General features: G+C 51.8%; 118 protein-coding genes and 1 other RNA gene (2 of these 119 cut by a window edge). 74 read left to right on the top strand and 45 right to left on the bottom strand.

The window, feature by feature from the left end:
- The 17 genes in view from ETV65_RS11240 to ETV65_RS11160 are tightly spaced (at most 35 nt apart) and all read left to right on the top strand, a layout consistent with a single transcriptional unit that may run on beyond the window.
- Positions 1-786, top strand: partial view of a DUF2586 domain-containing protein gene (locus ETV65_RS11240; protein WP_129952935.1) — the 3' portion only. It extends 342 nt beyond the left edge of the window; the window shows 786 of its 1,128 coding nt (coding positions 343-1,128); its start codon lies beyond the left edge, outside the window; it ends in the stop codon at positions 784-786.
- Between the two features lie 2 nt (positions 787-788).
- Entirely contained in the window at positions 789-1,241 is a 453-nt protein-coding gene (locus tag ETV65_RS11235) for a phage protein (RefSeq protein WP_129952934.1), read from the top strand.
- A 13-nt stretch (positions 1,242-1,254) separates the two neighbouring features.
- Positions 1,255-1,551: a phage holin family protein gene (locus tag ETV65_RS11230; RefSeq protein WP_129952933.1), complete on the top strand. Its 297-nt coding sequence runs from the start codon at positions 1,255-1,257 to the stop codon at positions 1,549-1,551.
- Positions 1,548-1,889 carry a M15 family metallopeptidase gene (locus ETV65_RS11225; protein WP_129952932.1) on the top strand — a complete coding sequence of 114 codons (342 nt, stop codon included), beginning with the start codon at positions 1,548-1,550 and terminating at the stop codon, positions 1,887-1,889. Before ETV65_RS11230 ends, ETV65_RS11225 begins: the two co-directional genes overlap by 4 nt.
- A complete protein-coding gene (locus ETV65_RS11220) occupies positions 1,886-2,260 on the top strand; it encodes a hypothetical protein (protein WP_129952931.1) in 375 nt (124 codons plus the stop codon). The genes ETV65_RS11225 and ETV65_RS11220 overlap by 4 nt, the downstream gene beginning before the upstream one ends.
- Positions 2,205-2,384 carry a hypothetical protein gene (locus ETV65_RS25150; RefSeq protein WP_129952930.1) on the top strand — a complete coding sequence of 60 codons (180 nt, stop codon included), beginning with the start codon at positions 2,205-2,207 and terminating at the stop codon, positions 2,382-2,384. The genes ETV65_RS11220 and ETV65_RS25150 overlap by 56 nt, the downstream gene beginning before the upstream one ends.
- Positions 2,381-2,638 (top strand): putative phage tail assembly chaperone, encoded by a 258-nt coding sequence (locus ETV65_RS11210; protein WP_129952929.1) that lies wholly within the window; start codon positions 2,381-2,383, stop codon positions 2,636-2,638. The genes ETV65_RS25150 and ETV65_RS11210 overlap by 4 nt, the downstream gene beginning before the upstream one ends.
- 8 nt (positions 2,639-2,646) lie before the next feature.
- Entirely contained in the window at positions 2,647-2,826 is a 180-nt protein-coding gene (locus ETV65_RS11205) for a hypothetical protein (RefSeq protein WP_129952928.1), read from the top strand.
- Complete coding sequence (locus tag ETV65_RS11200; RefSeq protein WP_129952927.1) at positions 2,826-4,793, top strand: phage tail tape measure protein; 1,968 nt, start codon at positions 2,826-2,828, stop codon at positions 4,791-4,793. Before ETV65_RS11205 ends, ETV65_RS11200 begins: the two co-directional genes overlap by 1 nt.
- The gene (locus ETV65_RS11195; protein WP_129952926.1) at positions 4,793-5,125 is read left to right on the top strand and encodes a DUF2590 family protein; all 333 of its coding nucleotides are present in this window, start codon (positions 4,793-4,795) and stop codon (positions 5,123-5,125) included. Before ETV65_RS11200 ends, ETV65_RS11195 begins: the two co-directional genes overlap by 1 nt.
- Positions 5,118-6,302, top strand: a complete 1,185-nt coding sequence (locus ETV65_RS11190; protein ID WP_129952925.1) for a baseplate J/gp47 family protein — start codon at positions 5,118-5,120, stop codon at positions 6,300-6,302. Before ETV65_RS11195 ends, ETV65_RS11190 begins: the two co-directional genes overlap by 8 nt.
- On the top strand, positions 6,295-6,882 hold the full coding sequence (locus tag ETV65_RS11185; protein WP_129952924.1) for a hypothetical protein: 588 nt from the start codon (positions 6,295-6,297) through the stop codon (positions 6,880-6,882). The genes ETV65_RS11190 and ETV65_RS11185 overlap by 8 nt, the downstream gene beginning before the upstream one ends.
- 9 nt (positions 6,883-6,891) lie before the next feature.
- Entirely contained in the window at positions 6,892-8,394 is a 1,503-nt protein-coding gene (locus tag ETV65_RS11180) for a phage tail protein (protein ID WP_129952923.1), read from the top strand.
- Between the two features lie 13 nt (positions 8,395-8,407).
- A complete protein-coding gene (locus ETV65_RS11175; protein ID WP_240782823.1) occupies positions 8,408-8,971 on the top strand; it encodes a tail fiber assembly protein in 564 nt (187 codons plus the stop codon).
- Between the two features lie 35 nt (positions 8,972-9,006).
- Positions 9,007-9,693 (top strand): hypothetical protein, encoded by a 687-nt coding sequence (locus ETV65_RS11170; protein ID WP_240782822.1) that lies wholly within the window; start codon positions 9,007-9,009, stop codon positions 9,691-9,693.
- Positions 9,668-10,207: a hypothetical protein gene (locus tag ETV65_RS11165; protein ID WP_129952920.1), complete on the top strand. Its 540-nt coding sequence runs from the start codon at positions 9,668-9,670 to the stop codon at positions 10,205-10,207. Before ETV65_RS11170 ends, ETV65_RS11165 begins: the two co-directional genes overlap by 26 nt.
- Positions 10,208-10,210: 3 nt before the next feature.
- Complete coding sequence (locus ETV65_RS11160; protein ID WP_129952919.1) at positions 10,211-11,866, top strand: hypothetical protein; 1,656 nt, start codon at positions 10,211-10,213, stop codon at positions 11,864-11,866.
- Positions 11,867-12,083: 217 nt separating this feature from the next.
- On the opposite strand, the gene ETV65_RS24920 is transcribed toward ETV65_RS11160, so the two are convergent.
- Entirely contained in the window at positions 12,084-12,224 is a 141-nt protein-coding gene (locus ETV65_RS24920) for a hypothetical protein (RefSeq protein ID WP_165383727.1), read from the bottom strand.
- A 504-nt stretch (positions 12,225-12,728) separates the two neighbouring features.
- On the opposite strand from ETV65_RS24920, the gene ETV65_RS11150 reads away from it, so the two are divergent.
- On the top strand, positions 12,729-12,968 hold the full coding sequence (locus ETV65_RS11150) for a hypothetical protein (RefSeq protein WP_129952918.1): 240 nt from the start codon (positions 12,729-12,731) through the stop codon (positions 12,966-12,968).
- A 437-nt stretch (positions 12,969-13,405) separates the two neighbouring features.
- A complete protein-coding gene (locus ETV65_RS11145; RefSeq protein ID WP_129952917.1) occupies positions 13,406-13,966 on the top strand; it encodes a DUF4760 domain-containing protein in 561 nt (186 codons plus the stop codon).
- Positions 13,967-14,017: 51 nt separating this feature from the next.
- Here ETV65_RS11145 and ETV65_RS11140 read toward each other — a convergent pair whose 3' ends face one another.
- The 3 genes from ETV65_RS11140 to smpB all read right to left on the bottom strand — a co-directional run bounded on the left by ETV65_RS11140 (position 14,018) and on the right by smpB (position 15,367).
- The gene (locus ETV65_RS11140) at positions 14,018-14,266 is read right to left on the bottom strand and encodes a hypothetical protein (RefSeq protein WP_129952916.1); all 249 of its coding nucleotides are present in this window, start codon (positions 14,264-14,266) and stop codon (positions 14,018-14,020) included.
- 205 nt (positions 14,267-14,471) lie between these two features.
- Positions 14,472-14,835, bottom strand: a transfer-messenger RNA (tmRNA) gene (ssrA, locus tag ETV65_RS11135).
- Between the two features lie 49 nt (positions 14,836-14,884).
- A complete protein-coding gene (smpB, locus tag ETV65_RS11130) occupies positions 14,885-15,367 on the bottom strand; it encodes an SsrA-binding protein SmpB (RefSeq protein WP_129952915.1) in 483 nt (160 codons plus the stop codon).
- Between the two features lie 156 nt (positions 15,368-15,523).
- On the opposite strand from smpB, the gene ETV65_RS11125 reads away from it, so the two are divergent.
- Entirely contained in the window at positions 15,524-15,958 is a 435-nt protein-coding gene (locus ETV65_RS11125; protein WP_120506496.1) for a type II toxin-antitoxin system RatA family toxin, read from the top strand.
- Positions 15,951-16,235 (top strand): RnfH family protein, encoded by a 285-nt coding sequence (locus ETV65_RS11120; protein ID WP_129952914.1) that lies wholly within the window; start codon positions 15,951-15,953, stop codon positions 16,233-16,235. Before ETV65_RS11125 ends, ETV65_RS11120 begins: the two co-directional genes overlap by 8 nt.
- Before the next feature lie 77 nt (positions 16,236-16,312).
- On the opposite strand, the gene bamE is transcribed toward ETV65_RS11120, so the two are convergent.
- From bamE to nadK, 3 genes are all read right to left on the bottom strand, one after another.
- Positions 16,313-16,657, bottom strand: a complete 345-nt coding sequence (gene bamE / locus ETV65_RS11115) for an outer membrane protein assembly factor BamE (RefSeq protein WP_037040188.1) — start codon at positions 16,655-16,657, stop codon at positions 16,313-16,315.
- Between the two features lie 112 nt (positions 16,658-16,769).
- Positions 16,770-18,431: a DNA repair protein RecN gene (gene recN / locus ETV65_RS11110; protein WP_165383726.1), complete on the bottom strand. Its 1,662-nt coding sequence runs from the start codon at positions 18,429-18,431 to the stop codon at positions 16,770-16,772.
- Between the two features lie 96 nt (positions 18,432-18,527).
- Entirely contained in the window at positions 18,528-19,406 is an 879-nt protein-coding gene (nadK, locus tag ETV65_RS11105; RefSeq protein ID WP_129952912.1) for an NAD(+) kinase, read from the bottom strand.
- Positions 19,407-19,543: 137 nt separating this feature from the next.
- Between nadK and grpE the strand changes: the two genes are divergently transcribed.
- Positions 19,544-20,131 (top strand): nucleotide exchange factor GrpE, encoded by a 588-nt coding sequence (grpE, locus tag ETV65_RS11100; protein ID WP_129952911.1) that lies wholly within the window; start codon positions 19,544-19,546, stop codon positions 20,129-20,131.
- Between the two features lie 56 nt (positions 20,132-20,187).
- Here grpE and ung read toward each other — a convergent pair whose 3' ends face one another.
- Positions 20,188-20,868 (bottom strand): uracil-DNA glycosylase, encoded by a 681-nt coding sequence (gene ung / locus ETV65_RS11095; RefSeq protein WP_129952910.1) that lies wholly within the window; start codon positions 20,866-20,868, stop codon positions 20,188-20,190.
- Here ung and ETV65_RS11090 point away from each other — a divergent pair.
- On the top strand, positions 20,861-21,088 hold the full coding sequence (locus ETV65_RS11090) for a hypothetical protein (protein WP_129952909.1): 228 nt from the start codon (positions 20,861-20,863) through the stop codon (positions 21,086-21,088). The two genes, ung and ETV65_RS11090, sit on opposite strands and share 8 nt — an antisense overlap.
- 118 nt (positions 21,089-21,206) lie before the next feature.
- Positions 21,207-21,590 (top strand): autonomous glycyl radical cofactor GrcA, encoded by a 384-nt coding sequence (gene grcA / locus ETV65_RS11085; protein ID WP_129952908.1) that lies wholly within the window; start codon positions 21,207-21,209, stop codon positions 21,588-21,590.
- Positions 21,591-21,678: 88 nt separating this feature from the next.
- Here grcA and srmB read toward each other — a convergent pair whose 3' ends face one another.
- Complete coding sequence (gene srmB, locus ETV65_RS11080) at positions 21,679-23,007, bottom strand: ATP-dependent RNA helicase SrmB (RefSeq protein WP_129952907.1); 1,329 nt, start codon at positions 23,005-23,007, stop codon at positions 21,679-21,681.
- Positions 23,008-23,250: 243 nt separating this feature from the next.
- Here srmB and ETV65_RS11075 point away from each other — a divergent pair, with 243 nt between their 5' ends.
- A complete protein-coding gene (locus tag ETV65_RS11075) occupies positions 23,251-23,910 on the top strand; it encodes a methyltransferase (RefSeq protein WP_205952705.1) in 660 nt (219 codons plus the stop codon).
- A 62-nt stretch (positions 23,911-23,972) separates the two neighbouring features.
- Here ETV65_RS11075 and nadB read toward each other — a convergent pair whose 3' ends face one another.
- A complete protein-coding gene (nadB, locus tag ETV65_RS11070; RefSeq protein WP_205951583.1) occupies positions 23,973-25,574 on the bottom strand; it encodes an L-aspartate oxidase in 1,602 nt (533 codons plus the stop codon).
- Positions 25,575-25,788: 214 nt separating this feature from the next.
- On the opposite strand from nadB, the gene rpoE reads away from it, so the two are divergent.
- From rpoE to rseC, 4 genes are read left to right on the top strand one after another with little or no spacing between them, the layout of a single operon-like run.
- Entirely contained in the window at positions 25,789-26,364 is a 576-nt protein-coding gene (gene rpoE / locus ETV65_RS11065) for an RNA polymerase sigma factor RpoE (RefSeq protein ID WP_129953316.1), read from the top strand.
- A gap of 30 nt (positions 26,365-26,394) precedes the next feature.
- The gene (gene rseA, locus ETV65_RS11060; protein ID WP_129952904.1) at positions 26,395-27,042 is read left to right on the top strand and encodes an anti-sigma-E factor RseA; all 648 of its coding nucleotides are present in this window, start codon (positions 26,395-26,397) and stop codon (positions 27,040-27,042) included.
- Positions 27,042-27,992 carry a sigma-E factor regulatory protein RseB gene (gene rseB, locus ETV65_RS11055; RefSeq protein WP_129952903.1) on the top strand — a complete coding sequence of 317 codons (951 nt, stop codon included), beginning with the start codon at positions 27,042-27,044 and terminating at the stop codon, positions 27,990-27,992. The genes rseA and rseB overlap by 1 nt, the downstream gene beginning before the upstream one ends.
- 48 nt (positions 27,993-28,040) lie before the next feature.
- On the top strand, positions 28,041-28,505 hold the full coding sequence (rseC, locus tag ETV65_RS11050) for a SoxR-reducing system protein RseC (RefSeq protein ID WP_129952902.1): 465 nt from the start codon (positions 28,041-28,043) through the stop codon (positions 28,503-28,505).
- A 68-nt stretch (positions 28,506-28,573) separates the two neighbouring features.
- On the opposite strand, the gene ETV65_RS11045 is transcribed toward rseC, so the two are convergent.
- Complete coding sequence (locus tag ETV65_RS11045) at positions 28,574-29,392, bottom strand: DUF6585 family protein (protein ID WP_129952901.1); 819 nt, start codon at positions 29,390-29,392, stop codon at positions 28,574-28,576.
- A gap of 423 nt (positions 29,393-29,815) precedes the next feature.
- Between ETV65_RS11045 and lepA the strand changes: the two genes are divergently transcribed.
- The 7 genes from lepA (at position 29,816) to acpS (ending at position 36,379) form a co-directional block, all read left to right on the top strand.
- Positions 29,816-31,615 (top strand): translation elongation factor 4, encoded by a 1,800-nt coding sequence (lepA, locus tag ETV65_RS11040; protein ID WP_129952900.1) that lies wholly within the window; start codon positions 29,816-29,818, stop codon positions 31,613-31,615.
- Positions 31,616-31,643: 28 nt separating this feature from the next.
- A complete protein-coding gene (lepB, locus tag ETV65_RS11035) occupies positions 31,644-32,621 on the top strand; it encodes a signal peptidase I (RefSeq protein WP_129952899.1) in 978 nt (325 codons plus the stop codon).
- A gap of 211 nt (positions 32,622-32,832) precedes the next feature.
- Complete coding sequence (gene rnc / locus ETV65_RS11030) at positions 32,833-33,513, top strand: ribonuclease III (RefSeq protein WP_015698392.1); 681 nt, start codon at positions 32,833-32,835, stop codon at positions 33,511-33,513.
- Positions 33,510-34,415, top strand: coding sequence for a GTPase Era (gene era, locus ETV65_RS11025; protein WP_129952898.1), 906 nt, complete (start codon positions 33,510-33,512; stop codon positions 34,413-34,415). Before rnc ends, era begins: the two co-directional genes overlap by 4 nt.
- An 11-nt stretch (positions 34,416-34,426) precedes the next feature.
- Positions 34,427-35,164 (top strand): DNA repair protein RecO, encoded by a 738-nt coding sequence (gene recO, locus ETV65_RS11020; protein WP_129952897.1) that lies wholly within the window; start codon positions 34,427-34,429, stop codon positions 35,162-35,164.
- Positions 35,165-35,267: 103 nt separating this feature from the next.
- Positions 35,268-35,999, top strand: coding sequence for a pyridoxine 5'-phosphate synthase (pdxJ, locus tag ETV65_RS11015; protein WP_015698389.1), 732 nt, complete (start codon positions 35,268-35,270; stop codon positions 35,997-35,999).
- Positions 35,999-36,379, top strand: a complete 381-nt coding sequence (acpS, locus tag ETV65_RS11010; RefSeq protein ID WP_129952896.1) for a holo-ACP synthase — start codon at positions 35,999-36,001, stop codon at positions 36,377-36,379. Before pdxJ ends, acpS begins: the two co-directional genes overlap by 1 nt.
- Positions 36,380-36,527: 148 nt before the next feature.
- Here the strand turns inward: acpS and ETV65_RS11005 are convergent, their stop codons facing one another.
- Positions 36,528-36,782, bottom strand: a complete 255-nt coding sequence (locus ETV65_RS11005) for a YfhL family 4Fe-4S dicluster ferredoxin (protein ID WP_129952895.1) — start codon at positions 36,780-36,782, stop codon at positions 36,528-36,530.
- Between the two features lie 113 nt (positions 36,783-36,895).
- Positions 36,896-37,744 carry a MurR/RpiR family transcriptional regulator gene (locus ETV65_RS11000; protein ID WP_129952894.1) on the bottom strand — a complete coding sequence of 283 codons (849 nt, stop codon included), beginning with the start codon at positions 37,742-37,744 and terminating at the stop codon, positions 36,896-36,898.
- Positions 37,745-37,886: 142 nt separating this feature from the next.
- Here ETV65_RS11000 and murQ point away from each other — a divergent pair, with 142 nt between their 5' ends.
- The 4 genes from murQ (at position 37,887) to tadA (ending at position 41,433) form a co-directional block, all read left to right on the top strand.
- Positions 37,887-38,792: an N-acetylmuramic acid 6-phosphate etherase gene (gene murQ / locus ETV65_RS10995; protein ID WP_129952893.1), complete on the top strand. Its 906-nt coding sequence runs from the start codon at positions 37,887-37,889 to the stop codon at positions 38,790-38,792.
- Between the two features lie 28 nt (positions 38,793-38,820).
- Positions 38,821-40,191, top strand: a complete 1,371-nt coding sequence (locus tag ETV65_RS10990) for a PTS transporter subunit EIIC (protein ID WP_129953315.1) — start codon at positions 38,821-38,823, stop codon at positions 40,189-40,191.
- Positions 40,192-40,195: 4 nt separating this feature from the next.
- Positions 40,196-40,834, top strand: coding sequence for a phosphatidylglycerophosphatase C (gene yfhb, locus ETV65_RS10985; protein WP_129952892.1), 639 nt, complete (start codon positions 40,196-40,198; stop codon positions 40,832-40,834).
- Between the two features lie 71 nt (positions 40,835-40,905).
- Positions 40,906-41,433, top strand: coding sequence for a tRNA adenosine(34) deaminase TadA (gene tadA / locus ETV65_RS10980; protein ID WP_274387381.1), 528 nt, complete (start codon positions 40,906-40,908; stop codon positions 41,431-41,433).
- An 18-nt stretch (positions 41,434-41,451) separates the two neighbouring features.
- On the opposite strand, the gene mltF is transcribed toward tadA, so the two are convergent.
- Positions 41,452-42,912 carry a membrane-bound lytic murein transglycosylase MltF gene (gene mltF, locus ETV65_RS10975; RefSeq protein ID WP_129952890.1) on the bottom strand — a complete coding sequence of 487 codons (1,461 nt, stop codon included), beginning with the start codon at positions 42,910-42,912 and terminating at the stop codon, positions 41,452-41,454.
- 278 nt (positions 42,913-43,190) lie between these two features.
- Between mltF and purL the strand changes: the two genes are divergently transcribed.
- From purL to ETV65_RS10950, 5 genes are all read left to right on the top strand, one after another.
- The gene (gene purL / locus ETV65_RS10970) at positions 43,191-47,081 is read left to right on the top strand and encodes a phosphoribosylformylglycinamidine synthase (protein ID WP_129952889.1); all 3,891 of its coding nucleotides are present in this window, start codon (positions 43,191-43,193) and stop codon (positions 47,079-47,081) included.
- Positions 47,082-47,335: 254 nt separating this feature from the next.
- Positions 47,336-47,947 (top strand): lipid IV(A) palmitoyltransferase PagP, encoded by a 612-nt coding sequence (gene pagP / locus ETV65_RS10965; RefSeq protein WP_129952888.1) that lies wholly within the window; start codon positions 47,336-47,338, stop codon positions 47,945-47,947.
- Between the two features lie 172 nt (positions 47,948-48,119).
- Positions 48,120-49,421 carry a bifunctional glucose-1-phosphatase/inositol phosphatase gene (gene agp / locus ETV65_RS10960; protein ID WP_129952887.1) on the top strand — a complete coding sequence of 434 codons (1,302 nt, stop codon included), beginning with the start codon at positions 48,120-48,122 and terminating at the stop codon, positions 49,419-49,421.
- A gap of 100 nt (positions 49,422-49,521) precedes the next feature.
- The gene (locus ETV65_RS10955) at positions 49,522-50,529 is read left to right on the top strand and encodes a fatty acid desaturase (protein WP_129952886.1); all 1,008 of its coding nucleotides are present in this window, start codon (positions 49,522-49,524) and stop codon (positions 50,527-50,529) included.
- 12 nt (positions 50,530-50,541) lie between these two features.
- Positions 50,542-51,348, top strand: a complete 807-nt coding sequence (locus tag ETV65_RS10950) for a PhnD/SsuA/transferrin family substrate-binding protein (protein ID WP_129952885.1) — start codon at positions 50,542-50,544, stop codon at positions 51,346-51,348.
- Between the two features lie 46 nt (positions 51,349-51,394).
- Here the strand turns inward: ETV65_RS10950 and sseA are convergent, their stop codons facing one another.
- The 3 genes from sseA to ETV65_RS10935 all read right to left on the bottom strand — a co-directional run bounded on the left by sseA (position 51,395) and on the right by ETV65_RS10935 (position 53,751).
- A complete protein-coding gene (gene sseA, locus ETV65_RS10945; RefSeq protein WP_129952884.1) occupies positions 51,395-52,240 on the bottom strand; it encodes a 3-mercaptopyruvate sulfurtransferase in 846 nt (281 codons plus the stop codon).
- Between the two features lie 33 nt (positions 52,241-52,273).
- The gene (locus ETV65_RS10940) at positions 52,274-52,822 is read right to left on the bottom strand and encodes a GNAT family N-acetyltransferase (protein ID WP_129952883.1); all 549 of its coding nucleotides are present in this window, start codon (positions 52,820-52,822) and stop codon (positions 52,274-52,276) included.
- A 137-nt stretch (positions 52,823-52,959) separates the two neighbouring features.
- Complete coding sequence (locus ETV65_RS10935) at positions 52,960-53,751, bottom strand: helix-turn-helix transcriptional regulator (protein ID WP_129952882.1); 792 nt, start codon at positions 53,749-53,751, stop codon at positions 52,960-52,962.
- Between the two features lie 137 nt (positions 53,752-53,888).
- Between ETV65_RS10935 and ETV65_RS10930 the strand changes: the two genes are divergently transcribed.
- The gene (locus ETV65_RS10930; RefSeq protein ID WP_129953314.1) at positions 53,889-54,659 is read left to right on the top strand and encodes a class I SAM-dependent methyltransferase; all 771 of its coding nucleotides are present in this window, start codon (positions 53,889-53,891) and stop codon (positions 54,657-54,659) included.
- A 55-nt stretch (positions 54,660-54,714) separates the two neighbouring features.
- On the opposite strand, the gene ETV65_RS10925 is transcribed toward ETV65_RS10930, so the two are convergent.
- Positions 54,715-55,635: a DUF808 domain-containing protein gene (locus tag ETV65_RS10925; RefSeq protein WP_129952881.1), complete on the bottom strand. Its 921-nt coding sequence runs from the start codon at positions 55,633-55,635 to the stop codon at positions 54,715-54,717.
- 389 nt (positions 55,636-56,024) lie between these two features.
- On the opposite strand from ETV65_RS10925, the gene ETV65_RS10920 reads away from it, so the two are divergent.
- The 8 genes from ETV65_RS10920 (at position 56,025) to ppnP (ending at position 63,128) form a co-directional block, all read left to right on the top strand.
- Complete coding sequence (locus ETV65_RS10920) at positions 56,025-56,300, top strand: DUF1471 domain-containing protein (RefSeq protein ID WP_129952880.1); 276 nt, start codon at positions 56,025-56,027, stop codon at positions 56,298-56,300.
- Between the two features lie 263 nt (positions 56,301-56,563).
- On the top strand, positions 56,564-57,142 hold the full coding sequence (locus tag ETV65_RS10915; protein ID WP_129952879.1) for a methyltransferase: 579 nt from the start codon (positions 56,564-56,566) through the stop codon (positions 57,140-57,142).
- Positions 57,143-57,414: 272 nt separating this feature from the next.
- Complete coding sequence (gene aroL / locus ETV65_RS10910; protein WP_129952878.1) at positions 57,415-57,939, top strand: shikimate kinase AroL; 525 nt, start codon at positions 57,415-57,417, stop codon at positions 57,937-57,939.
- A gap of 538 nt (positions 57,940-58,477) precedes the next feature.
- Complete coding sequence (locus tag ETV65_RS10905; RefSeq protein WP_129952877.1) at positions 58,478-59,272, top strand: IclR family transcriptional regulator; 795 nt, start codon at positions 58,478-58,480, stop codon at positions 59,270-59,272.
- A 61-nt stretch (positions 59,273-59,333) separates the two neighbouring features.
- On the top strand, positions 59,334-60,911 hold the full coding sequence (locus ETV65_RS10900; RefSeq protein WP_129952876.1) for an OPT/YSL family transporter: 1,578 nt from the start codon (positions 59,334-59,336) through the stop codon (positions 60,909-60,911).
- Positions 60,912-61,045: 134 nt separating this feature from the next.
- Entirely contained in the window at positions 61,046-61,975 is a 930-nt protein-coding gene (locus tag ETV65_RS10895) for a DUF1177 domain-containing protein (protein ID WP_129952875.1), read from the top strand.
- A gap of 4 nt (positions 61,976-61,979) precedes the next feature.
- Positions 61,980-62,657, top strand: a complete 678-nt coding sequence (locus ETV65_RS10890) for an AroM family protein (RefSeq protein WP_129952874.1) — start codon at positions 61,980-61,982, stop codon at positions 62,655-62,657.
- Between the two features lie 180 nt (positions 62,658-62,837).
- Positions 62,838-63,128 carry a pyrimidine/purine nucleoside phosphorylase gene (gene ppnP, locus ETV65_RS10885; protein ID WP_013576688.1) on the top strand — a complete coding sequence of 97 codons (291 nt, stop codon included), beginning with the start codon at positions 62,838-62,840 and terminating at the stop codon, positions 63,126-63,128.
- Positions 63,129-63,212: 84 nt separating this feature from the next.
- On the opposite strand, the gene rdgC is transcribed toward ppnP, so the two are convergent.
- Positions 63,213-64,127 carry a recombination-associated protein RdgC gene (rdgC, locus tag ETV65_RS10880; RefSeq protein ID WP_129952873.1) on the bottom strand — a complete coding sequence of 305 codons (915 nt, stop codon included), beginning with the start codon at positions 64,125-64,127 and terminating at the stop codon, positions 63,213-63,215.
- A 210-nt stretch (positions 64,128-64,337) separates the two neighbouring features.
- Between rdgC and mak the strand changes: the two genes are divergently transcribed.
- Complete coding sequence (gene mak, locus ETV65_RS10875) at positions 64,338-65,258, top strand: fructokinase (RefSeq protein ID WP_129952872.1); 921 nt, start codon at positions 64,338-64,340, stop codon at positions 65,256-65,258.
- A 70-nt stretch (positions 65,259-65,328) separates the two neighbouring features.
- Here mak and ETV65_RS10870 read toward each other — a convergent pair whose 3' ends face one another.
- The 5 genes from ETV65_RS10870 to sbcD form a co-directional block, all read right to left on the bottom strand.
- A complete protein-coding gene (locus ETV65_RS10870; protein WP_235173229.1) occupies positions 65,329-66,150 on the bottom strand; it encodes an ABC transporter ATP-binding protein in 822 nt (273 codons plus the stop codon).
- Positions 66,147-66,911, bottom strand: coding sequence for an ABC transporter permease (locus ETV65_RS10865; protein ID WP_129952871.1), 765 nt, complete (start codon positions 66,909-66,911; stop codon positions 66,147-66,149). Before ETV65_RS10865 ends, ETV65_RS10870 begins: the two co-directional genes overlap by 4 nt.
- A gap of 11 nt (positions 66,912-66,922) precedes the next feature.
- Positions 66,923-67,945: an ABC transporter substrate-binding protein gene (locus tag ETV65_RS10860; RefSeq protein WP_129952870.1), complete on the bottom strand. Its 1,023-nt coding sequence runs from the start codon at positions 67,943-67,945 to the stop codon at positions 66,923-66,925.
- A 238-nt stretch (positions 67,946-68,183) separates the two neighbouring features.
- Positions 68,184-71,432 (bottom strand): exonuclease subunit SbcC, encoded by a 3,249-nt coding sequence (sbcC, locus tag ETV65_RS10855; protein WP_129952869.1) that lies wholly within the window; start codon positions 71,430-71,432, stop codon positions 68,184-68,186.
- Positions 71,429-72,667 carry an exonuclease subunit SbcD gene (sbcD, locus tag ETV65_RS10850; RefSeq protein ID WP_129952868.1) on the bottom strand — a complete coding sequence of 413 codons (1,239 nt, stop codon included), beginning with the start codon at positions 72,665-72,667 and terminating at the stop codon, positions 71,429-71,431. Before sbcD ends, sbcC begins: the two co-directional genes overlap by 4 nt.
- 227 nt (positions 72,668-72,894) lie before the next feature.
- Here sbcD and phoB point away from each other — a divergent pair, with 227 nt between their 5' ends.
- Both phoB and phoR read left to right on the top strand, forming a co-directional pair.
- Entirely contained in the window at positions 72,895-73,584 is a 690-nt protein-coding gene (gene phoB / locus ETV65_RS10845) for a phosphate response regulator transcription factor PhoB (protein ID WP_013576682.1), read from the top strand.
- Positions 73,585-73,606: 22 nt separating this feature from the next.
- Complete coding sequence (gene phoR, locus ETV65_RS10840) at positions 73,607-74,926, top strand: phosphate regulon sensor histidine kinase PhoR (protein ID WP_129952867.1); 1,320 nt, start codon at positions 73,607-73,609, stop codon at positions 74,924-74,926.
- Positions 74,927-74,959: 33 nt separating this feature from the next.
- On the opposite strand, the gene ETV65_RS10835 is transcribed toward phoR, so the two are convergent.
- Positions 74,960-75,292, bottom strand: a complete 333-nt coding sequence (locus ETV65_RS10835; protein ID WP_129952866.1) for a helix-turn-helix domain-containing protein — start codon at positions 75,290-75,292, stop codon at positions 74,960-74,962.
- Positions 75,285-75,566 (bottom strand): type II toxin-antitoxin system RelE/ParE family toxin, encoded by a 282-nt coding sequence (locus ETV65_RS10830; RefSeq protein ID WP_129952865.1) that lies wholly within the window; start codon positions 75,564-75,566, stop codon positions 75,285-75,287. The genes ETV65_RS10835 and ETV65_RS10830 overlap by 8 nt, the downstream gene beginning before the upstream one ends.
- A 273-nt stretch (positions 75,567-75,839) precedes the next feature.
- On the opposite strand from ETV65_RS10830, the gene ETV65_RS10825 reads away from it, so the two are divergent.
- From ETV65_RS10825 to proY, 3 genes are all read left to right on the top strand, one after another.
- Positions 75,840-76,943 (top strand): cobalamin-independent methionine synthase II family protein, encoded by a 1,104-nt coding sequence (locus ETV65_RS10825; protein WP_129952864.1) that lies wholly within the window; start codon positions 75,840-75,842, stop codon positions 76,941-76,943.
- Between the two features lie 442 nt (positions 76,944-77,385).
- A complete protein-coding gene (gene brnQ, locus ETV65_RS10820; protein WP_129952863.1) occupies positions 77,386-78,705 on the top strand; it encodes a branched-chain amino acid transport system II carrier protein in 1,320 nt (439 codons plus the stop codon).
- Between the two features lie 157 nt (positions 78,706-78,862).
- Positions 78,863-80,293 carry a proline-specific permease ProY gene (gene proY, locus ETV65_RS10815; protein ID WP_129952862.1) on the top strand — a complete coding sequence of 477 codons (1,431 nt, stop codon included), beginning with the start codon at positions 78,863-78,865 and terminating at the stop codon, positions 80,291-80,293.
- A gap of 143 nt (positions 80,294-80,436) precedes the next feature.
- On the opposite strand, the gene ggt is transcribed toward proY, so the two are convergent.
- The 3 genes from ggt to ETV65_RS10800 form a co-directional block, all read right to left on the bottom strand.
- Positions 80,437-82,188: a gamma-glutamyltransferase gene (gene ggt, locus ETV65_RS10810; protein WP_129952861.1), complete on the bottom strand. Its 1,752-nt coding sequence runs from the start codon at positions 82,186-82,188 to the stop codon at positions 80,437-80,439.
- A gap of 256 nt (positions 82,189-82,444) precedes the next feature.
- A complete protein-coding gene (locus ETV65_RS10805) occupies positions 82,445-83,047 on the bottom strand; it encodes a peroxiredoxin C (protein WP_013576674.1) in 603 nt (200 codons plus the stop codon).
- A 224-nt stretch (positions 83,048-83,271) separates the two neighbouring features.
- Complete coding sequence (locus ETV65_RS10800; protein WP_129952860.1) at positions 83,272-83,853, bottom strand: ACP phosphodiesterase; 582 nt, start codon at positions 83,851-83,853, stop codon at positions 83,272-83,274.
- Between the two features lie 133 nt (positions 83,854-83,986).
- Here ETV65_RS10800 and queA point away from each other — a divergent pair, with 133 nt between their 5' ends.
- The 5 genes from queA to secF all read left to right on the top strand — a co-directional run bounded on the left by queA (position 83,987) and on the right by secF (position 89,638).
- Positions 83,987-85,060, top strand: a complete 1,074-nt coding sequence (gene queA, locus ETV65_RS10795; RefSeq protein ID WP_129952859.1) for a tRNA preQ1(34) S-adenosylmethionine ribosyltransferase-isomerase QueA — start codon at positions 83,987-83,989, stop codon at positions 85,058-85,060.
- A gap of 98 nt (positions 85,061-85,158) precedes the next feature.
- A complete protein-coding gene (gene tgt / locus ETV65_RS10790) occupies positions 85,159-86,283 on the top strand; it encodes a tRNA guanosine(34) transglycosylase Tgt (protein WP_129952858.1) in 1,125 nt (374 codons plus the stop codon).
- 162 nt (positions 86,284-86,445) lie between these two features.
- The gene (gene yajC, locus ETV65_RS10785; RefSeq protein ID WP_013576670.1) at positions 86,446-86,778 is read left to right on the top strand and encodes a preprotein translocase subunit YajC; all 333 of its coding nucleotides are present in this window, start codon (positions 86,446-86,448) and stop codon (positions 86,776-86,778) included.
- 27 nt (positions 86,779-86,805) lie between these two features.
- A complete protein-coding gene (secD, locus tag ETV65_RS10780) occupies positions 86,806-88,653 on the top strand; it encodes a protein translocase subunit SecD (RefSeq protein ID WP_129952857.1) in 1,848 nt (615 codons plus the stop codon).
- Between the two features lie 73 nt (positions 88,654-88,726).
- Complete coding sequence (secF, locus tag ETV65_RS10775; RefSeq protein WP_217139566.1) at positions 88,727-89,638, top strand: protein translocase subunit SecF; 912 nt, start codon at positions 88,727-88,729, stop codon at positions 89,636-89,638.
- Positions 89,639-89,717: 79 nt separating this feature from the next.
- Here the strand turns inward: secF and ETV65_RS10770 are convergent, their stop codons facing one another.
- The gene (locus ETV65_RS10770) at positions 89,718-90,281 is read right to left on the bottom strand and encodes a DUF3251 domain-containing protein (RefSeq protein WP_129952855.1); all 564 of its coding nucleotides are present in this window, start codon (positions 90,279-90,281) and stop codon (positions 89,718-89,720) included.
- Between the two features lie 160 nt (positions 90,282-90,441).
- Here ETV65_RS10770 and nrdR point away from each other — a divergent pair, with 160 nt between their 5' ends.
- From nrdR to pgpA, 6 genes are all read left to right on the top strand, one after another.
- The gene (gene nrdR, locus ETV65_RS10765) at positions 90,442-90,891 is read left to right on the top strand and encodes a transcriptional regulator NrdR (protein ID WP_015698341.1); all 450 of its coding nucleotides are present in this window, start codon (positions 90,442-90,444) and stop codon (positions 90,889-90,891) included.
- A gap of 9 nt (positions 90,892-90,900) precedes the next feature.
- Positions 90,901-92,049 carry a bifunctional diaminohydroxyphosphoribosylaminopyrimidine deaminase/5-amino-6-(5-phosphoribosylamino)uracil reductase RibD gene (ribD, locus tag ETV65_RS10760; protein WP_129952854.1) on the top strand — a complete coding sequence of 383 codons (1,149 nt, stop codon included), beginning with the start codon at positions 90,901-90,903 and terminating at the stop codon, positions 92,047-92,049.
- Positions 92,050-92,172: 123 nt separating this feature from the next.
- Positions 92,173-92,643 (top strand): 6,7-dimethyl-8-ribityllumazine synthase, encoded by a 471-nt coding sequence (ribE, locus tag ETV65_RS10755; protein WP_013576664.1) that lies wholly within the window; start codon positions 92,173-92,175, stop codon positions 92,641-92,643.
- A 20-nt stretch (positions 92,644-92,663) separates the two neighbouring features.
- Positions 92,664-93,077, top strand: coding sequence for a transcription antitermination factor NusB (gene nusB, locus ETV65_RS10750; protein WP_013576663.1), 414 nt, complete (start codon positions 92,664-92,666; stop codon positions 93,075-93,077).
- 166 nt (positions 93,078-93,243) lie between these two features.
- Positions 93,244-94,230, top strand: a complete 987-nt coding sequence (gene thiL, locus ETV65_RS10745) for a thiamine-phosphate kinase (protein WP_129952853.1) — start codon at positions 93,244-93,246, stop codon at positions 94,228-94,230.
- Positions 94,231-94,292: 62 nt separating this feature from the next.
- Positions 94,293-94,787 (top strand): phosphatidylglycerophosphatase A, encoded by a 495-nt coding sequence (gene pgpA, locus ETV65_RS10740; RefSeq protein WP_129953312.1) that lies wholly within the window; start codon positions 94,293-94,295, stop codon positions 94,785-94,787.
- 68 nt (positions 94,788-94,855) lie between these two features.
- Here the strand turns inward: pgpA and ETV65_RS10735 are convergent, their stop codons facing one another.
- The 4 genes from ETV65_RS10735 to xseB form a co-directional block, all read right to left on the bottom strand.
- Positions 94,856-95,830: an aldo/keto reductase gene (locus ETV65_RS10735; protein WP_129952852.1), complete on the bottom strand. Its 975-nt coding sequence runs from the start codon at positions 95,828-95,830 to the stop codon at positions 94,856-94,858.
- Positions 95,831-95,979: 149 nt separating this feature from the next.
- Positions 95,980-97,842 (bottom strand): 1-deoxy-D-xylulose-5-phosphate synthase, encoded by a 1,863-nt coding sequence (dxs, locus tag ETV65_RS10730; protein ID WP_129952851.1) that lies wholly within the window; start codon positions 97,840-97,842, stop codon positions 95,980-95,982.
- Between the two features lie 18 nt (positions 97,843-97,860).
- Positions 97,861-98,790, bottom strand: a complete 930-nt coding sequence (gene ispA / locus ETV65_RS10725; RefSeq protein WP_129952850.1) for a (2E,6E)-farnesyl diphosphate synthase — start codon at positions 98,788-98,790, stop codon at positions 97,861-97,863.
- 6 nt (positions 98,791-98,796) lie between these two features.
- Complete coding sequence (xseB, locus tag ETV65_RS10720; RefSeq protein WP_129952849.1) at positions 98,797-99,039, bottom strand: exodeoxyribonuclease VII small subunit; 243 nt, start codon at positions 99,037-99,039, stop codon at positions 98,797-98,799.
- Between the two features lie 276 nt (positions 99,040-99,315).
- Here xseB and thiI point away from each other — a divergent pair, with 276 nt between their 5' ends.
- The gene (thiI, locus tag ETV65_RS10715) at positions 99,316-100,764 is read left to right on the top strand and encodes a tRNA uracil 4-sulfurtransferase ThiI (RefSeq protein WP_129952848.1); all 1,449 of its coding nucleotides are present in this window, start codon (positions 99,316-99,318) and stop codon (positions 100,762-100,764) included.
- Positions 100,765-100,876: 112 nt separating this feature from the next.
- Here the strand turns inward: thiI and yajL are convergent, their stop codons facing one another.
- Positions 100,877-101,485, bottom strand: coding sequence for a protein deglycase YajL (yajL, locus tag ETV65_RS10710; RefSeq protein WP_129952847.1), 609 nt, complete (start codon positions 101,483-101,485; stop codon positions 100,877-100,879).
- The gene (gene panE, locus ETV65_RS10705) at positions 101,448-102,359 is read right to left on the bottom strand and encodes a 2-dehydropantoate 2-reductase (RefSeq protein WP_129952846.1); all 912 of its coding nucleotides are present in this window, start codon (positions 102,357-102,359) and stop codon (positions 101,448-101,450) included. Before panE ends, yajL begins: the two co-directional genes overlap by 38 nt.
- A 238-nt stretch (positions 102,360-102,597) precedes the next feature.
- Between panE and ETV65_RS10700 the strand changes: the two genes are divergently transcribed.
- The gene (locus ETV65_RS10700; protein WP_129952845.1) at positions 102,598-103,089 is read left to right on the top strand and encodes a YajQ family cyclic di-GMP-binding protein; all 492 of its coding nucleotides are present in this window, start codon (positions 102,598-102,600) and stop codon (positions 103,087-103,089) included.
- Positions 103,090-103,254: 165 nt separating this feature from the next.
- On the opposite strand, the gene ETV65_RS10695 is transcribed toward ETV65_RS10700, so the two are convergent.
- The 9 genes from ETV65_RS10695 to ETV65_RS10655 form a co-directional block, all read right to left on the bottom strand.
- Positions 103,255-104,553, bottom strand: coding sequence for a Gfo/Idh/MocA family oxidoreductase (locus ETV65_RS10695; protein ID WP_129952844.1), 1,299 nt, complete (start codon positions 104,551-104,553; stop codon positions 103,255-103,257).
- Between the two features lie 169 nt (positions 104,554-104,722).
- Complete coding sequence (locus ETV65_RS10690; protein WP_129952843.1) at positions 104,723-106,087, bottom strand: MFS transporter; 1,365 nt, start codon at positions 106,085-106,087, stop codon at positions 104,723-104,725.
- A gap of 172 nt (positions 106,088-106,259) precedes the next feature.
- Positions 106,260-107,144 (bottom strand): heme o synthase, encoded by an 885-nt coding sequence (cyoE, locus tag ETV65_RS10685; protein ID WP_129952842.1) that lies wholly within the window; start codon positions 107,142-107,144, stop codon positions 106,260-106,262.
- Positions 107,145-107,162: 18 nt separating this feature from the next.
- Complete coding sequence (locus ETV65_RS10680; protein WP_013576648.1) at positions 107,163-107,495, bottom strand: cytochrome o ubiquinol oxidase subunit IV; 333 nt, start codon at positions 107,493-107,495, stop codon at positions 107,163-107,165.
- Positions 107,495-108,109 (bottom strand): cytochrome o ubiquinol oxidase subunit III, encoded by a 615-nt coding sequence (locus ETV65_RS10675; protein WP_013576647.1) that lies wholly within the window; start codon positions 108,107-108,109, stop codon positions 107,495-107,497. The genes ETV65_RS10680 and ETV65_RS10675 overlap by 1 nt, the downstream gene beginning before the upstream one ends.
- Positions 108,099-110,090 (bottom strand): cytochrome o ubiquinol oxidase subunit I, encoded by a 1,992-nt coding sequence (gene cyoB, locus ETV65_RS10670; protein ID WP_013576646.1) that lies wholly within the window; start codon positions 110,088-110,090, stop codon positions 108,099-108,101. The genes ETV65_RS10675 and cyoB overlap by 11 nt, the downstream gene beginning before the upstream one ends.
- 3 nt (positions 110,091-110,093) lie before the next feature.
- Positions 110,094-111,053, bottom strand: a complete 960-nt coding sequence (cyoA, locus tag ETV65_RS10665; RefSeq protein WP_129952841.1) for a cytochrome o ubiquinol oxidase subunit II — start codon at positions 111,051-111,053, stop codon at positions 110,094-110,096.
- A gap of 431 nt (positions 111,054-111,484) precedes the next feature.
- Positions 111,485-112,963 (bottom strand): muropeptide MFS transporter AmpG, encoded by a 1,479-nt coding sequence (gene ampG, locus ETV65_RS10660; protein ID WP_129952840.1) that lies wholly within the window; start codon positions 112,961-112,963, stop codon positions 111,485-111,487.
- Positions 112,964-113,111: 148 nt separating this feature from the next.
- On the bottom strand, positions 113,112-113,690 hold the full coding sequence (locus ETV65_RS10655) for a lipoprotein (RefSeq protein ID WP_129952839.1): 579 nt from the start codon (positions 113,688-113,690) through the stop codon (positions 113,112-113,114).
- Between the two features lie 328 nt (positions 113,691-114,018).
- Between ETV65_RS10655 and bolA the strand changes: the two genes are divergently transcribed.
- Positions 114,019-114,146, top strand: the 5' portion of a protein-coding gene (gene bolA / locus ETV65_RS10650; protein WP_112151718.1) for a transcriptional regulator BolA. Its footprint extends 187 nt past the window's final position; the window shows 128 of its 315 coding nt (coding positions 1-128); the start codon lies at positions 114,019-114,021; its stop codon lies off the right edge, out of view.

Raw genomic sequence — 114,146 nt, 5'->3', positions numbered from 1 at the left:
ACCCCCATTAACAAAGCGGCGGAACTGCGTGCCACTTTGCTGGCTAAATTTTCACGCTGGCAGTGGTTCATCTTGTCAGTACAACCGCCGCAGGACGATGAAGCCTGGCCGGACTATCTGACTCGTGTCAGCGCATTGCAGGCACAGATTGCAGCACCGTCTGTGCAACTGGTGCCGCGCCTGTTCGGGCATGAGCCTGGCGTGTTGGCCGGTCGGTTGTGCAGCCGTGCGGTGACCATTGCTGACAGTCCGGCGCGGGTGCAAACCGGTGCGCTGGTGTCCCTGGGCAGTGATGAATTGCCGGTTGATGGGAAAGGCGCGGCATTAGAGCTGGCCATCCTGCAAGCCTTGCAGGCACAGCGTTTCAGCGTGCCGATGTGGTATTCCGACTATGACGGGTATTACTGGGCAGATGGGTTAACGCTCGATGCCGAAGGGGGCGATTACCAGGTGATTGAATCTCTGCGTATTGCCGACAAAGCCGCCCGGCGTGTGCGTTTACAGGCGATTGCGAAAATTGCGGATCGCTCACTGAACAGCACGCCGTCCAGCATTGCCGCGCACCAGGCGTATTTCGCCAAGGTGCTGCGCACCATGTCGGTGGCCAGTCAGATTAACGGCATTACCTTCCCAGGCGAAGTGAAGCCGCCGCAGGATGGGGACGTGACGATCACCTGGCTGTCAGCCACCAAAGTGGCGGTGTATATCGTGATCCGTCCGTATGAATGCCCGAAAGGCATCACGGTGAGTTTGATGCTGGACACCAGTCTTTCAGGGAGTGATTAACGATGAAACGTATTTCAGGCCAGTCCACGGATGTGCGCATTGACGGTGACCTGGTTCACATTGAAAAGGTCAGTTTAGATATCACTGACAACACGGCAGCGGCACAAACCCAGGGCATTCCTGATGGTCATGTGTCCGGGGATGTAGCGGCCGAGGGGGAAATTGAAGTCTCCACCAAAGTGCTGACGCAGCTTACCGCGATTGCACGCCGTGCCGGTTCGTGGCGCGGCATCGAACCGGTGGATCTCATGTTCTACGCCAAGGCCGGTAATGAAGAGCTGAAAATTGAAGCCTTTGGCTGCAAGTTAGTGTTAAGCAACCTGCTGGATAACGATCCGAAGGGCGGCAGCACGCTGAGCCACAAAATTAAATACTTTGTCACCAGCCCGCAATTTGTGTCGATTAACGGCGTGCCGTATCTGGAAGATGAAGACACGCGCAACTTGATTGGATAAGGACAACGCAGGGATGCAAGAGCACGAAAAAAGTTTGTTGAGTCTGATCCTGCTGGGCGCACTCATTGCCCTGGGACAGATGTTAGTGAGCAGTGAACCCATGACCGGAAAGCTGTTTTTTGGCCGCATTATCTTGGGTTCGGCCACCTCAATGGTGGCGGCGGCCGCGCTGATTTGGATCCCCGATATTTCCCCGCTGGCCATTGCCGGGTTGGGGGCGGCGCTGGGGATTGCTGGCCACCAGGCGGTTGAGATCTGGCTACGCAAAAAAGGAAGTCGTTATTTACCAGGGAAAGGAAAGCTGAAATGACATTGAGTGAAAAACAGCAATTGTTTGTGCAACTGATTGGCCAGCTGATCGAATGGGCTGGAACCCATGGTTACCGCCTGACCTTTGGCGAAGCCTACCGCACGCCGGAACAGGCCAAGCTGAATGCCAAAAGCGGCGCGGGAATCGCCAATTCGTTGCACACGCAGCGCCTGGCGGTGGATTTTAACCTGTTCATCAACGGCCAATACCAGACCAGTACCGAGGCATATACGCCAATGGGGGAATATTGGGAATCCCTGGGCGGAGCCTGGGGCGGGCGATTCAAAAGCCGCCCGGACGGCAACCATTTCAGCCTGGAACACAACGGGGTGAAATGATGGGCAAGCAACTGGCGATTGCCACCCTGGCGTTATTGGCTGCGTTCGCAGCGGGCTGGCAGGTAAATACCTGGTACAGCGATAGCCTGGAACTGGCTATCAGTAATGCCGCACACGCGGCGGGGGAAGCCTCCCGCGTGGCCGGTGAGCAGATGGCCAGTGAATCCGGCCGCAAGCTGGAAGATAAATTGGAGGCGTTGCGACATGCGCAGCCTGTGGAAATCCGCACGGAAGTGGTTAAACCGGTGTTTACCAATGTTTGCGTGTCCGCTGATTTTGTCAGCCTGTACAACGCCGCTGCCGACAAAGCCGAACGTGCCTTATCAGGAAAATCTGTTAACCAAATGCCCGGAAACACTGCCGCGCATTAACGGGGTAACAGGGAAAGATATTGCTGAACCCTTATTACTCTTAACGCCGCAATATGCAGACTGCGCGGCACGTCATAATCAATTAGTCGATGAAATAAATCAACGGAAGGAAATAAGACAATGAGCAAAATTACATTAACGGTTAATGGCACCGAATTGACGTTTGAACCGAATACCGTCGCCTATAACAAATTCATTAATGAAATGGCGATGGATAACAAAATGGCACCGGCAAATAATTATCTGCGCCGCATTGTTTCCGCTGACTGCAAAGAAGCGCTGGACACTATTCTGGATATCCCCGGTTCTGCGCTGCAAATCGTCAGTTTCGTGAATGACCAGTTCGCACCGAAATTGGATATCGAACTAAAAAACTAACGGCGCGGGTGCGCGCCATTGAAAGTAATGGGTTGGAACAATACCTGATATTACGCCGCCATTATTTACCGCATGAAAATGACGAACCCGAAAATTTAGCCCGCGCCGTGTGGCTGGATAACCGGCATTGGGAATATCACCGCATTGCTGTAGCAAATGGCATTGCCCTGGCGTTTAAAGGCGACTAATGGCTGATTTAGATTTCACCCTCAGTTTAATTGACAACATCACCCGCCCTATTCGCCAGGTGCAATCCTCTGTGACCGGGTTCGCCCAGCAAAGCCAGGCCGCTTTTGGCAAAGTGGCCATCGGGGTGGGGGCATTGTGGGGCGTGGGTGCCTCAATTAAAGGCGCACTGGATCCTGCCATTCAGATGTTTGACGCGATGCAGGAAGCCAGTGCACGCGGTATCAATGACGATGTGCTGGCCAAGGTGACGGACGACGCGCTGAAATTCAGTACCCGTTACGGGGAATCGGCGGTGGAGTTCGTTAAATCCACCGCGGATATCAACGCCGCCGTTTCCGGGCTGACCAGCGCCGAATTACCCCGCGTAACGATGATTGCCAACACCGCCGCCAAAGCCCTGAAAAGCACGGCCGGGGAAGCGTCTGAGTTTATGGGGCAGATGTTTACCCAGTTCAGCGGCTACGCGGCCGAGGTGGGCAAAGTGCAGTTTGCGGAAGAACTGGCGGGCAAAATGGCCTACATGAAAAACCAGTTCGGTACGGATATGGCCACCATTAAAGACCTGATGGAAGGGGCGAGGGGTGTTGGTTCCAACTATGGCGTGGGAATGGACGAACAGCTGGCCGTGTTGGGTGAGTTGCAACGTTCGTTAGGCACGGAAGCCAGCGGCTCTTATGAAGGGTTCCTAAGCGGTGCCGCAGCCGGTGCGCAAAAATTGGGGCTGAGTTTCCAGGATGCGCAGGGGAAAATGCTGTCCATGCCCGCCATGCTGGAAAAACTCCAGGGCAAGTACGGCAAAAGCATTGAGGGTAATCTCAAGGCGCAGGGGGAATTAGATGCCGCCTTTGGTGACAGCGCCGCCGTCATTAAACAGCTGTACGGCAACGTGGATTTGCTGAAACGCAACATTACCGAGCTGGGCAGCAATGACGGCATGAAACGTGCCACGGAAATGGCCGAAAAAATGACACGCCCCTGGGACAGGCTGACCGCGATCTGGTTTGCCATGCGTGCCGCCATCGGTTCCACACTGTTGCCGGTGTTGTATCCGCTGGTCAATAAAATTGCGGACGGGGGCGAACAGCTGACGCGCTGGATGCGGTTGTTCCCGAACATTGCCCGCGTGATTGGTTATGCCACCTTAGCGTTGCTGAGCTTTGCCGCCTTTGGGGCAATGGCCAATATCGTGGTGGGCGTGGGGCGTTTTGTTCTGATGGGCTGGCAGGCGGTCATGGTGAGTTTTACCGCCATCACAAAATTGGGCGCGGCGGCCATTTGGATTTACAACACGGCGATCCGTGCCTGGTCTGTCGGTATGGCGGCGCTGCGCGGCGTCCTGCTGGCGGTACGCATAGCGGCGGTGCTGTCGGGCGTGGCATTCAACTTTATGAGTTTGCCGGTGCTGCTGGTGGTGGGGGCGGTGGCATTACTGGCGGCCGGGTTCTATCTGCTGATCCGCCATTGGGATGAGCTGAAAGCGGCCATCATGCAAACCGAGGCGTTCAAAGCGCTGGCGGCTTACGTTGAATGGTTGACCGGTATTTACAGTAAAGCCTGGGAAGCGATTGTAAGCGGCTGGCATTGGCTGGTGGACAGCATCAGCAACTTTTCCTTGTTTGATGGCCTGGCCGGAATGGCGGAAAGCATCGGCAACGTCTTTGGCGGGCTGTGGGACTGGTTAAAAAAATCCTTCTCCGGGACGTACAACTGGATTGTTGAAAAACTCAATATGATCCCCGGTATTGATATTGAGGCCAAGGCGGTGGCAGAGCCGCAGAACGTGAATTATAGCAACGGACTTTCAACCGGGGGCGCGTTAAATATAGGGCGCGGTGGGTTAAGCAAGGAAATGAATTCCAACAGCAAAACCACTGTGGATAACAGCAAAACAATCGGCACGGTAAATATTCATCCACCGAAAGGCATGACACCGGCCGAGCTAATGGAATGGCAGGAACTTAATTAATGACGGATGCGCTCTATATTGATTTGTTAATTACTGACAGAGACTTCACCTTAAATGCCGGGAACGAACCGGGCTTATGTAATAACCGCATCAGCATTGGCCAGGATATTGTCCATGCCATTATTGAAAGTGGTTTAACCACCTTATTGGTAGCCGAACGCAGCCCGACATTACGCGCTGACGTGCTCACGCAATTAGTTCTGTTGATTGAAAGTGACGAGCGCATTATTCCCGGCACGGTGAATATCACGGAGGAATCCACGAAACGACTTTGGGCGACGGCGGAAACCTATGACTTTGGCCAGGTATCAGCGGGTATGACCTATGAGTGAAAAGCCGACAATTGATTTTGAGGCCGTACTCAGTGAAAGCGGAATGCCTGTTACTGAGGACGAAATCAACCAACAGTTTACCGAAATCGTGAAAGCGGAAGGGATGGTGACAAACACCTCCCGCATGTCTCCGTTCTGGCGATTAATCACGGTGATAGTGACCACGCCGGTACTGTGGATTAAAGACATTCTGGTTAACACGGTGTTGGCCAATATGTATCTGGCCACGGCCAGCGGCGCGATGCTGCGAATGCTGGCCTGGGGGGTTAACCTCACGGCGAAACCGGCCAGTGCAGCAAAGGGAGTCATTCGTTTTTACAAAGACGATGTTCGCCAGGCGGTCACCGTCGCAGCGGGGACAGTTATACAGACCGAGCGTATCAACGGTGTGACTTACGCGGTCACGGTGGATGCAGACACCACGCTTGCAGCGGGGCTGGCCAGTATGCTGATACCGGTGACGGCGACGGCGGCCGGTAACGCCTATAACCTGGCTCCGGGGTATTACCGCATTTTGCCGGTGGCTGTGGCAGGCATTACCAAAGCCGTTAACGAGGATGATTGGTTGTTATCTCCCGGTGCGGATGAAGAATCGGACGACGATTTACGCGATCGCTGCCGTAATCAGTACAACCTGGTCGGTAACTATCACACTGATGCGGTGTATCGCAGCATGATTGCGGGCGTGGTGGGATTAAGCGTTGACCGCATTTTCTTTGAGCATGATGCGCCTCGCGGTGCCGGTACGGCCAATGCGTTTTTGTTGCTCGATAGCGGGGAGATTTCCCAGCCCTTTATTGATGCGGTGAATGACTACATCAATACCCAGGGACACCACGGACACGGTGACGATTTGCAGTGCATGGCCATGCCGGAAACGCAGCACGATTTATCGGTCACGCTGTACGTGGCCAACCCGGACAATCTCACCCCGGAAGAACACGCCGCGCTGGTGTCAGGGGTAACAGACCTTATCCGCAGCGCTTTCCGGCAAAACGCGGATTATGACGTGAAGCGCACCTGGCCCTATTCCCGCTTTTCGTTTTCGAATCTGGCCAGAGAGCTGCATAAGCAATTTGAGGTTATCGAATCCCTGGAATTCTCCCTGGGCGATATCGTCAGCGAACTGAGCGTACCGCGCCTGGCGTCCTTATCCGTGGAGGTGAAAGGTGTCTGATTTCGCCACTAAGCTGAAAAGCCTGCTTTTACCGTCCTGGATGAATAAGGGCGAACCGGCCAAATTGCTGAAAGCCTGCGGAACGTTCTGGACGATGATTGCGGGCTGGGTGACCTGGCCGTTGCAGCAATTCGATCCGCTGACCTGTGCCGAACCGTTGTTAAACCTGTTGGCCTATGACCGGGATATTGCACGGTTTAACGGTGAGCCGCTGGCGTTATTTCGCAAGCGCGTGGCGTATGCCTTTATCAATGCCCAGGGCGCGGGAGAGATTGCGGGATTTATTGCCATCTTTGATCGGCTGGGAATTGGCTATGTCGAGTTACTGGAACGCCAGGCAGGCATTGATTGGGACGTGATTATTGTCCGGGTGACGGACAGCCAGATTGCGAATAATGCCGATCTTCTGTTGCAGATTATCCGCCAGTACGGCCGCACCTGCCGCCGCTATCAGTTTGAAGTGATCACGACAACCGGATTGCATATCCGCGCCGGATGGAACCAGGGCGAATATGTTTGTTATCCGGCCAGTTTAGGCGTCAGTGAAACAGAGCACGCCACGTTTGGTGCCAAGTTATAAGGAAATAACATGTCAGCAGCAGTCATTACAGAAGCCTTTGAACAATGGAAAACCCAGCAGGCCGTCAACGGCCAGGCTGTTGTCCTGGATGAGTTTGTTTTTGCCAACGTCCCAGATCTGGACGTTAGCGCCCCGATTGACCGTGCGACGGGATTACCCGATGCGGCGCACATTGTTTACCGCCAGGCGGTAGGAAAAACAGGATTGGTGAACGAAAACGCCGTCGTGTATTCGGTAACGCTGGGCGCGGATGTGGGCGACTTCTCGTTTAACTGGATTGGCCTGGTCAGCAAGGCAGCGGGAACGCTGGCAATGGTAGTTCATGCGCCGGTGCAAAATAAGGTTAAAAACGCCAACGGCCAACAGGGTAACGTATTAACCCGTTCATTTTTGATGGAGTACAACGGTGCAGAAACGCAGACGTTGATCAATACCCCTGCCGACACCTGGCAGATTGATTTTACGGCACGCCTGGCGGGAATGGATGAGGTTGACCGTCTGGCCAGCCAGGATATTTACGGCGCTGCGGCGTTCTTCGATACAGGATTTCTGGTGGCTAAAACCGGCAATCAGCATTTTGTGACGGCGGGTGTGGGTTACATCGGTGGCCTGCGTGCCGCGTTGGCGGCCAATGTCAATATCACCGTGGCCGCCAAGCCCACCAAAGTGTGGGTAGATGTTTGCTTTCACGGCACGCTGACCAGCGCTTACAAGACCGAAATTAAATTTACGCTGGCCGCTGACCTGGCCAATTACACTCAAAACGGCATTGCGCATTATGTGTTTGCGCTGGCAAGCATTGATGAGGCGGGGCTAATTACAGACCTGCGTCCAAAAGGCTCTTTGGCTGACCAATCTTCAGAGGATAGCTATCCGCTGGGTGCTCCCATTCCGTGGCCGTCCGATGTTCTGCCCGAAGGGGGAAAGCATGCCTTTATGGCCGGTCAGCAATTTGACACCACGAAGTACTGGAAGCTGGCGAAAGTCTATCCGTCCGGCGTATTACCCGATATGCGCGGCCAGACGATTAAGGGCAAACCAGTCAGCGGGCGCGATGTGCTCACATTCGAATCCGATAACATTAAATCTCACAGCCATATTGCTACCGCGACAAATACCGATTTAGGGACAAAGACAACCAGCACATTTGATTACGGCACCAAAGGAACGTCAGGCGTGGGTGACCATGGCCATAGTGCCTGGACTGATTCCCAGGGGGCGCACGCGCACCGCACCAGTCTTCGTGTTAACAACTTTGCAAACACTTCCGGTGGCAATGACGTTTTAAAGACGGGGGGTGGGGTGGATTTTTACACCAGTACCGATGGTGCTCATTCCCACAATGTGGGCATTGGTGGTGGGGGCGCGCACAGCCATTCCGTGGGTATCGGCGCACATAATCATACCCTCACCCTGGGTGCGCATACGCATAGCATCACCGTTAATCCAACGGGTGCTTTAGAAAATACGGTAAAGAATATCGCAATGAATTACATCGTGAGGCTTGGATAGCATGGCATTTAAAATGAGCAGTATGGAAACGATTGTTAAAGTGTTTCATTTCAGTCATGACACGGCTGAATATCTGGGTTCGGGTGACATACTTATTCCCGCATTTACGGGCTTACCGGCCTATTGCACCGATATTACACCGCCTGAAAATAAGGCGGGGAGGGTCTGTATTTTTTATGCAGAAAAGAATGCGTGGGAATATGTTGAAGATTTTCGCGGCAATAATTATTACGACAAAGAAACCGGCTTTCCGGTGATTGTCACATCACTCGGCCCCCTACCTAAAAATCTGACCAAGCAAGCGCCGGAAGGTGAGTTTGTGAAATGGGATGGTGATCAATGGGTCAACGATGAGGTTGCAGAAAAGCAATACAAAGAAAGTCAGGCGAACCAGCTTAAAGCGCGGCTTTTGGCGCAGGCAAACGAAAAGATTTCTGTTTATAGCGATGCGGTGGACATGGGGCTGAGTACGGATGATGAGCGTGCTTTGTTGGATGTTTGGAAAGAATACCGCGTGACATTGAACCGGGTGGATACCGCCAGCACGGGCATTACCTGGCCAAAGGTGCCGGAGTAATGTGGCGTAAAGTATCGTTAAGTATCCCGGATAATATGGCTCCACTGACGTGCTCAGTGCTGCCGGTTCATCCGTGGGTTTATGGCGTTGGACAGGCGGCCGGTGATAGCAGTTATTTAAGCCCGGTGAATGCCACGGAATACCTGGCTAAAAAGCTGGAAAGCGTCAGTGATGAAACCAGCATTGTAGTGCATATGCTCAATGCCCCGACGCACGCGGAGTTTATGGGGTTACTGTCTGATTATTCCAGCGTGCTGCCGCTGCCGGTGATTGCTCAGGTGAAGCGCCGGGCAGAGGAGACGGCCGCGCTGGCCATCACTAAAATGCAAATCCCTGCCAAGTTATCTGGCGGTTTGCCTGCGCCGTTGCCGCTTTCGACGGCCACCCATCGCCTGGCGGTGAATGCCCAGCGGATTGCGGCCGCTAAGGTAGAGGCGGCGGCCGGTGCCAGCGTTGCCGGATTGTTGGCTGAGCTTAAAGGCTTTACCGCTGCGCGGGGATCTGCCCTTGCAGCGGCGGCCGATGCGTTATCCGCGCTGAAAGGCAAAACGTCCCCCGCGTGGGTATTTACGGCCAAAGGGAACGGTGCGTACCTCGCCGGTGAGCTGCGCAAAAACATCCCGGATCAGGATTCGGTGTATACGCTGGCGACGTTATTTAGCGGCGCTGATTTATCTACGTTGGAGGCGATGATCCATGACGATAACCACACTGGCACTTAATGGTGAAGCCATCCCGCTGATGAATCTGAAAGTCACGCCAACGATGCAGTTTGCGGAAAAAGACCAGTCCGGGCAGTCATCAAGCACGGCCAATGCCGAGCAGGGTATTAAAGCCAAGGAGCTGCGCATTTCCGGCATGGTGCCTTTTCGCAACGTGGCGGTTTTCAAGCGGCTGTTTGAGCTGGCGGAAGCTAAAGACGCCAGCGGGGCATTGCAGACTTACCGGGTGGCCAATCTTACTGCCCAGGCGATCAATTTCCGTGAAGCGACCTTTACCGGGGCGATTGATGCCCCGGCGCAGGATGGAAAAATGGCCTGGTTGATTACCTTCACCCTGCGCGAAAAAGTCAGCGTAGCAGAGAAAAAAGAAGCCCGCGCAGGCAGTAAAACGGCGGCAACAAAACAGGGGGCGGGCGGTGCCAATGGAAGTGGCAACGCGGCGGCCGAGAGTGACGAAAAACTGACGTGGTTTGAGCGCAAAGTGCTGAAACCGGTCAATGATGCATTGGGGTAAGGGATGAAACCCATTAAGCGGTTGTATTTGTCGAACGCGGCCACGCACCTGGTGGACGCAAATCTGGCGTTAGAGTTGAGCGCCTGCGGTCGGGGATTTATCACCGCGCAGACGGATGAAGATTACACCGGCAAACTGGTGCGCCTGGACGTGGGTTATCACGATCTGGTGTTGCGCTGGTTTACCGGTTTTGTTGAACGTTCGCAGCCTGCGGAAAATGGCTATCAGCGGCTTTTTGTGCGTGAGCTTGTTGGCATTTTTGAACGCCTGTGGCCTTGCTCTTTTCAGCATCCCACGCTGCGACAAATCACCGGCTGGCTGACTGAGGAAAGCGGATTGACGTTTTCCCTGGCTGAAAGTGCCGCGTATAATGACACGCCGATCCCCCATTTCACCCATTCCGGCACCGGCTATCAGCTGTTAGCCAACCTGGGGAAAGCGTTCAGCATTACCGATTACGTGTGGTATCAGCTGCCCGACGGTGGCGTTTTTGTCGGGGCGGCCGCTGATGCGCTATTTGCCGGTAAGCCGGTAGACATCCCCGCCGAATTTAACCAAAGCGTTGCCGGTGGCAATGCCATGACCGTGCCGCTGATCCAGTCTTTGCGCCCCGGTGTAGAGGTGAACGGTCAGCGTTTGACTAAGGTCAGATTGCATAATGATGATATGGAAATCACCTGGACGCCGCGCAACAAAGCCACCGGCCAGGCATTGCAGAAAACGCCGTTTCAACGTCAGGTTGAAAGCAATTATCCAGAGCTGGCCAGCGGCTTGCACCTGCCGCAATTCGCCAGGGTGGAAGCGCCCAGCGAAGACGTCAGCAACGGCAACATTGCCGATCCCTTCAGGCCGCGTTATGCCGTGGACTTGCAGCTGTTAGACGCAGACGGCAATCCGGCAAAAGATACACCGCTTTATCCGGCCGTGCCGCTGCCATTGCCGATGGCGGGCGGTGAGTCCGGGATGTTTCAGTTTCCCCCACCTGGCACGCTGGTAGAAGTCGGGTTTAATGGTGGTCGCGCCGATAAGCCGTTTGTGCGTCAAACGCTTGCCCAGGGCAACAGCCTGCCCGCCGTGAAGTATGGCGAACAGCTGCAACAGCAGCGTGATGGTGTATCGCAGCGGGTGACGGTGGCGGGCGATTGGGAACGGCAAACCGATCAGGTGATCCGTGAAACGTCCATGAGCCGGGTTGTCACAGCCGATGATGAAACGCGCAAACTGGTGGCCAGGGAAACCACCGTGCAAGCCACGGACAAAACCACGGTGTTGGGCAAAGCTACCCTGATGGCTGGGGCAATTGTGCAGATTGCTCAGGGAGATTACAGCCTGGCCACCCAGGCCAATTATGTGACCAGTATCCAGGGCAACGCGGAAACCAACGTGATTGGCCAACTGATTGAAAAGGTCGGTAAGCTGCGCAGTAGTGTAGCGGGCACCCGTCAGGAAGTGATTGCACCGGTGGTGTGGATAGGCAGCCAGTCAATCAACGTTTGCCAATTAATGCTTGATACCCTGGACGTGGTAAAGCAGCTGGCACAGCTGACAGCCGCACATTCTCATAACAATACTGGCACGCCGTTAAATGCATTGGCCATCACAGACACAGGCATCAAAGCGACTACACTCAAGGAGAAATATGATCCGGTTATCGGTTAGCAAGGGACAACTATCTAATTAGTCACTTAATTATTTGGAGAATTACATGGCCTTTCAGCAACAGGTTGGAACTGAATCACGAGTAGAAATCTATCAGTTCTGTATGTATGACATTACATCTGATGAGTTGATAACATCTAAACGGTGGGCGACTCTTGGAACCATCGAATATATTAAAGCTAGCGCAATCAGGAAAACCGCTACGTTGGTAAATAAGTCAGACATTGATGCTGATGGTTTTACGGTAATTGGTTACACCCCACAATAAAAAATCCTTAATGAAGCCCGCCGCGTGCGGGCTTTTTATTGCCTGCAAATAACCCGCTTCAACCGCACGCAGCGCCGTGCAGCTTTCCATTTAACACCTTGAACCCTCTCAAAACGATCAAGCCGCCTGTGTAAGCCAGTGCGGCCACGCGGACACGAAACAAAGCAAGACCAGACGGAAATTGCACTACACCGCACCCGCCTGCGCTTTTTGCGTTGGTAATTTTTTTCAGTTTTAAAATTCTACAAACCAGCCCGCCAGGACGCGCCGTGCCTGGGCTTTTCCCGTCATTCCCAAACTGAAAAGATTGAAAAGAATTTCAGTAAATTTCAGTTTTCTGGATCTGTGGAGGATCGAGGGAAAATATCAAACAATTGAAATTTAATGAGATTGTTTAGTTTTTGTCTATCTGACGGATCGTTAGGAAGATCAAACCAGTTTGCCCGAAAATACTATTTGGTCAGGCGTGGCGCGGTCTGCGGGTGGGAGGCGGGTATTTTGTAAAACTGAAATTTGTGTAATTGCTATACTGTAATTATATACAGTAAAATTAATTCAGCGACGGCAGAGCAAAAGCGGCAAAAGGTGGATTTTATGCGTTCGTTGAAAATTTGCAGTGCGGTGATTTATTTCATGGCGAAGGGAGAGAAGTTAACCAGGAGACAGGTTTTCGGGAATCAAGGCAACCCGGTGTATGCAATCTGGCCGGTGGGCAGGCAATGGGATGTTTCTTACCACGATGGCAAAAGGTGGGTGTCTCTATCGTTCCTTCCGCAAAATTCTGAACATGCTGCGTATGACTGCGCCATTGGCCATTACTTCAAAACATTTTGAACATGTTATGACTTTGCTTACAACAAACTAGTTATGTTTAAAATCCTTGCTCATTGAGTATGTGCTATACTTAAGTCATTGATTAAAGGTATTTGAATGTAAAGAACATCAAAAGGTGTGAGGGTGTGGCTTGAATTTGCTATCCTTGATAACAACATAAGGGGTGAGGCTAAGCTGGGTGTCATGCTAGGTATGCAACTAACCTTGAACTGAAATCTTTTTGGGCTGGACTTGTTGTTCCCATCTACCCAGTGTATAAAGGTCGTCCAAGAGATTTTAAGTATAAAAAAACAACTAACCGGAGTCGAAAATATGAAAAGCATATATCGCGAAGAGGATTGGGGTCTGTCCTAATTGTTAGTAATCATATGATTTTATGAGAGGTGGGGTTTTTACCCCACCTTTTTTGTATTCTTAATTCAGCAAAACTATTGAAAATGAAAGCGTTCATTGTGGATCTTTGGGCTTCAAGTCCGACATTTTTTAGTAATGTAGTTGCTGCACTAATCGCGCTTATAGTTGCCATTGTAACTATTCGAAAGAACCGTCAGACCTCGCGAGAAAAGAACTCACTTGATTTTGAGTCGTCGTATAAGAGAAGCGATAAAGTAGATGCTGCATGGCAAATTTTGCTGTCTTTATTGAAAAAAGATGCCAAAAAAACAATGCAGCACTGGGGCTATAATTCTGTTCGGCAAACAAAAGAAGCTCGCGCCTTGATGACTGTTTTTAACGAATGGGAGCGTTGCGGCAACGCGATCCGCCATGGATTATTTGATGAACGTTTCCTATACAAAGTTTATGGATCGACAGTTATAAACTTGTACGTAGGGTGCAGGCCGTACATAAAAGAAAGACAGAAAGTTAACCCCAAAATATATGCAAATTTTTGTTGGCTGGCTAACAGATGGATAGAACGGAGGCGTTACGAATGCCTCAAAGGTGAATGGCGTTTACCTATGGGGTTGCCTTATCCTAAGGAAAAAGGTAGGCATTAGCAGCAAAAGTAAGAAATAGCGTGCCGCATGCAAGAGCAGGCGGCACTAATGTCAAAACTCTTCGATACTTGATTTCTTCCCTGCTGCTCTTGGATCATCACCTGCAATTTGAAGCACAAGCTCAAAAAGTTTATCTTCAGCCCCCTCCTTCTCTGCAATAGCTCCTTCTTTCACACTGAGATTCTTCTGGTGCATCCTAAGAATGGCGTTGTCTCGTATTGTATGAAGATCCAAATTAAGATGTTTTAGTTCTAACAAGACTGCTTTCAACGCTAACTCAATCTGATATTTCGTGGCCATATTGCCTCGCAATTTAGGTTTGAATGTTATGAATCTCAGGTAAGGATTATGCGTAAGTTCTATTTAGCTAACATTTAGTTTCCCGCTCACGGTTAGAACCAGAAACCTATGGATTTTAGGTGATGGGATGTTAGATATCTGTCGCCACTTTGTCGCCATTGAAATGAAAAAGGGGTCACGCTTCCGCGTAACCCCTTGTTTTAATTGGTGGAGCTGGGGGGATTTGAACCCCCGTCCGAAATTACTACACCGTCGGCACTACATGCTTAGTCCAATCTTTACATTCGCCGGTTAGCTGCGGATGGACACGCCACTAACAAACTATCCTGATTGGGTTTAACGCTTTCACCCCAGGCAAGGTGTCCACGCGATCTCTTTTAGGTTTGACCTCTCTTGATCCCCGTCCTAAGAGCGGAGGCTAGGGAGAGAGGGCTCTGAGCAGGGTATTAAGCTGCTAGGGCGTAGTTTTCGTCGTTTGCGACTATTTTTTTGCGGCTTTTTACGAGGCCAACCGCCCCTCGGCATGCTCCTTGGGCTTCGCAAATCCCGTCGAATCCAGAATCAGCCCCAAGTACTGTTGTGCAGTATATCAGAAAAACACCATGCGAAGCCAGAGGCTTAGCGGTTTGCATTCTTCATGATACGTGCTTTGTCTACTTTCCATTCACGATCTTTGATGTCATCGCGCTTGTCGTGCTCTTTCTTACCTTTCGCCAGGCCAATTTTTACTTTGGACCAGGCGTTTTTCCAGTACATAGAAAGCGCGACGACGGTGTAACCATCGCGGCTGACCTTGCCGAACAACGTTTCCAGCTCACGTTTTTTCAGCAACAGTTTTCTTGTGCGTGTCGGGTCACAGACGATATGACTCGACGCCACATTGAGAGGTTGAATGGTTGCGCCAAAAAGAAAGGCTTCACCGTCGCGGAATGTGACATAGCTGTCAGTGATGTTTGCTTTACCAGCACGCATCGATTTGACTTCCCATCCCTGCAAAGCAAGCCCCGCCTCGATTTCATCTTCAATGAAATATTCATGGCGAGCGCGTTTGTTCATCGCGATAGTCGCGGAACCGGGTTTATGTGCTTTTTTCTTTGTCATAGTGACACTTATTATACTGTAAGCGATGCCGATTGAAATCCCCACGCAGTCAGAGTCGGATGTTTTTCCTGTTTGTGGCGCCCTGTGCTTCGTAGTTTTTATTACCGCGTGGATAAATGGTATTATCTGTACGTTTTATGACACCTGGGAAATGATATGCCACAGATAAGTCGTTCTGCGCTTGTGCCGTTCAGCGTGGAACAGATGTACACCTTAGTAAATGATGTCGATGCTTACCCGCAATTTCTGCCCGGTTGTACCGGCAGCCGCATTCTGGAAAACAGCGATTCGTCGATGACCGCAGCGGTTGATGTTTCCAAAGCAGGCATCAGTAAAACTTTTACTACCAAAAATACGTTAATCAGCAATAAACGTATTGATATGCAACTGGTGGATGGCCCGTTCCGTAAACTGACCGGCGGATGGGATTTCATCGAACTTAGCCCGGACGCCTGCAAAGTTCAGCTCAGCCTTGATTTTGAATTTACAAATAAATTGATTGAGTTAGCCTTCGGTAAAATCTTCAAAGAACTGGCTGGCAGCATGGTTCAGGCCTTCACGTTGCGCGCGAAAGAGGTCTACAGTGTCTGAGATCAGCGTTGAAGTGGTCTACGCTTTACCGGAACGCCAGTATCTGCGAACGGTAAAACTGGCAGAGGGGAGCAGCGTCGAGCAGGCTGTGAAGGCTTCCGGTTTACTTGAACTGCGCCAGGATATCGATCTAAAACAGAACAAGCTAGGTATCTACAGCCGGCCGGTGAAGCTTGCGGATACAGTCAATGATGGTGATCGCGTTGAAATTTATCGGCCTCTGATTGCCGATCCGAAAGAGTTAAGGCGTATACGCGCCGAACGTTCTAAAAAATAAGGCGCCTCAGGCGCCTTATTTTTTTACCCTGAAAGATGATTTTTGGTGATAACCAGAGACCATCACACCGGGGCGATTTATTTTTGATCGCTCAACTTCGGTTTGTTGTCGATGTTGGTCAGCGTATCAGACTCGTTGAAGGTCAGCGTTAATGTCTGCTGAGTGACACCTTCATGGCCTGGTTCCTGACGGAACACGTAATACCAAACATTACTGCCAAACGGGTCATGCAACATCGGCGTGCCGAGAACATAAGCAACTTGTTGTTTAGTCATACCGGTATGAATTTTTTGAACATCAGCAGGAGAGAGGTAGTTCCCCTGATTGATGTCAGGCCGATAAACCACCTTTTCCAGAGTGGAACAGCCCGCAGTAAGCATTACAAGAGCTACAGCGGCGGCAGTTAGCGTTTTACAGCGCATAGTCATTACATTCCTTTAGGGCATAAGATGCCGATGATAATAGACCTTTCATCAGTTTGAAACCTTTGCGGAGCACCTGTATGACCGCTGAACTGTAAAAAAGTTGAGATTTTTACGCTGCGAGTAACTCTTTTGCGTTGGCCAGCGTGTTTCGGGTTACTTCACTTCCGCCCAGCAGACGTGCCAGTTCCTGCAAACGCGCCTTCTTATCAAGGCGATTCATTTGGGTTTCAGTCACTTCACCGTCTGTTTCTTTGCTGACAAAATAATGCTGATGACCACAACCTGCAACCTGCGGTAAGTGAGTGACGCACATCACTTGCGTTGATTCGCCTAACTGACGCAACAGACGACCGACGATCGCAGCCGTCGGGCCGCTGATACCGACATCTACTTCATCAAAGATCAGCGCCGGCGTTTCCATTTTCTGCGCCGTGATCACCTGAATAGCCAGCGCAATACGCGACAATTCGCCACCGGAGGCTACTTTTGCGAGAGCCTGAAGCGGCTGCCCCGGGTTGGTGGTGACCTGGAACTCGAGGCGATCTGCCCCTTCCATATTTAAATGTTCGGGTTCGAACTGAACCTGAATCTTAAATTTACCGTGTGGCATGGAGAGCGCCTGCATACTTTGCGTAATCAGATGCGTGAGCTCATCGGCAAAATACTGCCGTTTTTCATGCAGCTGCTCAGCAATAGCCACGGCTTGTTGATAATGGTGCTGTACGGCTTCACTCAGTTCAGCCTGATTGGTTTCCTGATCATCAAGCGCCTGCTGCTCCTCGAGCAACTGACGATGTAGTTCAGGGAGTTCTTCAGCACTGACATGGTGTTTACGGGCCAGATTCATCTGGCGGGACAGGCGCTGCTCCAGCTCGAATAAACGGTTTGGATCCATATCCAGACGTTCGCTGTAATGACGTAATTCATCGCTGGCCTCACTGACCTGAATAGACGCGTCGTCAAGCATGATGATCAGCTCATTCATTTTGCTGTCGAGCTCAGCCAGTTCAGCCAACTGATGACGGGCGCTGTAGAGCAGACTGACAATATTCTGTTCTTCACCGTCTGCCAGCAAATAAAGCGCATTTTGGCTCAGGGAAAGCAGTTGTCCGCTGTTAGCCAGGCGTTTGTATTCTTCATCAATTTGCTCATATTCCCCTGCCTGGGGAGCAAATTCATTCAGCTCTTTCAACTGGTATTGCAACAACTGACGGCGCGATTCTCGCTCAGTCATCTGTTGCTGATATTGTGCCAGCTGACGGCAGCTCTGATGCCAGTTTTGGTAAGCCTTGCGCATTTCTGATAGCAATAAGGGCTGATCGGAATAAGCGTCGAGTAAATCTTTCTGATGCTCAGGTTTGAGCAGAAGCTGATGAGCGTGTTGTCCGTGAATTTGGATCAAATGCTGACCCAGTTCACGTAGCTGTGACAGGGGGACGGGCGTGCCATTGATAAAGCCGCGCGAACGGCCATCGCTGCTGATAGTCCGGCGTAAGAGACAATCCAGCCCTTCATCAAGCTGATTTTCAGTCAGCCAGTATTTCGCCGAAGGAGTATCCGCTAAGGTGAATCGCGCACAGATATCCGCACGGCTGGCACCGAGGCGTACCATACTGCCATCCGCACGATTGCCCAGACACAGCCCGAGCGCGTCGATAGCGATGGACTTACCGGCACCCGTTTCACCGGTGATTGCTGTCATACCAGCATGAAAATCGATTTCTAATTCGCGGACAATGGCAAAGTTACTGATAGTTAATTGCGCCAGCATGATCACCTTCCTGTACATAACAACAGACCTGTAATTACATACAGTATAAACTGGTTTTATATACAGTAAAGAGGCTGGCGAATTATTTTTATCCGATCAGAAAAGTTTTTTCGACCACCCAAGTTTTGTACTTAATGTATTGAAATAACTGTAGTCTTTAGGATGGATCAGATTCAGGTGAAACTCGCTGCGGCGGATAATCACTTCTTCACCCGGCTGTATCGGCAGGGCGATCTGGCTGTCACAGCTGATTTCAAGGTCATTGCTCATGTGCGAAAACCGCAGGCAAATGGTGCTGCTGCTGTTGATGACCAGCGGGCGCGCCGAGAGCGTATGCGGGAACATCGGCACCAGCGCGATCGCTTCCAAAGTGGGTGTCAGGATCGGACCGCCCCCTGAGAGCGAATAAGCGGTAGAACCGGTTGGTGTGGAAATGATCAGGCCATCAGAGCGCTGGGAAAAAGCGAATTTGTCGTCAATATAAACTTCAAATTCAATCATATGCGCCACTTTCCCCGGATGGAGGACCACTTCATTGATGGCGGTGCTTACGCGACATTGCTGATCTTTGCAGCGCACCATCGCTTCCAGCAGAAAGCGTTGCTCGCTGATGTATTCGCCCTGCAGCACGTCATCGAGTTGTTGCAAAGCGTTATCCGGATCCAGATCGGTCAGAAAACCGAGATTTCCCCGGTTAATGCCAATGACTTTTATGTCATAGCGGGCCAGCACGCGAGCCGCACCCAGCATATTACCGTCACCGCCGACGACCACGGCTAAATCTGCCAGTTTGCCGATCTCAGCCAGGCTCCCCGTCTGTGCGCCTTCCAGGGCTAAATCTTGCGCCACCTGACGTTCGACGATCACCTGATAACCTTTTGAGATTAACCAGTGGTAAAGCATTTCATGGGTGGCAAGTGCGGAAGGATGGCGGGGGTGTCCGACAATCCCAATGCACTCAAATTTTTTATTCATCGCTGTGGTTATCCTCAGCAGGGTGTGATGACTCCTGCATTATGACCGGTTTCATTAAAAACCAAACCTTGAAACCCCGGTTTTGATCCCCATAATAAGCCAACTAGCAAGATTAATGCTAAAACGCGGAGAGATTCATGAGTAGTAAAGAACATAAGACACCTGACGAGCAAGTCTCTGAAGAACTGAAGCAGGAACAAGAGCTGCATACGGAAGCGGAAACTCAGGCGGCAGATGTCGTTGACCCCCGCGATGAACGTATTGCTGAATTGGAAGCGCAGCTGAAAGAACTTCAGCAGCGTGAGCGTGACAGCCTGCTGCGGGCGAAAGCGGAGGTGGAAAATATCCGCCGTCGTACCGAGATGGATATTGAGAAAGCGCATAAGTTCGCGCTGGAGAAATTCTCCGGTGAACTGTTACCGGTAATTGATAATCTGGAACGTGCGCTGGATCTGGCTGATAAATCGAATGCAGAACTGGCGGGTCTGATTGAAGGCGTCGAGCTGACCCTGAAATCCCTGCTGGATGCTGTCCGCAAGTTCGGTATGGAAGTGGTGGCAGATATCCATGTGCCATTCAATCCTGAACTGCACCAGGCGATGACCATGATGGAATCCGAAGAGCTGGAACCTAATCACGTAATGATGGTGATGCAGAAGGGTTACACGCTGAACGGCCGTCTGTTGCGTCCGGCCATGGTGGCGGTTTCTAAAGCCAAAGCCTGATTCTGTTTCACGCAGACTGAGATAATGAAAGAGGCACCTTTGCGGGTGCCTCTTTTTTATTCCGGTAATCTCGGCACCCAGTCAATGGGTGCCAGCCCCTGGGCCACCAGTAAGGCATTCGCCTGCGAGAAATGCTTACATCCCAGAAAACCCCGGTGTGCAGAAAGCGGAGAAGGGTGGGGTGCCTTCAAAATATGATGGCGGTTGCGGTCAATAATATTGCCTTTTTTCTGCGCATGAGAGCCCCAGAGCAAGAAGACGACCCCTTCACGGTTTTCATTGAGCGCGGCAATCACCTTGTCAGTGAATGTTTCCCAGCCCAGTTTGGCATGTGAATGTGCTTTACCTTCTTCTACAGTCAGCACGGTATTGAGCAACAAGACGCCCTGATCTGCCCAGCTCTGCAAATAGCCATGAGAAGGCCGTTCGAAGCCGGGAATATCGGTCATCAGTTCTTTATAGATATTCACTAAAGAAGGGGGAGCGGGAATGCCCGGGCGAACGGAAAACGATAAACCATGCGCCTGATTAGGGCCGTGGTAAGGATCCTGACCCAAAATAACGACTTTAACGTCTGCCAGTTCGGTAGAACGGAAGGCATTAAACACATCCTGTTGTGGCGGATAAATGGTTTTACCTGCCGCGCGTTCGGCAGCGACAAACTTCAGCGTATCAACGAAGTAGGGTTGTTCTTTTTCCTGACCGAGTACGTCATGCCAGGTGAGAGTAGTGGACATTAACGCTCTCCTTGTGAAGGTAATTTTAACTGACTGTAGCTTACCTGCTCATCCTGATGAGTTAAACCCGTGCGCGCTTTTGCTGCTATTTATGTGCAGCTTAACGTTCTATGCAAATTTTTTTGATAATTTACAAAATAATTTAATCTGGCATCTTGGAAAAATTGATATAAAACATAAATATGCTGCGGGTGAGAAATACCCACAAGGAAAAGATTGATATTTATCAAAGAACACGGGGGTGCTCTGCTGTTATATCTGATAACAGGAAAACAGGTTGTCGTTCAAACCTTACGCCAATCAATTAACAGTATCGTAGCCAACAACGGAGGCAACATATGATCACCGGGATCCAAATTACTAAAAGCAACAATGAAGCGCTGAAAAACTCTTTCTGGCTGCTCGATGATGAAAAAGCGCAAGCACGCTGCGTTTGTGCAAAAGCGGGTTTTGCGGAAGATCAGATCGTCGCTGTCAGCGATCTTGGCCAGTTTGAATACCGTGAAGTGCCGATGGAAATCCAACCGACTGTGCGTGTGGAAGGGGGTCAGCACCTGAATGTTAACGTACTGCGCCGTGAAACGCTGGAAGATGCGGTTAAGCATCCGGAAAAATATCCGCAACTGACTATTCGTGTGTCTGGTTATGCGGTGCGCTTTAACTCACTGACTGCAGAGCAGCAGCGTGACGTGATTACCCGTACTTTCACTGAAAGCCTGTAATCGCTCCTGAGTTTTAAGTTTTGAGCTATAAAAAAACCGCCTCCGTTCACACGGGGCGGTTTTTCTTTGCATCCAGCCAGGCCGATGTCTATTTAGCGGCGTCTTTTACCGCGTCAGGTTTAACGCGGCGTTTGCCGACGTTTTTGCTGTCACGATGGCGAACTTTAACTTTCACCTTCGACTTTTCCTGTGCCGCTTTTTGTTTTTCTTTGCGTTTCGCCAGCACTTTCTTCGACGGCTTACCGGTGACTTTTTCGCTCGGGGCTTTGGTTTTAGGACGGAATTCGTCCAGCACACGGGCTTTCAGCGGCTCGTTAAGGTAACGGCCAATCTTACCGAGTAGCAGATGGTCATGTGCTTCCACGAAGGAAATCGCAGTACCTTTGCGACCGGCACGACCTGTTCGGCCGATACGGTGCAGATATATATCAGCGGTCAGCGGCAGATCAAAGTTGAAGACGTGGCTGATATCGTTGATATCCAGGCCGCGGGCTGCAATGTCGGTCGCAACGAGGACGTTAACGCGGTCTTCAACCATACGTTTGACGGCTTCGGTACGTTTCACCTGTACCATTTCGCCTTCGAGATAACAGGAGTTAATCCCTGCCTGTCGCAGCCAGGCAACCAGCTCATGCACGCGTTCACGCTTGCGCACGAAGATCACGGATTTCGTGACATCTTCCTGTTTCAGCAAATGGATCAGCATCTGGGTTTTATGTGCTACATCGTCGGCACGATAATACCATTGCAGGATTTTTTTGCGTTCGCGACGTGACGGGTCGGCTTCGATTTCTACCGGCTCAGTCAGGATACGCTCTGCGAATTCACGGATGGCTTCCCCTTCCAGCGTTGCGGAGAACAGCAACGTCTGTTTGCGCCAGCGTGCTTCAGCAGAAATCGTTTCTATATCCTGAGCAAAACCCATATCCAGCATGCGGTCGGCTTCATCAAGGATCAGGGTTTCGATTGCGCGGCAGTCAAAATTTTCTTCTTTAATGTATTGCAGCAAACGACCGGTGGTTGCCACAACGATGTCCTGGTTTTCGCTGAACACTTCGGCGTGGTTCATATAAGCCACGCCGCCGGTGATGGTGGCGATATCCAGTTCGGTATGTTTGGCTAACTCACGCGCTTGTTCAGCAACCTGCATAGCAAGTTCACGGGTTGGCGTGAGGATCAGAATTCGTGGCGGACCCGATTTCTTACGCGGGAAATCCAGCAAATGCTGCAATGCAGGCAGCAGGAATGCCGCTGTTTTGCCGGTGCCGGTAGGAGCCGAACCCAACACATCGCGTCCGTCCATTGCTGGCGGAATGGCCTCTGCCTGAATGACAGTAGGACGGCTATAGCCTTTGTCGCCAAGGGCTTCAATCAGGCGTTCATCGAGTTCGAGTTCGGAAAAAGTGGTTACAGTCATGGTCTACCTCTACTTGGGGCGCCGATTATAGACGTGTTAGACGCGATCTTCACCTATTTAAGCGGTTTGCGTGGCTTTTACTCTGCTTCTCTTTGCCCTATGCTACGACAGTTTTCGTTCCCGGCCCTGTTGGCTGGCGTTATTACGGTGAAATGAGTGACAAAAGAAGTCAGTTCTGCAAAAACTTTACGGCGTAACGGATTTACCTTTAAACAATTTTTCGTTGCGCATGACCGTTGTGCGATGAAAGTGGGTACCGACGGTGTTCTGCTCGGTGCCACGGCGCCGGTCAGCCAGGCACGGCGCGTGCTCGATATTGGCTGTGGCAGCGGTCTGATTGCCATGATGCTGGCGCAACGCAGTCAGGCTCAAACCCGTATTGATGCCGTCGAACTGGAACCTTCCGCCGCCGCGCAGGCTGATGAGAATTTCCGCGAATCAGTCTGGGCGACGAGGCTGGCGGTGTATGCGCAAGATATCACTGCGTATGCCGCAGAGCATCCGTCTGAATACGATCTGATTGTCAGTAATCCGCCTTACTTTGAATCGGCGGTGGCCTGCCGCGATGCAGCCCGCAATGCGGCCCGTTACACCGAAACTCTGACGCACGACACATTGCTGGAATGCGCGAAAAATCTGATCACGCCAGAGGGATTGTTCTGCGTTGTTTTACCGTACGACATCGGGCTGGCGTTTGAAACCCTGGCTCACCGGCAAGGTTGGTTCAGCGCATGGCGGATGGCCGTACGCGATCGGCCGGGAAAACCGCTAAACCGGTTACTGCTCACCTTATCAAGGCAATCCGTTGAACGGGTTGATGAGGAACTGGCGCTGCGAAAATCGGAAGGTGTCTACAGTGAAGCTTTTTGTGCGCTGATTACTGATTTTTATCTGAATTATTAGCGGATGTCTGAGCTTTTAAAAGTGCGTTCCTTCGCACTTTCCTGGCAGTATTTCGGTAAATACTACGGCTGCAAAATAGTGGGCTGCGGATTTTCCTGTAAATCAGGATAATCCAGCGTGTAATGCAGTCCGCGACTCTCTTTGCGCTCAAGGGCACTGCGGACGATCAACTCGGCCACCAGCACCAGATTTCTCAGTTCCAGCAGGTTATTGGAAATACGAAAGTTTGCATAATACTCGTCAATTTCCTGTTGCAGCGTCATGATGCGGCGCAATGCGCGCTCAAGGCGTTTTGTTGTGCGCACGATCCCGACGTAATCCCACATAAACAGCCGCAGTTCATGCCAGTTATGCTGAATGACAACCTGTTCATCGGAATTATCCACCCGGCTTTCATCCCATTGCGGGATGTTTTTGGCCAGCCGGGCATGCGGCAAACGTTTGATGATGTCTTCCGCCGCTGACCAGCCATAAACTACGCATTCCAGCAGTGAATTAGAGGCCAGACGGTTTGCGCCATGCAGGCCGGTACAACTGACTTCGCCAATGGCATACAACCCATCGAGATCGGTGCGTCCGTGCTGGTCGACCATGACACCACCACAGGTATAATGGGCAGCCGGAACAATCGGAATGGCCTCTTTAGTCAGATCAATACCCAGTGATTGCAGTTTTTCATCAATCATCGGGAAATGATGTTTAATGAATTCCGGCGGACGATGGCTGATATCCAGATACATGCAGTCAGCGCCAAGACGCTTCATTTCATGGTCGATGGCTCTCGCCACGACATCGCGCGGTGCCAGTTCGCCACGCTCATCGAAATCCGGCATAAAACGGGTGCCGTCCGGGCGTTTGAGCAGGGCTCCTTCGCCGCGCAATGCTTCCGTCAGCAGAAAGTTGCGTGCCTGAGGATGATAGAGACAGGTCGGGTGAAACTGGTTGAATTCAAGATTGGCCACACGACAGCCTGCACGCCACGCCATGGCGACGCCATCGCCTGATGAAATATCAGGATTGGTCGTGTACTGATAAACCTTGGCAGCGCCCCCCGTGGCCAGTACAACGGCTTTGGCACGGAGCGTTTCAACATGCTCTTTATCACGGTTCCAGACATATGCGCCAACAACGCGTTGTGTCCCGGGCAATCCAAGCTTGCTTGAGGTGATTAAATCAACGGCATTATAGCGCTCTTTCACGCAAATATTAGCGTGGGCTCTTGCTTTCCCAACCAGCGTAGTCTCTACTTCTTTACCTGTAGCATCAGCAGCATGCAGGATCCTACGGTGGCTGTGACCGCCTTCGCGAGTCAGATGATAACGCTCTTCTGAGCTGGTATTAGGTTCGGTATCAAACAGTACGCCCTGGTCGATCAACCACTGGACGCAATGACGTGCATTACTCGCGATAAATTCAACAGCTTCTTTATCGCATAAGCCCGCGCCGGCAATCAATGTGTCATCAACATGTGAGGCAATGCTGTCTGCTTCGTCGAAAACTGCGGCAATGCCGCCCTGGGCATAGAATGTTGAGCCTTCGTTGAGTGGGCCTTTACTGAGAACAGTGACATGACAGTGGTCTGCAAGTCGCAAAGCCAAAGAAAGGCCCGCAGCGCCACTTCCGATTATCAATACATCGCTAACAAATTCAGATGAAGGTTGCATAACGTATGATGTTTGCAGAAGAAGAGGGAAATTCATGTTAGCCTAAACCTCCGTGCAAAAGCCACGGGCTTGAGACTTCAATAGAAAAAACAATGGCGATGTGGAACTTAATGTTTCATGTGAACTCCAAGCAGTACTTGCTCAGGAATATAATGATGAAAGCTGGCAGTACGATTTTAAGCGCGGAGAAAGTTTTGGGGAGATTTTACCTCGGATGAGCGAGCAGTTAGCCGATCAGGTTCTGGTTGAGCGGGTCCAGAAGGGTGATCAAAAATCGTTCAATTTACTGGTTATTCGTTACCAGCATAAGGTAGCGAGCCTTGTATCCCGCTATGTACCACAAGGCGATGTGCCTGATGTGGTTCAGGAATCTTTTATTAAAGCGTATCGTGCGCTGGAATCTTTCCGCGGCGACAGTGCTTTTTATACCTGGCTGTATCGTATTGCAGTCAACACAGCGAAAAATTATTTAGTCGCTCAGGGCCGACGCCCGCCATCCAGTGATGTCGATGCGAATGAAGCCGAAAATTTCGAAAATGGCGGTGCCCTTAAAGAAATTTCGAACCCTGAGAACTTGATGTTGTCTGAAGAATTACGGCAGGTCGTTTTCCGTACTATTGAAGCACTTCCCGAAGATCTCCGTATGGCGATTACCTTGAGGGAGTTGGATGGATTGAGCTACGAAGAAATAGCCGCCATCATGGATTGTCCGGTGGGTACAGTGAGATCACGTATATTCCGTGCCCGGGAAGCAATTGATAACAAAGTTCAACCGCTCATCCAGCGTTAGAGATGACGGACACAGGAAGGATACTTAGGCATGCAGAAAGAAAAGCTTTCCGCTCTGATGGATGGTGAAGCCATTGATACTGAACTGTTAAGTTCATTATCAACTGATACCAGGCTTCAGCAAGACTGGCAGAGTTATCATTTGATCCGCGATACGCTACGCGGTGATATTGGGAACGTGTTGCATCTGGATATCGCAGACCGTGTGGCCGCAGCGCTGGCAAATGAGCCGGTAAAACTGGTACCGGGTTCCGCAACCGAATCACAACCTCAGCCTCATACCTGGCAAAAAATGCCATTCTGGCAGAAGGTGCGCCCATGGGCGAGCCAGTTGACTCAGGTGGGCGTGGCGGCTTGTGTCTCACTCGCTGTTATTGTTGGTGTTCAGCATTATAACCAGCCTGACGCATCAGGGGCTTCTCCGGAAACGCCAGCGTTCAATACATTGCCTATGATGGGTAAAGCTTCTCCGGTGAGCTTCGGCGTGCCAAATGAAGGCAATACCACCAGCGGGCAACAAAATGTTCAGGAGCAACGTAAACGCATTAATGCGATGTTGCAGGATTACGAATTGCAGCGCCGCTTGCATTCAGAGCAGCTTCAACTTGAACCTGTTACTCCTCAGCAAGCCGCTGTTCAGGTCCCAGGAACTCAGTCTTTAGGAACGCAAACGCAGTAATGAAGCAAATTTGGTTTGCCGTTTGTTTAGCGGCGGGCAGCGTGCTTACTCCTGGTATCGCCTCGGCAGATTCACCTTCCGAGGCGTTACTACAAGAGATGGGCAAAGCTTCCCAAACGCTGAATTATGAAATGGGTTTTATCAACATCACGAAGCAAGGGATTGATTCCTTTCGCTATCGTCATGCTGTTTCTCATCAAACTCCGCTCGCTCAACTGGTTCTGATGGATGGACCGCGCCGTGAAATTGTCCAGCGTGGGAAAGACATCAGCTACTTTGAGACCGGTTTACAGCCCTTTACGCTGGACGGCGATCATATCGTTGATTCCCTGCCTTCTATCGTCTTTAGCGATTTCACTCTTCTGACTAAATACTACGATTTTATTGCCGTAGGCCGTGCACGTGCAGCCGATCGTCTGAGTCAGGTGATCCGTGTTGTGTCCCGCGATGGTACCCGATTTAGTTATGTCATATGGATCGATGAGCAGACGAAACTGCCGATGCGTGTCGATTTACTGGATCGTGACGGTGAAACACTGGAGCAGTTCCGCGTCATCAGTTTCGATGAAGGACAACAAGTCATTGGAACGGTTGTTGATCTCGAAAAAGCGAGTTTACCACCTGTGCTGTCTTTACCTGCCTCTGAGCAGGTGAAGTTTGACTGGCAAATAAAATGGCTGCCAGATGGCGTGACGGAGGTGGCAAGTAGCCGCCGGAACTTGCCAAATATGCCTGTATCGATAGAATCCCGGTTGTACACAGACGGACTGTTTAGTTTCTCTGTCAATATCAGTGCAACAACCAGTGGTCCTTCTGAGCAATTGATCAGGCAAGGGCGCAGAACCGTGCAAACCGAAATACGTAATGGCAATGAAATCACTGTCGTCGGTGAACTTCCTCCTTCAACGGCCAAACGTATTGCCGAGAGCATTGTTTTCTCAGCAAAATAGCGTTTAACAGAAATAACGGCCTCAGTGGCAGAAATACAGGGTGATCACATGATGAAAGAATGGGCCACGGTTGTGTCGTGGCAAGACGGTATTGCGACACTGCGTTGTGAAACACAGGCGGGTTGCAGTAGCTGCCATTCACGTTCAGGCTGTGGCGCTCGCGTATTGAATGAGTTAGGGCCGCAAACTGAACATAACCTCCAGGTCAGCGTTAACGAACCTCTTGTACCTGGTCAGAAAGTTGAACTGGGAATACAGGAAGGGAACCTGTTGCGCTCGGCGTTGCTGGTTTATATGACGCCACTTGTTGGTGTGATTGCAGGTGGCGGCGTATTGCAAGCCGTGCTGAAAGCAGATGTATATGCGGTTGTTGGTGCTGTGCTGGGGGGCGGATTAGGATTTCTGATAGCCAAATCACTGGCTGCGAAAATGGATAGTAAAGCAGGCTACCAGCCTGTGATTTTGCAGGTGGGTTTGCCACCTGACGCTTTCCGTTATTCGGTTGACAGTTAACTCCCTGCTTAATTCTGCTTCTTGCCATGCATAAAAATGACACAGTGTTTGCTAACACTGTGTCATTTTTAATTTCTGACGGGTATACGGTTTTGGATCATATGTTCGATCAGTGCGATGAAAAGATCTGCACTTGAAAGCGATGTATATTCAACAGAGAAAAGGATGCGGCCGTGTTTATCCAGCAGACGTATCAGCGGGCTGTTGCTGCCGCCACTGATAAACTGAATATCCTCAACAGGCACTTTCTTTCCTTCATCGGTGGTTAATACCAGGGCGCTCAGGTGTATCTTTTTTTCGTTCAACGCCAGCAGGTTAGCGCCGATAAATCTTTTCAATCCGGAATGTGGATTGATCAGATAGGTAAAAAGAATATCCCCTCCCTGCGCCAGGGTATTTAAGGCCCAGGGGCCACGATACATCAGCTGTTCATTTTTAATCACTTCAATTAATCTTTCCGAATTGGCGATGTTTGGCGTAATTCGGTGCCAGACTTTGCTGTCTTCCTCGCGGAATATCATTGTGTTTAAAATACGGCGTGTGTATTTCCCGGTTCTGAAGCGATATATATCCATAATGCGGTCAAAAGGGATAAAACGGTTTTTCTTATCGGTCTGGCTTATAACTAAAATACCGTTTTCATGAAGCTGATAGATTTGATTTGGCCGTATCAGACGTCGCAGCAGGATAAGGACAATACCCAGGGCAATACTGAGCAGAGCGGACAAAATTACAGTATGCAGTCCCTCAGCGGTCTGGCCAAAGGCCAGCAAAAATGCAATCTGCACTGCACCGCCGATCAATAACAATACAGACAGGACCAGAGTGATCCAAGAGTTGGCTTTGGCAAAGCCATGCTGACTGAGCAGCCGCCCTTCATTGATCATAGTGATAACCTTGTAACCGGATTGAATTAAAAAGAAAAAGATATTTATGGAAGAAGGCGAATAAGAGCTTTAAATGTTTGAAATTATGTAATTTCTTTTATAACAATATATTAAGTTTCAATACGGGTTTGTGTATATGGGGATTTTCCTAAAACCAAACGGCATGCGGCACACGCACGAAATACCTGATGGGGTCAAACCTAGGAGGCACACAGTCACCCGGGTAATGAAAACAAATGAAAATATAAAGATTTCGTCCTGAGAAAGCTCGCATAATCTGGAGTTAGGATGTGGCGAGACTAGGTTTTCACGGTGCTGGCATGTAGAATGCTGCGACTTAGGCGAAAGACAGCCAACCTACAAACCGTCGCTGTATGTTCATGGCGAATGATTCAGAAATACCAAGGTAAAAAAACTTTTATAATGAAGCATATACGAAATTTCTCCATTATTGCCCACATTGACCACGGTAAGTCGACGCTGTCAGACCGTATTATTCAAATTTGCGGCGGGTTATCCGACCGTGAAATGGAAGCGCAGGTCCTCGATTCGATGGATCTTGAGCGTGAACGCGGCATTACCATCAAAGCGCAAAGCGTGACGCTCGACTATAAAGCGAAAGATGGTCAGGTTTATCACCTGAACTTCATCGACACACCGGGCCATGTCGACTTTTCCTATGAAGTTTCCCGTTCTCTCGCCGCCTGCGAAGGGGCGTTATTAGTCGTGGATGCAGGGCAGGGTGTGGAAGCCCAGACGCTGGCAAACTGCTATACGGCAATGGAAATGGATCTGGAAGTTGTGCCGGTTCTGAACAAAATCGACTTACCGGCCGCTGATCCGGATCGTGCTGCGCAGGAAATCGAAGACATCGTGGGTATTGATGCTACGGATGCTGTCCGCTGTTCTGCGAAAACCGGTGTCGGTGTGCCGGAGGTGCTGGAGCGTCTGGTACGTGATGTGCCACCGCCGGTAGGTGATCCTGATGCGCCACTGCAGGCGTTGATCATCGATTCATGGTTCGATAACTATCTCGGCGTTGTCTCTCTGGTACGTATCAAAAACGGTACCATGAGAAAGGGCGACAAAATTAAAGTGATGAGTACCGGACAGGTTTATAACGCCGATCGTCTGGGTATTTTCACGCCTAAACGTGTCGATAAAGACATTCTGAACTGTGGCGAAGTTGGCTGGCTGGTATGTGCGATCAAAGATATTCTCGGCGCACCAGTAGGGGACACACTGACTCTGGCTCGTCAGCCTGCTGACAAAGCACTGCCTGGCTTCAAGAAAGTGAAACCGCAGGTTTATGCTGGCCTGTTCCCGGTCAGCTCAGATGATTATGAAAACTTCCGTGATGCGTTAGGCAAACTGAGCCTCAATGATGCCTCACTGTTCTACGAACCAGAAAGTTCTACTGCGCTGGGCTTCGGTTTCCGCTGTGGTTTCCTGGGGCTGTTGCATATGGAAATCATTCAGGAACGTCTGGAACGTGAATACGATCTGGATCTGATCACCACGGCACCGACCGTAGTTTATGAAGTTCTGACGACCAGCAACGAAACTGTTTATGTAGACAGCCCGTCTAAACTGCCAGCGTTGAATAACATTCTGGAACTGCGTGAGCCTATCGCCGAGTGTCACATGCTGATGCCTCAGGAATATCTGGGCAGCGTGATTACGTTGTGTATTGAAAAACGTGGCGTACAGACCAACATGGTTTACCACGGCAATCAGGTCGCACTGACTTATGAAATCCCGATGGCGGAAGTCGTACTCGATTTCTTTGACCGCCTGAAGTCAACGTCACGCGGTTATGCGTCACTTGATTACAATTTCAAACGTTTTCAGGCTTCTGACATGGTGCGTGTTGATGTTCTAATCAACGGCGACCGTGTGGATGCATTGGCGCTGATCACTCACCGTGGCAATTCCCAGTTCCGTGGACGCCAGCTGGTCGAGAAGATGCAGGAACTGATCCCGCGTCAGCAGTTCGATATTGCTATCCAGGCGGCGATTGGTGCTCATATCATTGCCCGTTCAACCGTGAAGCAATTACGTAAAAACGTTCTCGCCAAATGTTATGGCGGCGACGTCAGCCGTAAGAAAAAACTTTTGCAGAAACAGAAAGATGGTAAGAAACGCATGAAACAAGTGGGTAACGTCGAGTTACCACAAGAAGCGTTCCTGGCCATTCTTCACGTGGGTAAAGACAGCAAGTAAACCCTTAATTGAGTTGTAGGGAGTATGCATGGCTAACATGTTTGCCCTGATTCTGGCGATTGCAACGCTGGTGTCTGGGATTATCTGGTGCCTTGATCGTTTCAAGCTGGCACCTGCACGCCGGGCTAAAATTGCTAAAATTAAGGCTGAAACGGGTGGTGCTGTTGACGATTCAACGTTGAACAAAGTGGCGAAGCAACCGGGCTGGGTAGAAACCTGTGCCTCGGTATTCCCGGTATTGTTGGTTGTGTTTGTGGTGCGTTCATTTATTTATGAGCCTTTCCAGATCCCGTCCGGCTCCATGATGCCAACGCTGCTTATTGGCGATTTCATTGTGGTTGAAAAATATGCGTACGGCCTGAAAGATCCTATTACGCAGACTAAGCTGATCCCAACGGGTGAGCCGAAACGTGGCGATGTTGTGGTATTTAAATATCCGCAAAATCCGAGCGTGGACTATATTAAACGTCTGGTAGGCTTACCGGGTGACAAAGTGACATATGATCCGTTCAGCAAGCAGGTGACCGTTCAGCCTGCCTGTGAAACCGGCAAAAATTGCACCACCGCACTGGCGGTGACATATGACACCGGCGTTGCCAGTGATTTCGTACAGACTTTTGGTCAGTCTTCAGGTGGCGAAGCCAGCAGTGGTTTCTTTGAAACGCCACCGACCAGCAACGTGCCACAAGATGGCGTCCGTCTTGTGCAGCGCAATGAAACCCTGGGTAATGTGACGCATCGTATTCTGACCGTACCAGGCGCGCGTGACCAACTGGGTGCTTATTATCAGCAACCGGGTCAGCCACTGGGAACTTGGGTGGTGCCGGCCGGCCATTATTTCATGATGGGCGATAACCGTGATAACAGCGCTGACAGCCGTTACTGGGGTTTTGTTCCGGAACAGAACTTAGTGGGTAAAGCTTCCGCAATTTGGATGAGCTTTAAAAAACAGGAAGGTGAATGGCCTACCGGTGTTCGTTTAAGCCGAATCGGTGGAATTCATTAATTTAATGGTGCCTATTACCGCAGCATTATATTTCCACTCGTTGTAGAATATCCTTTCGGGCGATAAAAGTTGGCTCCCCTGATTTTACGTTTTAATTTAAAACGAACTGAGGGAGCCACTGCAAACGAAACAGCTTTGGATTGGCTTAGGGCGAAGCAGGCCTGTTCCGTATGCTGAAGTTTTTGACGCATTCTTAGTCTATTGGTAACTCATGAATCCCATCGTAATAAACAGGCTTCAGCGGAAGCTGGGCTACACTTTTCAACAGCAGGAGCTTTTATTGCAGGCACTGACTCACCGCAGCGCAAGCAGTAAACACAATGAGCGTTTAGAGTTCCTGGGTGACTCAATTCTTAGTTATGTCATTGCTAACGCGTTGTATCATCGTTTTCCTCGCGTAGACGAGGGCGATATGAGTCGTATGCGTGCTACGCTGGTACGTGGAAATACGCTCGCGGAAATGGCACGTGAATTCGATCTCGGCGAATGTTTACGCTTAGGACCGGGCGAATTGAAAAGTGGTGGTTTCCGCCGCGAGTCGATTCTTGCGGATACGGTGGAGGCACTCATTGGCGGCGTGTTCCTGGACAGTGATATCCAGACCGTCGAAAAGCTGATTCTCGATTGGTACCGTAGTCGTTTAGACGAAATCAGTCCCGGTGATAAGCAGAAAGACCCAAAAACCCGTTTACAGGAGTTTTTACAAGGTCGCCATCTGCCGTTGCCTTCTTATCTGGTTGTGCAGGTTCGCGGTGAAGCGCACGATCAGGAGTTTACCATCCACTGCCAGGTCAGTGGCTTGAGCCAGCCGGTTGTAGGAACCGGTTCAAGTCGCCGTAAAGCCGAGCAGGCGGCAGCGGAACAAGCGCTGATACAGCTGGAGCTTGAATGAGCGAAGAAAAGAATTACTGTGGTTTTGTTGCAATCGTAGGCCGTCCTAACGTCGGTAAATCTACCTTGCTGAATGAATTATTGGGGCAAAAAATCTCCATTACTTCCCGCAAACCGCAAACCACGCGTCACCGCATCATGGGTATCCATACCGAAGGGCCCTATCAGGCTATTTACGTGGACACCCCAGGGCTGCACATTGAAGAAAAACGTGCCATCAACCGTCTGATGAACCGCGCTGCAAGCAGCTCAATCGGTGATGTTGAACTGGTGATCTTCGTTGTTGAAGGCACTAACTGGACTGCCGATGACGAAATGGTGGTCAACAAACTGCGTGATTTGAAATCACCGGTTCTGCTGGCAATCAACAAGATTGATAACGTCACCGATAAATCTAAATTATTGCCACATTTGCAATTCCTGAGTGAGCAGATGAACTTCGTCGATATCGTGCCGATCTCCGCAGAGAAAGGTACCAACGTTGATACCATCGCAGCTCTGGTGCGAAAACGCCTGCCGGAAGCGATTCATCACTTCCCCGAGGATTACATTACTGACCGTTCCCAGCGCTTTATGGCTTCTGAAATCATCCGTGAAAAACTGATGCGCTTTCTGGGCGAAGAGTTGCCATATTCAGTGACCGTTGAAATCGAACGCTTTGTCAGCAATGAACGGGGCGGATACGACATTAATGGCCTGATTCTGGTAGAACGTGAAGGCCAGAAGAAAATGGTTATCGGTAATAAAGGCTCTAAAATCAAGACAATCGGGATCGAAGCGCGTCACGACATGGAGAACATGTTCGAAGCGAAAGTCCATCTTGAGTTGTGGGTTAAGGTCAAATCCGGCTGGGCAGACGACGAACGTGCGTTGCGCAGTCTGGGTTATGTAGACGATTTATAAGGTCCGCGCCTATGGAAGGCTGGCAACGCGCATTTGTTTTGCATGGGCGACCTTACAGTGAAACCAGCTTAATGCTGGATTTGTTCACTGAGGGGCAAGGGCGGGTACGCATACTGGCTAAAGGTGCGCGTGGCCGCCGGTCCAATTTAAAAGGCTGCCTGCAGCCTTTTACTCCTTTACTGGTTCGCTGGAGCGGGCGGGGAGAAGTGAAAACCCTGCGTAATGCTGAACCTGTCTCCCTTGCTCTTCCTCTTTCCGGGCTGATGCTTTACAGCGGCTTGTACGTCAATGAGCTCGTTTCACGGGTGCTTGAGCAGGAAGCTAATTACTCATCATTGTTCTTCGATTATCTCAACTGTTTGCAAAATCTCGCGAGTGCCAGCGCGTCTCCTGAATATGCATTACGTCAGTTCGAACTTTCCCTATTGCACCATCTGGGTTACGGCGTGGATTTTTTGCATTGCGCAGGCAGCGGTGAAGAAGTCAGTGACACCATGACGTACCGTTACCGTGAAGAAAAAGGCTTTATTGCCAGTCTGGTGATTGATCATTCCAGCTTTACCGGCCGGGATTTGAAAGCACTGGCCAGCCGTGAATTCGCGGATGTCTCAACGCTGCGGGCTGCAAAGCGTTTCACCCGCATGGCGCTCAAACCTTACCTTGGCGGTAAGCCCCTGAAAAGCCGCGAGCTGTTCCGCCAGTTTCAGGTTAAAAAACCTGTATCACCTTCTGATAATTCTTCCCGCTAATTCGGAATCCGGGCTACACGCCGCCACTCTCAAAGGTGTAAACTGCAGGAATTAGCGTTTTGTTCCATTCATCAATCAATTCATTCTTAAACCTGGAGCTGTTATGGCTGAGTTGCTGTTGGGCGTTAACATTGATCATATCGCGACATTGCGTAATGCACGCGGTACGGCATACCCTGATCCGGTTCAGGCGGCATTTATCGCTGAACAGGCTGGTGCTGATGGGATCACCGTCCACCTGCGTGAAGATCGTCGTCATATCACCGACCGTGATGTACGTCTTCTGCGTCAGACTATCCAAACCCGCATGAATCTGGAAATGGCCGTCACCGACGAGATGGTCGGTATTGCCTGCGAAATTCTGCCGCATTTCTGCTGTCTGGTGCCGGAAAAACGCGAAGAAGTGACCACTGAGGGGGGGCTGGATGTCGCCGGTCAGCTGGATAAAATGACCGTTGCGGTCACGCGCCTAAGCGAAGCGGGCATTCTGGTTTCCCTGTTTATCGACCCGGATATGCGCCAGATTGATGCGGCCGTCGCTGTGGGGGCGCCTTACATCGAAATCCATACCGGTGCTTATGCGGAGGCGAAAACTGACCTTGAGCGTCAGGCCGAGCTGGAGCGTATTAAACAGGGCGCAGCTTATGCAGCCGGTAAGGGGCTGAAAGTGAACGCCGGCCACGGATTGACTTACCATAACGTGCAGCCGATCGCCGCACTGCCGGAAATGCATGAGCTCAATATCGGCCATGCGATTATCGGTCAGGCTGTTATTGACGGATTATCCGGTGCAGTACGCGAAATGAAAAACCTGATGCGGGAAGCGCGCCGGTAATGAGCATTTTAGGTTTAGGTACGGATATCGTTGAAATTTCCCGTATCGAAGCGGTAATTGAACGCAGTGGCGACCGTCTGGCGAAGCGTATTTTGTGCGCGAATGAATGGTCTGTGTATCAGCAGCACCAACAGCCGGTACGTTTCCTCGCGAAGCGGTTTGCTGTCAAGGAGGCCGCGGCTAAAGCGCTGGGAACCGGGATCCGCAACGGTCTGGCATTTGAGCAATTTGAAGTCGTCAATGATGTGCTGGGAAAACCGGGGCTGGTTTTTCATGCCCGCGCGGCGGAAATGGCTGCAGAAATGGGGGTGAAATCAGTCCATGTTACGCTGGCTGATGAAAGGCGTTATGCCTGTGCCACGGTAATTATCGAGAACTAACCCCTTCGTACTGCAAGCGGCAGATGCGTTGGCTGCTTTCAGTGACCCGAATCACTTACCTGAATAAGCTCATCGGGATCACTTCACTTGCCGCCTTCCTCCCGCTCGAATTATTTTGGGTGGTTTTGAAAATGCATCACGCCGTTAATTATACGGTGTGATGCAATACCACAAACTTATCCCAAAGCTGTTCGTTGGTTTCGGTGTGTTGCGGATTAATGATGATGGTATTGTCGATCGGGCAGACGCTTTGGCAGGTCGGTTTATCATAATGACCGACGCATTCCGTACAACGATCGCTGTCGATTTCGTAAATCTCACTGCCCATTGAAATCGCCTGATTCGGGCACTCCGGTTCGCACATATCGCAATTAATGCATTTGTGTGTGATCAACAGGGCCATGGCGTTTTCTCTTATATTCAATAAACAGATCAATAATCAGGGCGCGCAGTATAGCAGAATTGCGCTGGCGTAGGTTCTGCTCGCGTACCTTTCCATCCTTCAAATGATCCGGATCAAACCAGCTTTTTCACCAATTCTTCGCTGTGACGGATACGCTCCGGTGCATGCGCCGTATCTTGCTGAACCAGTGCGACGAACAATAAATCCGTCAGGGAATATTGCGCCGTACTGGCGGAGAGGGCTGCGCCGCGGGTTGCGGGTAAATCTGCGACCGTATACAAACAATGGTCTGCCTGCTGTTGCAGGGTATTAGGTGAAAAACCGGTGATGGCCAGGACTTTTGCCCCACTCTCGCGGGCGACCTTTGCCGCAAGATTGATTTCGCTCCGTTCACCGCTGAACGAAATCGCCAGCAATAAATCTTCTTTCGACAGCGCCTGTGCGGTGGCAACCAGAACATGCGTATCGGATTCGGCAATTGCCGTGACCCCGATTTTCAGCAGCTTATACGCTAAATCCTTTGCCACTAATCCGGATGCGCCAATGCCACTTAGCACAATTTTTCGGGCACCGGCGAGCATCGACAACGCAATTTGCAGCCGTGGCTCGCTGTTGATATCCAGGGTTGCACGAAGCGCCGATTGTTTCTCAGCCAGTAATTTCTCACCCACAACATGCAGGCTGTCGGTGCTTAAAATCTGATTATGTACAGTGACCGGCTCACTGTTTTCCGGCGATGCCAGTGTTTCACTCATTGCCAGTTTCAGCGCCGGGAAGCCTTTATATCCCAGTTTTTGGGCAAATTTCACCACGCCAGACTGGCTGACACCGGCCTTTTCAGCCAGTTTCTGCGAACTCATATGGCGCGCTTTTTCCGGATGCGCGAGGAGAAAATCAGCCAGTTTGCGGTCATTTTGCGCCAGCGTCGGATAAAGCTGACGGATACGGATCATACAACTCATGGTGGGTTATCCCGGTGTCTCTGAATACTTACATCACGTTTTACGGATTATGTTATCTAAAGTAGCAAATATTCCTCGTATTGATGAATAATATATTCAACTATTGTGTAATAATTTTGAATTAAAAATTCAGGAGAGAATCATGAATCGTCCACTCAATTTAGGCGCACTCGTTTCTGAAAGCCGCAATCCGGATACGATGAACTTAGATGAAATGTCTTCACTGGAATTGGCCACCTGCTTCAATCAGGAAGACCGCAAAGTGCCGGAAGCCATCAATAAAGTTCTGCCTTATATCGCACAGGCTATTGATAAAGCGGCGGCTTCTTTTAAATCCGGCGGACGCCTGATTTACCTTGGTGCCGGCACCAGCGGACGTCTTGGCGTTCTGGATGCTTCGGAATGTCCGCCAACGTTTGGCGTGCCGCACGGCATGGTTGTCGGGCTGATTGCCGGCGGGCCGGGTGCGCTGCTCAAAGCGGTAGAAGGTGCGGAAGACAGTGAATCGCTGGGCGTTGAAGACTTAAAAAACATCAATCTGAACGCGGATGACACCGTCGTCGGATTAGCCGCAAGCGGACGCACCCCTTATGTCATCGGTGCTTTGCGCTATGCCTTCGAAACGGGCTGCGCCACAGTGGCGATTTCCTGTAACCCGGATTCGCCAATTGCCCGCGAGGCGGCTATCGCGATTTCTCCGGTTGTCGGGCCGGAAGCGCTGACCGGTTCAACCCGTCTGAAATCCGGCACGGCGCAGAAGCTGGTGCTGAATATGATTTCAACCGGGGCGATGGTCAAAAGTGGCAAGGTTTATCAGAACCTGATGGTAGATGTGAAGGCGACCAATGTGAAGCTGGTCGATCGTGCCTGCCGGATCGTTGTTGAGGCCACAGGGGCCTCCCGTGCTGATGCTGAACAGGCACTCTCTCAAACCGATTTTGAAGTCAAACCGGCCATTCTGATGGTGCTGGCAGGCATTGACGCGGAGCAGGCCAAAATACGACTGACTAAACACCATGGATTCCTGCGCGCGGCACTGACTGATTAAACTCAAGGAGTTAAGCATGGCGATGGCAATGGATAAAACTCATCTGCTGGCTGCGAAGATTTTGCAGGGCGTCGGCGGTGAAGGGAATATCAGCAAGCTGGAAAACTGCATGACCCGCGTCCGCGTGGAAGTGTATGACGATAACCGGCTGGATCTGGTCAGCCTGAAAACACTGGAAGGTATCAAAGGATATCTTAAACAAGGTGACCAGCATCAGTTTATTGTTGGCCCGGGTGCGGCGGCAAAAGTGGTGGATGAGATGCGTCTGTTGCTGAGTCCGACAGGGACGGCAAATTCGTCGGGAGAAAATGACATTGCCCGGAATAAAGCCAGCGCCAAAGCGAAGTACTCTGCACCGATGAGCGGGGCGCTGCGCAAACTGGCTGATGTCTTTATCCCGCTGATCCCGGCATTTATTGCCTCAGGGCTGATTATGGGCATTATTAACCTGCTCAAACGGCCGGATATCGCCGGTTCCATTGCCCTTGATTATCCTAACGTGCTTGGCTTGCTGGCGATTTTTGGTGGTGCTGTGTTTGCCATCATGAATATTTTAGTCGGCGTGAACGCGGCGCGCGTTTTCGGCGGTTCTCAGGCCATGGGCGGTGTGATGGCGGGGATCCTCTCCAGCCCTGCACTGGCGCAAATTACCCTGTTTGGTGAAACTTTACAGCCGGGGCGCGGCGGTGTGATCGCTGTATTACTGGTCGTCGCGCTGATGTGCTGGCTGGAGAAGAGGCTGCGTCAGTGGTTGCCGGAATCTGTCGAACTGATCCTTAATCCGCTGATGACGACCCTTATCACTGCGACACTGGCGATTGTTATCCTTCAGCCTGTCGGTGGTTATATCTCTGACGGCATCGCGCAGGGTGTCAATATTGCCATCGATAAAGGTGGATTACTGGTGGGCGCGATACTGGCGGGGACATTTTTGCCGCTGGTATTATCCGGGCTGCATCAGGGGCTGGTGCCGATCCACGTTGAGCTGATCCAGGCACATGGTTCTAATCCACTGCTGCCGATTTTAGCCATGGCGGGCGTGGGGCAGGTGGGCGCGGCAATTGCGGTGTATATTAAAACCCGAAACACACGGCTGAAAAAAGTGATTAAAGGCGCGCTGCCGGTGGGTATTCTCGGTATCGGTGAACCATTAATATTCGGTGTTACCTTGCCGCTCGGTCGTCCTTTTATTGGTGCGTGTCTGGGCGGAGCCGTCGGGGGTGCGCTAATCTGTTACTGGAAAGTCGCGACGGTCATCACGTTTGGTATTTCCGGACTGCCGCTGGCACTGACCATTATTTCCGGCAAAGTGATGTTGTATCTGACGGGTTTAGTCATTACGGTATTGGCTGGTTTTATTTTTACCTGGTTGATGGGGTTCAACGATCCCGAGGAGTAACGGATTGAGTACGAAGCCTGATCGGCGGGTAGTCTTTTTTGATCTTGATGGCACGCTGCACCAGCAGGATATGTTCGGCAGCTTTCTGCGATTTTTGCTCAGACGGATGCCGCAGAATCTGATTTTAGTCGTGCCGGTTCTGCCGCTGATAGGAATCGGACTGTTTATCCATGGGCGCGCCGCGCGCTGGCCGATGAGCCTGTTACTGTGGGCTATTACTTTTGGTCACAGTGAAGCGCGGCTAAAAGCGCTGGAGCTGCAATTTGTGACTGCCTTTCGCGAGAAAGTGGTGGAGTTTCCGGTGGTGCAGCGCAGGCTGCGTGAATATCTCGACAGCGATGATACTGAAGTCTGGTTGATCACCGGATCACCGGAGAATCTGGTAAAGCAGGTCTATAATACGTCCCTGTTTTTGCCACAGGTCCGTCTGGTCGGCAGCCGGATCGCCCGGGGTAAAGGCGGTTGGGTGTTACCCTTGCGTTGTCTGGGTGAGGAGAAAGTGGTGCAGCTCGAAAGCCGCATTGGTTCTCCGCTTAAACTTTACAGCGGATACAGCGACAGTAAGCAGGACAACCCGTTATTGTTCTTTTGTGAACACCGTTTTCGCGTCAGTAAACAGGGTGAGTTACAGCAACTCGAATAACGGCCAGCACAAAATTCAGCTAAAATGTCTGCCGGTAAAAAATAATTGAGGTTGAAGTGGCAGACGCAGAATTGGCAGTAATAAATGATGATGAACACTGGATGCGGTATGCCATGACGCTGGCGCTGAAAGCGCAGGACGAAGGCGAAGTGCCGGTGGGGGCAGTGCTGATTTTAGACAATCAGGTGATTGGCGAAGGCTGGAACCGGTCTATCGGTCATCATGATCCGACAGCGCATGCGGAAATCATGGCATTACGTCAGGGCGGTGACACCATACGCAATTATCGCCTGCTTGACGCCACACTTTACGTCACGCTGGAACCTTGTGTTATGTGCGCCGGGGCGATGATCCACAGCCGGATCCGCCGCGTGGTGTATGGTGCCGCTGACGCCAAAACCGGTGCTGCGGGATCGTTGCTCGATATACTGCGCCATCCGGGCATGAATCATCAGATAGACATTACTGCGGGTGTACTGGCAGAAGCCTGTTCGGAACAACTGAGTCGTTTTTTCCGTTTTCGCCGCAGTCAGAAAAAAGCGCTGCGACTGGCAGAGCGTGCTGCTCAGGCGGGTAATGCGTCGGATGAACAGGCCTGATAAACAGGCCTGCCAGCCTTACGGTGCCAGGGCTTCCTGCGCATTGACCACCGGATACCCCTGACCTAACTGAGCCTGTAAGGCGGCTTTCTGTGCCTGCTGTTTTTCCTTTTCCATCAGGTATCCCACCAGACTCAGCTGATAACGACGGATATTCTCCACATAGTTATACGCCTGCGTACCACGCGCATATCCGTAAGTCGTCCGGCTGAAGAAGCGTTTCTGATTCAGCATCGGCAAGCGTTGCTTCACATCAGCCCAGCTGTCAGGATTGCCTTTTTGCTGCGCCGTCAGCTTACGGGCATCCAGCATATGACCATAACCCATGTTATAAGCGGCAAGGGCAAACCAGATCCGTTCATCCTGCGGAATTGATTCCGGCATTTTATCCATCAGATGCGACAGATACTGGGCACCGCCGCGAATGCTCTGTTCGGCGTCAGTACGGTCGTCGACATTCAGCCCGCCCGCGGTTGCACGGGTCAGCATCATCACACCCCGTACGCCGGTCGGGGATTTCGCCTGCGGATCCCAATGTGACTCCTGATAGGCGATGGCAGCCAGTAAACGCCAGTCAATATTCCCGGCATATTTTTCAAACAGCGGCTGTAAATCCGGCAGCGTACTGTCGATGGCGTTAAGGAAAGTCCGGGTATCGACGTAATCAAAATCGCCCACATGCCCGAGATATTTCTCCTCCAGCTTTTCCAGTGTACCGTCTTCAGAAATCTGGCTGAAAAAGTCCAGCATGGCGGCCGAGAGGCTGTCGTCATCAGGTTGCTTGCGGTAGTACCAGGTCACGGGTTCGTCATCAGTGGCATCAAAAGCCACCGCCAGACGCGGATAGACGCGCTGCATCAGCGCGATAGTCACCGAATCGCCCAGCGTATAATCGAGTTTGCCGTTCTCGACTTGCTGCAACAAATCGCGTGGCGACATCTTATCGGTCGTGGTCCACGTGAGGTCGGGATACTTTTTACTGGCGTCTTCGAGTGTGGCGATATGTGCGCTGCCGGCAGACACCACCAGCGAGCCTTTGATGTCCGCAAAGCTTTTCGGACGCACGGCACCCTGCCGGTAAACCAGCTGCTGGGAAACGGAATAGTACTCCGGACCGGCGCGGTAGTTTTTCAGCCGCGCATTGTTATATACCAGCCCGGAAGCCAGCAGGTCAGTATGATCATGGTCCAGATCGTCAAACATGCTCTCGATGGTGGTGTGCTGTGTCACGACCAGCCGCACGCCCAGATAATCTGCAAAGCGTTTAGCCAGTTCGTAATCGAAGCCGAGATTACCTTCCGGAGATTCCATAAAAGTCAGTGGAGAATTGAGCGTGCTTACGCGCAATTCTCCACGGGATTTTATGTGATCCAGCTGGTCGCCTTCACCTCTGTGCCACGGGACTGCGGGCCATAAAGCCAGCGCCAGTAACAGGGCGGCGATCCCCATCAGGACATAATTAATTTTTAGTCGCGTCAAATAGTTATCTCGCTGCGGCGCTCTTGTTTTTTTACGCTATGCTGTGCAGTTAGTATGGTTATATCCCCAGTGCTGACGCATTTTGCTCAACAAAACGGCAGTCTGCAACTTTATTCATGATACCCGCAAGATATGTGGGCCTATAAATGAATATCAAGTTTCCCTGCGCAAACGGTTTCGTCGGACGCCAGCTTTCTTTATAATAGCCCGCGTTTTCCCCCTGTTGCGCCCAATGAAGCACTGTGGTCAGTGTCTTCGAAGACGAGAGATCTGTCATTATGGAAATACTGCGTGGTTCGCCCGCTTTGTCGGCTTTTCGCATTAATAAATTGTTGTCCCGTTGTCAGGAAGTCCGCCTTCCGGTCAGCGATATTTACGCCGAATATGTACACTTTGCCGATGTCAGCGCGCCGCTGAATTCGGACGAACAAACCAAGTTACAACGCCTTCTGAAATACGGTCCTTCTCTCGCTGAACATGCTCCTTCTGGTCGTTTACTGTTAGTGACCCCGCGCCCCGGCACCATTTCTCCGTGGTCTTCCAAAGCTACCGATATCGCACACAATTGCGGCCTGTCACAGGTTCTGCGTCTGGAGCGCGGTCTGGCATTTTATGTTCAGGCACCGCAACTGACCGAAGCTCAGTGGAGCGAACTGGGTGCCTTGCTGCATGACCGCATGATGGAAACCGTCTTTGGCCAGCTGGAAGACGCCAGCGCGCTGTTTGCACAGCATCAGCCTGCCCCTGTGCAACATGTGGATATCCTCGGTGAGGGCCGTGGCGCACTGGAAGCCGCCAATACCAAATTAGGTCTGGCGCTGGCGCAGGACGAAATTGATTATCTGATGGCTGCCTTTACGTCGTTGGGGCGCAACCCGACGGATATCGAACTTTATATGTTCGCACAGGCAAACTCAGAACACTGTCGTCACAAAATCTTCAACGCAGACTGGATTATCGACGGTAAAACGCAGCCGAAATCCCTGTTTAAGATGATTAAGAACACCTTCGAACACACCCCTGATCACGTGCTGTCCGCGTATAAAGATAACGCCGCCGTGATGGAAGGTTCACAGGTCGGCCGTTTCTACGCTGATGCAAAAGACGGTCTGTACGATTTTCATCAGGAACAGGCGCATATCCTGATGAAGGTCGAAACCCATAACCACCCGACGGCGATCTCTCCGTGGCCGGGTGCGGCCACCGGTTCCGGCGGCGAAATCCGTGATGAAGGCGCAACCGGCCGTGGTGCGAAACCTAAAGCCGGTCTGGTCGGTTTCTCCGTTTCCAACCTGCGTATTCCGGGTTTTGAACAACCATGGGAAGAAGACTTTGGTAAGCCGGATCGTATCGTTACCGCGCTGGATATTATGACCGACGGTCCGCTGGGCGGGGCCGCATTTAACAACGAATTTGGTCGTCCGGCATTACTGGGCTACTTCCGTACTTATGAAGAAAACGTCAACAGCCACAACGGCCCGGAGCTGCGCGGTTATCATAAACCGATCATGCTGGCGGGCGGTATCGGTAACATCCGTGCTGATCACGTACAAAAAGGTGAAATCACCGTTGGCGCGAAACTGATCGTTCTTGGTGGTCCGGCGATGAATATCGGTCTGGGCGGCGGTGCGGCATCTTCTATGGCTTCCGGTCAGTCTGATGCCGATCTGGATTTTGCTTCCGTACAGCGCGACAACCCGGAAATGGAACGCCGTTGTCAGGAAGTGATCGACCGCTGCTGGCAACTGGGCGAAGCCAACCCGATTTTATTTATCCATGACGTCGGTGCGGGCGGTTTATCGAATGCCATGCCGGAGCTGGTCAGTGATGGTAACCGTGGCGGCCGTTTCCGGCTGCGCGATATCCTCAACGACGAACCGGGTATGAGCCCGCTGGAAGTCTGGTGTAACGAATCGCAGGAACGTTATGTGCTGGCGGTTTCTCCGGCGCAGCTGGAACAGTTCGATGCGATCTGCCAGCGCGAACGCGCTCCTTATGCGGTCATCGGCGAAGCCACTGAAGAAATGCATCTTTCTCTGGAAGACAGCCATTTCGACAACCAGCCAATAGATATGCCGCTGGATGTGCTGCTGGGCAAAACGCCAAAAATGACCCGCGACGTCACCACGCTGAAAGCCAAAGGCGATGACCTGAATGCGGAAAATATTCAGATTGCTGAAGCGGTAAACCGTGTTCTGCATCTGCCGGCCGTGGCCGAGAAAACCTTCCTGATCACCATCGGTGACCGCACTGTCACCGGTATGGTCGCACGTGACCAGATGGTCGGCCCGTGGCAGATCCCGGTAGCCGACTGCGCAGTCACCACCGCCAGCCTCGACAGCTACCACGGCGAAGCGATGTCACTGGGCGAACGTGCGCCGGTTGCCTTGCTGGATTTCGCCGCTTCCGGTCGCATGGCCGTTGGCGAAGCACTGACGAATATCGCGGCGGTAGAAATCGGCAGCCTGAAACGCGTTAAGCTTTCTGCTAACTGGATGTCTGCGGCCGGTCATCCTGGGGAAGATGCCGGTTTATACGCCGCCGTGAAAGCGGTAGGCGAAGAACTTTGTCCGGCGCTGGGCATTACCATCCCGGTGGGCAAAGACTCCATGTCGATGAAAACCCGCTGGCAGGAAGGTAACGAACAACGCGAGATGACTTCGCCGTTGTCACTGGTGATCACCGCGTTTGCCCGTGTCGAAGACGTTCGTCATACCGTGACGCCACAACTGCGCACCGATAAAGGTGACACCGCGTTGCTGCTGGTGGATCTGGGGGCCGGTCATAACGCACTGGGTGCCACGGCGCTGGCACAGGTTTACCGTCAGCTCGGCAATACGCCGGCGGATGTGCGCAGCGCAGAGCAACTGGGCGGCTTCTTCAATGCCATGCAGGCGCTGGTGTCTGAGCAGAAATTACTGGCATATCATGACCGTTCCGACGGTGGTCTGCTGGTGACGCTGGCTGAAATGGCCTTCGCAGGGCATTGCGGCCTGACCGCAGATATCGCGGCGCTGGGCACTGATGCGCTGGCGGCATTGTTCAACGAAGAACTGGGCGCGGTGATCCAGATCCGTGCATCAGACCGTGAAGCAGTTGAGAAAACGCTGGCTGATTTTGGTCTGGCGGATTGCACGCATTACCTCGGCAGCGTCGAAACCGGTGACCGCTTCATCATTTCTTCTGGTGACAAGCCGGTGTACAGCGAAAGCCGCACCACGCTGCGTACCTGGTGGGCTGAAACGACCTGGCAGATGCAACGTCTGCGCGACAACCCTGAATGTGCCGATCAGGAACATCAGGCGAAAACCAATGATCTGGATCCGGGGCTGAACGTCAAACTGACCTTTGCCCCTGACGAAGACGTGGCCGCACCTTACATCGCGAAGGGCGCGCGTCCGAAAGTTGCCGTGCTGCGTGAGCAGGGCGTGAACTCCCACGTGGAAATGGCGGCTGCCTTCCACCGTGCCGGTTTTGATGCGGTTGATGTCCACATGAGTGATTTGCTGGCCGGTCGCCGGGATTTGCAGGATTTCCATACGCTGGTGGCGTGCGGCGGATTCTCTTACGGTGATGTGCTGGGCGCGGGTGAAGGCTGGGCGAAATCAGTTCTGTTCAATGACCGCGTGCGTGAAGAGTTCGAAGAATTCTTCCACCGTCCGCAAACGCTGGCGCTGGGTGTGTGTAACGGCTGTCAGATGATGTCTAACCTGAAAGAACTGATCCCCGGTGCGGAACATTGGCCACGCTTCGTGCGTAACCTGTCTGACCGTTTCGAAGCACGTTTCAGTCTGGTGGAAGTGGCTGCCAGCCCGTCGATGTTCATGCAGGGTATGGCCGGTTCACGTATGCCAATCGCAGTTTCTCACGGGGAAGGGCATGTGGAAGTGCGTGACGCCGCGCATCTGGCGCAAATTGAGCACAGTAATCTGGTAGCGCTGCGTTTCGTGGATAACAACGGTCAGGCGACCGAAAGCTATCCGGCGAACCCGAACGGCTCTCCGAACGGCATCACGGCGGTGACCAACCTGTCAGGCCGCGTTACCGTGATGATGCCGCATCCGGAGCGCGTTTTCCGCACTGTCAGCAACTCATGGCATCCGGAAGAATGGGGCGAAGACAGCCCGTGGATGCGCATGTTCCGCAATGCCCGTAAACAGCTTGGCTAACGCTTAACGGGCTTCAGTAATAAAAATCCGCAGTGCGAAAGCCTGCGGATTTTTTTATGAAACTTACTTAATCCTTACGTTCTGTTTACTTATGGTATTATCTTCAGGGTAGGAATTCTCTTATAATATAATCGGCAACCACTTAAATTTCAGGTAATTAAAAAATAATAAGGGTATTGTTTTTAACTCGTTTAATTATTTTCCAGACGTGATTAGGTATAATAATTCATTACGTCAGGGAGTTATTTGAAAAGATGTTTTATAAAAAAATTACCAGGGATTTAAGTTTCACCGTTGTTCTCGCCTGTTGTGTGCCCGCTTTTGCCGCCAATAATAGTGCCTATCCCACGGATGATCCAAAGCCATCACAGAAAGAGTCTATCTTTCCCGGAATATGGTCAGATTTTAAAGACAAGGTTTCGACGACGTGGAATGATTCTGATTCGCAGGATCTGTATTTACCGGTTATTACCTGGCATAACCGCCTGACCTACGATAAAGAGAAAACCGATAAATATAACGAACGTCCGTGGGGCGGAGGTTATGGTATTTCCCGGTACGATGAAAAGGGTAACTGGAATGGCATTTATTTAATGGCGTTTAAAGACTCCCATAATAAATGGGAACCCATCGGGGGTTACGGTTGGGAAAAAATATGGACACCTGCAGAAGATAAGAACTTCCGCTTAGGGCTGGGGTATACCGCAGCGGTCACAGCTCGTGACGACTATAAATATATCCCGATTCCGATCGTTTTACCGCTGGCTTCCATCGGTTATAACAAACTCACCTTCCAGGCGACATATATTCCGGGAACTTACAATAACGGCAATGTGTTCTTTGCGTGGCTGCGTTATCAGTTCTGATCCGCTTTCTTTGTGACTGAACAAAGCCCGGATGCAGGTTGTGAACCTGATCCCCCACTTTTGATGAATATTCCACTATGCTGAAAATTCACCGCAGGAATCAATCTGTTGGCTTCTGCGGCGTTTTTTGTTTTCAGGGAATCTACAAAACACTTCATCAAGAGGATCACTCGTGAAAAAAGCATCCCGTTATTTTGCGTTGTCTGCACTTGCCTGCGTTTTACCTCTCACTTTGCCTGTCGCTCAGGCTGCCCAGTCCGATAATTTAGAACTGCAACAGGTGCTGGTGCTCAGCCGCCACGGTATCCGTGCGCCGCTGGTCAATTATGGTGATGTGCTTGCCGAATCGACAACGCACACCTGGCCGGTGTGGAAAACCGAAGGCGGTTTGCTGACACCAAAAGGTGGTCAGGTTTCCGAACATATGGGGCATTATTTCCGCGCCTGGCTGGCGCAGGACAAACTGTTGCCTGCCGCCGGATGCCCTGAAAATACGCAAGTCTTTACCTACGCTAACAGTTTGCCGCGCACCATTGATACCGCGAAACACTTTACCGGTGGGGCTTTCCCCGGCTGCGATGTCCCGGTGCTGAATCGCGTAGAGATCGGCAAAATGGATCCCGTTTTTAACCCGATCATTACCGCAGAAGTGAATGATACTTTCAAAACCAGCGCCCTGAACTCGATTAATCAGCACGCAGGCGAGGGCGGACTGGCAGGGCTGAATCAGCGTCTCAAGCCGAACTATCAGTTGCTGGAAAGCATCCTCGATTATAAAAACAGTAAAATCTGCAAAGAGAAAAAACAGTGCGATCTGGCTTCGCAGCCGTCAGACGTGGTGCTGACCCAGGGCAAGGAACCGGGCATTACCGGCCCGCTACGAATGGCGACCGGGGCAACCGATGCCTTCATGTTGCAGTATTACGAAGGTTTCCCGATGAAGGATATTGCCTGGGGGAAAGTTGATACACCAGACCAATGGACGAAGCTGGAAACTATCAAAAATTTGTATCACGAAACACTGTTTGGATCGCCAGCGATTGCGGCCAACGCAGCTAAACCGTTGCTGACCTTTATCGCCGGTGTGCTTGATCCGAAGCTGGCGTCAACCGCTGATCAGAAGGCCGCCCAACAGGCAAAACTGGCGGTGCTGGTCGGGCATGATTCGAATATCGCTTCCCTGCTGGCTGCACTGAAAACGCAGGATTACCAGTTACCGGGGCAGTATGAACGCACGCCTATCAGCGGCACGGTGGTCTTCCAGCGCTGGCACGACAAAAAAGCGGATAAGGATTTGATGAAAATTGAATATGTTTATCCGACTGCCCGCCAGATCCGCAATAATGTGGCGCTGAGCCTCAAAAATCCTCCGGAACGTGTGACGTTGCACATCGAAGGATGTACCACCGACAAGCAGGGTTTCTGTCCGATGGAACAGTTTACCCAGGCATTGCAAAAAGATATGCAGGGCTGAGTTTGTTAGCCGCTAACTGGCAATAGATAGTGATTTAAGTTAGTTAGCGGCATCAATCCATTGTCCGATAATGTGTCAGGCTTTCTGACTCTGGCACATTATGACGTCTTCTTCGTTTTACCTCAGCGCCCGTCAGCGGGCCGAAATTACTCTCCGCTCACGCCATTACTGGTGGAGGCTGGAAATCCCCACCTGGTTACTGATTGTCTCAGTCTACAGCGGCTGGTTCGCTAGCGTTTTTTTCTGGCATGGTCTCGGTCCATGGCTCGGAACACCGCTGCTTATCTGGTTCACTACCTGGTATATGTCACTGCAACATGAACTCATCCACGGTCACCCTACCCGTAAACCCTGGCTGAATCAGTTATTTGGCATGCTGCCGCTGGCGGTCTGGTATCCCTATGGCCTGTATCGGGATACGCATCTGCAACATCACCGCAATGAACATCTGACGCTGCCCGGCGACGATCCTGAAGCTTATTATTTCAGCCGTACAACCTGGGAAAATCTGTCACCCGCGATGAAAACTGTTGTCCGTTTGCGCAATACCTTGCCGGGAAGAATGTTCATTGGCCCGCTGTCAGATATTGTGAGTGCGCTGACCGGCGCGCTGATGGCCGTATTGCGTGGCGAGTGGCGTACGGTGAGTATGTGGCTGATGCATGGCGTATTGCTGGTAGCCCTGTTCAGCGTGATGGCGCAACGCGGGTTATCGCCGCTGTATTTTATTCTGGCAGTAAGTTATCCCGCCCTGAGCCTGACCAAAGTCCGATCTTTCTTTGAACATCGCGCAGAGCATTTGCCGCAGGCCCGATCGACGCTCAATGAAGCCGGTTTTGTGTGGCGTCTGCTGTTTCTGAATCTGAATTATCATCTGGTACATCACGATTTACCCGGCGTGCCGTGGTATGCGCTGCGACAGGTCTACGTCGCTGACCGTGAGGCGTATATTCAGCGCAGCGAGGGTTTCGTCGTGCATGGTTACCGCCAGTGGTTCCGCGATCACACGCAGATACCTGTAGATGTTGAAGCTCATCCTTTTGCCGCCGGGAAATCTCCGGCGCAGCCTGTGCTCAGCGACTATGATTATCAGCAGGATACCCCCTGACGGAGTGGCCAGATGATGCTGATGTCTTTGCCGATGTATGCGATTTCTCCCGCTGATGTGGAAGCGTTCGCCGACGTGCTACGCCAAAAACTCCGGCAACTCGGCCTCGCTTCAACACCGGATGCGCTGAACTGGCCGCAGGATTTATTCAGCCACTGGCAGGCACCGGATTTGTTGCTCAGCCAGACCTGCGGTTTTCCGCTGATGGAAAGTTTGCCCCAGGTTCAGCTGGTGGGCACATTCAGTTACCATGCCCCCGGCTGCGACGGTTTCCGTTATCGCAGTTTTTTACTGGCGCGTGAGGAGGATGCCGGATTACATCTGGCTGATTTTCGCCACCGGCGGCTGGCGTTTAACAGTACCGATTCCCAGTCAGGTTATAACAGCCTGCGCGCACTGGTCGCGCCGCTGGCCAAAGACGGAAGGTTTTTCTCACAGGCCACCGCCACCGGAGGGCACCGCGAATCGCTTCATTACGTTCAGCAAAATCTTGCCGATCTTGCCGCGATTGACTGCGTAACGCTGGAACTCCTGCGGCGTACCGGGTCCCGTTCCCTCACCGGGCTGGAGGTGATCGGACAAACCGCCGCTGTGCCCGGTTTACCGATGATCACCTGTGCGCAAACTTCTTCGGAGGATCTGGCGATTTTACGGCAGGCGTTGCACGACATTGTGGATGAGCCGGTCAGTAAACCCTTACTTATTGAAAAATTCACCGAAGTTCCACGACAGGCCTACCAGGTGATCAGCCAGATGAAAGCGTTAGCTCTGGCGCTCGGCGTCAGTGAGCTGATGCCTGAGTTGTCAAAAACGGCATAAAAAAACCGGGCGCGGTGCCCGGTTGTCGTTTTCCTGCATCACAGGATCAGTGCGTTTCGATCGGGAAATCTTCGTTAATGTCCCCCCATTCAGCCCACGAACCGTCATATAACAGCACATCTTTAACGCCCAGCGAATCCAGTCCGAATGCCAGGGCGGCGGCTGTAACACCTGAACCGCAACTGGTGATGACCGGTTTATCCAGATTGACGCCCAGACGTTCAAACGTCGCCTTCAGATCTGATGGCGATTTCAGATGTCCGTCCTGCGTCAGTTCGGTAAACGGCACACTCAGGCTGCCGGGAATATGCCCGCCGTGCAGCCCTGGCCGCGGTTCCGGCGCCTCGGCTTTAAAGCGTGCCAGCGAACGGGCGTCGATAATCTGCACCTTGCCGATCGCGTCTTTCACCTGATCAGCACTGACCACCACCGGACGCACCAGCCTGGCATTAAACGTCGTGGGTACGCGGGTGTGCTCGCCGCTTTGTGTCGGCTTACCTTCGGCAATCCATGCATTCAGACCCCCATCCAGCACGCGTACGCTTTTGGCACCGAAACTGGTCAGCATCCACCACACACGCGGCGCGGAGAAGAGATCGCCTTCGTCATACAGTACGATGGTTTGCGTATCGGCCACGCCTAAACGGCTCATTGACGCAGCGAATTCTTCCGCTGTCGGCATCATGTGTGGCAGGCCGGTACTGCAATCAGAAATGCTGTCGACTTCCACATAAATCGCGTTGGGAATATGCGTTTCGAGATATTTTGCGTGGAAATCGATGGGCGGTGTAATGCCCGGTTTGGATTTACGACAATCGATAATGACCACGTCCGGTGAGTTCAGATTCTTCGCCAGCCAGTCGGTAGATACGGTATGGGTAGAAAAAGTCATGTTTTGTTGCCTTATCTTTTTGTGAGGTCAGCCTCAGAGATCGCCCGGGATCAGAGAATACATCCAGGCATCACATGGCTGACCATGATAATAAAGCCGGTTACGGTGCAGGCCTTCTGATATCGCGCCCGTTTTTTCCGCCACCCGGCGGCTGCGTTCGTTGCCCTCCATCACCACGATTTCCAGACGGGTCAGCTCCAGCTCAGTAAACGCAAAGCGTGCCGCCGATCTGGCTGCCAGCGTCGCCAGCCCGTGGCCGGTATAACCGGTACGGATCCAGTAACCGAGATTGGCGAATTTGTACTCGGGCGTGATGCGGTTGATGCCCACGCTGCCAATCAGATTACCGCCTGAACGCTCAAAGATACAAAAATTGAATTCTGTGCCGCGATGGCGTTTCTGCTCGCTGTCGGCCAGGTATTTCCGGCTGTCTTCAAGCGAATATTTATCGGTACACCAGGACTCCCATGCGCCGATATCCTTTACAGACGCTTTAACTGCAGCAAAATGCGTGACGGCCTCAAGTTCAGTCGCTACACGAATTTCGAATTCTTCATCCTGATAAATCTGGCGTGTCATCATGGGCGTTAACCTGTCATTGGGGAAACCAATTATTTAGCAAACCAAAAAAGTCAGCCTCACATATCCGGCATCTGTATGTCAATTGGTGAAAATGACCATTAACCGAGAAAAAACAGCAGGCTGCCCGCTGTGGTTTTTTACGTTTCGGGTACCAGTATCACCAGTTTACATTCTGCATATCCGGCCGGGAAAAAGGTCTGTTGCCGGTAACAGATTTCACCCTGAAGCGGGTGATGGAAACGCCGTTCACCTCCCTCACGCGCCAGCACTTCCTGCTGTGACCACCACTGGTTGAACTCGTGGCTGCGCTCACGCAGGTTGATCACCGACTGGCGGACGGCTTCCGAATGGGCGTAATGACTGGTTTCGGCGCGAAACTCCGCCACCACCCGTTTGGCGCGTTCCGGCCAGTTTGTGACCAGCCGGCGAGCCAGCGGATGCAGGAACATGAACTCCAGCAGATTAGGGTGTTCATCCACTCCCAGCCAGCCACCGAACAACGCTCCTGCCTGGGGATTCCATGCCAGCACATTCCAGGCACTGTCGAGCAGATAACCGGGGCAGGTGAGTTGACTGACGCAATCTTTAAGGCCGGCGTCCGGCGCGCCGGAAGAGGGCAACATCCGGGGATCTTTCACCGATGCCAGACTGAATAAATACTCGCGTGCGGCAGACTCCATGCGCAGCGCTTTTGCCAGTCTGTCGAGTGTCGCAGCGGAAATGGATACATCGCGGCCCTGCTCAATCCACGTATACCACGTTGCACTGATCCCGCTGATTTGCGCCAGTTCTTCGCGGCGCAAACCGCTGGTTCTGCGGCGGGAGGAACCGGGAAGACCGACCATTTCAGGCGTGACACGTTCGCGGTGAGTACGTAAAAACGTGCCCAGCGCTTTCGGCCCGCTGAGCGACTCTGCATTATCAGTCATGACATTCTCTTAAACAGGAAGTAACTGATACCAGTATAAATGCTCATATTGTTCTCGTATAGAACTCTGCCTATAGTGATTTTGAAACATGAGAAACCCAGATTCTTATTACAAAAACAAGACAGACAGGAGCAATGATGAATACCAAAAATACTCACAGTGAGGCTGTTGATAAGCAGTTTGGCTCACAGGCACAGGATTACCTGACCAGTGCGGTTCATTCGCAGGGCGCGGATTTACAACGTCTCGCTGCCTTGCTGGCACCCTATAAGGAAGCGCAGGTCATTGATCTGGGGTGCGGCGCAGGGCACGCCAGCTTTGTTGCCGCAGGCGTGGTTAAAAATGTGATTGCTTACGATTTGTCGGCGCAGATGCTGGATGTGGTCATGCAGGCTGCCCGGGATAAGCAACTGACCAATATCACTGTGCAACAGGGCATGGCGGAATCGCTGCCTTTCGAGGATCATAGCGCTGAGGTGATCATCAGCCGCTATTCCGCGCACCACTGGCATGATGTCGGGCAGGCGCTGCGTGAAGTGGCACGCGTGCTGAAGCCGGGCGGTAAATTTATCATGATGGATGTGGTGTCACCGGGACACCCGTTGCTGGATATTTATCTGCAAACCGTCGAAGTGCTGCGCGACACCTCGCATGTTTGCAATTATTCACCAGGTGAATGGCTGAATATGGTGGCTGAAGCCGGGCTGATTGCCCGTGAGGTCACGACAGATCGTCTGCCGCTGGAGTTCACCAGTTGGATTGCCCGTATGCGTACGCCGGAACATTTCGCCGTTGCTATCCGCGAACTGCAAAAAGTCATGTCGGATGAGGTGGTACAACATTTTGAGATCCAGCCTGACGGTACGTTCACCAGTGATATCATGATGCTGGTGGCATCGAAGCACTGAAGATAAAAGCCTAAGAGGCGCCCTTTCACAGAGGGAAGGGCGCACAGCGTCTGTATTATGATTTCTTGCCGAACATTTTCTGCCCAATCATCACCAGCGCCAGCACGGCCGCGCCGACAATCAGACCGACGACTAAATCAGTGGCACCGGTAATCAGTGTATTCACCCAGCTTTCGTGGCCGTGCGTCAGGGGTTCAATCAGGCTGTGCATAAACGGCAGGCCGTGGCTGATGATGCTGCCGCCGACCAGGAACATTGCAACAGTCCCCACCACCGACAGTGCCTTCATCAGCCAGGGAGCGAGATTTACGATGCTGCGACCAAAGGCGCGCACACCCTTCATCATGCTGTTTTCGCCGGAAAGTTTACTCAGATACAAACCGGCGTCGTCGATTTTGACAATCGCGCCGACCAGCCCGTAAACACCGATAGTCATTATCACCGCAATCAGCACCATCACGGTGATCTGATTAAGGAACGGCGCTGATGAGACAATACCGAGCGAAATCACGATGATTTCAGCTGAAAGAATAAAGTCGGTGCGCACAGCGCCTTTGACCTTATCTTTTTCATGCTTTTTAGCATCCGCTTCATTTTTTATTTCAGCGGTGGCCGGTTTTTCTTCAGCAAGATGCTCGCCCGGCATGAGTTTATGGGCGATTTTTTCGAAACCCTCATAACATAAATAAGCGCCGCCAATCATCAGCAGCGGGGTAATGGCCCAGGGGATAAAGGCACTGATCAGTAAGGCCAGCGGAACCAGAATGGCTTTGTTGATCATTGAGCCTTTGGCTACCGCCCAGACGATCGGTAATTCCCGATCGGCTTTTACTCCCGTCACCTGTTGTGCATTCAGCGCCAAATCATCGCCCAGCACGCTGGCTGTTTTTTTCGCAGCGACTTTGCTCATCGCCGCTACATCATCAAGAATCGATGCGATGTCATCGATTAAGGCCAGAAGACTACCACCCGCCATAAATACTCCCTTTTATCATTATGCAAAGGTTCTCCGCACGCGCGGGAAACCGAACTCTGTAACCCTGACAGGACAGCCGGTCACTGCAACAGAGAATTCATACAAAATAATCATAACAGTGATTGCATGCTGGCGTCGATTTGTGCGAAAGTTGTGCGAACTATAAATAACTTTGAAATTCCTCCATACTTTCTCCATTAAATATCGTTGATTCTCCAGCGCTTACGCTAGCAGAAATGTTTGTTTTCATACTCTCCTTATTTTTACCACAATGGTTTAAGTTCTTTACATTGTATTACGTCCGCTTTCATTGCTTCGGCGATAATTAATTCAACGGATTGCTTCCGCCCCCATTAATTAACGAAACTAACGAAAGAAAGGTGCGTAATATGAAACTGTTACCTGCAATTACAGCTGTTGCTATTACTGTTGCTTCATTTTCTGCCCTGGCTGCGACGCCTATTTCAGAAATGCAGGCGCAAAGCGGTACTTATCAGTCACTGGGCATGGTGTCCGTCAGTGCGCCTAGCACCATCCCGGGCAGTTTGCACGACCAACTGAACCAGATTGCCAGCGACAAAGGGGCGAGCCACTACCGTGTGATTGGTGCGGATACCCCGGGGGATTCAAGTCTGACCCGTGCCAGTGTTGAGTTGTATAAATAATAAGCAGATATTTTAAAGCGAAACGCTTGATTTATCTGATTTTTATTAGGCTCAATCGTGTTATAGGGAATTGAGAAGGCCAATGTCACCTGACATTGGCCTTTTTTATTCTTTTTATCTTTTCTCTTCGCCGGTTTATTTTGAGAATCATCTCATAGGATTTAATTTATATTAAACTTCCTGGCACTTTTTTATTCTTAATAATCATTTCTTAAGAATTTATAAGTGATATTGAAGTCTATATCCCCCAGGAGGACTTTTAAATGTTAAATGCCGCAATAATGACAATTAAGAACACCGGGATTTCGATTCAGAATCAGTTTTTTTATTTGCAGAATTTTATTACTTCACCACGCACCATGGGAACCCTTATGCCCTCGTCACCGTGGTTGTGCCATGCGATGCTCAGTCAGATTGACTGGACGACATCGCTGGATATTGCCGAACTTGGCGCGGCGGACGGCGTTCTGACCCGCCGCATCCTGAGCCGTATGCGGGCAGACGCCCGGCTTGAGGCTTTTGAAATCCAGCCTGCGTTTATCCGTAAGCTTAATCAGATGAAAGATCGCCGTTTACAGGTGATGGCACATTCAGCCGAGCATATGAGCACGTCGTATGATGCTGTGTTTTCCTGCCTGCCATTGCTCTCGATGCCTCTGCGTACCCGTATCAGAATTTTGCAGACCACGCGGCAACAGCTGAAAGAAAAGGACGGCGTGCTGGTTTTATTCCAGTACAGCCCTCTGTCAGAGAAATTGTTATCACGCTACTTCACCTGGAAAAAAATCCGGGTAGTGAAGAATTTTCCGCCCGCCCTGGTCTATATCTGTAAACCCCGCTGATACAGCAACTTAGAGGATAGGGCTCGCAAAGCTTATTGCAGGCCGTTGCGCAGCAAGGATTTTTCAGTATGATGCCCTTAACGGCGTAAATAAAACGCTACAGAAGCTTCACCGGCAGGTGACAAAAATCTGCCAGTGAGGCTTTTTTGTTGTACTATCTGACGAGTACGCATGCAGGGCAGTACAATGACCATTTTTGACACATACTTCATATTGATGATGGATTTTCATCAGGCGGGCTAACGGCTCCCAGGGAATAAAGGATAGCGGTAATGACACAAACCATTTTCATGGTCGGCGCACGTGGTGCGGGTAAAACAACCGTTGGCAATGCCCTGGCTAAAGCGCTGGGCTACAAATTTGTCGATACCGATCTGGCGTTGCTGTGTACTTCTGGCCTCAGCGTGGCAGATATTGTTGAGCGTGAAGGCTGGGAGGGCTTCCGCCGTCGTGAAACTGAGACATTAAAAGCTATTTGCTCGCCCTTCACCGTGGTTGCCACAGGGGGAGGCGTGGTGCTGTCCCGGGAAAATCGCGACTTTATGGGCCAGAATGGTACTGTCATTTATCTGCGTTCCCCTGCATCTACCCTGGCAAATCGTCTGGAAGATGCACCGCTGGAAGATCAGCGTCCGACATTAACAGGCAAGCCGATCACGGAAGAAATGACGGAAGTATTGAATGAGCGGGAAGCGCTTTATCAGGAGGCGGCCCATCATGTCGTTGACGGAACTCAGGAGCCGCAGAGGGTGGTGAATCTGATTATGGATGCACTGGCGCTGTCGATGGCGCGCTGAATTCCCCTGATATCTGACAAAACGAGCCCGGTGGCTCGTTTTTTTATGTCTGCGCGTTCTGAGCCGTGGCTCCGGGAAAAGCCGGTGTAAACAAAACGGGCCATGTGACGTGACGGAGATCACGTACGCTTAAGTATTGTACTGATGTATAGGTGGGCGTAAAATAATAACCCATGTGATTACTTAACAGCGGAACTCATGATGAAATCCATAATGTCGTTCTTCAGCCAGCATGCCAAAGTGATGCCCGCCATCTGGTCGGTTACCATTATTCTCATTGAAGCTTCTATCGCTCTTTATATTTTGCGGAATATTTAATCACGATAATCTGCTGGTTTTTACATCAGTCACCTCATTAATACTCGGCATTTATTTCTCCTTCCTCTCAATCTAATGGCTTTAAGAATTTCTTTAAGCATATTCCTTTGTGTATTTCATCCTGCGTGAAAAATAAACGACTTGACGCTGACACGTATCAGCTTTAATTTTTATTTAACTAAACAGGAACCTTGTTCCATATAGCGGAACTCACGCCTTTATGACCACATTGGAAAATGCGGCGGCAGTACTGAAGCTATTTTCAAAACAAGGGATCCGTCAGGGGCATCCCGGTTTGTCGTTCAGTGATGTCGTTGAAAATTTAAAATTACCGAAAAGTACGGTTTCCCGGTTACTGATGACGATGGAAACGGAAGGACTGCTGGAACGTGATCCTGACAGCCGCCTGTACCGGATCGGACGATTATTACTGGCTGTTTCCAGTCATTATTTATCGACTCCGCTGGTCGATTTAGCGTCACCGTATATGGCGCAACTCAGCCAGCTGACGCAATGCACGGGTTATATTTCCATGCTGGAAGGACGCGACATCATGGTTATGCGCATGTTTCCCGGCAGAACGTATCTGCAAGTGGTCACGCCAGCCGGAAGCCTCCTGCCTGCGCATGAAACGGCCATCGGGCGTGCGATTCTTGCGCGGTATACCGATGATGATGTTCTGGCACGTTATAGCGGTCACTATCAGGTGCATTCTGCTAATTCACCGGCCAGCAGGGAAGTTCTGTTATCCCGGTTGGCGGAAGTCCGGCTGAACGGTGTGTCATTTGCCAACAACGAAACGTTGCTGGGAATAAGTACCTTAGCCACCAGTATTTTTAATAAGCACCGTAATGAGACCGTTGGATTATGTTTGTCTTTCCCTTCACCTGCACAGGGGAAAGACATTCCGGAAGGAATAAAAGAAGGGCTGATTGCTGTAACCCGGCAAATCGCCGAAAAATTGGGTGATGAGTATTGGCATTTATCTAAAACGGCAACAGAGCCGCCAGGATAATGACTTGTAACGGACCCGGATTATTTGCTATGTGAAATACTTGCTCAACACCAGGGGCCTTATGTCAGATCAATCTGCAAAGAATAATAAGGAGAATCCGCTAAAGGATATTGGCACGCTCATCGTAATGATTCTGTTGTCTGTTTTAGGCGCAATCATCGGTGTTCAACTGATTACCACGTTGGGTGTTACGCCAAATACGTCGATTATCGGCGCACTGTTTGCCATGTTACTGGCGCGCATTCCGATGCAGGCTTTTCACCGTTACCGTTCTGTTCACACACAGAACCTGGCGCAAACCGTGATCTCCTCCGCAACCTTTGGTGCGGCAAACAGTTTGCTGATGCCGATCGCTATCCCTTATGTCATGGGGCAGCCGCAACTGATCATGCCGATGTTTACCGGTGTGGCTGCAGCGATGTTACTTGATGCCTACCTGCTTTATCGGCTGTTTGACACCAAAGTGTTCCCGGCCAGCAATGCCTGGCCACCCGGTGTTGCCGCAGCTGAAGCGATCAAAGCCGGTGATAACGGCGGACGTCAGGCCTGGCTGCTGGTTGCAGGCGTAATTGTCGGGCTGGGCGGCGCGATGCTGAAAATCCCGATGGCGGCTTTTGGTACGGCATTTATCGGCAACATCTGGGCGCTTAGCATGTTTGGTATCGGCCTGCTGATCCGCGCGTATGCGCAGCCGGTTGCCGGATTGGATCTCAACGCCTTGTATATTCCGCACGGTATGATGGTCGGCGCGGGGCTGGTGTCTCTGCTGCAGGTGATTCAGGTTGTGCGTGCTAAAAACGCTGATGCCAAAGCCACGTTTACTCAACCGGCGAAAGAGGTGCGTAAAGCGCTCGGCCTGGGCGCATTCGGTTATATCGCCATCGCCGCACTGCTGGCGCTGGCGGGCGGGTTGTACAGTGAAATGTCGGTCGGCATGCTGATTGCGTTCGTGATTTACGCTGCGTTTGCCGCCTTCTTCCATGAGCTGATCGTAGGTATTGCCGCGATGCACTCCGGCTGGTTCCCTGCCTTTGCTGTGGCGCTGATTACCTTAATTATCGGCATTCTGATTGGCTTCCCGCCGCTGGCGTTGTGCGTGCTGACCGGTTTTACCGCCGCAACGGGTCCGGCATTTGCGGATATGGGCTTTGACCTGAAAGCCGGATTCATTTTGCGCGGTTATGGCAAAGATTTGCAGGCTGAACTTTATGGCCGCCGGATCCAGTTATTCGCCGCACTGCTGGCATTTATCATCGCCATTCCGGTGGTGTGGTACGCTCATTACGGTTATTTCGCCCAGGATTTAGTGCCGCCGGTTGCGCGGGTTTATGCCAAAACTATTCAGGCCGGAGCCCAGCCGGGCATTGCGCACAGTCTGCTGATCTGGGCAATTCCGGGCGCATTGATTCAGCTGATTGGCGGCCCGAAACGTCAGCTTGGCGTGCTGCTGGCGACCGGTTTGTTGATCAACAGCGTCATGGCCGGATGGGCCGTGGTCTGCGGCATCGTATTGCGCATTATCATTATCCGCATCTGGGGTGAAAAAGGGCGTACGCCAATGGAAGTGCTGGCGGCGGGTTTTATTGCCGGTGACGCACTCTACAGCTTCTTCACCTCGATTTTCAGTGCCAAAAAGTAGTGAGTACCGCACCAACACCAGGGCTGATGTTCAGCCAGTATTAAACACCTGACTGTTCCCCGATGAACAGCGCCCGCGACCGTTTGGCTACTGCGTGATATACGCCGGTCGCGATGTTTTAAGAGGGCTTTGTGATGAGTTTGCAGCAGACACTAACGGTATTCGAACTGATTGACAGTGCGCATGTCAGTGGTCAGGACATTGTGGACTTATTTGCCCGCTATCCTGAGATCACCGCCAGCACACACCGCGCTGACGGCCCGAAAGGTGGCACTGATTTTGTGCGTATCACCATACCAGGCAGCCAGGGAAAAAGCCGTGGCGGTACAGCGCCAACGCTGGGGATTATCGGCCGCCTGGGCGGGATTGGTGCACGTCCGACGCGTATCGGTCTGGTTTCTGATGGTGATGGTGCGATTGCCGCGGTCACCAGCGCGCTCAAGCTTGCTGACATGCAGCGCAAGGGGGACGTACTCGAAGGCGATGTGATTGTTACCACCCATATTTGCCCGAACGCACCGACCCGCCCGCATGATCCGGTCGATTTCATGGATTCGCCGATTGATGACGTGACCATGAATGATAATGAAGTGGTTGACGGCGTTGACGCCATCCTGTCCATCGACACCACCAAAGGCAACCGCATTATCAGTCACAAGGGATACGCGATTTCGCCGACGGTGAAAGAGGGGTACATCCTGCGTGTTTCCGAAGATTTGCTGCGCATCATGGAAATGACCAGTGGCAAACCAGCGGTCACTTTCCCGATTACCACGCAGGACATTACGCCTTACGGCAACGGTGTGCACCATCTGAACAGCATTCTGCAACCGTCAACGGCGACTACCGTACCGGTGGTCGGTGTGGCTATTACGGCGGAATCGGTTGTACCGGGTTGTGGCACCGGGGCAAGTCATGAAGTGGATATCGCGCTGGCGGCAAAGTTTGCCGTTGAAGTTGCGAAAGAGTTCGGCCGCGGCACCTGTCAGTTCTTTGATGCCGATGAATATCAACTCCTGTTGTCGCTGTACGGAAGCTTGCGTCACCTGCAAAACCGGAAGTAATACGATGATGACACCTTTTGCGACGTTAACAATCGGACAGGCGCCACGCAGCGACATTATGCCGCTGTTGATGGCACATCTGCCGGCCGGGTCAGTCACCCATGTGGGTTTACTCGACGGGTTAAGCACGGAGCAAATAGAACAGCGTTATGCCGCTGTTGAGGGTGAGGCGGTACTGGTCACCCGCCTGCTGGATGGTTCGCAGGTCACGATGGCGGCACACCGTGTAGAGCGCGGATTACAGGAAAAGATCGACGTCATGGAAGCCCTGGGTTGCATGACCATTCTGCTGCTTTGTACCGGCCAGTTTCATCATCTGCAGGCTAACAATGCGCTGTTGCTGGAGCCTGACCGCATTATTCCCCCTCTGATCGGTTCAATGGTCGGGCAGCACCGTGCGGGCATTGTTGTGCCGGTTGAATCACAGGTGGTTGAACAGGCGGGCAAATGGCGCAAATTAGCCAAAGCCCCCTGTTTTGCGGTTGCCAGTCCGTATCTTTCTGACGACCAGGAACTGAAGGAAGCCGCGATGTGCCTGGCTGAACAGGGAGCGGAAGTCGTGGTGCTCGATTGCATCGGCTTTAATCGCCATCACGTTGATGTGCTGAAAAAGCATCTGAATATTCCGGTGTTGTTATCGAATGTACTGATGGCAAAACTGGCTGCGGAACTGGTGGTTTGAGGGGATGACTGACGGGCAAACAGCTACCCACAATGGCACTGTGCGACGGTAAAATCAAATCAGCGCTACCGCTTTGCGTGCGGTGTCGTTTCGTGCGGATAAAGCCGTAATAATCAGTGACAGAAGAGGCTTTCTGCCCCTAATATGAAGGCTCTGAAATTTATCGCAAAGGGCCAATCTATGTTGAAAAATAATGAGTATTTTGACGGGAAAGTGAAGTCGATTGGTTTTGACAGCGAAAGTACGGGTTCAGCCAGTGTTGGCGTGATGGCCGTCGGTGAATATACTTTCGGCACCGCAAAGCCGGAAGAAATGACCGTAATCAGCGGCTCTCTGAAAGTGCTGATCCCAGGTTCTCCGGACTGGCAGGTCTTTAAGCCAGGCGAAACCTTCTACATTCCGGGTAAAAGTGAATTCAACTTACAGGTCGGCGAAACCACATCGTATCTCTGTAAGTATTTAACGAAATAGTTATTCAGACACAGTCGAAACAAGAAAGGCGCCAATGAGCGCCTTTTCTTATTTTTGCGGACTGATTTTTGCAGACTGAGAAAATTATCGCTGAGCTTCGCCGCCTAACGCTTCGATCAGGTTCTGGATCAGCGCTGCCAGTTCACCGGTCATCAGCACGAAATCGGCATCGAAACGGCCGGCGAAATCTTCGCGGTCAATATCTTCGTTTTGATCACGAATGACATCGCTGAATTTCAGGCGTTTAATACTGCCGTCGTCCGCCAGCATCAGCGCAATGCGTTCCTGCCAGTCAACGGCCAGTTTGGTCACCAGTTTGCCATTCTCGATATGTGTGGCAATTTCGTCGCTGACCAGCGCCTGCTTCTTACAGCGGATCACACCGCCGTCTTCCAGAATCGCTTTGAGTTCGGCTTCATCCTGCAATGCGAAACCGGCCGGGGTATCCCCTGAACGCACCCATTCGGTCAGCGTCAGTTGGATCGGACTCTCCATGGTCAGCGGTACCACCGGCAGCGAACCGAGGCTTTTACGCAGCAGCGCCAGCATGTCTTCCGCTTTCTTGGCACTGGCGGCATCAACCATGATCAGGCCGTTAACGGTGTCGATCCACATGAATGTCTGGCTGAAACGGCTGAAGGCGCGCGGCATCAGACTGTGCAGTACTTCATCTTTCAGAGAATCTTTTTCAGTCTTCTTCAGCTTACGGTGTTGTTCACCTTCGAGCTGTTCAATCTTGGCCTGGAGTTCCTGTTTGATCACCGGAGAAGGCAGGATTTTCTCTTCTTTACGGGCGCAGATCAGGATCTGACCGCCGTTGACATGCGTCAGCGCGTCGCCACCGTGAGAACCCATCGGTGAGACCCAGCCGGTTTTCGCCATGTCCTGGCTACCGCACGGAGTAAAGGTGAAAGCACTGAGCTGTTTTTCCATTTCGTCAGCAGATAACGAAACTTCACGGCTCAAACGGTAAACCAACAAATTCTTAAACCATAACATGGCGTTATCCCTGTCCCGGCGCACTCGTGGTACGCTGAATAAATGAATGCAGGGCGGCATGATAACCAATTGAGCGTCAGTCGTCGTTAAGAAATCGCCGCACCCTGTAACATTGCATAACAGCTTATTCTGGTGACAGTCGCGTCTGGCTTCTAAACTGAATAAACTCAAAAAAACTGACCCTGGCAAAGTGTAAAAGGAGAACACCACGTGCGAATTGGCATTGATTTAGGCGGCACAAAAATAGAAGTCATTGCGTTATCTGATGAAGGTAAAGAACGGTTCCGTAAACGGGTCGATACTCCGAGAAATGACTACGAGCGCACGCTCAAAGCGATCGAAGGACTGGTGCTGGACGCTGAAAAAGCCACAGGCCAGCGCGGCAGCGTAGGGCTGGGGATCCCCGGCACTCTGTCGCCTTTTACCGGTAAGGTGAAAAATTCCAATTCGGTCTGGCTGAACGGACAACAGCTGGATGAGGATCTGGCCCTGCTGTTAAAACGCGAAGTGCATATTGCCAATGATGCGAATTGCCTGGCGGTGTCAGAAGCCACTGACGGCGCAGGGGCGGGCCGTCAGACCGTATTTGCGGTGATTATCGGCACCGGCTGTGGTTCCGGTGTGGCGCTTCACGGCGCGGCGCATGCGGGCGGTAATGGCAATGCCGGGGAATGGGGACATAACCCGCTGCCGTGGCAGGATGATGAAGAAATTCAGTTTGCCCGTGAGGTACCGTGCTATTGCGGGAAATCAGGCTGCGTCGAAACCTTTGTTTCCGGCACCGGTTTTGCAGAAGACTACTTCCGTTTGTCCGGTCAGCGGCTGAAAGGCGCTGAGATTATTGCGCGGGTGGAACAGGGGGATGAAACCGCAGAACTGGCGCTCGGACGCTATGAACGCCGTCTGGCTAAGGCGCTGGCGAACGTAGTAAATATCCTCGATCCGGACGTGATTGTCTTCGGGGGAGGCATGAGTAATGTGGATCGTTTGTATCAGACGGTGCCGCTGTTGATTAAACAATGGGTGTTTGGCGGAGAATGTGAAACGCCGATCCTCAAAGCCGTTCATGGTGATTCGAGCGGTGTGCGCGGTGCGGCCTGGCTATGGCCGCAATCGCGCTTTGCGTTGTAAGCACCAGAAATAATCATTAGTAAGTCACAGGAAAAAAAATCGCGCCCCTGTGACTTACCGCCGTTGCCCTTCAGAGCGCCATTTCGCGCTTAAAGACTTCCAGAGTATGTGCCTTGACGCGGATAAATTCCGGATGGCTCATGATTTCCGATCCACGCGGGCGCGGCAGGTCGAACGGTACGATTTCCGCAATCTGCGTCGGTCGCCGCGTCAGCAGTAAAATCTCATCCGCCAGGAACACCGCATCTTCCAGATCATGTGACACAATCAGCATCGTGACGCCAGTCGCCAGTTGCACTTCCTGCAATTTATCGCGGATAAACAGCGTCATCTCGAAATCCAGCGCCGAGAAAGGTTCGTCGAGGAACATCACTTCCGGACGCGTCGCCAGCGCCCGCATGATACATACCGTTTGCTGCTGGCCGCCGGAAAGCTCATACGGATAGCGTTTCAGGTCAAAGCGGATATCAAACATCTGCGTCAGCTCCTCAACCCGTGCATTCACATCGGCTTTGCTCATGCCATGGCGGACCAGTGGATAGGCGATGTTGGCGCGCGCGCTCATCCACGGAAACAGCGCATCGCGGTAGTTCTGAAATACGTAGCCGATGGTGGTTTGTGCCAGCGTTTTGCCGTCAAATAAAATATCGCCCTTATCGACCGGGATCAGCCCGGCGATCATATTCATTAAGGTCGATTTTCCACAGCCATTCGGGCCGAAGATCGACACAATTTTGCTGCGCGGCAGATCCAGATTGAGATCGGTGTAAAGCGGTTGCCCGGCAAAGGCTTTGCTCAGCCCGCGGATTGTCACATGCGTGTCGGGGCGCGTGGCGTATTGAGGCAGCTTCGGGCCTTGGTAGTCAGGGTTCAGCGAGAGAGGTTGCGTCATGCTTTGCTACTCCAGTGCACAGTTTTTTTCTCGATCAGTAAAAAAGCCAGATTCAGCAGATAGCCCAGCGCACCAGTGATCAGGATCGAGGCGTACATATCTTTGATATTGAAAACCTGCTGGGCATCAATGATCCGATGACCGAGGCCGGTTTCTGAACCGATAAACATTTCGGCGACAATCACGATCACCAGCGCAATCGACACGCCGGTGCGCAGTCCGACAAAGGTTTGTGCCAGGCTTTCCATCAGCATGATGTCTTTGAAAATATGCCAGCGGGAAATACCCATCACTTTGGCGGCCATCAGGCGGGTTTTCTTGGCATTCATCACGCCGTATGCACTGTTGAACAGGATGACCAGCACGGCAGCAAAGGCGGCGATGGCGATTTTGTTGGCATCCGTAATACCGAAAATCAACATAAACAGCGGGATAAGCGCTGAGGATGGCGTTGAACGGAAGAAGTCGATCAGAAACTCCAGGCTGCGGTAAACTTTTTCATTGCTGCCCAGCATGACCCCCAGCGGCACACCAATGACCGCGGCAAAGGCGAAGGAAACCAGCGTCCGGTAGAGTGTGGCGCCGATATCGGTGCGCATGGACGCATCGGAAAATGACCGGAACATATAGCCAAGTGTCTCGACGGGTGAGGGCAGAAGCACCGGATTGAGCCATTTCGCACTGACGGCCAGTTGCCAGAATAAAAACAGCAGTACCGGGCCGATCAGCGGCAGTAATCTTGAAGACCAGCGTGAAGTCATTCTGTTTCCCCTCATCCCTGATAAATCAGTGAAGCGACATCCACCGGCTTGCTGAAGATTTTCCTTTCTGTAAAGACATCATAAAACTTCTGGAACCATTGCAGGTTGTCGCCTTTTAAACCGGAATACATCACAAAGCCCGGCAGCGGCACTTCCTTCACCAGCGCCGGTTCAATGCTGGTGTAACCGGCGACATTTTCGCGCGCTTTGTCAGGGTGAGCCGCAATGAATTCCACCGCTTTCTGATAAGCGGCAATAAACTTTTGGGTTTCTTCAGGCTTGCTGGCAATAAAGCTGGCGTTGAGTGCTGCGGCACCGCCAAACCACGGTGCGTCGGCGTTGCCGAGCACATATTTAGAAATCACGCCGGTTTCCAGGGTGCGGGAAAGATTTTTCATCCGCCCCACGGTGCCGGTCGGTTCGAGCGTGTATACACCGTCAATTTGCCCGGCGGCCAGGGCAGGTGCGTGTTGCCCCACCGGCAGTTCGATCACCGACGGGTTAGTGAAGCCATTTTTCTCCAGAATAATTTTCGCCATAGTGACGTTCTGGATCCCCGGGCCGCAGGCAATTTTCTTGCCTTTCAGATCACTGATAGCCTTGGCCGGGCTGTTCAGTGGTACCAGAAACTCATCTAACACCAGCGTGTGGTTTGACGGATTAGAACAGATAATTTTAAACAGACCCGGTGAGGTAATGGCCCCCAGTCCCAGCGCGCCGGTTGCGGTACCATTTGCGCAGCCGTGGATCCTGCCGGTGATCATCCCTTCAACAATTTGTTGTGCGCTGGCGAATTTCACCCCTTTCACATTCAGCCCGGCCTCTTTAAAAAAGCCCTGTTCAAGTGCCACGTACAAGGGTAAACCGCCGACAATCGGCCAGTAGCCAATACGGATTTCATCGTCGCCGGCTGCAAAAACCGACGTCGGGATCATGCCACCCAGGGTTGAAACGCCACCGGTAATGGCAAGCCATTGCATCAGCTGGCGGCGTTTTTTATCGACCGGACGGCATTCTGGTTTGATGTTTTTCATGGGCGGTTCCCTTAGCGGTTATGGATACATTGCAACTTGTACTGCAACTTGTATACATAACGTTAAGCACAGGGCATGCCAGTTTGTTAACGGGCGGGAAGCGGCCTAAATTCAGCAGGTTGACAAAGGGATACGCACTGCGCTGGTGCGATTTTTGGGCGCCTGCTCACAATCAGGATCCACGGCAGGGCATATCGCTAGCAATATTTTTAGCGACATGCCCCGCAAAAGATCGCGGTCAGACTTTAAATTCACTGCTTAAACGGCTGATACCCAGACCATTCACTTTGGTGACTTTGATTTGTACCGGAATGCGATCTTTCATTGCTTCGACATGGCTGATCACGCCGATGGTTTTACCCGAGGCGTTAAGGCTGTCGAGGGCATCCAGTGCCGTATCCAGCGTGTCGGCGTCAAGCGTGCCGAAACCTTCATCAAGGAACAGAGAGTCGATGCGGGTTTTGTCGCTGACCAGATCGGAGAGCGCCAGCGCCAGCGCCAGGCTGACTAGGAAGCTTTCGCCGCCGGATAATGTGCGGGTGTCACGTAGCGCATCGGCCTGCCAGGTATCGACCACCTGCAACTCCAGCGCATCGCTGGTTTTGCGCTGTAACAGATAGCGCCCGTGCAGTTTTTCCAGCTGGCGGTTCGCCAGATAAACCAGATGATCGAGGGTCAGTCCCTGCGCGAATTTACGGAATTTCGCCCCGTCACTGGACCCAATCATCTGATTGAGATAACCCCAGTCATCACAGGTCAGCTGTGCCTGCGCTATCTGAGCAATCAGCGCCTGTTGTCCGCTGTGGCGCTGCTTGTCGCTTTCCAGTTGGTTCTTCACTTCGCCCAGACGTTGTTGTAACGCTTTCAGTTGTTGAGCCAGTTCCGTCTGCTGCACGGTCAGGGCATTAAGATCACCGTCAGATTCACTCAGATGAGCAGGGCGGACAAGACGATGCTTTTCCAGCATATCTCTGGCGTCAGTCAGTAATGCCTGTGCCTGTGCCAGTTGTTGTTGCAGATGTTCTTTGCGTTGCTGCAGCTGTTGGCGCAGCACGTCGTCAAGCAGCGCTTCTTTCACCGCGGCTTCATCGGCAAACCCGCTGGTGCTCAGCGCCTGTTGCCACACCTGTTCCGTTTGCGTCAGTTGTGCGCTGGTCTGTAATTGTTGCTTTTGCGCACTGGCCAGCTGACCGGCAAGCTGGTCGCGTTGTTCCTGCGCCTTATGCAGCGCGGTCTGGGCATCACTGAACGCTTTTTCTGCCGCCTGCTGTTGCTGATGTAAGTGTTCGCGAACCTGAGCCACCTGGCGCTCGCCGAACAGTTCGAGGCGCCGGGCATGAAGCTCAGAAAGCGCTTTTTCACCTTCGGCCTGTTGTTTTTGCAACCGGACAAGGTCTTGCTGAGATTTCGCCTCTATTTCTACCAGCCGCGTAATGCGTTCGGTCAGCAATGCACTTTGCTGTTGTACTTTCTGTTGGAGATTCAGGGCGTCAGTCAGGGCATCTTTCGCCTGTTGAAGTGCCCGTGCCAGCTGTTCGTGCTGGCCGGTCAGCGCCTGAGACTGCTGCTCTTCTTCGTCGCGGGCGGTCAGCCATTGCGAGATGTCAGTGCTGTCATGCAGGGTAAACGTCAGATTCAGCGGCATGCTGAGCTGTTGCCAGTTTGCCGTCTGCGCATTCAGTTGCTGCTGATCCTGCTCCATCTGGATCTGCAGACGTCTTTGCTGTTCTTTCAGGCTTTTGATCTTCGCCGCCAGTTCGATACCGCTGGCTTTTACCGCATCGAATTCAAGCTGCATTTTCTCGACGCGCTGTGCGGTTTCAGAAGGTTTGATCTCCTGATAGTGTTCAACCGCCGGATGCGAGGTCGAGCCGCACAACGGGCAGGCTTTACCGCTTTGCAAATTCGCGCGTTCAGCTTCGAGGCTGACGATCAGCATTTCCTGTTTATGCAGCGTTTTTACGTCGTTGAGATGTTCAAGTTGTGTCTGACATTGCAGGCGGATCTTATCCAGGCGCTGCTCTTCCTCAGCCAGTTGTACCTGATACTGCGCAAAATCTTGGTTTTGTTGCTGCACGCGCTGGTTAAGCTGCGGGAAAAGTTGCGCGAGCGAAAAAAGCTGTTGTCGCACCGGCCGGAGTTGCATCAGTTCTGTTTGCCGTTTCTGTAAGGCTGCCAGCGGATGCTGTTTTTCCAGAGCTGCCTGACGCTGCTGTGCGGCGTTAAGGGCTTCGGTCAGTGCGGTCTGCCGGGTTTGATGCTGGCGGTTTTCTTCATCCAGTTTTTGTCGTTCTGCCGTTATTTGCCGCAGTGTTGTGTTCTGGTCAGCGGCCTGTTTCTGCGATTCACTGACCGCCCGCTGTGTTTCTGCCAGTGATTTGTGCCACTGAGCGATTTCACCGTCCAGCGGCAGGATTTTTTCTTCGATCAGCGTTTGCATCCGGCGCTGTTCTTCGGCCTGCTTCTGACGTGCAGTTTGCGCCTGTTCTGCTGCCTGGTTCAGCGGCGCCATCTGCGCGATCTGCTGTTCCTGTTGCTGTATCAGTTGCGTCAGATGCTGCTGAAGGCGTTGTGACTCTTCCTGACAACGCTGACGGTCATTGAGTAACGGACGCAGTTTTTCCGCCGGTTCACTGCGTGCCAGCTGTTGTAACTGCGGCGCGGCGGCCAGATTTTCCTGCTCAGCGGCAGCCAGCTGCAGCTGAGATTGCTGAAGTTTTTGCTGCACCTGTTGCCATTGTTGCAGCCAGTTCAGATCCCGCAGGCGTTGCTGCGCCTGTTGGCTGAGGCTGTTTTCCTGTGCGTTCAGTTCAGCATGCTGTGCCTCCAGCGTCTGGCGTTGTTCTTCGCTGAGCAGTTCGATGCCGGACATGCGCTGATGCAGACCGTCGAGTACGATGCGCGCTTCTTTATGTTGCTCAAAGACGCGCTGAGACAGCCGTCCGTAAATTTCGGTGCCGGTCAGTTCTTCCAGCAATTCGGCGCGGTCGTTGGCATCAGCATTCAGAAACGCGGCGAACTGCCCCTGAGACAGCATCATGGATTTGGTGAAACGGCCGAAATCCAGCCCGGTCAGTGTGGCGATGGCGTCGAGTTTGTCGCGCACTTTATCGGCCAGAATTTTGCCGCCGGCCAGTAACGCCAGCTCGACTTTCGGTGCCTGCAAGTTGCCATCCGGCGAATTTTTAGCACGACGCTGGCTCCAGAATGCGCGGTAAGCTACGCCTTTAACTTCAAACTCCACCTCAGCCAGCGATTCGGCGGTGTGGCGGGTCATCAGTTCGTTCTGGCTTGGTGTGATGTTCAGACGTGGCGTCTGATGATAAAGCGCCAGACAAATGGCATCAAGCAGGGTGGTTTTCCCTGCACCGGTCGGGCCGGTGATCGCGAATAATCCGTTGCTGGCGAACGGCTCGGCAGTGAAATCAATTTTCCATTCGCCTTCCAGCGAGTTCAGGTTTTTTAAACGCAGGCTGAGAATTTTCATTGTGCGCTGTCCTCTGCATTCTGACCGTGCGTGACCTGCTCAACAACCTGAGCAAAAAGAGTGCGCATCCGCGCCTGACGGGGGGCATCAGGGTCCGGCTCCAGCGCCAGCCGCCGTTCAAAGACGTCGCTGACGCTCAGTTCACTGAGGGTCTCTTTTTCCTGCTGCTCAATGCTGCTGATGCGCTGTTCTTTGCTGCGGCGCAACAGGACAACTTCCACCGGCAAATCCGCAGTCAGCGCCTGAATACGCCGCTGAATATCGCTGAGATAATCCTGCGTGGCGACTTCGATATCAAGCCAGACGGGTTTTTGTGCATCGCCGCCTTCGAACTGCGCCAGTTGCTTTTCAATTTCCGCCAGCGAGCCTTTGAGTATCTGCATGGGCTGGAAAACAGGAATTTCCAGCGTGTCGATGGCACTGAGCGTTGCCCCGTCGAAATCGAGCAGATACACACTTTTGGCTTTGCTCAGTTCGTCAAAGCTCAGGGCAATTGGCGAACCGCTGTAACGGATGTGGTGAGTTTTTGCGACGCACTGTGCGCGGTGAATATGGCCAAGCGCCACATAATCAACCGGCGGGAACGCCTGCGCGGGGAAGGCGTCAAGTGTGCCTATATAGATGTCACGCACGGAATCAGAAGTACTGACGCCAACGGTGGTCAGATGGCCGGTTGCAATAACGGGCAGCGGTATGCCAAGTTCATCACGCCTGGCCTGCGCGGCCTGCCAGAGCGCGTCATAATGTGCGGCGATGGCTTCCTGCAATGCCAGTTGTTTGTCGCTGCCGGACTGACCGGCCTGACTGGCCAGCAGATCACGCGGGCGTAAAAACGGGATGGCACACAGTACCGCGCCCGGTTTTCCGTCACGCTGACTGAGCACCAAAATCTGTTCAGACAGATTTTCGCCGACAGTGGCAATCACCCGCGTATTCAGGCAGGAAAGTAGCTCGCGTGATTCATTAAGTGTTGCGACGGAATCGTGGTTGCCAGCCAGTACCACCAGCTGACAGCCGGTTTGTTGTAATTCCACCACGAAGCGGTTATACAATTCGCGGGCATAACTGGGCGGTGATCCGGTATCGAAAATATCACCCGCGACAATCACGGCGTCGACCTGATGTTGCTGCACCTGACCGGTCAGCCAGCGCAGAAATGCCTGATGTTCGGCTGCACGGCTTTTGGTGAAAAAGTACTGGCCAAGATGCCAGTCTGACGTGTGGATCAGGCGCATGAGACTCCTGTATGAACCCTGGATGACGACAATGGGGCAAAGTATAAACGTCGGCGGGGGGAGATGTCCCCGATAAATCAGTCCAATTTCAGCAAGATGGCCGCTAATTATCTGTCATATTTGACTGTAATGAACCATTCTTTTCGTTCATAAATCTGTCACAAAACTGACGCATAATGGCGCCCGCAATCAAATAAAAGATCGCTAACCTATTGGCAGGACCTACGATGGCTAGACGTATATTGGTGGTTGAAGACGAAGCTCCAATCCGTGAAATGGTGTGTTTTGTACTGGAACAAAATGGCTATCAGGCCGTAGAAGCTGAGGATTTTGATTCGGCGATTGGGCAGCTTGTTGAACCTTACCCTGAACTTATCCTGCTCGACTGGATGTTACCTGGCGGTTCCGGTATTCAGTTTATTAAGCATCTTAAACGTGAGGCGCTGACCCGCGAAATTCCGGTGATGATGTTGACCGCACGCGGTGAAGAAGAAGATCGGGTGCGTGGCCTCGAAGTCGGTGCCGATGATTACATCACCAAACCGTTTTCCCCGAAAGAGCTGGTTGCCCGCATTAAAGCGGTGATGCGTCGCATCTCGCCAATGGCGGTGGAAGAAGTGATCGACATGCAGGGTTTAAGCCTGGATCCCTCGTCTCACCGGGTGATGGCCAACGAACAGGCGCTTGATATGGGGCCGACAGAATTTAAGTTATTACACTTCTTTATGACGCATTCTGAACGTGTTTATAGCCGGGAACAGTTGCTCAATAACGTCTGGGGCACTAACGTTTATGTGGAAGATCGCACCGTAGACGTGCATATTCGTCGTTTGCGTAAGGCGTTGGAAACCAGCGGACATGACAGAATGATCCAGACTGTTCGTGGTACCGGATACCGTTTTTCAACGCGTTATTGAGTCCTCACAGCGGAGAATCTGTGTGCTAGAACGTTTGTCATGGAAACGATTGGCCGGCGAATTTTTTCTCTTTTGTCTGCCAGCGTTAATTCTCGGTATTTTCGTCGGTCATTTCGGCTGGCTCCTGTTTGTGTCGCTGGTTGCGGCACTGGGCTGGAATTATTACAACCAGCTCAAACTCTCTCACTGGCTGTGGCTTGACCGCAGTATTACGCCGCCGAACGGCCGCTGGAGCTGGGAGCCGCTGTTCTACGGGCTTAACCAGATGCAGATGCGCAACCGGCGTCGGCGTCGCGAATTAGGTCAGTTGATCAAACGTTTTCGCAGCGGTGCTGAATCGCTGCCCGATGCCGTGGTGCTGACCACGGAAGAAGGCAATATTTTCTGGTGTAACGGGCTGGCGCAGGATCTGCTCGGTTTCCGCTGGCCGGAAGATAACGGGCAACATATCTTCAACCTGCTGCGTTATCCGGAATTCCGGCTGTGGATCCAGACCCGCGATTTCAGCCGGGCGCTGAATCTGCAACTCAATAATGAGCATTACGTCGAGTTTCGCGTTATGCCTTATTCAGAAGGGCAACTGCTGATGGTGGCACGCGATGTCACACAGATGCGTCAGCTTGAAGGTGCACGGCGTAACTTCTTTGCTAACGTCAGTCATGAGCTGAGAACCCCGCTGACCGTATTGCAGGGATATCTGGAAATGATGGAAGACGCCAAACTGGAAGAACCTTTCCGCACCAAAGCACTGGATACCATGCAGGAACAGACGCGGCGAATGGACGGGCTGGTGAAGCAGTTGCTGACGCTGTCGAAAATCGAAGCTTCAGCGAATATTGATTTGCATGAGAAAGTCGATATTCCGGTGATGCTCGGTATGCTCGAACGTGAGGTGCAAACGTTAAGCAACGGCCGGCATGAGGTGGTGTTTCGCATTAATGACAAACTGAACGTCTTTGGTAATGAAGATCAGTTGCGCAGTGCGGTATCGAATCTGGTGTATAACGCCGTCAACCACACGCCTGCCGGGACGCGGATTGAAGTCAGCTGGCAGCAAACGCCGCATGGTGCGCAATTCCAGATCAGTGATAACGGACCGGGCATTGCGCCGCAGCACCTCCCGCGCCTGACCGAACGTTTTTACCGGGTCGATAAGGCCCGCTCGCGGCAGACCGGCGGCAGCGGACTCGGGCTGGCGATCGTCAAACATGCGCTCAGCCATCACCACACCAAACTTGAAGTCATGAGTGAAGTGGGGGTCGGTACGCGCTTTATGTTTACGCTGGCACCGAAGTTGATTGTTCCTCCGGAACAGGCCAGCCAAAGCGATGTAAAGGGATAAAAATCAAGCCACAGCAATAAGCTGTGGCTTCTTTTAGCAAATGATCTGTAACCCTTTTTCTTCGATTAATAGCAGTAAAAGCAGGGCGGCACCCGTTGGTTTCGTTTCGTTGCGTTCCCATTTTTGAATACTGTTAGCCGACATATTGATGAGTCTGGCCAGCACACCCTGACTGATTTTTTCTTTCTCACGCAACGCACGAATATGTTCAGCTGAACTTTCGGCAAAGGCTCTCAGCCGCTCTTCCTGAACGGCCTCATCAACAATTTTGTTAATATCGCGCATCGTGGTTTGTGAAACCACGCCAGATGAGTCATGGAAGCGTTGAGCCATCCGCTGCATTTTTAGCAAACGTTCATCAGCCATTAGACATCGCCTCTTTAATTAATCCAGTCCGAAGTTCTGTTTCGAGTTGCAGCTCTGTGAAGTTGAGCAAATCTTTAGCAATGGCCCGGCCAAACCTTGATTTCGATCTCCCTGTCGGCGCAATTCTCTTCTTGTAAACGTTGCCGGACAAATCCGCATCAAAAAGTCCGTTTGCCAGTTTATGTGCCGACGTGACGATAACCTGTTCCGACAATTTGCTGGCGGTCATGAAGTCGTGAAAATCCTCTGTAACGAAAATACGTAAACAGTTCATGCTATCGTCCCTGGTAAAAACAACTGCAGTATTTATTACCACAGATCGTCATGAGGCAAATATTGTTCAGCATCATGAAACATCGCAAAGCGATCATGAATTTTATTCAAGCCTCATGAGGATTCCTCTGTTGCTCCGGAGCAATCTGCATGACAATATCGGTTTAAAGACGTTTAGACATCCAGATGTCTAAATATAACGCCGCGTAATTATTCACTATGTAAATCATTCGCATTCCGCCGCCAGAAGCGGGATGGCTAAAAGGAGTCATGCATGCAACGTACAACCCCTCCGTTCCGCGCTGATGTCGTCGGCAGTTTCCTGCGCCCTGCGGCAATTAAACAAGCCCGTAAGCAATTTCAGTCCGGGGAGATTGATGCCGCGCAACTGCGGGCAGTAGAAGACGCTGAAATCCGCCGCGTGGTGGATTTACAGCGCGAAGCCGGTCTGCAAGTGGTCACTGACGGTGAGTTCCGCCGGGCGTGGTGGCACTTTGATTTCTTCGAAGGTCTTGAAGGTGTGGAAGGTTACGACGCAGTGCAGGGGATCCAGTTCAACGGCGTCCAGACCAAAGCACGCAGTATTAAAGTGGTCAGCAAACTCGGTTTCGGCTCGCATCCGATGCTGGAAGATTTCCGTTTCCTGAAAAGCATCAGCGGAACGGCGGTGCCGAAAATGACCATTCCAAGCCCGAGCGTGATGCATTTCCGCGGCGGACGTAACGCCATTAGCAAAGAAGTTTATCCGGATCTGAAAGAGTATTTTGACGATCTTGCGCAGGTTTATCGTGATGCGATTAAAGCGTTTTACGATGCCGGTTGCCGTTATCTGCAACTTGACGACACGGTGTGGGCGTACCTGTGCTCTGAGGATCAAAAGAAGCAAATCCGCGAGCGGGGCGATTCTCCGGAGGCGTTAGCGCGTACTTACGCTGATGTGCTGAATAAAGCGATTGCCGGTAAACCGGATGATCTGGTGATTGGTCTGCATGTCTGTCGCGGCAACTTCCGTTCCACCTGGATTTCAGAAGGTGGCTATGAGCCGGTGGCGGAGATCCTGTTTGGTGGCGTGAACATCGATGCTTTCTTCCTGGAATATGACAACGAGCGTTCCGGTGGTTTCGAGCCGCTGCGTTTCATCAAAAAAGGCCATCAGCAGGCGGTCCTGGGGCTGATTACCACCAAATCCGGTGAACTGGAACTGGCAAAAACAGTAGAATCACGACTGGCAGAAGCCGCTGAATATCTGGATATTAACCAGATTTGCCTCAGCCCGCAGTGTGGTTTTGCGTCTACGGAAGAGGGTAACAGCCTGACCGAAGCGCAGCAGTGGGAAAAACTGAAGCTGGTGGTCGATATCGCTGCCCGCGTCTGGTAACCCCTGACGCGGTCGAAATTCAGCTTCAGGAATATGCTGAGTATTGTGCGTGAAATAACCTGCAGATGGTGATTTCACGCATTTTTTGTCTTATCTGGGCGTATCTTGTGCTTCGTTAGTTTAAAAATCATACATATCATATGGTGTGTTTTTGACGGTATTTAGTGAATATCCCTGCTTTGATATATTAATCTGGTCAAACACTCTGCTTTTTCGATCACGTCTTGCCTTTATACGCTATAAAAGTTTACCTTAGCCTTCGCTGTCGCTCGATACTCCCTGCATAACAACGTAATCATCTGCATATCATCAGGCGTTTTGCTCACTTCGATCCTTATATTGATGCTCTCTGACTTTTTCAGGACATTCATCCTTTTGACGACGTGGCGCGACGGCAGCATCGGACACTTTATTCATTTGAACAGGCAACACGACACCCATCATGAGTACTCGTTTAACAAATAAAGATATTCTGGCGCTGGGTTTCATGACCTTCGCCTTATTCGTCGGGGCCGGAAATATCATTTTCCCGCCAATGGTTGGCCTGCAGGCAGGCCATGACGTCTGGTGGGCTGCTGCCGGGTTTATGATTACCGCCGTCGGGCTACCCGTGATGACGGTCATTGCACTTGCGCGCGTTGGTGGCGGTGTGGATGCCCTGAGTACGCCAATTGGTCGTGGTGCCGGTATTCTTCTGGCGACCGTGTGTTATCTGGCCGTTGGTCCGCTGTTTGCTACGCCACGCACGGCAACCGTATCTTTTGAAGTGGGGATCGCACCGATGACCGGTGACGGCCCGCTGCCTTTACTGATTTACAGCGTGATCTATTTCGCTCTGGTCATTGGCATCTCTCTGTATCCGGGCCGTTTGCTCGATACCGTCGGACATTTCCTCGCGCCACTGAAAATGGTCGCGCTGGCGGCACTGGGTATCGCTGCTGTACTTTGGCCAGCGGGTTCTCCGATGCCAGCGGTGGATGCTTACCAGACGGTGCCGTTCTCCAGCGGTTTCGTTAACGGTTATCTGACCATGGATACACTGGGGGCGCTGGTGTTTGGTATCGTTATCGTCAATGCCGCGCGTTCCCGTGGTGTTACGGATGCCAAACTGCTGACCCGTTATACGGTTCTGGCGGGTCTGATTGCCGGTCTGGGTCTGATGCTGGTTTATCTCAGCCTGTTCAAACTCGGCGAAAACAGTGCTTCACTGGTGCCTGACGCGACTAACGGCGCGATTATTCTGCATGCGTATGTGGCGCACACCTTTGGTGGCATTGGCAGTTTCTTCCTCGGTGCGCTGATTTTTATTGCCTGCATGGTGACGGCGGTTGGCCTGACGTGTGCCTGTGCGGAGTTCTTTGCCCAGTATTTACCGCTGTCTTATAAGACACTGGTCTTCATTCTGGGTCTGTTCTCCATGCTGGTGTCCAACCTGGGGCTGAGCCATCTGATTCAGATTTCAGTGCCGGTACTGACGGCGATTTATCCGCCATGTATCGCGCTGGTTGTGCTGAGTTTCACCCTGAGCTGGTGGAACAGCACCACGCGTATCGTGGCTCCGGTCATGGTGGTAAGTCTGGTGTTCGGCATTGTTGATGGGATCAAAGCCTCTGCTTTTGCTGACCTGATGCCCGCCTGGACCGCTAACCTGCCACTGGCTGCGCAAGGTCTTGCCTGGTTACCGCCTTCATTATTAATGCTGGTACTGGTGGGAATATATGACAAAATCAGCGGCCCGCGCAGCGTAACCGCGCATCAGTGATCATCGGGTGAATGTTCGAAGAGCTGAAAGCATGAATGTCTGACGAATGTTTCGCCAATCAGGCCACGGAGAACCCTTCCGTGGCTTTTTCATTGGCGGGCTAAAAGTCATTTTTTTAGAATACGATTTTTGATATCAAAAAAAACAACACGGGTTAATGCACATGCAGCAAGAAGCTGAACAACCAATCGCGCAACAAGAAGCGCCGGGCACGAAGTTAAAACGTGGCCTGACAACGCGCCATATCCGCTTTATGGCACTGGGCTCAGCCATCGGAACCGGTTTGTTTTATGGCTCGGCAGACGCCATTAAAATGGCCGGGCCGAGTGTATTGCTGGCGTATCTGGTCGGCGGAATTATCGCGTTTATCATCATGCGTGCCCTCGGCGAAATGTCGGTTAACAACCCGCAGAGTGGTTCATTTTCGCGTTATGCGCAGGATTACCTCGGGCCGATGGCAGGTTACATCACCGGCTGGACATACTGTTTCGAAATCCTGATCGTCGCTATCGCTGATGTCACGGCGTTCGGTATTTATATGGGCGTCTGGTTCCCGGATGTGCCGCAATGGACCTGGGTTCTCAGCGTGGTGCTGATTATCGGCGCGATTAATCTGGTCAGTGTAAAAGTGTTTGGCGAGCTGGAGTTCTGGTTCTCGTTCTTCAAGGTTCTGACCATCATTATCATGATCGTGGCAGGCTTTGGCATTATCTTCTGGGGCATCGGTAATGGCGGGCAGGCGACCGGCATCCACAATCTGTGGAGTCACGGCGGCTTCTTCAGTCAGGGGATCATGGGGACAATTTTGTCATTGCAACTGGTAATGTTTGCTTATGGCGGCATTGAAATCATCGGGATCACGGCCGGTGAAGCAGAAAATCCAAAACAATCTATCCCTAAAGCCATCAACTCCGTGCCGCTGCGTATTCTGGTATTTTACGTGGGTACACTGTTTGTGATCATGTCTATTTTCCCCTGGAATCAGGTGGGGACACAGGGCAGCCCGTTCGTGCTGACTTTCCAGCACATGGGTATTACCGCGGCGGCGGCAATCCTGAACTTCGTGGTGATCACCGCCTCGCTGTCGGCGATTAACAGTGATGTATTCGGCGTGGGCCGTATGCTGCATGGTATGGCAGAGCAGGGGCAGGCACCGAAAATGTTCAGCAAGGTATCGCGTCTGGGCACGCCGTGGGTCACCGTGCTGGTGATGATGGCGGCACTGCTGGTAGCGGTTTATCTGAACTACGTCATGCCGTCGGCTGTGTTTCTGGTGATTGCGTCTCTGGCGACTTTCGCGACGGTCTGGGTGTGGATTATGATCCTGTTCTCCCAGATTGGTTTTCGTCGCAAACTGAGCAAACAACAGGTGAAAGAACTTGAATTCCCGCTGCGAGGGGGTGTTTACACCTCCGTGTTCGGGATCATTTTCCTGGTGTTCATCATTGGCCTGATTGGTTACTTCCCGGATACCCGTATTTCGCTGTATGTCGGGATGGTGTGGGTAGTGGCATTACTGGTGGGTTATGCCTTCAAACGCCGTAACGATCGCAAGAAAGAAGCGCTGGCGCTGAGCAACAAAGCGTAAGCAAGCACTTACCTTCCGGTAAATTTTAAAGCCCTTGATATCAGATGATTTTAAGGGCTTTTTACTGTTTATAAATTGTTATTAACCAAATCATTCGGGCTGTATCAAGGCAGTCAACGCAGAGACAGCCCGAAGGATGAAGGTTAATAGCCGATGGCGGCACCTGCAGGTCGCCGCACATCATTTGCACCGTAGAGATAACCTTCGCGAACCTTGCCTGACACCGCCGAGTCATTACCTGAGTTCGCCGATGTCACGCCAGCAGCCCCCGGTAACCCCACCATAATCAGCTCTGTCGCGCCCCATGGCGTCTGCTCCACCATCTTGTAACCCATCTTCTGCAGGATGTTCAGGCTGTCCTGAGAAACGCCACGCTGCTCATAATAGACCTCATCCGGCAGCCACTGATGATGAATACGGGGGGCATCCACCGCTTCCTGTGGTGCCATGCCGTAGTCGATAACATTCAGCGCCGACTGCAAAGTAATGGTGATAATACGTGATCCGCCCGGCGACCCCAGAACCATGAAGATTTTACCGTCTTTGGTCACCAGACTCGGGCTCATAGACGATAGTGGGCGCTTACCGGGGGCGATGGCATTTTTGGTTCCCTGTACCAGTCCGTACAAATTCTTCTCGCCGACTTTGGTCGTGAAGTCATCCATCTCATCATTCAGGAAAAAGCCCGTACCCGGTGCAATCACCACTGAACCAAAGCGGCCATTGACCGTATAGGTGGTTGAAACGGCATTCCCCATTTTATCGACAATAGAGTAATGAGTCGTTTCCGGCTTCTCGTGGGGTTCCATGCCAGGCTGAACCGCCGTCGAAGGCGTGGCTTTATCCGCTTCTATTTTCTTACGGATTTCTTCGGCATAGCTTTTGCTGACCAGACGGTCGACGGGATTTTTCACAAACTCCGGATCGCCGAGATAGGTATTTCTGTCCATATACGCATGGCGCATGGCCTCGGTAAGGGTGTGTATAGAGGCTGCAGAGTTGAACCCCATACTTTTCAGATCATAGCCTTCAACAATGTTGAGGATTTCACACATCGTGACGCCGCCGGAACTCGGCGGCGGAGCCGATACGAATTTATATCCGCGGTAACTGCAGGTGATAGGGGCGTCTTCAGTGACCTTATAGTTCGCGAAATCGGCCGCTGTCAGGATGCCGCCACCTTTTTTCGCAGCGGCCTCAACCGCCGCCGGGATTTTGCCTTTATAGAATGCATCCGGACCGTGCCGGGAGATGGACTCCAGCGTGTTGGCTAAATCGGTTTGCACCAGTTTGTCGCCGGGTTGCAGCGGGCTGCCGTCTTTGCGCAGGAAAATACGAGCCGCTTCAGGATCTTCTTTGAAGCGTTTCACGGTGGTGTCGAGAATATCGGTATCGGCGCGGGTCAGCACAAAGCCCTGGCGGGCCAGTTTAATTGCCGGTGCCATAACTTGCTGGCGCGTCAGTTTGCCATATTCTTTCTGCACCGTATCCATGCCCAATACTGTGCCGGGTACGCCTGCAGCGAGATACCCGTACAGGCTGGCACCTTTCTTCACGTTGCCGTCAGCATCCAGATACATATTGGCGCTGGCAGCAGCAGGCGCAGTTTCACGGAAGTTGATAAAGGTATCTTTACCGTTGGCAAGATGCACCGTCATGAAGCCTCCGCCGCCAATATTGCCACAGCATGGGTTAACGACAGCCTGCGCGTAGCCGACAGCCACGGCAGCATCGATAGCGTTGCCACCCATTTTCAGAATATCGACGCCGACCTGAGAGGCCAGATATTGCGAGGTGACGACCATCCCGTTTTTGGCTTCCACCGCAGGATTAGATGCGGCGCAGAGCGGGAAGCTGGTCAGCAAGGCCAGCGCGATGAGTGATTTCCGTAACATATAGGCTCCTGTTTATTACCCTGTCTTTTGAGTCATAACCTTCAGGTTATTGTGTGATAACGCTTTTTTGTTATTTTAGTCCGACCATTATTATGCAAACGTCGCGCCATGATGACGCAGCCTGACCGTTTTCAGCGTAGACCTAAATAACAGAGAGTGAGGAAGCGGGGAGGGAAAAATGTGATCGTGCAGGATAAGAGGCAAAAAAAAACGGCCAGCGAGGCTGACCGTTATGCATCATAAAACCGTGAAGGAATTACAGATTTGATGCGTTTTCAGACAAATATTTGGCCACGCCATCCGGGGATGCGCCCATGCCTTTTTTGCCTTTTTCCCACTGAGCCGGGCACACTTCGCCGTGCTCTTCGTGGAATTGCAGCGCGTCAACCATACGCAGCATTTCGTCGATGTTACGACCCAGTGGCAGATCATTCACTACCTGGTGACGGACAACACCTTCTTTGTCGATCAGGAAAGAGCCACGCAGTGCAACGCCGGCGTCCGGATGTTCAATACCGTAGGCTTTCTGGATTTCGCGTTTGATGTCAGCAACCATCGCGTACTTAACAGGACCGATGCCGCCTTTCTCAACTGGGGTGTTACGCCATGCGTTGTGAACGAACTCGGAGTCGAAGGACACGCCTACCACTTCTACGCCACGATTCTGGAATTCTTCATAACGGTGATCGAAAGCGATCAGTTCTGAAGGACAGACGAAAGTGAAGTCCATTGGCCAGAAGAAGATAACAGTTGGTTTGCCTGCAGTGTGTTTTTTGAAGTTGAAGTTTTCAACTACTTCGCCGCTGCCCAGTACGGCTGCTGCGGTGAAGTCAGGGGCTGGGCGAGTTACCAGAACCATAATATTACTCCTTATGAAACCCAAGAGGGCGTCGTAGGTGAAAGGAAAGGATGAACAAAACGACTGCCAGTATAGGGGCAAGCTGCGGGTGAATAAACCCCATCGCACCAATCAATCAGATAGTATCCGGCTATCAGTCTTTGACGTAAGTCCCAGAGTTCTTTAACAACAACCTCTTGTGTTGCAGGGAATTGCGGGACGGTTCACAGAACTGGTGAGATTGATCAGAGTTGTCGGTCTTTCGCCTGTTGCATCATGACCGGATAAAACTGCCAAAAAAGCTGCTCAAGGGCATCGTAATTCAATTCGATATCGTGGAAAGAGCCGGTCAGCGCACTAAGTTTCGGCCTCCGGTTGGCCATACCGCGTAATACGTCCCCAATAAAAGGCAGTGCGGCATAACGTTCCATCCAGCGTTCAGGCCATAAATACGCATTCAGATTCCGGAAACGTTCAGGCATTTCAGGCAGCAGCGGTTCAATTTCCTGCTGACAGGCGTCGAGAAAATCTTCGAGCGATTGCTGTGGATGAAGTGTCGCCCAGTGGCGGGAGAGAAAGTGATCCCAGACGACATCCAGCGTGATGGGCGCGACGCGGCGAAAATCTTCACGAAAATAGCGGCGGGCAATTTTCACTTCCGGCAGCGAATCGGTCATGGTATCTACGCGGCGATGCATGCGGATCCCGCTGACGATCTCGTCAGAAAATTGTCCGTCAGGATTGCCGCGGACGAAATCAGCCAGCAGGTTGCCGGTCAGGGAACTTTCGGCCAGAGAGGCTAAGTGGAGATGCGCTAAAAAATTCATCGGGCGAGTATAACGCAGGAAAGTTGATCTCTGACAGGGCTGTGATGCCTTTATTAGCGCAGAAGCTTGCAGGGGATGCCCCGTCCCTCTAGACTAAGCCGCCTGTTTTTGTCGTTAAGTGAAGTGAAAAGCCATGCGTGTTGCCGATTTTTCTTTTGAACTCCCTGAATCCCTGATTGCCCGCTATCCGCAGACCCAGCGCAGCGGCTGTCGTTTGTTGTCTCTGGACGGGCCGAGCGGTGAGTTAACGCACGGCGTGTTCACCGATATTCTGGATAAAATTCATCCCGGTGATTTGCTGGTTTTTAACAATACCCGCGTGATCCCGGCCCGCGTATTCGGCCGTAAGGTCAGCGGCGGTAAAATTGAAGTACTGGTTGAGCGTGTGCTCGATTCACACCGCGTTCTGGCACACGTACGTGCGTCTAAATCGCCAAAGCCGGGCGCTGAACTGCTGCTTGGCGACAACGAAGATATTAAAGCGACTATGGTGGCGCGCCACGATACCTTGTTTGAGCTGGAATTTAATGAAGATCGTGATGTCTTTACTCTGCTCAACGAAATCGGCCATATGCCGCTGCCGCCATATATCGATCGCCCCGATGAAGATGCTGATCGGGAATTGTATCAGACAGTCTACAGCGAACGTCCCGGCGCAGTGGCAGCCCCTACCGCCGGTTTACACTTCGACCAGCCGCTGATGGATGCGCTGAAAGAAAAAGGTGTGGAATTTGCTTTTGTGACGCTGCACGTGGGCGCAGGAACTTTCCAGCCGGTTCGCGTGGACACCATCGAAGACCACATCATGCATGCTGAGTATGCCGAAGTGCCTCAGGGAGTTGTGGATGCGGTGCTGGCCTGTAAAGCGCGGGGTAATAAAGTCGTGGCGGTGGGCACAACCTCGGTACGTTCGCTGGAAAGCGCGGCGAAGGCCAGCGAAGATGCGCTGATTGCGCCCTTCTTCGGTGATACCAAGATTTTCATCTACCCGGGTTATCACTATCAGGTTATTGACTCCCTGATCACCAATTTCCACCTGCCTGAATCGACACTGATCATGCTGGTGTCGGCGTTTGCCGGCTATAAAAATACCCTGAATGCCTATCATCAGGCCGTCGCAGAGCAATACCGTTTCTTCAGTTATGGTGATGCGATGTTTATCAACCGTAACCCGCTGGCGCCACAGGAAGTGGTGGGGCAGCAGTAAACCGCGCCGGACGCACTCGGTGCATCCGGGCTTTCTTTTCCGGGCGTGATGCCACGGACTTAACCTCATCAGACTGTTTCTCTGATGCTGGAGGCAATGTGAAGTACGAATTAAGCACTACCGATGGCCGCGCACGCCGCGGACGTCTGGTCTTTGAACGTGGCGTAGTCGAAACCCCGGCATTTATGCCTGTGGGCACTTACGGCACAGTAAAAGGTATGACCCCGGAAGAAGTGAAAGAAACCGGCGCACAAATTCTGTTGGGTAACACTTTCCACCTGTGGCTGCGTCCGGGGCAGGAAATCATGAAGCTGCACGGCGACTTACATGATTTCATGAACTGGCATGGCCCGATCCTCACCGATTCCGGCGGCTTCCAGGTATTTAGCCTGGGTGCGATGCGCAAAATCAAAGAAGAGGGCGTGCATTTCCGCAACCCGATCAACGGGGATCCGGTGTTCCTGAGTCCGGAAAAATCCATGGAGATCCAAAACGATCTGGGCTCCGACATCGTCATGATCTTCGACGAATGTACGCCATATCCTGCCGACTGGGATTATGCAAAACGCTCGATGGAAATGTCTTTACGCTGGGCAAAACGCAGCCGCGATCGCTTCAACGAGTTGAATAATAAGAATGCTTTGTTTGGGATTATTCAGGGGAGCGTTTACGAAGATTTACGAGATGTATCATTAAAAGGGCTGGTAGATATCGGCTTTGATGGTTACGCTGTGGGCGGACTGGCAGTCGGCGAGCCGAAGGAAGACATGCACCGTATTCTGGAGCACGTTTGTCCGCAAATTCCGGCAGACAAACCTCGCTATCTTATGGGTGTCGGTAAACCGGAAGATCTGGTTGAAGGCGTGCGTCGTGGTATCGATATGTTTGACTGCGTGATGCCAACGCGTAATGCACGAAACGGCCATCTTTTTGTGACCGACGGTATCGTTAAAATCCGTAATGCGAAGCATAAAGATGACACGTCAACGCTTGACGAACACTGTGATTGCTACACATGTCGCAATTATAGCCGCGCTTACTTGCATCATCTCGACCGTTGCAACGAAATTCTGGGTGCGCGCCTGAATACGATCCATAACCTGCGCTATTACCAGCGTCTGATGGCCGGTTTACGCCAGGCTATTGAAGAGGGTAAATTGGAAGCGTTTGTGACAGACTTCTACGAGCGTAAAGGCAAACCGGTTCCGCCTTTAAACTTCTGATTTCTTTCTCGCGTCGGCATCTTCGAAAGGAGGTGCCGATTTTATAATTTCTTGGACCGGCATTATGGGGTATTGTGCGAGACGTTTTATCGCCAGTCTCCGGGTCGGATTCTCGGTTTGTTTTACATCAATTTGCTTCACAACAACAATGAGGGAATTTAAATGAGCCTTTTCATTTCTGATGCAGTCGCAGCGACCGGCGCACCGTCACAGGGAAGTCCTTACTCTCTGGTTATTATGCTGGTGGTTTTTGGTCTGATTTTCTATTTCATGATCCTGCGCCCGCAGCAGAAACGTTCTAAAGAACACAAAAAACTGATGGATTCTATCGGTAAAGGTGACGAAGTCATGACCACAGGTGGCCTGATCGGTCGCGTAACCAAAGTAGCCGAAACCGGTTATGTGGTTATCGCACTGAACGACACCAACGAAGTGATGATCAAACGTGACTTCGTGGCAGCAGTTCTGCCAAAAGGCACGATGAAGTCTATCTAATTTTCGATTTTCCCGAAGGGAACTGCCGTGTTAAACCGTTATCCTGCGTGGAAGTATCTGATGCTGATCGTTGTGGTCATCGTCGGGCTGCTTTATGCACTTCCCAACCTTTATGGTGAGGATCCGGCTGTTCAAATCACTGGTGTTCGGGGTTCCGACGCCAGTGCAGCAACACTGGATCAAGTCCGTAATGTATTAGACCAAAACAAAATCCAGAGCAAATCGATTGCCCTGGAAAATGGCGCTATTCTTGCCCGTTTTAAAGACACAGACGTACAGCTTCGTGCACGTGAAGCGCTGACTGAAGCGTTGGGCGACAAGTTTGTTATTGCACTGAACCTCGCGCCGGCAACGCCGCGCTGGTTGAGTATGCTGGGCGCTGAGCCGATGAAGCTGGGCCTCGACTTACGTGGTGGTGTGCACTTCCTGATGGAAGTGGATATGGATACCGCGTTGAGTAAGCTGCAAGAGCAGACCATGGACAGCATGCGCAGTGACCTGCGCGACAAGAATATTCCTTATGCCACGGTGCGTAAGCTCGACAACTATGGCGTTGAAGTGCGTTTCCGCGATGCTGCGACCCGTGATTCTGCAGCCAGCTATCTGAGCCCACGTCATCGCGATTTAGTGATCACTAACAGCGGTGACAATGCTTTGAGTGTGGTGATGACTGATGCCCGCCTGAGTGAAGCCCGTGAGTACGCCGTTCAGCAAAACATCAATATCCTGCGTAACCGCGTAAACCAACTGGGCGTCGCTGAGCCACTGGTACAGCGTCAGGGTTCCGACCGTATTGTGGTTGAACTGCCGGGGATTCAGGATACTGCACGTGCCAAAGAAATCTTAGGCGCGACCGCGACCCTGGAATTCCGTCTGGTTAACACCAACGTGGATGCTTCTGCTGCTTCAACCGGTCGTGTACCGGGCGACAGCGAAGTGAAAGACATGCGTGATGGTCGCCCGGTTGTATTGTACAAGCGGGTGATTCTGACCGGTGACCATATCACTGATTCCACATCCAGCATGGATGAATACAATCAGCCACAGGTCAACATCTCACTCGACAGCGCTGGCGGTAACGCCATGTCTAACTTCACCAAGGATAATATCGGCAAACCGATGGCAACCTTGTTCGTGGAGTACAAAGACAGCGGTAAGAAAGATGCCAACGGCCGTGCGATTCTGGCGAAACAGGAAGAAGTTATCAACGTGGCGACTATTCAGTCACGTCTGGGCAACAGCTTCCGTATCACTGGCGTCAACGATCCGAATGAAGCCCGTCAGTTGTCCCTTCTGCTGCGTGCCGGTGCGTTAATCGCGCCAATTCAGATTGTTGAAGAACGGACCATTGGCCCGACCTTAGGGATGCAAAACATCACTCAGGGTCTGGAAGCGTGCTTGTGGGGCCTGGTGGCATCCATTCTGTTTATGGTGGTCTTCTACCGTAAATTTGGTGTGATCGCGACGACCGCGCTGATTGCGAACCTGGTCCTGATTGTCGGGATCATGTCTCTGCTGCCTGGTGCGACGCTGACCATGCCGGGTATTGCCGGTATCGTACTGACGCTGGCGGTGGCCGTCGACGCCAACGTACTGATAAACGAACGTATCAAAGAAGAGTTGAAGAACGGGCGTTCCGTTCAGCAGGCGATTCATGAAGGCTATAAAGGCGCGTTCTCCAGTATCGTTGATGCCAACATTACGACCCTGATCACGGCAATTATTCTTTATGCAGTGGGTACCGGTTCGATTAAAGGCTTTGCTATCACCACCGCTATCGGTGTGGCAACCTCGATGTTTACGTCGATCGTGGGAACCCGTGCCATCGTGAACCTGGTTTACGGCGGCAAACGCATTAAAAAGCTGTCTATCTGAGGAGTGCGTTGTGGCACAGCAACAACCATATACTGTTGAACAACTGAACTACGGCCGTAAAGTTATCGACTTTATGCGCTGGGACAACGTGGCCTTCTGTATTTCAGGCCTGTTGTTTATCGCATCCGTTGCGATTATGGGCGTTCGCGGGTTCAACTGGGGTCTGGATTTCACTGGCGGTACCGTCATTGAAATCAGCCTTAGCCAGCCCGCTAACCTGGACGTAATGCGTGCCGATCTGGAAAAAGCAGGATTCAAGGATCCTGTTGTTCAGAACTTCGGTAGCAGTCGTGATGTGATGGTTCGCCTTCCACCTGTATCGGGTAATGCCGGTCAGGAACTGGGGAATAAAGTCCTGAGTCTGGTGAATGCGGATATCGACAAAGACGCGACCGTGAAACGTGTTGAGTTTGTCGGCCCGAGCGTGGGGAGTGATCTGGCGCAGGCTGGCGGCATGGCGCTGCTGATGGCGCTGATTTGCATCCTGATCTATGTCGGTTTCCGTTTTGAATGGCGACTGGCGCTGGGGGCGGTAATCGCACTGGCGCATGACGTGATCATCACCATGGGCGTATTGTCACTGTTCAGGATCGAAATTGACCTGACCATCGTCGCGTCCCTGATGTCCGTTATCGGCTACTCGCTGAATGACTCCATCGTGGTATCGGACCGTATTCGTGAAAACTTCCGCAAAATTCGTCGCGGTAATTCTTACGAAATCATGAACGTGTCCCTGACCCAGACGTTAAGTCGTACTATTATGACCTCAGCGACCACGCTGATGGTGGTTCTGATGCTCTATATCTTTGGGGGTGCGTTGCTGGAAGGCTTCTCACTGACCATGTTGATTGGCGTGTCGATCGGTACGGTTTCGTCAATCTACGTGGCGTCCGCGCTGGCCCTGAAACTGGGTATGAAGCGTGAGCACATGTTGCAGCAGAAAGTGGAAAAAGAAGGCGCAGATCAACCTTCGATTCTGCCGTAAGTTGCTGATGGTTCCGTTATCGGAATAGAAAACCAAAACCCCGCGACGCGGGGTTTTTTTTATCTGCTGTTTGCGGTTTTTATCGGGTTACGACAGGCAGGGACTGTGGCGTTGCCACAATATTATGCAGATGTACAAATCCCAGCGTTTCGACAGTCACCTGGTCAAACTTCACATCGACTGTTTTCACCGGACCCGGCAGAAGGTCTGGCTCGACGGTAATGGTCTGGGTCTGCATATCGACAGTCAGCGGCTTGCCTGTAACCGGATCGAGCTGTCCCCAGCTCAGAGATGCCGTAAACGCTGGCAATGGCTGACCGGCATTATTTTTGATTTCCAGTACGGCCTGTACGCCGCTGGCGTCCGGAGCGATACGGGTTAGCTGAAGACTTAATTCACCAATGTTACTTTTGAGCAATGCGGCACTTTTGGCTGCCGGTAATAAATAGACACCATTATCCGACTGGCGGTTGAGGGTGGTTTGCTGTTCCAGTGCGAGGGCCAGATCGGTCAGGTGTTGCAGCTTTTGATTAAGCTGCCCGACTTCCGTTTTCAGGGCCGGTATTTGTGAATTTTGCGTCGCGCAGCCCGTCAGGCTGAACAATGCGGCGCAGACCAACAAAAGGTGTGGATGTTTTGTCATATCAGAGACTTCCTTTCATCTGCCCGTTGAAACATTCCATCCGGGCACCCATATCGATAGCTAAGTTTAACCCGATGTCGATGAAAGTAGCGACAGCCTTTGTTGTCGGCACACTTCGGGTTAAACTACTGTTCAATTGAGTTCGCGATCAGGAAGTGCTATGCATTGCCCATTTTGTGCCGCTGTTGATACTAAAGTCATCGATTCCCGTCTGGTAGGCGATGGATCGCAGGTTCGCCGTCGCCGTCAGTGCCTGGTGTGCCATGAACGTTTCACCACGTTTGAAGTGGCGGAACTGGTGATGCCGCGCGTCATTAAAAGCAATGAAGTTCGTGAACCGTTCAACGAAGACAAACTTCGCGGTGGCTTTCTGAAAGCGCTGGAAAAACGCCCGGTAAGTTCCGATGACGTCGAAACTGCCATCAGCCACATTAAGTCGCAGCTGCGTGCGACCGGCGAACGTGAAATCCCGGCTAAAATGATCGGTAATTTGGTGATGGACGCCCTGAAAGGGCTGGATAAAGTCGCCTATATCCGCTTTGCGTCGGTGTATCGCAGCTTCGAAGATATTCGTGAATTTGGTGAAGAAATCGCCCGCCTTCAGGACTAAGGAAAGCTGATGTCGTCTGAACAATCTGCAAAGCCACTCTCCGCCGAAAACCATACCGATGAGCGCTATATGGCGCGGGCTTTCGAGCTGGCGCGCCGCGGGCGTTTTACCACCACACCTAACCCTAATGTCGGTTGTGTCATTGTATTGAATGGCGAAATTGTGGGTGAAGGCTATCATTTGCGTGCCGGTGAACCCCATGCAGAAGTTTACGCATTACGCATGGCCGGTGAGAAAGCCAGAGGGGCGACCGCTTATGTGACCCTCGAACCGTGCAGTCATCATGGGCGTACACCACCGTGTGCCGATGCATTGCTGGCGGCAGGCGTCGCCCGCGTGGTAGCGGCGATGCAGGATCCTAATCCGGAAGTGGCAGGGCGGGGTTTGTACCGGCTCAAACAAAACGGCGTGGATGTTAGCCATGGGCTGATGCACCCGCAGGCTGAAGCGGTGAATCTGGGTTTCCTCAAACGGATGCGCACCGGTTTTCCCTATGTTCAGCTTAAAATGGGTGCCTCTTTAGATGGCCGAACGGCGATGGCTTCTGGCGAAAGTCAGTGGATCACCTCGGCGTCGGCCCGTGCTGATGTTCAGCGCTTTCGCGCAGAAAACTCGGCGATCCTGAGCACCAGTGCCACGGTTCTGGCTGACAATCCTTCGCTTAATGTACGCTGGAGCGAACTGGGCAGTGAAGTGCAGGCAATTTATCCCGAGGAAAATCTGCGTCAGCCATTACGGATTATTCTCGACAGTCAAAACCGCGTGACACCACAGCATCAGCTGATGAATTTACCGGGGGAAGTATTACTCGCACGGCTGGAAACTGACTCGCAAGCCTGGCCGGAGTCTGTTGAACAATGGCGCGTGGCCGGACGCGACAATCGTATTGATCTGGTTCTGCTGATGATGCAACTGGCGAAACGTCAGGTTAATTCCATCTGGGTGGAAGCCGGCGCACAACTGGCCGGTGCCTTATTACAAGCCGGTCTGGTTGATGAATTAATCGTTTATATGGCGCCTAAGTTATTGGGCAATAATGGTCGGGCACTGTGTGAACTGCCAGGATTGCAGCATCTGGCGGATGCGCCGGAATTTATTTTCAGCGATATCCGCCAGGTCGGCCCTGACTTACGTTTGCGTCTGAAACCGGTGTATTGAGAATTTTACTCCTCCCTGCGGAATGGCTTTAAAAGCGCATGTCCAGACAGGGTTATTTTATGATAGAATCCGCCCCCCTGCGGCTGGGGTTGAGAAACTCCTGAACCCACTTTAAGGAAAACTATGAACGTTATCGAAGGTGTTGTAGCCACGCCTAACGCGCGCGTAGCGATCGCGATTGCTCGTTTTAACAATTTTATCAATGACAGCCTGCTTTCAGGTGCTGTTGATGCATTAAAACGTATCGGTCAGGTCAGCGATGACAACATCACCGTAGTCTGGGTCCCGGGCGCGTACGAATTGCCTCTGGCAACCCGCGCACTGGCTGAAAGCGGCAAATACGATGCGGTTGTTGCACTTGGCACCGTGATCCGCGGGGGCACTGCCCACTTTGAATTTGTGGCGGGCGAATGTAGCTCTGGCCTGTCCAGCGTTGCCATGAACAGCGAAATCCCGGTTGCCTTTGGTGTGCTGACCACAGAAAGCATTGAACAAGCCATCGAACGCGCAGGGACAAAAGCCGGTAACAAGGGTGCAGAAGCTGCACTGACCGCGCTTGAAATGATTAATGTTATCAAGGCTATTAAAGCCTGAATCTAGTTAAGGGGAAATCCGTGAAACCTGCTGCTCGTCGCCGCGCCCGTGAATGTGCCGTTCAGGCGCTTTACTCCTGGCAGTTGTCGAAAAATGACATCGCCGATGTTGAATTAGAATTCCTGACCGAGCAGGATGTCAAAGACGTAGACATTGCCTATTTCCGCGAACTGCTGGCTGGTGTAGCAAACAGTGCTGAGAAACTCGATGCACTGATGGCGCCGTACCTGTCCCGCCAGCTGGATGAACTGGGCCAGGTGGAAAGAGCAATTTTGCGTCTGGCTCTGTTTGAGCTAAGCAAACGCCAGGACGTCCCTTACAAAGTGGCGATCAATGAAGCCATTGAACTGGCGAAAACTTTTGGTGCTGAAGATAGCCATAAGTTCGTCAATGGTGTGCTGGATAAAGCAGGCCCGCATATTCGTAAAAAATGATCATCAAAAAAGTTTCGGCTTCAGTCACAAATGGCGACAGTCATTTTGGCCTGATAACCGTCTCTGTTGATAATCTGGTGATGTCACCTGGTTTATCTTTTGTGTGACACCCTTCTTAAGGCCGGATTTCCGGCCTTAAGTCATTCTAACGATTTGGAAATGTACTATGTCATGCGGCGAATTTGATGTAATCACTCGCTACTTTAACCGGTTCAGAACCGCCCGACAGGATGTTCATTTAGGCATTGGTGATGATTGTGCCCTGCTGACGGTAGGCGAGAAGCAACTATTAGCAGTCAGCACCGACACGCTGGTCGAAGGCATCCATTTTCTCAAAACGATTTCACCGGCAGACCTGGGCTATAAAGCGCTGGCGGTTAACCTGAGCGATCTGGCTGCTATGGGTGCCGATCCTGCGTGGGTTTCTCTGGCGCTGACACTGCCGGAAGTGAACACTGACTGGTTGCAGGCATTCAGCGACAGTCTGTTTGAACAGCTTAATTATTACGGCATGCAGTTGATTGGCGGGGATACGACACGCGGACCGCTGAGCATGACGTTAACCATTCAGGGTCTGGTGCCTGCGGGGCGTGCGTTAACCCGCGCCGGTGCGGGCATAGGCGACTGGATCTTTGTTACCGGTACGCTGGGTGATAGCGCAGCTGGCCTGGCGATTTTGCTGGAACAGCTGAATGTTGATGATGCGAAAACTCGCGAATTTCTGCTTAAACGCCATCTGCGTCCGTCGCCACGTGTTTTACAGGGGCAGGCGCTGCGCGATTTAGCCACCTCAGCCATCGATCTGTCCGACGGGCTGGTTTCCGATCTTAAACATATACTGAATGCCAGCGAATGTGGTGCACGCCTCGATCTTGATGCGATCCCTTTCTCGCCAGCCATGAATCAGGTGGCGGATCCGGAACAGGCACTGAAATGGGCACTGACCGGCGGTGAAGATTATGAACTTTGCTTCACTGTGCCGGAAATTAACCGGGGTGCGCTGGATGTTGCGCTGAGCCATCTGGGTGTCAACTTTACCTGTGTGGGTCAGATTGCGCCGCTTTCAGAAGGTATTAAGTTTATGCGTTCAGGCGTACCGGTCGAACTTGAATGGCAAGGTTTTGACCACTTTGCCGGAGAGGAATTGTTGTGAATATAGGCCGTAAAAAACGCCCGGCGGGGTACAAAGGAAAAACCGGAGATCCGGTTCAGGACATGGCTGCGGCCAAAAAGCGTCTGGATCTGCGTAATCCGTGGCATTTGCTGGCGACAGGTTTTGGCAGCGGTTTATTCCCTGTTGGCCCTGGCACGGCGGGCTCCGTCGCCGCGATCCCGTTCTGGATTGTCATGACCTACCTGCCATGGCAGGTGTATTCGATGATCGTTATGTTCAGCATTTGTATCGGGGTTTATCTTTGCCGCCAGACCGCGCGCGACATGCGGGTTCATGACCATGGCAGTATCGTATGGGATGAATTTGTCGGTATGTGGATCACACTGATGGCGATCCCGGTCAATGACTGGCGCTGGGTGTTGATCGGATTTATCGTTTTCCGTGTGCTGGATATCTGGAAGCCGTGGCCCATCCGCTGGTTTGACCGCAACGTACAGGGCGGAATGGGTATTATGATCGATGATGTGGTCGCCGGTGTGCTTGGCGCGGCTATCATCTATCTGGTCGGGCATCACTGGCCGCTGGGCCTGTTCTGATCTTCGTGACCATGCAGTGAAAAGGCGTTACAGGATTGGCCTGGTAACGCCTTTTTTGTCATCTCAGATTACTGGAAACCGGTCGCCTGATGCGGCACATACGCCATTTCCAGCTCGGCGATTTCCTCAATGGAAAGTTTCACCTCCAGTGCGGCGATGGCATCTTCCAGATGAGCGGGGCGCGAAGCACCGATTATAGGCGCGGTAACGATATGTTTACTTAAGATCCACGCCAGGGCGATCTGCGCTCGTGATACGCCATGATCTTCCGCTATTTTCCCGACACGCTCAGCGATTTTACCGTCGGCCTCATCGGTCGCGTCATACAGCGTTTTGGCAAAATTATCGGAAACTGAACGGGCGGTGGTTTCTCCCCACGGACGCGTGAGTTTACCGCGTGCCAGCGGACTCCAGGGCAACACTGCAATATTTCTTTCCAGGCACAGCGGGTACATTTCGTTTTCTTCTTCACGCTGGATAAGATTGTACTGATCCTGCATTGAGACAAAACCCGCCCAGCCATTTTGCTCAGAGACATCTAATGCGTGTTTGAACTGATGTGCATGCATGGAAGACGCGCCAATAAAACGCGCTTTGCCGGCTTTTACTACGTCATTCAACGCCTCCAGCGTTTCCTCTATCGGTGTTTCGTAATCCCAGCGGTGGATTTGCAACAGGTCGACATAATCCATGTCCAGACGGCGCAGGCTGTCATCGATGGATTGCATAATCGAGGCCCGTGAAAGCCCGGGTTTTAAGCCGGTGACCGCGTGATACACTTTAGTCGCCACGACAATCTCATCGCGCCTGGCAAAATCCTTCAGGGCACGGCCGACGATTTCCTCGCTGCTGCCGTCAGAATAACTGTTAGCGGTGTCAAAAAAATTAATCCCCGCATCCAGCGCTTGCCGGATGATAGGACGGCTGCTCTCTTCCGGCAGTGTCCACGCGTGGGTGCCGCGATCCGGTTCGCCAAAAGTCATACAGCCGAGACACAGGCGGGAAACTTTCATACCGGTTTTTCCGAGCGTAATGTATTGCATGATGTCTCCTGGTAAGCATGAAGTGATAACAGAAAATCGTGAAAATGATTAGCACGCTATAACTGTAGCTTAAAGCAGGGCAGGCTCGTGTGACTGAAAAGGAAATCGGAGGGGAAAACCCCTCTTTCAGGAAGAAAGAGGGGGAATAATCAGGCCAGCCAGTCAGTTATCTGACGGTCAATGCCTTCGGCATCCAGCCCTAAATCATGACGGATTTCGTCCTGTGTACCTTGCGCAACAAAGCTGTCCGCCAGACCGATATTCAGTACAGGCACCAGGATTCGCCTGGACATCAACAGTTCATTTACGCCGCTGCCCGCGCCGCCCATGATGGCGTTTTCTTCCAGCGTGACCAGCACTTCATGGCTGGCGGCCAGTTCCTGAATCAGCGCTTCATCCAGCGGTTTTACAAAGCGCATGTCAACGACGGTGGCGTTGCGTTTTTCTGCTGCGGCCAGCGCTTCCGGCAGCAATGTACCGAAGTTCAGGATCGCTATCTTTTCGCCTTCACGACGCACGACGCCTTTCCCGATGGGCAGAGAAGCCAGCGGTTCACAGGAAGCACCGGTACCATTACCACGCGGATAGCGTACGGCAACCGGCCCGTTGTTATGGTGATAACCGGTATGCAACATCTGGCGACATTCGTTTTCATCGCTCGGCGTCATAATGGTCATGTTCGGGATGCAGCGCAGGAAGGAGAGATCGAACGCGCCCTGATGCGTCTGACCATCAGCGCCGACGATGCCACCGCGGTCGATAGCAAACAGTACCGGCAGATTCTGGATCGCTACATCATGGATAACCTGATCATAAGCGCGTTGCAGAAACGTTGAATAGATCGCCACAACCGGCTTGTATCCGCCAATCGCCAGGCCTGCCGCAAAGGTGACGGCGTGCTGTTCGGCGATGGCCACATCGAAATATTGTTGCGGATATTCGCGTGAAAAACGCACCATACCGGAGCCTTCGCGCATCGCCGGCGTAACGGCCATCAGCTGGCTATCTTTGGCGGCGGTTTCGCACAACCAGTCACCGAAAATTTTCGAATAGGTCGGCAGACCTTCTTTGCTTTTCGGCAACGTGCCGGAAGCCGGATCGAATTTAGGCACCGCATGGAAACTGATGGGATCTTTTTCGGCTGGCGCGTAGCCTTTGCCTTTTTTAGTCATAATGTGCAGTAACTGCGGGCCTTTCAGGTCCCGCATGTTTTTCAGCGTCTGCGTCAGCGCCAGCACGTCATGACCATCTACCGGCCCGATATAGTTAAAGCCCAACTCTTCAAACAACGTGCCTGGCACCATCATGCCTTTCAGATGTTCCTCGGTTCGGCGCACCAGTTCTTTAATCGGTGGCAGGCCAGACAGGACCTTCTTGCCGCCTTCACGCAGACGCGAATACAGTTTGCCGGAGAGCAGTTGTGCCAGGTGGTTATTTAGCGCCCCGACGTTTTCGGAAATCGACATCTCGTTGTCGTTGAGGATCACCAGCATGTCGGGTTTAATGTCGCCCGCATGGTTCATCGCTTCAAACGCCATACCTGCTGTGATCGCACCATCGCCAATCACACACACGGTGCGACGGCCTTTACCTTCACGTTCAGCCGCGACAGCCATGCCGAGACCTGCACTGATTGAGGTCGATGAGTGACCGACGGATAGGGTGTCGTATTCGCTTTCACCACGCCACGGGAACGGGTGCAGACCGCCTTTCTGACGGATGGTAGAAATACGGTCACGGCGACCGGTCAGAATTTTGTGCGGATAGGCCTGATGGCCGACATCCCAGACAACGTGATCGAACGGTGTGTTATAGACATAATGCATCGCCACGGTCAGTTCAACCGTCCCCAGACCGGACGCAAAGTGTCCGCTGGACTGACTGACGCTGGCCAATAAATATTGGCGCAACTCATCGCAGAGCTTAGATAAGCTCTCTTTAGGAAGTGAGCGGAGATCTTCAGGATTCTCCGCCAGCATCAGTGTCGGGTATTTCGCTAATTCAAGACTCATCAGTTGCTCATAGTAAGTTTAATTATCGCGTTCAATGATAAAGCGGGCTAACGCGAGAAGTGGCGCCGTGTTGTAGGAAAGTGCGGCCAACTGATCCAGTGCGGAAACGGCTTCCTGATACAGGTCTGCGGCCTTGGTTTTCGCGCCATCCAGCCCCAGCAGGGCAGGATAGGTACTTTTCCCGAGTTGCTGGTCAGCACCCTGACGTTTACCGAGCGTAGCGGTATCGCCAACCACGTCCAGAATATCATCCTGAACCTGAAATGCTAAACCAATGGCCTGCGCGTAGTTATCCAGTATCGGTAAAACGGCACGTCCGGTTTCACCGGCTGCCAGCGCGCCCATGCGCACAGCGGCGCGGATCAGCGCACCGGTTTTATGACGATGAATTTTTTCCAGCGCCTCCAGGCCAACCTGCTGGCCTTCCGCAGCTAAATCCAGAGCCTGACCACCACACATACCGCTGACTCCGCTGGCGCGGGCCAGTTCGGAAATCATCGCCAGACGATCTTTTATGGCAACATCCGGCATTTCGCTGTCAGCCAGAATAGAAAACGCCAGCGTTTGCAGGGCATCGCCCGCCAGAATCGCATTAGCTTCGCCAAATTTAATGTGGCAGGTTGGCTGACCACGGCGCAAATCGTCGTCGTCCATGGCCGGTAAATCATCATGTATCAGTGAATAGGCATGAATACATTCCACGGCAGCCGCAGGCGCATCGAGATTTTTCAGATCGAGGCTGAACAACTGGCCGCTGGCGTAAACAAGATATGGACGCAGACGTTTACCCCCCAGCAGCGCGCCGTAACGCATGGCTTCAACCAGCGGTAAATCTGCCAGCGGCTGTGCGCTGACATAGGCTGTTAGTACCTCATCGACACGCTTTTGCATTGCGCGCAGTTCACGGGTAAATCCGCCAGCGCTGGAGAGAGAGATCGCTTCAGACATGACCCGTTACTCGGCTTCTGGGGTGAACGGCGTCAGCGGAGCATCGTTGTCGCTGTCGAGCAGGATCTGAACGCGTTGTTCTGCCTGTTGCAGCTTTTGTTGCCCCTGACGTGCCAGCTGGACGCCTTGCTCAAATTCGTTGAGTGCGTCTTCTAACGGTAGCTCGCCCGACTCAAGGCGGGAAACAATCTGTTCCAGTTCGGCCAGAGCCGTTTCAAAATTGGCAGGTGATGCAGATTTTTTTGACATAATTCTCTTTTAATATCGTTGATCAGAACGGATGATCGAAGTACTGAGGCGACAGACTCAGCGCTCAGCCTCAAGAGACATTCCTGTTCAGTATGAGATCGGCTACAGGGTTTTGTGCACAGAGTACCCATTTTAAGTGATATACTCTGCGCCGCAGATATTATTGCTAAGCCCAATGTGACACATAATGAACATTTGGCTTAGCAATAATAGGATCCTAGATCCTTATTCAGCGACTTACTACCCCGTTTTTTCACCCGCTAACAAAAGACTGCCATGAAGTTTATCATTAAATTGTTCCCTGAAATCACCATCAAGAGCCAATCTGTGCGTTTGCGCTTTATTAAGATCCTCTCAAGCAGCATTCGCAATATTGTGCGACCGCATGATGAGACGCTGGCGGTGGTTCGCCACTGGGATCATATCGAAGTTCGCAGTAAAGACGAAAGTAAACACGACCTGATTCAGGAATTGCTCTGCCGCATTCCGGGTATCCGTTATGTGGAAGAAGTTGAAGACCGTCCTTATACCGACGTTCACAATATCTTTGAGCAGGCGCTGGAAGCTTATCGCACTGAAGTAGAAGGCAAAACTTTCTGCGTGCGTGTTAAACGTCGTGGCAAACATGACTTCACGTCTACTGAAGTTGAGCGCTATGTCGGCGGCGGTCTGAATCAGCACATCGAATCGGCCCGTGTGAGCCTGACCGCTCCGCAGGTCACGGTGAAACTGGAAATTAACGACGATAAACTGGTGCTGGTAAAAAGCCGCCTCGAAGGTCAGGGCGGTTACCCGATTGGTACACAGGAAGATGTGCTGTCACTGATTTCCGGTGGCTTTGACTCCGGCGTATCCAGTTATATGCTGATGCGTCGTGGCTGTCGTGTGCATTATTGTTTCTTTAATCTTGGCGGTGCCGCGCATGAAATCGGCGTAAAACAGGTGGCTCATTATCTGTGGAACCGTTTTGGCAGCTCGCATCGTGTGCGTTTTATCGCGGTTGATTTCGAACCGGTAGTGGGTGAAATACTCGAAAAAGTCGAAGACGGCCAGATGGGTGTGGTGCTGAAACGCATGATGGTGCGAGCGGCGTCTGCTATCGCTGAGCGCTACGGCGTCCAGGCACTGGTGACAGGTGAGGCGTTGGGGCAGGTGTCCAGCCAGACACTGACCAATCTGCGTTTGATTGACAATGTTTCGGACACGCTCATCCTGCGCCCGCTGATTTCTCACGATAAAGAGCACATCATCAGGATTGCCCGTGAAATCGGTACCGAAGATTTTGCCAAGACCATGCCTGAATACTGTGGAGTGATTTCGAAAAGCCCGACGGTGAAGGCGGTGAAAGCCAAGATCGAAGCTGAAGAAGCAATGTTCGATTTTGACGTGCTGGATAAAGTGGTCAGTGAGGCGCGCAATGTCGATATTCGCGAAATCGCTACGCAGGCAGCCGAAGTCGTACCGGAAGTGGAAACGGTGGCGGAGTTTATCTCAACAGACATCGTTCTGGATGTCCGCGCACCGGATGAAGTGGAAGCACAACCGCTGGCACTGGAAAATGTTGAAGTGAAACCGCTGGCGTTTTACAAACTGGCCACTCAGTTTGGCTCTCTCGATCAGAGCAAAACCTATCTGTTATATTGTGACCGCGGCGTCATGAGCCGTTTGCAGGCGCTGTATCTGAAAGAACAGGGTTTCGATAACGTTAAGGTGTATCGCCCTTAGTTTTTACCCTTCAGGCTGCAGGTGCGCTGGCTTTCCTCTTCCCGTCGGGGCCAGCGCAGGCGCAGTTCAACAGGTTGCCCTACAGCCCGAATTATTTCGGGTATCTGATGGTTCAGGATTCCCGGGCACCTTCATCGGTATAATTATAAATCCCCGGCGCAAGAACCAGTTGCGCGGCAATCTCTGCCGCTTTGGTTTTACCCAGCAACAGATCGATAATCTTCAGGGCAAACTCCATGGATGTGCCCGGTCCCTGACTGGTCAGAAGATTAACGCGTGGATCGAAAATTACGCGACGATCGGACCATTTGTTCGGGTCGATCTTATCCCTCAGGCCCGGGAAGCCAGTCATGTTGCCTACCGGGAATAAATCGTGATATTCCAGCACCAGCGCAGGAGCGGCGCAGATGGCGGCAACGATTTTACCGCTGACGTGCATCTGTCGGACTTTCTCCACCAGCAACGGGCTTTCACTGAAGCAGGTTGCACCGGCGAGGCCGCCTGGCAGTACGATCACGTCATGCTCATCATCTGCGACATCCACCAGCGCGACGTCGGCCAGAATCCGCACGCCGCGTGAGCAGCGGATCTCCAGATTGCCATCGCCGGCGACGCTGGCCGTGATGACGTTAATGCCCGCCCGCACCAGCAAATCAATTACGGTAACGGCTTCTATTTCTTCGCTACCAGGTGCCAGGCAGACCAGAACTGATGCGCTCATAATCGTTTTCCTTTCTCTTAATCTGTTCAAATAAGCGGGTATTCACCGGTAAATTCAGCCCATATTTCCGTCCGCGCCGCAGGACATAGCCGGTAATGTAATCAATTTCAGTATGACGCTGGCTGCGGATATCCTGCAACATCGATGAATGATTTGCTGACGTCGAGTCGATCACCTGATAGACAAAACTGAGTAAAGATTCGCTATGAATTTCAACGCCTTCAATGGCCATCACCTGTGCGACTTCCTGACAGATTTCTTCAATCTGCGCGGTATGGGCCAGTAAATCGCCGTTAGTGCAATTGTATATCGCCGTCAGCGGATTGATGACGCAATTCACCGCCAGTTTATTCCATAACGATGATTTGATGTTGTCATGCCACGCGATATCCGGTAACGCATTATGCAGCGTATCTGCCAGTGAACTCAGTGCAGCACCGCGCGGTGTTACCGGCCCGATGTGTGTGACACCCGCTGCGACATGGACAATTGCGTTGCTTTCATGACGTGCCGCATGGGTCGTCGCGCCTTGCAAAATGGCCAGACGATGGGGCGGTAATTCATCAACAGTACCCATGCCATTATGCAGCAGTAATATCGCGCAATTATCATCAAGCTTTGGCATCAGCGCGCTGACCGCGCCGGAAACCTGCCATGCTTTGAGCGTAACCAGCAGTAATTCGCTTTGTGCCAGATGTTCCGGGTCGTTAGTAGGCATATTGCGGTTAAAAGCAATGCCTTCCGGCGAGATAACGTTGACGGCACAAAATGGCTGCGGAATGCGGATCCAGCCCTGTACGTCGTGGCCTTGCTGATAAAGAGCCGAAAGCCAGAGTTGTCCCAGCGCACCGCAACCCAATACTGTTATTTTCATTGTGCCTCCCGGGAATCGTGGCGAAATAGAACCATGAAGAAGATAGTTGAAAGAATATTCTGCTGTCCGGTTATCTTATTAGTATAGACTTTTGTGCTACAGATCACATTTTCACCTGCACTTTATGAGCACCGGAGCATTTAATGTTTGGTGCTTTGCTGTCGTTTGGCATCGGCGGTTGAAGGCGGTATTATGCACGCCATATAACGCAACACAAAAACTACAGGGAGAAGCGATTATGCCGTCTTTTGACATTGTTTCCGAAATCGACATGCAGGAAGTGCGTAATGCCGTGGAAAATGCCAGTCGTGAACTGCAAACCCGTTGGGATTTCCGCAATATTCCTGCCAGCTTCGATCTCAATGAAAAAAATGAGAGTATTAAAGTGGCCAGCGAATCAGATTTTCAGGTGAACCAGCTGGTGGATATTCTGCGTGAGAAGTTAGCCAAACGTGGTATTGAAGGCGGGGCGTTGGAAATTCCGGAGCAGATGGAGCACAGCGGTAAAACTTACAGTGTTGAAGCAAAATTGCATTCCGGCATTGAATCCACGCTGGCGAAGAAAATCGTCAAGCTGATCAAAGACAGTAAGATTAAAGTGCAGGCGCAGGTTCAGGGTGACGAAGTTCGTGTCACTGGCAAAGCGCGTGATGATTTACAGGCTGTGATGGCACTCATCCGTAACGGCGATTTAGGCCAGCCGTTCCAGTTCAAAAACTTCCGCGACTGATAGCCGTCGTTCTTTGAGCGGCAGATGTGTTGACCATATTCAGTAACCCGAATCACTTACTCCGGTAAGCGCATCGGGTTCCTTCATTTGCCGCCTTCCTGCCGCTCAAATTACCTGGCTCTCTGGCAATTAACATGGGAACGCATTGCGTCCCTTTTTTGTGGGTTACTTGCGCTGGCGTAGTCTTTTCACCAGCTCGAAATCTTTAAAGTAAACAGGTTTGTCATACTGCATCGACAGGTTCCCGGCGATCCCGGTCAGGATCGACATGGCACCGGCGCGATGATCGGCTGCACGTTTTAACGGATCCTCTTTGCGCTCGCCGAACAAGTCTTCCAGCATCGCATTATCACCGCCGCCGTGACCACCTTCTCCCAGCTGGAATTGTGCCTTCCAGGGTTCGGCAAATAACGGATAAACCGTGATTTCCGCTTTTTCAATGCTGCCTTCTTTTTCGCGTTTCCCACCTGCGTTAACGTAAGACATCTCGACAATTTTCATTTCAATGCGTCCCCGGGTGCCGTTAAACACCACGTTCAGCCCTTCCCATGGCAGATATGCATTCAGTGAATAGGTCAGTTGCACCTTGTTCTGATATTTCACCAGCACGGATAACGTATCTTCAATATTGATGCCCTCGCTGAATACACTCTGATCACGGAAGTAGTTATCTTCGTGTTCCGCATCCAGATACAGCGCTTTAAGCTGGGCATTATTTGCCATATGCAGTGCAAACGGATCATTTTGTGCCTGTGTGTAGCCATGCGCACGCGGATAAAATTCTGTCATGCCGCGTTTCTCAGCATTCTCTTTCCCGTAAAACCGCAGGTCACCCTGGGCGTACACTTTTTCCGGCGTACTGTTCAGCCAGAAGTTCATCAGGTCAAAATGATGGGTGGATTTATGCACCAGCAGGCCGCCGGAATTGCGTTTTTCACGGTGCCAGCGACGGAAGTAATCTGCACCATGTTCGGTATTGAGCAGCCATTCAAAATGAACTGACAGCACTTCGCCGATAGTATCCTGCATCAGCAGTTCGCGTATTTTGCTGTGATGCGGCGCATAGCGGTAATTGAACGCCACACGCACCTGATAACCGGTGGCATCGACCGCATCCAGAATACGCAGCGCCCGGTGTTCATCAATGGTCATCGGCTTTTCAGTAATGACGTCGCAACCGGCGTGCAGGGCGCGGACGATGTAATCATCATGCGTGCGGTCCATGCTGGTGACAATCACGATATCCGGTTTGGTTTCGTCGAGCATCGTATTGAAACCGGCCGCTTTCCAGGTCGGTACCCGGGCGACGCCACTTTGCTCAAGCTGGCGGTTCGCATAATCCATTCGCGTCTGGTTTGTATCACAGAAAGCCACAAATTTTGCATTGTGGCGGTATTTGCCGGTGATCGCTTCAATGTATAAACCCGAGCGACCGCCGGTGCCAACGAGAGCATATGTTTTCATGAGATCCTCAAAAGGCCCGAAAGCCGTCATCACTGACAAAATTTTTGTTAAGGAATTCCTGAGGATAATGATTACTGAGGTTTTTTAAGTGAGGGGAGTCACGCGGCAGAGATAAAAGTGAAACGCTGTGCCAGTTTGCCAGCACAGCGTGTTTTTGTCAGGAGGGCAATCAGGCCGCGCTGACCAGTTGTTCGAGCGCTTTACGGTTAGTCTGTTTGGTATCCACTTTCACATAGGCACTGAATTCTTCCGGTACGACAACGGCTTCAGCCACACCTGGCTGTGCAAGGATCCGCGCCTGCAAGGCGGAATCTTTCACTGCCAGTTCAGATAAGGTGATACGCAGGCTACTGACATACGGCGGTTCAGTCATAGTAGAACTAACCAGCAACCAGACGACGGCAATTGCCGCACATACCAGGAATACTGTACCGGCACCGGCGTGTCCGTAAACATAACCGCCTAAGCTGCCACCAATTGCTACCCCGATGAACTGGCTGGTGGAGTAAAGTCCCATTGCCGTGCCTTTATAGCCTGCGGGAGATTCTTTACTGATTAGCGAGGGTAAAATCGCCTCCATCACGTTGAAGGCCAGGAAGAACAACTGGATACCGGCGATGACTGCCCATAAATGCAGGCCAGCAGCCCACAGCACGATTTCAGCCAGCAGCAACACCATCACGCAACCCATGAATACCTGTTTCATGTGGCGCTTTTTCTCGGCGTAAACGATCACCGGAATGACGGCAACGAAAGATGTCAGCATGGTGATCAGATACACCCGCCAGTGTTCACTCGGCGGGAAACCTGCATGTTCCATCACTTGCGGCAACACCACGAAACTCGACATCAGTAACACGTGAAGACACAGGATGCCGAAGTTCAGCTTCAGCAATTTAGCGTTACTCAGCACTTTACCGAAGCTGCCTTTCACCATGCTCGATTCACGGTTCAGGATGTGCGTGGCAGGGGAGGGCACCACGGCCACGGTGATGATGATACCGAGAATGGTCAGCGCCGCGATCGCCCAGAACAAGGCGTGTAAGCCCCAGGCGTGGGTGATGATCGGGCCGAGAACCATTGCAATCGCAAAGGTAATACCGAAACTGATGCCGATAAACGCCATCGCTTTGGTACGGTTTTGCTCGCGGGTCAGGTCAGAAAGCAGGGCCATCACGGCAGCTGCAATTGCGCCAGAGCCTTGCAAGGCACGACCTATGATCACGCCCCAGATAGATTCGGTGGAAGCAGCCACAATGCTGCCGATACAGAAGATGACCAGACCAAAGACGATCAGTGGTTTGCGGCCAACGCGGTCAGAAAGCAGGCCAAACGGGATTTGGAAAACAGCTTGTGCCAGTCCGTAAATACCGATGGCGATGCCGATCAGTGTTTCGCTGGCGCCGGACAGTTTCATGCCATAAGTGGTCAGCACCGGCAGCACCATGAACATGCCGAGCATGCGCAAAGAAAATACAGTCCCTAGTCCCCATGTAGCCCGACTTTCCTGCGGGGTCATCTGGTTATCGTTCACATTACTACCTCAAAATAACAATCCGACATTTTAATGATTAAGCCGGCTTGGGTAAAACGATGGATCTTTAGCAGATATTACGAAATTTGCCCGTCAGAGTGAGCAAAAGAAAAGGCCAGTATTGCTACTGGCCTTTAGCTGTGATTTCAGCGGGTTACACTGAACGTGTGCGTTACCAAACGTACGTCAGCAATGATGTCGGGGCAGAATTAAAATCCACGGACATCATGAAGCTCAGCGACATGATAGTGATGATGGAGAAACCAAACAGCTTCCTCGCCCACAGCACATCGTTTTCCGTTTTGTAACCCTTCAGTGCCATACCCAGCCACCAGATACTCACAGCGGCGGCGACGATCAGGTATTTATAACCTGCATAACCGCTCAGGGTCAGCATCAGTGTCGCAATCATAAAGGCCAAAATATAGACGATAATATGATGCTTGGCGACAGAAATGCCTTTCACCACTGGCAGCACCGGGATGCCCGCAGCCTGATAATCCTTGAAGCGGAAGATGGCAATCGCGTACGAATGCGGCATCTGCCACAGGCTGAAAATCAGAAGCAGGATCAGGGCACCGGTATCGAACTGGCCTGAAACGGCACAATAACCGATAACCGGTGGCGCTGCGCCAGATAAGCTGCCGATCAACGTGCCGTATACCGAGTTGCGTTTCATGTACAGGCTGTAAATGCCGACATAAACCACAAAGCCCATCACTGCCAGCCACATCGCCAGCGGATTTGCTCCGATATACAACAACGCAAAGCCCGCAATACCCAGAATGGTCGCGTAAACCAGGCTTGTTTTCGGCGGAATAAGCCCTTTCACCAGGACCCGGTTCTTCGTTCTTTCCATGATCCGGTCGATGTCGCGGTCGATAAAGTTGTTAAATACACAACCCGATGCGACCACCAGCGAAACACCGACCAGTGTGGCGAGAAAGAGTGGGAAGTCGATGCTGCCTTTGGCAGCAAGGAGAAATCCCCCGATGACAGAAATTAAGTTGCCGAAAATAATTCCTGGTTTCGTTACTTGCAGGTATTGCTTAATCATCACGTGCAGCTCGGCTCTTTAACTGACCATCATATTGAGGTTGAGGTTATACATAATCCACAATGAGCCCACAACAACGATAAAGATAATCACAGCGGTGAACAGAAGCGCCACCAGGTTCCAGCGCTCTTCCGACGACGTATTCATGTGCAGGAAGAACACTAAATGGACAACGATCTGGATGATGGCGGAAGCAACCACGGTACCCAGAATCAGTGAATGTGATGCCGTGTCGGTCATGACCATGGCAAACGGGATCACCGTCAGGATAACCGACAAGATGAAGCCAATAGCGTATGACTTCAGGCTGCCGTGGCTTGCGCCACCATGGGAAGTAGCAGAATGACTCATTACATCGCTCCCATCAGATAAACAACGGTAAACACGCAGATCCACACTACGTCAAGGAAGTGCCAGAACAGGCTCAGACACATCAGACGGGTTTTGTTAACTTCCGTCAGACCGCGACGTGAAACCTGAACCATCATCGTCAGGATCCAAATCAGACCACAGGTCACGTGCAGACCGTGGGTGGCGACCAGTGCAAAGAAGCCAGACAGGAAACCACTGCGTTGCGGGCCATAGCCTTCAGCAATCAGGTGATGGAATTCATAGAGTTCCATCCCGATGAAGCCTAAACCGAACAGGAATGTCAGGAACAACCAGCCGTTAACAGCGGCTTTGTTGCCTTTGTTCATGCCCAGCATGGCAAAGCCGTAAGTGATACTACTGAACAGCAGGCAGAAGGTTTCTACCAGCACGAACGGCAGTTCAAAAATGTCTTTACCAGAGGGACCGCCAGCGGTCCCGTTTACCAGCACTGCATATGTCGCGAACAGGCTCGCAAACAAAATGCAGTCACTCATCAGGTAGATCCAGAAGCCGAAGACTTTGGTTGCACCTGCATCGTGGTGCCCATGCTCAGCATGGGCCTCATCGTGGTGAGTCAGAGTATCAGTTGCCATGTTTCACACCTGCTTTACGGATTTGTTCATAATGTTGGTTTTCAATACGTTCCACTTCTTCAACTGGCACGTAGTAATCAACATCTTCGTCGAAGCTTTTCGCAATCCAGGTCGCAGCCAGGGCAATGAAGCTCACTGCAGCCAGCCACCAGATATCCCAGATTAAGGCGAAACCACAAACCAGACTCAGCATAGCGATGATGAAACCGGCGCCGCTGTTACGTGGCATATGAATCGGTTCATATTTAGCAGGCTGCTTGTAAGCGGTACCTTTCTCTTTCATGTCCCAGAACTCATCGCGGTCGTGAATTTGCGGCACGATGGCGAAGTTGTAGAACGGAGGAGGAGAAGATGTTGACCACTCCAGAGTACGTGCGCCCCACGGGTCGCCGGTCAGATCACGGTTCTGGTCGCGGTCGCGAACGGAAACGAAGATCATGATCAGCTGGCAGAGGATACCGCAGGCAATCAGTGCAGCACCGCATGCCGCAACAACCAGCAGCGGGTGGAACTCAGGGTCGATGTTCTGGCTGACACGACGGGTCATGCCCATGAAGCCCAGTACGTACAATGGCATGAATGCAACGAAGAAGCCGATGATCCAGAACCAGAATGAACGCACACCCCATTTTTCGTTCAGCGTGAAGCCGAAGGATTTAGGGAACCAGTAAGTCAGACCTGCGAAGCAACCGAAGACCACACCACCGATAATAACGTTATGGAAGTGGGCAATCAGGAACAGGCTGTTGTGCAGCACGAAGTCAGCACCCGGAACCGCCAGCAGAACGCCGGTCATACCACCTACAGAGAAGGTGATGATGAAGCCAACAGTCCACAACATCGCCGCGTTAAGCGTGATACGGCCCTGATACATGGTGAACAGCCAGTTGAAGATTTTTACCCCGGTCGGGATAGAAATGATCATCGTCATGATGCCGAAGAAGGCATTGACGTTAGCGCCTGAACCCATGGTGAAGAAGTGGTGCAGCCAAACGATGAACGACAACACGGTGATGGCGATGGTTGCCCATACCAGCGAGGTGTAACCGAACAGACGTTTTTTGGAGAAGGTCGCGGTCACTTCCGAGAACACACCGAATACTGGCAGAACCAAAATGTACACTTCCGGATGGCCCCAGGCCCAAATCAGGTTGATGTACATCATCATGTTGCCGCCCATATCATTCGTGAAGAAATGGGTGCCCAGATAACGGTCTAAAGTCAGCAGTGCAACAGTCACGGTCAGAATCGGGAAGGACACGATAATCAACACGTTGGTGCACAGTGCGGCCCAAGTAAATACCGGCATTTTCATCAGCGGCATACCCGGTGCGCGCATCTTCAGGATGGTCGCAAAGAAGTTAACACCGGTCAGCAAGGTACCGACACCGGATATCTGGAGACTCCAGATCCAGTAATCTACCCCGACCCCCGGACTGTATTCCTTACCTGACAGTGGCGGATAAGCTAACCAGCCGGTCTGTGCGAACTCACCCACACCCAGAGAGATGTTGATCAGCACAACAGCCGCGGCGGTAAACCAGAAGCTCACGTTGTTCAGGAACGGGAACGCAACGTCGCGCGCACCGATTTGCAAAGGAACAACCACGTTCATCAGACCGATTACGAAAGGCATCGCCATGAAGAAAATCATGATCACGCCGTGCGCGGTAAAGATTTGGTCGTAGTGATGAGGGGGGAGGAAGCCCGGCTCGCCCGCAGAGGCAAGGACCTGCTGGCTACGCATCATGATGGCATCGGCAAAACCACGCAAAAGCATGACGAAGGCCAGAATGATATACATGATACCTAATTTTTTGTGGTCGACGGAGGTCAGCCACTCGGTCCACAGATACTTCCACTTACCGAAATAGGTGATGCCGGCAACGACTGCCAGACCACCGATAATAATTGCGGCAACTGTGACCATGATAATCGGTTCATGATACGGAACCGAATCAAGCGTTAATTTTCCGAACATCTTTTATTCCTCGGCTCCGGCTGCGTGAGACTGTCCACCCATATCCATGCCTTTCATGTCAGCGCCTGCAGGTATTGGCATGGTATGACCTTCCGGCGCTGCCTTCATGTCATGCATGGAGTATTTGCCAATGATTTCTTTAAACAAACCAGGTTTTGCAACAGAGAAGTATTCGACCGGGTTGTCGATGCTCTGTACAGCCAGTTTGTTGAAGTCATCAGTTGTCGCCAGCTGATTCGGTGCACTTTTCACTTTCGCTACCCAGGTGTCGAAATCGGCACGGGTTGGAGTCGCAATTGTGTTGAACTTCATACCTGAGAAGCCGCGGCCGCTGAAGCTTGCTGAAATGCCTTTATACGTACCCGCTTCATTTGCAATCAAATGCAGCTGAGTTTGCATACCGGCCATCGCATAAATCTGCCCGCCTAACTGAGGAATGAAGAACGAGTTCATCACAGAGTCTGAAGTGACTTTGAACTGAACAGGCACATCTTTAGGAATAACCAGTTCGTTAACGGTCGCGATGCCCTGTTCTGGATAAATGAACAACCATTTCCAGTCCAGAGAAACGACTTCAACCGTCATCGGTTTTTGGTCAGTCACAATTGGCTTGAACGGATCAAGCGAGTGGGTGGTTTTCCAGGTAATCGTTGCCAGGATGGCAATGATAATAATTGGAACTGTCCAGACGACGGCTTCAATTTTGTTGGAGTGGGACCAATCAGGACTGTATTTTGCTTTTGTATTGGAAGCGCGATACTTCCAGGCAAAGGCAAACGCCATGATAATAACTGGTATAACAACGATCAGCATTAAACCGATAGCGGTTAAAATCAGCGTTCTCTGCTCAAGTCCAATTGCTCCCTTGGGATCCATCAATGCCGTATTGCAACCGCTCAACATTACTGCGGAGGCAAATAAGGACAACATCCCAATACTTTTATTGTATTTCTTAAGTCTCATCTAACGACCTCAATAACTAGGGCTCTATTGTCGCTTCAGGTGTGCGGGCATTTTACGGGAAGGTTGCAGGACTGTAAACACGCTTAAACAAGTGTCAAAGCGCTGTTGACACTTTATGTTAACGCAGTCACACATGTCACGGAACGTGACAATTTACAGTCGGCAACAATATGTTGCGTATGGATTTTTTTCTATAGTGATGAAAAACAAGGAGTGACAGATTTTGACATTATAATTACCGTGCGATATCGCATCGGTAGGTTTAATTAATGTTAAATTAATGTAGACGGCAGGTGAAATAAAAGCACAAAAAGCACGAAAGAAAATTATCCCTGAAAATATTATTTTTTCTGGATTTAATTTATTGCCTCATATGTAGAGATAATTTGTTAAATGAAATACGCCATTCATTTCGAATGAATGGCGGTAAATCAGGCACGTGCAGTACGGCGCAGAGATAAAAAATCGAGCAGGCTGCCTAAAATAACGCCAGTCAGGCAAATGATGGCACCCGCTTGTAACAGGATTGTCGCCAGACTTTGCCAGGATGCCCATCCGGCACTGTCGATTATCAGCGTGAGCAGCCAGAGTACCAATAACACGCTGCCCGTCAGCATGCAACGTAACGCCCAGCGGTACGGGGCGGCGAAGTGAATGCGTGGCAGGAAAGCCTCTGTTTTTTGAGTGTATTCAAGAGTCTGCCGGCAAACTGCAAGCAGTAACAAGCCGGGTATAGCGGCCACAATCGAGAAAAGATAAAACCAAGGCCAGCCGTAAGCTTCAACGAACCATCCGGCAATCGGCCCGACATATACGCGTCCCACGGCAGACAATGCTGAAAGCAGCGCAAACTGGGTGGCAGAGAATGACCGATTACACAGTGTCATGAGCAACGCCACGAATGCAGCTGTCCCCATACCGCCACACAGGTTCTCAAAGAAAATCGCCGCGCCCATGGTGGTTAAATCTTTATCGGTAATGGCCAGGATCCAGTAACCGGCGTTGGAAACAGCCTGTAAAATCCCGAACAACATGAGTGCGCGGAACATGCTCAGACGCTGCATTAACATTCCGCCAAATAAGGCGCCGATAATCGTTGCCATCAGCCCGAGCGTTTTATTTACCAGCCCGACCTCCCCGGCATCAAAGCCAACGCCACGGATTAAAAATGTTGTACTCAGGCTACCTGCAAAGGCATCGCCCATTTTGTACATGACGATAAGCAGCAAAATCAGCCAGGCATTGTTGCGGCCGAAAAAATCTTTAAGCGGGGAGATAACAGCCATCTCAATACTGCGAGGCGCGGGTTGGGCGTTTTGAGGTTCCGGTGCTAACAGGGTAGCGAGAACGCCTATCAGCATCAGACCCGCCATCAGCCAGTACATATGCTGCCAGCCGAGATACCGGTCAGCCAGCCATAACGCCAGTCCCCCTGAGACCAGCATCGCCAGACGGTAACCCAGGACCGACACGGCGGCACCATTTCCGCGTTCTTCCGGTGGCAGTACATCGGTTTTATACGCGTCGAAAACGATGTCCTGCGACGCCGAGGCGAAGGCGATCAGTACGGCCAGCGCAGCCAGCCAGAATAAGTCTTTTGAGGGATCCATAAATCCCATCGCGAAAATCGCCAGGACCAACAGCAACTGCGTCAGGATCAGCCATCCTCGTCTGCGCCCGAGAAAAGAGGGGGTATAGCGATCCATCATCGGCGACCATAAGAATTTAAACACGTAGGCCTGACCTACCAGCGAAAAAATACCGATGGTTTTCAGGTCGACATTTTCGACCGTCATCCACGCTTGCAATGTGCCGGACGTCAGCGCCAGGGGTAAACCGGAAGCGAAGCCCAGAAGCAATAAAATGACCGTATTGCGTTGCGTGAAAATTTTAAAGTACTGACTGATCATGAAAATTGTGTTCCTGCGAACCGTTGAGAGAGTGGCGCACATGCATAATAAAGGAAGGGATACATTTCAGGAAAGATAATCGCTGGCTGTAAAAAGCATTCTGCCCGGACGAGCCGGGCAGAATTCATCATGTAAACTTCAGCTGAACTTAACGGGCGTTTGCTTTGATGAAGTCGCTGATGCTGGTATCTGACGCCATGTCACTGATGACATCGCCTAGTGTGGTGTTAACGGCATTGGTGATTTTTGCGTTAGTCGCAGACAGTGCACCCTGAACGTTATACGTCGAGCGGTAGTTTTTTACCTGCTTGCTGCCGTTTTTCGCCGTCGCGATGATAGAAATATCGGCTTTGGTGGTGATGTTATAACGCAGGTTCCCTTCCTGAACGTCAGCATACAGTTTGTTCACCACAATTTGCAGATCAACGGCACCGTCAGCACCGACCATGTAGCCCCGGGCAGTCATTTGCTTCTCCAGAGATTCCTGCAGCAGGAAGCGAAGATCACGTGACGGGGTCAGGGAAATCAGCTGACCATCGCGGTTCACTTTCGCCAGTGCCTGATCCTGACGCTGGTCAGCACCATTAATGCTGATAGTAATCCCCTGCAGGGTAGGATCCTGGGAAGGCAGAACAATTTTCGGGGAAACATCCAGCGTGTTAGTGCTGGTAGCGCAACCCGCCAGCATAAAGAGCGCCAGAACAGGGAAAATAATTTTCTTTAGCATGTGTATTTTCTCAATATTAATAAGGGAATAGTGCTCAAAAATTTGCCGACATCATAACATTGCCATTTGCCGGGGGAAGTCCCAACAATCCGGAAAAATGTGTTTTTCGCGTTTTTTTTCAGCAAAGTCACAGTAAAGCGGCGAACGGCTGATGTCATCCGTGGCTAAGCGGCACTTTATTTGACAGACTGAGCGGCATTTTTATCAATCCGCAGCAGAAATTTATTCTTCTGGTGTGCATAGAATCTGGAAAGCCGCCTATCATTATAAGAGGATAGGGGTACCAGACAGGCGCAGTTCTCTGCTGATGCGGTGTAAGGAGATTGCTATGATTCGTGAGCAAATAGAAGCAAAATTAGTTGAAGCATTCGAACCTGCGTTTCTGGAAGTGACTGACGAAAGCTATCGTCATAATGTCCCGGCAGGCTCTGAGAGCCATTTTAAAGTGGTCATGGT

It is taken from the genome of Rahnella sp. RFA10(1/100), from assembly GCF_004195115.1.
GTDB classification, from domain to species: Bacteria; Pseudomonadota; Gammaproteobacteria; order Enterobacterales; family Enterobacteriaceae; genus Rahnella; species Rahnella perminowiae.
Note: the sequence above shows the minus strand (reverse complement) of the source record. Positions and strands in the feature narration are given on the sequence as shown.

Bases quoted from the DNA above. Each gene is read 5' to 3' on its own strand.
- nadB (WP_205951583.1), bottom strand. From the start codon at position 25,574: ATGCAACCTTCATCTGAATTTGTTAGCGATGTATTGATAATCGGAAGT.
- ETV65_RS10835 (WP_129952866.1), bottom strand. From the start codon at position 75,292: ATGGCTGATGAACGTTTGCTAAAAATGCAGCGGATGGCTCAACGCTTC.
- proY (WP_129952862.1), top strand. From the start codon at position 78,863: ATGCACATGCAGCAAGAAGCTGAACAACCAATCGCGCAACAAGAAGCG.
- ETV65_RS11225 (WP_129952932.1), top strand. From the start codon at position 1,548: ATGACATTGAGTGAAAAACAGCAATTGTTTGTGCAACTGATTGGCCAG.
- era (WP_129952898.1), top strand. From the start codon at position 33,510: ATGAGCGAAGAAAAGAATTACTGTGGTTTTGTTGCAATCGTAGGCCGT.
- ETV65_RS10905 (WP_129952877.1), top strand. From the start codon at position 58,478: ATGACCACATTGGAAAATGCGGCGGCAGTACTGAAGCTATTTTCAAAA.
- ETV65_RS10830 (WP_129952865.1), bottom strand. From the start codon at position 75,566: ATGAACTGTTTACGTATTTTCGTTACAGAGGATTTTCACGACTTCATG.
- ggt (WP_129952861.1), bottom strand. From the start codon at position 82,188: ATGTTACGGAAATCACTCATCGCGCTGGCCTTGCTGACCAGCTTCCCG.
- grpE (WP_129952911.1), top strand. From the start codon at position 19,544: ATGAGTAGTAAAGAACATAAGACACCTGACGAGCAAGTCTCTGAAGAA.
- ETV65_RS11000 (WP_129952894.1), bottom strand. From the start codon at position 37,744: ATGAGTTGTATGATCCGTATCCGTCAGCTTTATCCGACGCTGGCGCAA.
- ETV65_RS10860 (WP_129952870.1), bottom strand. From the start codon at position 67,945: ATGAAAAACATCAAACCAGAATGCCGTCCGGTCGATAAAAAACGCCGC.
- yajC (WP_013576670.1), top strand. From the start codon at position 86,446: ATGAGCCTTTTCATTTCTGATGCAGTCGCAGCGACCGGCGCACCGTCA.
- ETV65_RS10895 (WP_129952875.1), top strand. From the start codon at position 61,046: ATGAGTTTGCAGCAGACACTAACGGTATTCGAACTGATTGACAGTGCG.
- ETV65_RS10890 (WP_129952874.1), top strand. From the start codon at position 61,980: ATGATGACACCTTTTGCGACGTTAACAATCGGACAGGCGCCACGCAGC.
- ETV65_RS11235 (WP_129952934.1), top strand. From the start codon at position 789: ATGAAACGTATTTCAGGCCAGTCCACGGATGTGCGCATTGACGGTGAC.
- purL (WP_129952889.1), top strand. From the start codon at position 43,191: ATGGAAATACTGCGTGGTTCGCCCGCTTTGTCGGCTTTTCGCATTAAT.
- ETV65_RS10695 (WP_129952844.1), bottom strand. From the start codon at position 104,553: ATGAAAACATATGCTCTCGTTGGCACCGGCGGTCGCTCGGGTTTATAC.
- rnc (WP_015698392.1), top strand. From the start codon at position 32,833: ATGAATCCCATCGTAATAAACAGGCTTCAGCGGAAGCTGGGCTACACT.
- ribE (WP_013576664.1), top strand. From the start codon at position 92,173: ATGAACGTTATCGAAGGTGTTGTAGCCACGCCTAACGCGCGCGTAGCG.
- ppnP (WP_013576688.1), top strand. From the start codon at position 62,838: ATGTTGAAAAATAATGAGTATTTTGACGGGAAAGTGAAGTCGATTGGT.
- ETV65_RS10955 (WP_129952886.1), top strand. From the start codon at position 49,522: ATGACGTCTTCTTCGTTTTACCTCAGCGCCCGTCAGCGGGCCGAAATT.
- srmB (WP_129952907.1), bottom strand. From the start codon at position 23,007: ATGACTGTAACCACTTTTTCCGAACTCGAACTCGATGAACGCCTGATT.
- ETV65_RS11170 (WP_240782822.1), top strand. From the start codon at position 9,007: ATGGCTCCACTGACGTGCTCAGTGCTGCCGGTTCATCCGTGGGTTTAT.
- recN (WP_165383726.1), bottom strand. From the start codon at position 18,431: ATGCTGGCGCAATTAACTATCAGTAACTTTGCCATTGTCCGCGAATTA.
- grcA (WP_129952908.1), top strand. From the start codon at position 21,207: ATGATCACCGGGATCCAAATTACTAAAAGCAACAATGAAGCGCTGAAA.
- ETV65_RS11075 (WP_205952705.1), top strand. From the start codon at position 23,251: ATGAAAGTGGGTACCGACGGTGTTCTGCTCGGTGCCACGGCGCCGGTC.
- ETV65_RS10900 (WP_129952876.1), top strand. From the start codon at position 59,334: ATGTCAGATCAATCTGCAAAGAATAATAAGGAGAATCCGCTAAAGGAT.
- secF (WP_217139566.1), top strand. From the start codon at position 88,727: ATGCGCTGGGACAACGTGGCCTTCTGTATTTCAGGCCTGTTGTTTATC.
- ETV65_RS11125 (WP_120506496.1), top strand. From the start codon at position 15,524: ATGCCACAGATAAGTCGTTCTGCGCTTGTGCCGTTCAGCGTGGAACAG.
- ETV65_RS11210 (WP_129952929.1), top strand. From the start codon at position 2,381: ATGAGCAAAATTACATTAACGGTTAATGGCACCGAATTGACGTTTGAA.
- bamE (WP_037040188.1), bottom strand. From the start codon at position 16,657: ATGCGCTGTAAAACGCTAACTGCCGCCGCTGTAGCTCTTGTAATGCTT.
- queA (WP_129952859.1), top strand. From the start codon at position 83,987: ATGCGTGTTGCCGATTTTTCTTTTGAACTCCCTGAATCCCTGATTGCC.
- lepB (WP_129952899.1), top strand. From the start codon at position 31,644: ATGGCTAACATGTTTGCCCTGATTCTGGCGATTGCAACGCTGGTGTCT.
- ETV65_RS10990 (WP_129953315.1), top strand. From the start codon at position 38,821: ATGGATAAAACTCATCTGCTGGCTGCGAAGATTTTGCAGGGCGTCGGC.
- pgpA (WP_129953312.1), top strand. From the start codon at position 94,293: ATGGCTGCGGCCAAAAAGCGTCTGGATCTGCGTAATCCGTGGCATTTG.
- ETV65_RS11175 (WP_240782823.1), top strand. From the start codon at position 8,408: ATGAGCAGTATGGAAACGATTGTTAAAGTGTTTCATTTCAGTCATGAC.
- sseA (WP_129952884.1), bottom strand. From the start codon at position 52,240: ATGACTTTTTCTACCCATACCGTATCTACCGACTGGCTGGCGAAGAAT.
- smpB (WP_129952915.1), bottom strand. From the start codon at position 15,367: ATGACAAAGAAAAAAGCACATAAACCCGGTTCCGCGACTATCGCGATG.
- ribD (WP_129952854.1), top strand. From the start codon at position 90,901: ATGTCGTCTGAACAATCTGCAAAGCCACTCTCCGCCGAAAACCATACC.
- ung (WP_129952910.1), bottom strand. From the start codon at position 20,868: ATGTCCACTACTCTCACCTGGCATGACGTACTCGGTCAGGAAAAAGAA.
- ETV65_RS10735 (WP_129952852.1), bottom strand. From the start codon at position 95,830: ATGCAATACATTACGCTCGGAAAAACCGGTATGAAAGTTTCCCGCCTG.
- acpS (WP_129952896.1), top strand. From the start codon at position 35,999: ATGAGCATTTTAGGTTTAGGTACGGATATCGTTGAAATTTCCCGTATC.
- lepA (WP_129952900.1), top strand. From the start codon at position 29,816: ATGAAGCATATACGAAATTTCTCCATTATTGCCCACATTGACCACGGT.
- panE (WP_129952846.1), bottom strand. From the start codon at position 102,359: ATGAAAATAACAGTATTGGGTTGCGGTGCGCTGGGACAACTCTGGCTT.
- brnQ (WP_129952863.1), top strand. From the start codon at position 77,386: ATGAGTACTCGTTTAACAAATAAAGATATTCTGGCGCTGGGTTTCATG.
- ETV65_RS10800 (WP_129952860.1), bottom strand. From the start codon at position 83,853: ATGAATTTTTTAGCGCATCTCCACTTAGCCTCTCTGGCCGAAAGTTCC.
- cyoA (WP_129952841.1), bottom strand. From the start codon at position 111,053: ATGAGACTTAAGAAATACAATAAAAGTATTGGGATGTTGTCCTTATTT.
- xseB (WP_129952849.1), bottom strand. From the start codon at position 99,039: ATGTCAAAAAAATCTGCATCACCTGCCAATTTTGAAACGGCTCTGGCC.
- murQ (WP_129952893.1), top strand. From the start codon at position 37,887: ATGAATCGTCCACTCAATTTAGGCGCACTCGTTTCTGAAAGCCGCAAT.
- ETV65_RS10920 (WP_129952880.1), top strand. From the start codon at position 56,025: ATGAAACTGTTACCTGCAATTACAGCTGTTGCTATTACTGTTGCTTCA.
- sbcC (WP_129952869.1), bottom strand. From the start codon at position 71,432: ATGAAAATTCTCAGCCTGCGTTTAAAAAACCTGAACTCGCTGGAAGGC.
- ETV65_RS11140 (WP_129952916.1), bottom strand. From the start codon at position 14,266: ATGGCCACGAAATATCAGATTGAGTTAGCGTTGAAAGCAGTCTTGTTA.
- ETV65_RS10915 (WP_129952879.1), top strand. From the start codon at position 56,564: ATGTTAAATGCCGCAATAATGACAATTAAGAACACCGGGATTTCGATT.
- ETV65_RS10825 (WP_129952864.1), top strand. From the start codon at position 75,840: ATGCAACGTACAACCCCTCCGTTCCGCGCTGATGTCGTCGGCAGTTTC.
- cyoB (WP_013576646.1), bottom strand. From the start codon at position 110,090: ATGTTCGGAAAATTAACGCTTGATTCGGTTCCGTATCATGAACCGATT.
- dxs (WP_129952851.1), bottom strand. From the start codon at position 97,842: ATGAGTCTTGAATTAGCGAAATACCCGACACTGATGCTGGCGGAGAAT.
- ETV65_RS11165 (WP_129952920.1), top strand. From the start codon at position 9,668: ATGACGATAACCACACTGGCACTTAATGGTGAAGCCATCCCGCTGATG.
- ETV65_RS10930 (WP_129953314.1), top strand. From the start codon at position 53,889: ATGAATACCAAAAATACTCACAGTGAGGCTGTTGATAAGCAGTTTGGC.
- ETV65_RS10925 (WP_129952881.1), bottom strand. From the start codon at position 55,635: ATGGCGGGTGGTAGTCTTCTGGCCTTAATCGATGACATCGCATCGATT.
- ETV65_RS10950 (WP_129952885.1), top strand. From the start codon at position 50,542: ATGATGCTGATGTCTTTGCCGATGTATGCGATTTCTCCCGCTGATGTG.
- aroL (WP_129952878.1), top strand. From the start codon at position 57,415: ATGACACAAACCATTTTCATGGTCGGCGCACGTGGTGCGGGTAAAACA.
- ETV65_RS11200 (WP_129952927.1), top strand. From the start codon at position 2,826: ATGGCTGATTTAGATTTCACCCTCAGTTTAATTGACAACATCACCCGC.
- ETV65_RS10935 (WP_129952882.1), bottom strand. From the start codon at position 53,751: ATGACTGATAATGCAGAGTCGCTCAGCGGGCCGAAAGCGCTGGGCACG.
- pagP (WP_129952888.1), top strand. From the start codon at position 47,336: ATGTTTTATAAAAAAATTACCAGGGATTTAAGTTTCACCGTTGTTCTC.
- recO (WP_129952897.1), top strand. From the start codon at position 34,427: ATGGAAGGCTGGCAACGCGCATTTGTTTTGCATGGGCGACCTTACAGT.
- nadK (WP_129952912.1), bottom strand. From the start codon at position 19,406: ATGAATAAAAAATTTGAGTGCATTGGGATTGTCGGACACCCCCGCCAT.
- ETV65_RS11005 (WP_129952895.1), bottom strand. From the start codon at position 36,782: ATGGCCCTGTTGATCACACACAAATGCATTAATTGCGATATGTGCGAA.
- ispA (WP_129952850.1), bottom strand. From the start codon at position 98,790: ATGTCTGAAGCGATCTCTCTCTCCAGCGCTGGCGGATTTACCCGTGAA.
- thiL (WP_129952853.1), top strand. From the start codon at position 93,244: ATGTCATGCGGCGAATTTGATGTAATCACTCGCTACTTTAACCGGTTC.
- nrdR (WP_015698341.1), top strand. From the start codon at position 90,442: ATGCATTGCCCATTTTGTGCCGCTGTTGATACTAAAGTCATCGATTCC.
- ampG (WP_129952840.1), bottom strand. From the start codon at position 112,963: ATGATCAGTCAGTACTTTAAAATTTTCACGCAACGCAATACGGTCATT.
- ETV65_RS10770 (WP_129952855.1), bottom strand. From the start codon at position 90,281: ATGACAAAACATCCACACCTTTTGTTGGTCTGCGCCGCATTGTTCAGC.
- sbcD (WP_129952868.1), bottom strand. From the start codon at position 72,667: ATGCGCCTGATCCACACGTCAGACTGGCATCTTGGCCAGTACTTTTTC.
- ETV65_RS10680 (WP_013576648.1), bottom strand. From the start codon at position 107,495: ATGAGTCATTCTGCTACTTCCCATGGTGGCGCAAGCCACGGCAGCCTG.
- rseB (WP_129952903.1), top strand. From the start codon at position 27,042: ATGAAGCAAATTTGGTTTGCCGTTTGTTTAGCGGCGGGCAGCGTGCTT.
- ETV65_RS10675 (WP_013576647.1), bottom strand. From the start codon at position 108,109: ATGGCAACTGATACTCTGACTCACCACGATGAGGCCCATGCTGAGCAT.
- ETV65_RS11190 (WP_129952925.1), top strand. From the start codon at position 5,118: ATGAGTGAAAAGCCGACAATTGATTTTGAGGCCGTACTCAGTGAAAGC.
- ETV65_RS11160 (WP_129952919.1), top strand. From the start codon at position 10,211: ATGAAACCCATTAAGCGGTTGTATTTGTCGAACGCGGCCACGCACCTG.
- rseA (WP_129952904.1), top strand. From the start codon at position 26,395: ATGCAGAAAGAAAAGCTTTCCGCTCTGATGGATGGTGAAGCCATTGAT.
- phoB (WP_013576682.1), top strand. From the start codon at position 72,895: ATGGCTAGACGTATATTGGTGGTTGAAGACGAAGCTCCAATCCGTGAA.
- ETV65_RS11145 (WP_129952917.1), top strand. From the start codon at position 13,406: ATGAAAGCGTTCATTGTGGATCTTTGGGCTTCAAGTCCGACATTTTTT.
- cyoE (WP_129952842.1), bottom strand. From the start codon at position 107,144: ATGATTAAGCAATACCTGCAAGTAACGAAACCAGGAATTATTTTCGGC.
- ETV65_RS10865 (WP_129952871.1), bottom strand. From the start codon at position 66,911: ATGACTTCACGCTGGTCTTCAAGATTACTGCCGCTGATCGGCCCGGTA.
- rpoE (WP_129953316.1), top strand. From the start codon at position 25,789: ATGAGCGAGCAGTTAGCCGATCAGGTTCTGGTTGAGCGGGTCCAGAAG.
- pdxJ (WP_015698389.1), top strand. From the start codon at position 35,268: ATGGCTGAGTTGCTGTTGGGCGTTAACATTGATCATATCGCGACATTG.
- ETV65_RS11220 (WP_129952931.1), top strand. From the start codon at position 1,886: ATGATGGGCAAGCAACTGGCGATTGCCACCCTGGCGTTATTGGCTGCG.
- ETV65_RS11230 (WP_129952933.1), top strand. From the start codon at position 1,255: ATGCAAGAGCACGAAAAAAGTTTGTTGAGTCTGATCCTGCTGGGCGCA.
- ETV65_RS24920 (WP_165383727.1), bottom strand. From the start codon at position 12,224: ATGGAAAGCTGCACGGCGCTGCGTGCGGTTGAAGCGGGTTATTTGCAG.
- ETV65_RS10940 (WP_129952883.1), bottom strand. From the start codon at position 52,822: ATGATGACACGCCAGATTTATCAGGATGAAGAATTCGAAATTCGTGTA.
- yajL (WP_129952847.1), bottom strand. From the start codon at position 101,485: ATGAGCGCATCAGTTCTGGTCTGCCTGGCACCTGGTAGCGAAGAAATA.
- thiI (WP_129952848.1), top strand. From the start codon at position 99,316: ATGAAGTTTATCATTAAATTGTTCCCTGAAATCACCATCAAGAGCCAA.
- ETV65_RS10655 (WP_129952839.1), bottom strand. From the start codon at position 113,690: ATGCTAAAGAAAATTATTTTCCCTGTTCTGGCGCTCTTTATGCTGGCG.
- rseC (WP_129952902.1), top strand. From the start codon at position 28,041: ATGATGAAAGAATGGGCCACGGTTGTGTCGTGGCAAGACGGTATTGCG.
- ETV65_RS10805 (WP_013576674.1), bottom strand. From the start codon at position 83,047: ATGGTTCTGGTAACTCGCCCAGCCCCTGACTTCACCGCAGCAGCCGTA.
- ETV65_RS11150 (WP_129952918.1), top strand. From the start codon at position 12,729: ATGCGTTCGTTGAAAATTTGCAGTGCGGTGATTTATTTCATGGCGAAG.
- ETV65_RS11180 (WP_129952923.1), top strand. From the start codon at position 6,892: ATGTCAGCAGCAGTCATTACAGAAGCCTTTGAACAATGGAAAACCCAG.
- rdgC (WP_129952873.1), bottom strand. From the start codon at position 64,127: ATGTTATGGTTTAAGAATTTGTTGGTTTACCGTTTGAGCCGTGAAGTT.
- ETV65_RS10870 (WP_235173229.1), bottom strand. From the start codon at position 66,150: ATGACGCAACCTCTCTCGCTGAACCCTGACTACCAAGGCCCGAAGCTG.
- ETV65_RS10700 (WP_129952845.1), top strand. From the start codon at position 102,598: ATGCCGTCTTTTGACATTGTTTCCGAAATCGACATGCAGGAAGTGCGT.
- ETV65_RS11045 (WP_129952901.1), bottom strand. From the start codon at position 29,392: ATGATCAATGAAGGGCGGCTGCTCAGTCAGCATGGCTTTGCCAAAGCC.
- ETV65_RS11195 (WP_129952926.1), top strand. From the start codon at position 4,793: ATGACGGATGCGCTCTATATTGATTTGTTAATTACTGACAGAGACTTC.